The following is a 113,856-nucleotide window of genomic DNA, read 5'->3' as shown; positions in this document are numbered from 1 at the left end:
CTGACCGCAACGATGGTGGTGCCGTGCGGGGCGATATCGGACGGCACGCCCGGATTGGGGTGCGTGCCGTTGGATCCGATCGCGTTGCTGGGCAACAATTCCGGCGCGTGCAAGCGCAGGTACTCGGAGAAAGAGGATTGGGCGAACCCCAACTGGAGCCGCAGGGGGTCACCTTGGGTCACTGGCCGCCCTTCTGGACATAGGCGCGGACGAAGTCTTCCGCGTTCTCCTCGAGGACGTCGTCGATCTCGTCGAGCAGGTCGTCGGTTTCCTCCGCCAGCTTCTCGCGACGCTCCTGTCCCGCCCCGCCGTCGCCGGCCGGGCCCTCGTCCTCGTCGCCGCCACCGGCGCGCTTGGTCTGCTCTTGTGCCATAGCAGCCGACCTCCTCTGTGATCATCGGCGAGCACCGGAGAAGATCCGATGCTCGTCCCCCAACACTACCCACCAGCGGCGGGAACATGCCGGATTAAACGTCATTGTGCTGTTGCCGCGATCTCTCCGGAGCCTCCCGGGCGACACCCCCGGACCCCCGGTAGTTAACTCGGGGGCAAGCCCCCGAACCCCCGCGTTGCGAGGTCCGGCGAGTGATCAACGCGACCTGCACGCGAAACGGCGGTGAGTCCCGGAGCATCCTCCGGAACCCACCGCCGCAGTTCGCTATCCGCGAAACCGTCAGTGCGTCAGCTGCTGCACCAGTTCCGAGGCGGTGCGCACGCCGTCGAGAAGTTTGCCGACGTGGGACTTGGTGCCGCGCCGGGGTTCCAGGGTCGGGATGCGGACCAGGGAGTCGCCGCCCAGGTCGAAGATCACCGAATCCCAGCTCGCCGCCGCGATATCCGCGCCGAAGCGGCGCAGGCACTCGCCGCGGAAGTAGGCGCGGGTGTCGGTGGGCGGGTTGGTCATGGCGTCGGTGATCTGCTGCTCGGTGACCAGGCGTTGCATGGAACCGCGGGCCACCAGGCGGTTGTAGAGGCCCTTGTCCAGGCGCACATCCGAGTACTGCAGGTCGACCAGGTGCAGTTTGGGTGCGGCCCAGGTCAGGCCCTCGCGGTTGCGCATGCCTTCCAGCAGGCGCAGTTTCGCGGTCCAGTCCAGCAGGTCGGCGGTTTCGAGGGGGTCGCGCTCGAGCAGATCGAGGACGTGGGCCCACTTCTCGATGACGTCCTTGGTGCGGGCGTCGTCGACTCCGGTGCGGTCCATGAACTTTTCGACCCGGTCGAGGTAGATGCGTTGCAGCGCAAGGCCGGTCAGCTCACGCCCGTCCGAAAGGGCAACGGTGGCACGCAGAGTCGGGTCGTGGCTGATGGTGTGCACGGCCGTGACCGGGCGGGCCAGCTGCAGATCCGAGAGATCTTCGCCCGCTTCGATCAGGTCCAGCACCAGGGCGGTGGTGCCGACTTTCAGATACGTCGACCACTCCGCGAGATTGGCGTCACCGATGATGACGTGCAGACGCCGGTACTTGTCGGCGTCGGCGTGCGGTTCGTCACGGGTGTTGATGATGCCGCGCTTGAGCGTGGTCTCCAGGCCGACCTCGACCTCGATGTAGTCGGCGCGCTGCGAGAGCTGGAAGCCGGGCGTATCACCGGACTGGCCGATGCCGACGCGACCGGATCCACACACCACCTGACGGGAGACGAAGAACGGTGTCAGCCCGAGAATGATCTGGTTGAACGGAGTTTCACGGCTCATCAGATAGTTCTCGTGGGTGCCGTAGGAGGCGCCCTTGCCGTCGACATTGTTCTTGTAGAGCTGCATGCGCGGGGCGCCGGGCACGCTGGAGGCGAAGCGGGCGGCGGCCTCCATCACCCGCTCACCGGCCTTGTCCCAGATGACGGCGTCCAGCGGATCGGTGACCTCGGGCGCGGAGTATTCGGGGTGGGCGTGATCGACGTAGAGGCGAGCCCCGTTGGTGAGGATCATGTTCGCCGCCCCGACCTCGTCGGCGTCGATCACCGGAGCGGGCCCGTTGAGCCTGCCGAGATCGAAACCGCGCGCGTCCCGCAACGGCGATTCCACCTCATAGTCCCAGCGTGTGCGCTTGGCGCGCGGCACGCCCTCGGCCGCGGCGTAGGCGAGCACCGCCTGGGTGGATGTGAGAATCGGGTTGGCGGACGGCTCGGTAGGCGTCGAAATGCCGTACTCGACCTCGATTCCGATGATGCGCTGCATGCCTCGAGCCTAGGCGAAAGGCACACCCGGGCGCGGGTGGACTGTCCGGGTTCGAGTCATTCGCGAGTCGGATGCCGGGTCGTTCTCGCGGCCGATCCGCGCCGAGCGGGTGCGACGGCACAATGACCGACATGGTCGAACCGGCTGCTGCCCCACGTCTCCCCCACCCGGAGACCTCCGTCGCCGGCGACCCCGAATCCGTTCCCGCCCAGCCCGGTTCGTCCCGGCTGGGGGCGCTGGACGTGCTGCGCGGCATCGCCATCCTGGGCACGCTGGGCACCAATATCTGGATCTTCACCAACTCCGAAGGGCTGCTCGGCTACATCGCGCGCAGTGACGAACCGCAGGGCGCGTGGCTGTGGGTGGAACGATTCCTGCAGCAGCTGGCGCAGGGCAAGTTCCTCGGGCTGCTGACCATCATGTTCGGCATCGGGCTGGCTATTCAGCAGCGATCGGCGGTGCGGGCCGGGCGCGCGTGGCCGGGCGGGTACCCGGTACGGGCGGGACTGCTGCTGCTCGACGGGCTGGTGAATTTCTTCTTCGTCGCCGAATTCGACGTGCTGATGGGGTACGCGATCACCGGCCTGGTAGTGGCGTTCATCCTGGCGACGAGCCCGAAGGCGCAGCGGCGTTGGCTGATCACCATGGCGAGCATCCACCTCACCGTGATGTCGCTGATCGCGGTGGTGGTCCTGTTCGGTCCCGATGGCGGCTCCGGCGAGCATCGGCCCCTGGACCCGAATCCCTATGCGGACGGCTCGTTCTGGGATCTGGTGGCGTTCCGTTGGGAACACCTGCTGGTGTTCCGGCTGGAACCGCTGTTCATCTTCCCGATGTCCATCGCGCTGTTCCTGCTCGGCGCGCGTCTGTTCCGGGCCGGAATCTTCGAATCCGGCGGCGCACGAATCCGCAAGCGCCTCATGGTGATCGGCCTCGGCGTCGCCGCCCCGATCGATCTGGTACTCGGCCTCGTCGGCGGCGACCTGATCCTGGTGGCCCGCTACGGCACCGCCCCGATCGTGTCGCTGGGCCTGCTCGCCCTGGTCGCGGAGGTCTACGCGCACCGGCCCGGACCGGGCTGGGTGGGCCGCCGCTTCAGCGAGGTCGGCCGAATGGCGTTGAGCTGCTACATCCTTCAGAACCTGGTGTCGGGATGGCTTTGCTACGGCTGGGGTCTCGGGCTGGCGGGTCTGGTGTCGGCGAATGCGCGGGTGCCGTTCACCGTCGGGATCTATGTGCTGGTGTGCGCGCTCATGCTGAGCTTCGCGCACGTCTGGTTGCGCAACATCGAGCGCGGGCCGGTGGAATGGCTGTGGAATCGCAGCTATCGGGCGCTCACCGGGGCCTGAGGGTTATTCGACCTCGTCGATGGAACGCAGGTACGGGGACTGGCCGTCGATGCAGCCCTGCAAACGGTATTGCGTATGCGCCGGAACCACATCGGTGAACTGCTCGCTACCCGAGGAACCACCACCGTCGGTATCGCTGTACTCGCACTGCATGTAGCCGGAGACCACGTAGTCCCGGTCGGTGTCGTTGCGGCAGTCCAGCACATCGCAGTGCAGACCGTCCGGGAGCGCGACGTCGGCAGCCGCCGGGGCGGCGGGAGCCAGTGCGGCGGCGGCGATTGCGGCGAACACGACCGACCTGGCGTGCGAACGGAAGGCCATCGAGATCCTCTGGTGGTGAATGCGGGTCACGCGCGGGCCGCCGCGGTGCGCGAGAGCAGGTCGGCGACGACGGTGTCGCGGGTCAGCGGCAGGTCCAGACTACGGGCATTGCCCTCGAGCAGCGACAGCACCGACTCGGTGAGGATGCCCTCGACATGTTCGCTGGTCAGAGTGGGTGCGGCCCGCCAGCTGTTGACCACGCCGTCGACGAAGCCGACGGTGCCGAAGGCCATGGGGCGGGCCCGATTCCGGTCGATGCCGAACCGCTCCAGGGTCTCGGCGAACAGGTCGGCGAGGTGGCCGCCGATGCGGTCACGGGCCCCGGCCAGGGCGGTGGAGGTTTCGCCGTGCGGGTCGGCGGCGGCGAGGAAGCGGTGCAGTTGCGGGTGGCGTTCCACCCAGCCGACGTAGGTGCCGATCGCGCCGCGGACCAGATCACGCACGGTGCCCTCGGGGTGCAGGCGCGGAAGCAGTTCGGCCAGCAGGGAATCCAGGATGTGGCGGCGGATGGCCTCGTCGAGATCGGCGCGGCCGTCGAAGTGGCGGTAGACGACCGGGCGCGGCACCTGCAGGCGATCGGCGATCTGCTGCACCGAGATCTCGGTGCCGTTCTCCTCGATGACGGTGAGGGCGGCGTCGAGCATGTCGGTGCGGCGGCGGGCCTTGTGGCCGGTCCAGCGGGTGCTGCGGCCGTCGGCGGCCGGTTCTCGATCCCGTGCGGAGGGTTGCGCGGGTCTACGTCGGGTGCCGGTCACTCGGCTCACGATACTCACTCCAACATTGACCGTGACAGCATGTACCACTAATCTGAGTGTAACAGCTTGTATCAGTAACGAGTCGGGAGCTGTCATGGGCGACAACGCCGTCACCACCCGCGAATCCTTTGCCGCACGCCTGCTAGCCGGGTCAGCGAAGAAGTCCTACGACCCGGTGGTCGACCTGGACTGGAACGCACCGCTGGATCCGGACAAACTCTTCCTGCCACCCGAAGTCGTCTCGCTCTACGGCACGCCGCTGTGGGAGGCGATGACCCCCGCGCAGCGCCGCGACCTGTCGCGCGAGGAACTCGCGAACGTGCTGTCGGTGGGCATCTGGTTCGAGAACCTGCTCAACCGGCTGCTGCTGCGCGAGCTCATGGCCGGTGATCCCACCTCGCGACACTCGCACTACACGCTCACCGAGATGGGCGACGAATGCCGGCACATGATGATGTTCGGCAAACTCATCGACCGCATCGAGGCACGGCCCTACTGGCCCAACCGTTTCGAACGCGCCACCATCGCCTCGCTGCAGCTGTTCCTGCGCGGTTCCATGGTGTGGGTGGGCGCGCTGGTGGGCGAGGAGATCTTCGACGCGCTGCAGCGGCGCACCCTCGACGATCCACAGTTGCAGCCACTCGTGGCGCGCGCCATGCGGATTCACGTCACCGAGGAGGCGCGGCACATCGGCTTCGCGCGAGATGCGTTGGCGCACCGGGTCCCGACCATGTCGAAGGCCGAATTGCGGTACACGCGACTGTGTGTCGCGGTGGCCGCGCCACTGTTCGTGCATCTCATGACCAACTGGCACATGTACGCCCGCGCGGGCGTCGAGGACGGGCGGGCGGCGCGGCGGATGGCGCGGGCCAATCCGCATTCGCGCCGCGCGCTCGGGCTGGGGGCCGCGAATCTCGGTGCGTTCCTGGATCAGCAGGGGCTGATCGGGCCGGTCGGCAAGCGGATCTGGCGGCGCCGGGGACTGCCGTGAGGTGGCGGCGGGACCGTCGCCACTCCCCCGTGGCGGCGGAGCCGCACGCCGCGATCACCGAACCCGAACCGGCACCGGACTATTGCGGGCCGGCACTGCTCGACGCGCCAGGCGCGGAGCTGGCGGTGCAGGTGGCGCTGAGCGGGCATTTGGACCCGACAGACGGCCAATTTCACTGGTATGGAAGGATTTCCGCGGCCGAAGGGGTTGAATTGCCCGATCCGGGGCGCGGGCAGGTCTTTCTCACCGTGCCCGGCAGCGCGCCCTCGCCCGGGGTTCTGCAGGAGCGCGATCCGTGGGGCAATCTGCGTATTGCCGGGGTGGGCACACCACCGTTCCCGCTGTAGCCGGTCGGTATTCGACTCCCCTACTGCGACAGCCCGATGTAGTCGGCCATGGCCGCCACCGAATGCTCGAAGAAGGGACCGGCCGGGTCCATGCTGTTGTCGAGCTGGCCGAACAGTTCGAAGGTCACCATGCCGAACAGCTGGGTGAGCGCGATGAACGACCGCGTCACCGCCGATTCCGGCATTCCCGGAGCGATCATGGCGGCGATGTTCGCGGACTGCGCCGCGAGGTCCGGCTCGAGCTCGTCCCCTGAAATGGTCAGCGTGCCTGCTTCCCAGGCCCGGTAGACGATGGAGAGCATCGCGATCGGGCCGCGCGAGGCCGGGCCGACCGTGGTCTGCGGAGCCTGATAGCCCGGCACCGGCGACCCGTACACCAGCGCGTATTCGTGCGGGTGCGCAATGGCCCAGTCCCGCACGGCATTCGAGGCCGCCCGCAACTGCTCGCGCGGTGTACCTGCGCTCGCGACCGCGGCCTCCACGGTGTCGCCGAGCGAGTTGTACGCATCGATGATCAGCGTGGTCAGCAGGTCGTCGCGGCTCGGGAAGTACCGGTACAGCGCGGAACTCACCATGCCGAGCTCGCGGGCGATGGCCCGCAGCGACAGGGCGGGCGCACCCGATTCGGCGAGCTGGCGCCGGGCGGCATCGGTGATCTCGCGGGTGATCTCGGCGCGGGCCCGTTCTCGGGCAGTCCTGGGGACGCTCATGCGGACAGTCTGCCACGAATCAGAACACTGCCAAATTTCGAGAGCACTGCTCTTGACATGTCGCGGCGGCGGCGCGCACACTGATCCCAACAGAGAGCACCGCTCTCCAAAACCGAAGGAACTTGCCATGGACGCCCAGCACGCCGCCACCCGCTACATCGGCCCGACCGGCCTGGACCCGATCATGAACCGCATCTTCAACGCCCTGCCCAAGCTCGGCATCAACGTCGCCGGCGGTCGTCTGCTGGCCGTCCGCGGCCGCAAATCCGGCGAATGGCGCACCACCCTGGTCAACGTTCTCGACACCGACACCGGCCGCTACCTGGTCGCCCCGCGCGGCCACACCCAGTGGGTCAAGAACCTCCGCGTCTCCGGCACCGGCGAACTCCGCCTGGGCCGCAAGACCGAAACCTTCACCGCCACCGAACTCCCCGACGCCGACAAGATCCCGGTCCTGCGCGCCTACCTCGACCGCTGGGGCTGGGAGGTCGGCCGCTTCTTCGAGGGCATCACCAAGAACGCCACCGACGCCGAATTGGCCGACATCGCACCGGGTTTCCCCGTCTTCGCCCTGTCCTAGTCCCGCAGTTCGTTCAGGGATTCGTCGTCGCGGGCCACGAAAGCGCGGCCGTCGGCGGTGAAGACGATGGGGCGCTGGATGAGGCGGGGGTGGGTGGCGAGGGCTTCGATCCAGCGGTCGCGGTCGGCGGGGGTCTTGCCCCATTGGGAGACGCCCAGGTCCTTGGCCTCGGGTTCGGCGGTGCGGGTGATCTGCCAGGGTTCGAGGCCGAGTTTGGTCAGTGCCGAGCGGATTTCGGCGGCGGAGGGCGGGTTGTCGAGGTAGCGGCGCTCGGTGTATTCGGTGCCGCCCTCGTCCAGCACGGCCTTGGCCGTGCGGCTCTTCGAGCACTTCGGGTTATGCCAGATCTCCGTCGCTGCCATGCGGCCAGCCTAGGCGGCGGCCGTCACACCCAGTCGACGACCCAGCGGTAGGGGCGCATCCAATACAGGCCCGCCTCGGGAATCGGGTGGCCCCAGCGCTGTTCGGCCTGGGTGAGGTGCCACCGGTATTCGGGGCCGGGTTCACCGCTGTGGATCTCGTAGAGGTGGCGGCGCCAGGAGTTGATCATGGCGGGCACGACCTGCGGGTCGTTCTCGTAGGCCCACTCCACGTTTCGGGTCATGAGCGAGTCGACCGCGTGGTTGGCGGCATTCGGGTCGCCGGTGCTCAACGAATGCAGGAAGGCCGCGACCAGGTTGTAGGCGATGGCGTCGTGCACCGAGGTCTGGCCGTTCTCCAGCGACCAGATGCCCAGGTAGGTGGGCCCGTGTTCGTCGACCCAGATGCCGTGCGCCTCGCCCACCCGATTGTCGAAGATGAGGGCGGTGAGCAGGCCGAGGGTGGCCTTGCCCATGATCAGCGGATCGGGTTTGCCGGTGCCGAGGGCGTCGTCGATGAGGGCGCGGTAGGCGGCCGCGGCGATGCCGGGGCGGTTGGCTTCCATGAGCGCGTCGGCGGTTTCGCCGCCCGCGATCTGCTCGGCGGGCGGTTGCGAGGGCCCGGTGACCATATGCGGCGCACCGTCGCCCAGACGCAGGTACTGGGTCTGCATGGCATCCGGCGCGAGCGGCGGATCGGAGGCCGGTCCGCTATTACCCAGCGGGCCACCGATACCGGGCGCGACACCGTTCGGTACGCCATTGCCCAGCGGTGCACCGTTGTTCGGCGGGAGGCCGTTGTTCGGGGGGATGCCACCCAAGGGTTCCGACAGCGGCACCCCGTTGCCGAGCGGATCGGCGAGATCCAGGTTCACCGCGAGCGGTTCGCGCAGGACAGGCGCGGTTTCCAGGTATTCCAGTGCCACCCGGGCGAATTCGTTGTCCTGGCTCTCGAGCCATTCCCGCCCGGCGCGCAGGGTGTCGATGAGATGGGTGCCCACGCCCGATTCGATGGCCGCGCACAGCGCGTAGTACCCGTATCCGCGGTAGTCGTCGTGGCCGACGCCCTCGGTGATCAGCAGTTGCGCGTATCTGCTTGCCAGGTCGTGTCTTTCGATATCGCCGAGCAGGGTGCAGGCGGTCATGGCCGCCATCAGCACCTCGGCGTGCTCGCCGTGCGCGCGCCGCAGTTCGATGCAGCGGTCGGCCATGGTGACGGCACTGTCGGGCAGATCCTGCTGGGTGGCGGCCTCGACGGCCATCGAGTACATGGTGGCCAGCGTGGCGGGCGGGATATCGGCCGGGTAGCGGGCCGGTCCGCGCTCGGCAATGTGCAGAGCCTGCGCGTAATCCCCAGCGGCGAAGGCGGAACGGAAGCGGTAGGACACGATCCAGCCGTAGTCCTTGGGCTCGGGCGCCGCGTCCAGGCCGTCGTCGAACGCCGTCAACCGTGCCAGCGCTTCTTCCGCCAGCCCGGCTTCCAGCATGCCGCTCGCCTCGTTCATCACTTCGACGAACGCATTTCGATCCATGGCTTACTCGCCTTCCCGCATCTGTCAGCCCCGGATCGTATGACCGCACCACCACCCCGCGCGGCCAGTGAGGTAAAGGTCATAGTTTCAACCCACCCCACATGACCACGCAGCGCCTTTACGCGTGGCACGTTGTGTCACAACGGTATTCCCGCACCCCGCCACGAACCCGCCTCCCTGCGGGCAAATCTCGCGACACGGCCGATCCGTTCGCCCCAATCTAACGACAACGCGCCCGTCCGTCCCACATCCGCCCCTCGGAGTGTCGAGTGGCGATTCGCGCGCGAACTCCCACCGACCCCCACAACAGGGATATACTCGAGAGAGAATTTGTATATCTCCAGGGAGGTGGCGATGACGAAGACCCTGATCGATATCCCGGACGACCTCATGGAGCAGGCCCGCAAGGTTACCGGCGGTGCGACCAAGACCGAGACGGTCCGGACCGCTCTGCGTCTGCTGGTTCAGCAACGTCAGCAGCACGACGCCATCGCCTGGTTCGCCGACACCGCGCCCTTCCTAACCGAGTCGGAGCCGACCGAGGAGGCCGAGTCGCCGGAGCCGCGATGACGGCCGGAGGCGGCCTCGCGCTGTACCTTGCCGATCACAGCGCAGTCTCGCGAATTCAAAGCTCCCCGGCCGTGCGCGCGGCCTTCGACCGGCTCAACGCCGCGGTCGGAGTCCTCTGCTCGAATGCCGTAACCCTCGACGAGGCCTGCTACAGCGCTCGGAACCTCGAAGAGCTCGAACGCATCATCACCATCTATACCGGTGTGTTCCGCTTTCTCCCGATGGATCCCGCGATCGACCTGTTGGTCCGCACCATCCGGCGACAGCTCTGGGCTCAGGGCTACGGCCGTTCCGCGCAGGCGACGGATGTTCTGATCGCCGCGACCGCGGTGCACTACGACGCCACGGTTCTGCACTACGACAAGCATTTCGAGCTGATCGCCCAGGTCTTCCCGACACTGCGGCACCAGTGGGTCGTACCGCGCGGGACAGCGGACTGAGGACCGCACCTACAGGGTTGGGAGGGTGGTGCCGGGGTCGGGGGTGAAGGTGACGATGCGCTGGCGGGGGTCGCCGGGGAGTTCGAGGTTTTCGTAGGAGAAGTTCAGGGTGCCGGAGTGGGGGTGGTGGATGAGTTTGGCGCCGTGGGTACGCAGTTGCACGTCGCCCGCGCTCCAGAGGGTGGCGAATTCGGTACTGCCGGTGGCGAGTTCGTCGATGAGGGCGCCGGTGGCCGGATCGCCCGGGTAGATGCCGGCGACGCGGCGCAGTTGGGCGACCGTGGCGGCGGCGACGGCGTCCCACTCGCCGTAGAACTTTCGCGCGGCGGGGTCGGTGAACAGTGCGCGGGCCATGTTTTCGGCGGCCATGGGTCCGAAGACGTAGCTGGCCAACGGGTTTGCGGCCAGCACGTCGAAGAGGTCGGTGATGACGACGGCGGGGGCCTTGTCGATCAGGTCGAGCATGCGCAGCAGTTCGGGGCGCGGGGTGACCGCGCCGGTTTCGGTGGTGCGCGGCGGGTGCGCGAGGGTGTGCAGGTGCGCGGTCTCGATCTCGTTGAGGCGCAGGGCGGTCGCGAGGGCGTCGAGGACGTCGATGGAGGGGTTGGCGGCGCGGCGTTGTTCGAGGCGCTGGTAGTACTCGGCGCTGATGCCCGCCAGGTGGGCGAGTTCGGAGCGGCGCAGGCCGGGGACGCGGCGCAGGCCGGAGGGCGGCAGGCCCGTGTCTTGCGGATCGACCCGGGCGCGTCGAGACTTCAGGAATTCCGCCAGGTTCTCACGTACCGCCATGACGGCAGTCTGGCACAGGGCGGTCCTGGGTGGCCCTGGGAGTACGAGGCACGGCGTGCGCTGGTTACCGACTTCCGCGCCGAGCAAGCTCGGATTCATGAACGAGAGATTCCAGCGGGGAGCCGCCCGGCAGGCCGAACTCGGTGGGGCGGGCGGGGTTCGGGGGCGCGTCTACGACGAGCTGGCCGATATCGCTCCCGATCTGCATCGGTTCGCGGTCGAATTCGCCTACGGCGACATCCATTCCCGGCCGGGGCTGGATGCGGGTCGGCGCGAGCTGGTGATCCTGGGTGTGCTCGTCGCGCTCGGTGACACCCGCCCGCAGCTGGAGGCGCATATCGGGTCGGCGCTGAATGTCGGTGTCGCGCCGGGCGAGATCGTCGAGTCGATCCTGCAAGCCCTCCCCTACGCGGGTTTTCCCCGTGTGCTCTCGGCCATGTCGGTCGCGCGCGGCGTGCTGGCCGCCCGCGATCTGTTGCCCGTCACCGATTCCATTGCACAGTAGGAGAATTGCCATGACCACCGCCGTTTCCGCCACCGCCACCGCCCAGCAGCGCGCCGACATCATCGAGGCCGTCACCCGCCTGTTCTGGTACATCGACATCAGCGACTGGGATACCTTCCCGAGCGTGTTCGCCGACGAGGTCACCCTCGATTACTCGAGCGTGTGGGGCGGCGGTCCCGCGACCGTCGCCCCGGCACAGATCCGCGCCGACTGGGAGAAGCTGATCGGTAGCTTCGATGCCACCCAACACCTGCTCGGCAACCACCTGGTGACCGTGGACGGCGACCGTGCCGAGTTGACCGCGGTGTTCCAGGCGGTGCACATTCTCGCCAACCCGCTCGGCTCTCCGCGCTGGACCTTGGGCGGCACCTACCGCATCGGGGTGGTGCTCGTGGACGGTGTGTGGAAGGTCGCATCCATGGTGATGACGGCACAGTGGGCCGACGGCAACAAGGACATCATGAACATCGCGTCGGGCGGCCAGCGCCCCGAGGCGGCGTGAAAAGAGGGGAAACAAGAATGGGAAGGTTCCTTCCTTCCCATTCAACCTTATAACACAGTGGGGGGCTTGCCACAAGACCCCGGTGATGGCGCACTATTGCTGACCTAAGGCCGCAACCTGCGTAAACGGCGGGGCGCGGCGGCGGGGATCGCTAGTCGGGAAGGTGAGGTGCCGGTGCCGGATCAGGGGTATGAGACCGAACTGCGGTCGGAGCAGGAGTATGTGGCCGGGCTGTACGCGCGGCTGGACGCCGAGCGCGCGCGGGTGCAGGGCCGCTACCGCGAGACGTTGACGGTGCGCGGCAATGCGACTGCGCTGGTGGAGCGCGACGCCGAGGTGCGCTCGCTGTCCAAGGAGATCCAGCGGCTGGGCGTGGCCGACAACGGGCTGTGCTTCGGCCGCCTCGACAGTGTGGACGGGGAACCGTCCTATATCGGCCGGATCGGGATCTTCGACGAGGCCAACGAGTTCGAACCGCTGCTGCTGGATTGGCGAGCGCCCGCCGCGCGGGCGTTCTATGTCGCGACCGCCGCGAGCCCGGAGCAGATGCGGCGACGTCGCCAATTCCTCACACGCGGGCGCGAAGTGGTGGATTTCACCGATGAGGTGTTCGGCCGTCCGGGCGACGGCGAGCGCGGCGACGCGGCCCTGCTCGCGGCGGTCAATGCGCCGCGCGGCGAGGGCATGCGCGACATTGTGGCAACCATTCAGGCCGAGCAGGATCGGATCATCCGCCTGGAACATCCGGGCGTGCTGGTGATCGAGGGTGGCCCGGGCACCGGCAAGACGGTGGTGGCGCTGCACCGGGTCGCGTATCTGCTGTACACGCAGCGCGAGCAGATGGAACGCAACGGCGTGCTGGTGCTGGGCCCGAACCGGGCCTTCCTCAAGCACATCGGGCGGGTGCTGCCGTCGCTGGGCGAGACGAACGTGGTCTTCACCACCACGGGCGAGCTACTGCCCGGTCTGCACGCGACCGCCGAGGACACTCCCGAGGCGGCGCGGCTGAAGGGGTCACTGAAGATCCTGGAGGTGTTGAAGGCCGCGGTCGCGGATCGCCAGCAGGTTCCACGGGAACCGATCACGATCGACTTGACCGATGTCACCGTGCGCATCGACGCCGATATCGCGGGCTGGGCGCGGGAGGAGGCCCGCGAGAGCGGTCGTTCGCACAACGAGGCCCGCGCGGTGTTCCTCGAGGTGCTCACCTGGGCGCTGACCGAGCGTGCGATCGCGCGGATCGGCAAGGGCTGGCTCACCCGCGAGGATCGCGACGCGTGGGAGAACATGCGCACCGATCTGCGCACCGAACTCGCCGAGCACGAGGGGTTCTCGGCGGCGGTCGAGGGGCTCTGGCCGACGCTGGAGCCGCAAGACCTGCTGGCGGAACTGCTTTCGTCCGACGAGCGACTGCGCAACGCCGGTGCCGGGCAAGCTCTCTACCGTGCCGACGGCGCGGCGTGGACGGTGTCGGATGTGCCGCTGCTCGACGAACTGGTCGATCTGTTGGGCCGTGACACCAGCGCCGAGGAGGCCGCCGCCGAACGGGAACGCAAGGCGCAGGCCGCTTATGCCGAGGGCGTCCTGGATCTGCTGGTCAACCGTGCCGACCATATGGACGACGAGGACCACCTCTTCGCCACCGATCTCCTCTACGGCGAGGACTTGGCCGAGCGTTTCCTCGAGCGCGACACCCGTGAGCTCGCCGAACGCGCTGCCGCCGACCGGGATTGGACCTACCGCCACATCGTGGTCGACGAGGCACAGGAGCTGTCGGAGATGGACTGGCGGGTGCTCATGCGCCGCTGTCCGAGCCATTCCTTCACCGTCGTCGGCGATCTCGCGCAGCGCAGCTCCCCGGCGGGCGCGACCTCGTGGGACACCATGCTGGAACCGTATGTCCCGGGCCGCTGGCAGTACCGGTCGTTGACGGTGAACTACCGCACCCCGGCGGAGATCATGGCGGTCGCGGCCGCGGTCCTCGCCGATTTCGCACCCGACGTGGTGCCGCCGGAGTCGGTGCGCGCGTGCGGGGTCCAGCCGTGGGCCCGTCAGCTCCAGGTCGACGAGATGGCCTCGGCCATCGCGGAATTCGAGCGCGACGAGGCCGGCCGCGAGGGCACCAGCATCGTGATCGGCCCGCCCGGCATGCCGGGCACGGTCCCCGCCTGGGAGACCAAGGGCCTCGAATTCGACGCGGTCCTGGTGGTGCAACCCGATGAGATCCTCGCCGAGAGCCCGCGCGGCGCGGCCGAGCTGTATGTCGCGCTCACCCGCGCCACGCAACGCCTGGGCGTCCTGCACTCCCGCCCGCTGCCGGAGTATCTGTCGGGCCTCGAGCCGGTCGAGCTCTACACGTCGAAGTAGAGCTCGAATTCGTAGGGGTGCGGGCGGACGTTGATCTCGGCGATCTCGGATTCGCGCTTGATGCGGATCCAGGTGTCGATCAGGTCCTCGGTGAAAACGCCGCCCTGCGTGAGGTATTCGTGGTCGGCCTCGAGGCGGTTGATGACCTCCTCGAGGCTTCCGGGCGTCTGGGTGACCTCGGAGCTCTCCTCGGGGGTGAGCTCGTAGAGGTCCTTGTCGACGGGCAGCGGGGGTTCCATCTTGTTGGTGATGCCGTCGAGCCCGGCCATCATCATGGCCGCGAAGGACAGGTACGGGTTGCCCGAGGAGTCGGGGCAGCGGAATTCCAGGCGTTTGGCGGCGGCGGAGGTGCCGGTGACCGGAATGCGCACGGCCGCAGAGCGATTGCGCTGGCTGTAGACCAGGTTCACCGGCGCTTCGTAGCCGGGCACCAGGCGCTTGTAGGAGTTCACGGTCGGGTTGGTGAACGCCAGCAGCGACGACGCGTGGTGCAGCAGACCGCCGATGTAATGCCGCGCCAGGTCCGACAGCCCGGCGTACCCGGCCTCGTCGTAGAACAGCGGTGAGCCGTCCTTCCACAGGGATTGGTGCACGTGCATGCCGGATCCGTTGTCGCCGAAGAGCGGTTTCGGCATGAAGGTGACGGTCTTGCCGCCCTCCCAGGCGGTGTTCTTGATGATGTACTTGTAGAGCATCAGATCGTCGGCGGCGGCCAGCAGCGTATTGAACCGGTAGTTGATCTCGGCCTGCCCGGCGGTGCCGACCTCGTGGTGCCCCTTCTCCAGGTCGAAGCCCGCGATCTGCAGGTTGGTGCACATGCGGTCGCGCAGATCGACATCCGCGTCATAGGGCGCGACGGGGAAATAGCCGCCCTTGGGCCGCACCTTGTAGCCGCGGTTGGGGGTGCCGTCGGGATTGAACTTCTCGCCGGTGTTCCAGTCCGCCGACGCCGAATCCACCTCGTAGAAGGCGCGATTCATGCTGGTGTCGTAGCGCACCGAGTCGAAGATGTAGAACTCGGCCTCGGGCCCGAAGTAGGCGGTGTCGGCGATCCCGGTGGAGCGCAGGTATTCCTCGGCCTTGCGGGCCACATTGCGGGGGTCACGGCTGTAGGCGGCGCGGGTGTGCGGGTCGTGCACGAAGCAGCTGATATTGAGGGTCTTGGCGGCGCGGAACGAATCCAGTTGCGCGGTGCGCAGATCCGGCAGTAGCAGCATGTCGGATTCGTGGATGGCCTGGAAGCCGCGCACCGAGGACCCGTCGAAGGCGATGCCGCCCTCGACCAGCTCGGCGTCGAACATCTTCGCCGGGATGGAGAAATGCTGCTGGATGCCGGGGACGTCGCAGAATCGGATGTCGACGTACTCGACTTCCTCGGCATTGATGTAGTCCTGTACTCCGCTGGTGGTAGGGGTGATCACCGCTCGCTCCTCGTGGCCGCGCACGCCCACCCGATCGGACGTCCCGGTCGGGGTCCGGCGGTCCTGTTCGTGCTAACACGATACGTCGCGAGCCCCTATACCGGACTCGAATCAGGTTGCGCAACAAGATCATTGGTAAATTCATGTAAACCTCGATCACCGGGCCAACGGACCCCGCTGCCACGGCTCGGACCACGGGCCCCCACCTTTGTCACTATGCACAAGTACGCGTCGGTAGATCTTCGCCATTGCCAGTGGACCCGCCCATCCTTTGTGCGGTCTGCTGTGTTCGTGAGTTCAACACCGGCTGCGGGAACGGCCCCGCGCACGATGGTCGAGGCGTTCCAGGCCAATGTGGCCCGCTATCCGCAGGAGGTGGCGCTGCGCACGCTCGGTGGCGGAGTCACCGTCACGTGGCGCGAGTACGGGGATCGGGTGCGCACGATCGCGACCGGGCTGGCGGCGCTCGGCGTCGGGCGCGGCGACACGGTCGCGCTGATGATGACCAACCGCCCCGAATTCCACCTGTGCGACACCGCGATTCTGCACACGGGCGCGACCCCGTTCTCGGTGTACAACACCAATCCGGTGGATCTGCTGGCCTATCAGTTCGGCAATGCGGGCAACAAGGTGATCATCTGCGAGCGGCAGTTCGCGCCGCAGGTGCTGGCGGCAGTGGAAAAGGCCGCCACCCAGGGCGTCACGGTCGAGCACGTGATCTGTGTGGACGAGGCACCGGAGGGGTGCGTCTCGCTCACCGACGTCGAAGCGACCGAGAACGCCGGGTTCGATTTCGAATCCGCTTGGCGCGCGGTCGATCCCGCGGATCTGCTGACCATCGTCTACACCTCCGGCACCACCGGCCCGCCCAAGGGCGTGGAGCTCACCCACACCAATTTCCTCGAGAACGCCCGCGTGGTGGACGAATTCGGCACCGGCGGACCCGCCGACAAGGTGGTCTCCTACCTGCCGGACGCGCATGCGGCCAATCGCTGGTTCGCGCACTACTTGTCGTTGCTCACCGGCGCGCAGATCACCACGTCCCCGGATCTCAAGCAGGTGGCCGCCGCGCTCACGGAGGTGCATCCGTCGGTGTTCCTGGGTGTGCCCCGCGTATGGGTGAAGGTCAAAGCGGCACTGGAGGACCGCTTCGCGGCCGAGCCGAGCCCGCTCAAGCGGCGGCTCATCGACTGGGCGATCGCTGTCGGCCGGGCCCGCGCCCGCGCGAACTCCGACGGGCGCAGCCAGAACATCGTCGATACCATCCAGTATCGGCTCGCGGATCGCCTGGTGCTCAACACCATTCGCACCCAGCTCGGCATGGACAACATCCGCATCGCCGTCACCGGGTCCGCCCCGATCCCGAAGGACACCCACGAGTTCTTCCTCGGCCTGGGCCTGCCGCTGTGCGAGGGATACGGCATGACCGAGTGCACCGCGGGCGCGACCGTGGATCGCCCCGAACGCATCAAAATCGGCACGGTGGGCCGCCCGCTGCCCGGCGCGGAGGTCCGCATCGCCGCGGACGGTGAGGTGCTGGTGCGCGGCAAGATGGTGATGCGCGGCTACCGCAACGCCCCCGACAAGACCGCCGAGACCATCGACACCGACGGCTGGCTGCACACCGGCGATATCGGCGAGATCGACGCCGAGGGCTTCCTCAAGATCGTCGACCGCAAGAAGGAACTGATCATCAACGCGGCCGGCAAGAACATGTCGCCGACCAATATCGAGAACACCGTCACCGAGAGCACGCCGCTGGCGGGCACGGTGGTCGCGATCGGTGAGGGCCGCGCCTACAACACCGCCCTCATCTGCCTGGACCCGGATCTGGCCGCCGCCTTCGCCGAGCGTCACCAGCTAACCGACCGGAGCATTGCGGCGCTGGCCCGGGATCCCCGGGTGCTGGAGTCGCTGCAGGAGGGCATCGACACCGCCAATACCAAGCTCTCCCGGGTGGAACAGATCAAGAAGTTCGCGGTGCTGCCGGATGTGTGGACGCCGGGCAGCGATAACCTCACGGCAACCGGAAAACTGAGGCGCAAACCGATAGCTACCAACTACGCCGCTACTATCGAGTCGCTGTACGGGTAGTAGGAGAGTTATGCACGCGCGATTGCGGGACCGAGCGCTCGAAGAGCTGTACCGGCGCGCCGTCGTGGCGCGCGAGCAGATCCCCGGTGCCGTCGGGCCCTACCGCACCCTGCCGGAACCGCTGGTGGCCAGCGGTTTCGAGCGCGGCACCAAGCTGAATGTGGACCTGTTCTTCGACTTCGTGCGCTCGGGGCGGATGCCCGCGGCCGAGGACACCCACGAATTGGTGGAGATCGCGCTGAGCCGGGTGCGGGACGGCGAATCGCTCGAGGATGTGCTGGGCCGCTACAGCCTGGGCGCGGAGTACCTGTGGTCGCGGTTGAAGGAGACCGCGACCGAGCCGGAACGCGAACTGCTCAATGACGCGGCGGTGTCGCTGCTGCAATACGTCACGCTGCTCACCACCCGCATCGCGACCGCGTGCGTGCAGCGGGCGCACGATCCGCGCTGGGAGTTGCTCGAACGCCGGCGGGCCATCGCCGACGCCCTGCTGACCGGTCACGATCCGATCGAGTGGGCCGAGGAACCGGCCATCGCGGTGCCGGACGCGTTCCTGGTGGCCGTGTTTCGGCTGGGCAGCACTCGGGGCAGCGACACCAGCGAACTGCGCCATCGCATCGAGGCGATTCCGGGGGTCTTCCTGCGCCTGGACAGTGGCGGCTGGACCGCGCTGCTGCCGCTGCAACCCGGCGACGACGGCACCGCGACCCTGGCCGCACTCTCGGGCCGGTTGCCCGCGCACGGTCAACTCCCCCGGCCGGCGCTCGGCCAGGCCGCGCCAGCCACCGACGTGCCGCCGCGTTCCGTACCACCCGCGCCCTACTGGGTCGGGGTGGCGACCGCGACTTCGCGGTCCGCAGTCCCGACGGTGTTCGCCGAGGCCCGCATGCTCGCCGAACTCGGCCGCTGCCTGGATCGCCCGCACGCGGTGTGCCGTCGCCCGGACCTGATGTTCGAATACACCGTCGCCGCAGGCGGTCCCGCCCGCACGGGTCTGGCAGCCGTCCTCGCACCCCTGGACACGCAGCCGCTGCTCGCGGAAACCCTGGAAGTCTTCGTGGACACCGGTTTCAACCAACTGGCCACCGCCCGCCTGCTCACCATCCACCGCAACACCGTCACCTACCGCCTGGCCCGAGTCCACGAACTCACCGGCCTGGACCCCCACCGCCCCACCGACGCCATGACCCTCTCCGCCGCCCGCATCGCCCGCCGCCTCGAATCCGCGTCGTTCGCACCGTAATCCGACCCGCCCCGTCATTCCGGCGCGTTCTTGGCCGGAATCCACAGCCACCGGTCATGTACAGCCGGTGTGGATCCCGGCCAAAAGCATGCCGGGATGACGGGGGCTGCTTTGGTCGAGCGCACAGGCCTGTGGGCCGGAGTCGTGGCGATTGCAGGTAGCGGCGCGCCGAGGCTGTGCGGTGTGCTCAGTTCCGACGACGAGGTCCGAGCCGTTCGCCACCGCAGCGGCGCGCGCAGCGACCTCCCGACCCCGCAGAGGTAGATCGTTGAGTAGCACATTCCGGCTCCGTCGCTGCCGTTTGGCACCGTGGGCCGTGGCCGGTTTCTCTGTCTTGGCCATGACTGTTTCGTCCACTACCGCGCAGGGGGCGCCGGTTTTCGGGCCGGTGCCGGATGCGCCTGCGAATTTCGGGTTGCCGTCGGATTATCTGCCGACGCCGGAACAGTACGGGGTGGGATATCAACTGGGACAGGTTGTTCCGCTCTCGGATGGCAATCAGTTGCAGGCCGAGGTGCGGTATCCGACCGATCCGGCGACGGGGCAGCGGGCCGCAGGCGAGTTCCCGGTGATCGTCAACTTCACCACCTACGGCGCGGTGACCAGTGCGCTCACGGCCGCGATCACCGGGGTGATCGACGATCTGCATATCCAGCTGCCGGATCAGCTGAAGGATGCGCGGCGCATCATCAATCAGGCGACGTCCATGCAGGACATGCTGGTTCGGCACGGCTATATCGAGGTGACCGCGGATGTGCGCGGGACCGGCGGGTCGACCGGGGCGTGGAGTCCGGCGTCCAAGCAGGACGGTGTGGATGGTTCCGAGCTGGTGGATTGGGCGGCGAAGCTGCCGGGGTCCAACGGCAAGGTCGGCATGTACGGCTATTCGTTCCCGGGCCTGTCGGCCATGCGAACCGCCGAAACCGTCGGCCCGGGTTCGCCGTTGAAGGCGATCGTGCCGTTCGCGGTGCCCAACAACATCTTCGACGAGGTGCTCAACCACGACGGCATGATGAGCCCGCTGCTGTTGACGGTCATCTCGCTGATGGTCCCGTACCTGAGCCTGATCGGGCCGTTCCTCACCGCGGTCGTCTCGCCGCAGCAGTTCCTGCGCTCGCTCGGCGATCATCTGATGGCGCTGGTCGGCCCGGATACCAGCACGGTGAAGCTGCTCTTCGACGCCTACACCGGTGGGGCCACCGCCTACGACAACACCTGGTGGCAGGACCGGCGTTTCGAGACCGACCTGCACAATCTGGTCGACAACGGCATCGCCATGTACCAGGTCGACGGCTGGTGGGATCTGTATCAGGAGGGCGCGGTGCGCAATTACGCGCAGCTGCAGAACCTCTCGGCGGGGCGGGACCAGTTCGCGCCCATGGCCGCCGATCAGCACGCCGACGGACGCTACCAATTGCTTATGGGCCCTTGGTATCACGTCGGACTGGGTCTGGGCCCGGGCTCACGTATGGACACCGACACGATCACCCTGGCCTGGTTCGACCGGTGGCTCAAGGACATTCACAACGGCGTCGACGAGACCGCCAACCCGTTGCATGTTATCGACGCGAACAACAATGCCGCCGATACCGCCCGCTACCCGTTCGAGCAGGCCGCGGTCCAACAGCGCTACTTCGACGGCGACCGACTCGTCGCCGACCGGCCCACGGCCACCGACGCTGCGGATCGCCTGACCTACACCGGGATCGACAACATCTGCAATCGCGAGACGCTGGGCCAGTACACGGCGGGCCTGCTCGATTTCGTGTTCCGGGTGTTCACCGTCTCCAACCCGTGCACCGAGTGGGTGCAGAGTCCGACGGCGGGGCCGCGCTACACCATGGATCCGGTGACCGAGCCGACCGTGCTGGCCGGACCGTCGAGTGTCACCCTGTATGCCTCCTCCACCGGCACCGATGCCGCGTTCCAGGTGTGGCTCGACGATGTCGCGCCGGACGGGACGGCCGTGAACATCACGGGCGGTTCGCAATTGGCGAGTCAGCGCACCCTCGACCCGGACAAGACGTGGTCGGCCGACGGTGCCGTCTACGCGCCCGAGCACACCGTGCTGAAGGAGAACGAGCAGCTGCTGGCCCCGGGTGACGTGGTCAAGATGGAGATCAAGATCCGGCCCGCGTTCCATCGTCTCGAGCCCGGTCACGCGTTGCGCCTGCGGATCACCTCGGGCACGTTCCCGTCGACGATTCCGAATCCGGCGGATCTGGGCCGGTTGCTGGGGACCTCGCAGCAGATCCAGCGCACTGCGGTGTACCCGTCGGCGTTGGTCGTGCCGCTCGCTCCGGCGGATTCGTTCTCACACAAGTAATTGTCTGAGTCTGTATTTTCTGCTCTTACATAGGTATTTCGCACGCCATTGACTCCTCGTCTCGAACGGTTCAGGCTGGTTTGTGACAACTGTCCGAGACAGAGGAGAGCCGCAATGGCGCTGCGAACCGACGCCGAACCCCGCCACCGCATCGTCCGCAACGGCGAGATCGACCTCGCCGTCTACGAGCAGGGCGTACCCGACGGGCCGACCATCGTGCTGGTGCACGGCTGGCCGGACTCACACCACCTGTGGGACAGCGTGATTCCGCATCTGGTGGAGCGCTTCCACGTGGTGAGCTACGACTCGCGCGGGCACGGCCGCTCGACAGACCCGGACGACTTCCACGCCTTCGCGATCGCCGAGCTGGCGACCGATTTCTTTGCGGTCGCCGACGCGGTGAGCCCGCACGAGCCGGTGCACGTGCTGGCCCACGACTGGGGTTCGGTGACGGTGTGGGACGCGGTGTGCGAGCCCGACGCCGAGCTCCGGATCGCCTCCTTCACGTCGGTTTCGGGGCCCAATCTCGATCACGCGGGGGCCTGGGCGCGGCGGCGGTTCGCCCGCCCGACACCGCGCAATCTGGTCGGCCCGCTGGCCCAATTGGCCTCGGTCGCGTATCAATTCGCGTTCATGGCCCCGATCACCCCGGCGCTGGTGCGGCGCGGGCTGACGCAGCGGGCGTCCCGGCTGGGGCTGCGGCTGGCGCAGGGCACGCCGCCCGAACAAGTCACCCTCGGCGAGACCTTCACCGCGGACGCCGCCAACGGGTTGAAGATCTATCGCGCGAATCTGGTTGTCGGCAAGGTGTTCTCGTCACGCGAGCGGCGCACCAAGGTGCCCGTGCAGCTCATCGTCGCCGACCGTGACCCGGCGGTGCGGCCCGCCGTGTTCGACGACGAGGCCGAGTACACCGAGCAGCTGTGGCGGCGTGATCTCGAGGCCGGTCACTGGGTGCCGTATTCGCATCCGCAGGTGCTGGCACGCGCAGCCGTGCAGCTCATCGACGCGGTTTCCGGGCAGGAGCCGTCGCGGGAGCTGCGGCGTGCGGAGGTCGGCCGCGCGGCGGGTCGTCCGTTCGACGATCATCTCGTGGTGGTGACCGGGGCGGGGTCGGGCATCGGCCGCGAGACCGCGCTGGCCTTCGCGCGCCAGGGCGCGGAGGTGGTGGTCTCCGATATCGACCGCGACGCCGCCCGCGAGACTGCCACGCTGATCGCCGAATCCGGCGGCACCGCATACCCGTTCGTCCTGGACGTCTCCGACGCGGCGGCCGTCGAGGCGCACGCCGACGAGGTGGCGGAGGTCCACGGCGTCCCCGACGTGATCGTGAACAATGCCGGAATCGGCCAGGCCGCACCATTCCTGCGCACGCCCGCCGAGAGCTTCCAGCGCGTGCTCGACATCAACCTGTTCGGTGTGGTCCACGGTTCCCGCGCATTCGGCCGGTTGATGGCCGAACGCGGCCTCGGCGGCCACATCGTCAATGTCTCGAGCATGGCGGCCTACACCCCGCAGCAGGGCTTCAGCGCCTACTCCACCAGCAAGGCGGCGGTTTTCACCTTCTCCGACTGCCTGCGCGCCGAACTGGCCGCCGACGGCATCGGCGTCACCACTGTTTGTCCTGGCATCGTGCACACGAATATCGTTCGCACCACCGAGTTCTCGGGTGTATCCGCGGAGAAGGAGCAGGCCAGGCAGCAGCTGTTCGACACCCTCTACCGACTGCGCCGCTATCCGCCGTCCAAGGTCGCCACGGCCATAGTCCGTGCGGTCCAGCACAATCGGGCCGTCGTGCCGGTCACCCCGGAGGCGTGGGTGGCCTACTACGGTTCGCGGTTGACTCCGCCGAGTCTGATGCGCTTCGGCATCGCGCGGGCGAGCCTGGCCCGCTGACCGGGCTCAGCGGGCACGTTTCGGCGGGTCGAACTCGGTGTGTGAGACCTCGTGCAGTTCACCGTCGATCCAGTCGTAGGTCGTCTCGGATTGGATGTAGGCGTGCACGACCTTGGGGCGGCCACGCCACTGGGATCGGTCGAGATCGGGTGCGGCAGGGGCCTGCTGCAGGCCGAAGTGGGTGTCGGTGACCTGCCGTGGCTGCTCCGTCGCGCTGGCGCTGTAGTGCAGGTCGCGTAGTGATTTCACGTCCGCTCCCCCGATGGCGTCCATGACCGATGCGGCGACTTCGACGCCACTGGGGTAGCCCGGTGCGAGACGGTGCGATTGGGTCCGGCCGTGGATGGTCGTCTCCACCGCGCACCCGTCGAACGAGAACTGGCCGCGGGCAAGGAAACCGGGCTCACCCCAGATGCCGATGCTCCAAGCGATGTCGGAGGTGTACCGATGCAGGAGGGGCACATCGGCTGCGAGCGAGCCGAATACGGCGCCGAGCGTCCGGTAGAGCTGCCCCGGGTCGTCGGCGTTGCGGCCCGGGGAGAACGCGCGGCCCGCCAGCGCCGGACCGGAGTACTGCCTGTCGGGCACCGCACGCCACAGTATCTCCGGCTCGAGTTCGGGCTCCGGCCGGGGCTCGTTCTGCCGATGGCGTTCGGAGGGTTGGGTGGGTTCCCGCGTCAGCTGAAGCCGACACTCCGAACCCTGCAGGCGCGCCAATTCGATGGTGTCGTCCTCGAATCGCCAGAGCGCGAAGGCATTCGGCCCGCCCACCAGATGCGGGTCACCGAGCCGCTCGACACACAGTTGTAGCGCCCGCCGATAGGCCGGGTCGGCAACCTCGGGCGGCACGATCTGCACCAGCCGCAGCTCACTGAACTCGCCGTAGCCGTACGGCTGTCGAACGTCATCGGTCTTGAACGCGATCAGACCCGCGCCGCCGGGGTGGACGTGCATCAGATTGCCGTCGGCCGTCTCCTCCGGCTCACCACGGAAAGCCTTGAAGATGCCGTCGATATCGCGCCGGGACCAGCTCTCGGGCCCGGAACGCCGACCGCGTTTCAGCACGCCGCGCAGCGCGGACCGCGAGCCCGCCGCCCCCGGATTCGATCCGACGACGGTGAGTAGATGCTCGAGGAACCCCGCGCCCTCGCCGTTCCGCCTTGCCCCTGGCATGTCCCCGCGCGCACTCACTACGCCAGACTAACGACCTCGCCGAACCCTCCCGGCCGCGACGTCCCCGCCGACGCCGCGGCCGGTTCCCCGTTCCCCCGGCCGCGCGAGCCCCCAGCGCCCGCGCGGCAAGTCTTGTTGTGCCGTAACCGAATCCAGGTCGAGCACCAACGGATGCCCCGGTTCGGCCCGGGAAACGCACAGCAGCATGTCGCCCTGGGCGCGCTGGGCGTCATTGAGGACGGTGTCGCGGTGCTCGACCGTGCCCGACAACACCCGCACCTTGCAGGTCGTGCAGAACCCCTGCCGACACGAGTAGGACACCGACGGCCGCGCCTGCACCACCACCGACAGCGCAGTCCGATCGGCGAGGACGTCGAGAATGGGCCCGCCCCGGCCCAATTGGACGCGGAAGGCCCGGCCGTCGTGAATCGGCGGCGGCGAGAAGCGCTCCCAGTGCAGTTCCACACCCGGCGCGTCCGCCACCCGCGCACCCACCACCTCCAGCATGGCGGGCGGACCGCACACATAGACGGCCAGCCCGGGATCCAGCGTCGGCACCAGATCCCTGCCCGGGGGCAGGCCGTCGACATCGTCGGTGCGCACCCGGACCCGGTGGCCGTAGCGGGTCAACTCGTCGAGGAACGGCAGCGAATCCCGATGCCGCCCCGTGTACATCAGCGACCAGTCCATCCCCGCGCGGTCGGCGGCGCGCAGCATGCCCAGGATCGGCGTGATCCCGATGCCGCCCGCGACGAACCGCACCCGGCGGCCCGCACCCGGCCCGGTCAGGGTCAGCGGGAACGCGTTGCGCGGTCCCCGGATCTCGACGCGGTCGCCGATCCGCAACCGGTCGTGCAGTTCCACCGACCCGCCGCCGTCCGGGATGCGCCGCACCGCGATTCGATAGTGGAACGGGTCGTCGGGGTCCCCGCATAGCGAGTACTGCCGCAAGAGCCCCGATGGCAGCACCACATCCAGGTGCGCGCCGGGCCGCCACGGTCGCAGTACCGCGCCGCGCGGATGGGCGAACACGAAACTCACCACGTCCGCGTCGGCGGCGACCACCTCGCGATCCACCAGCACCAGTTGCGCGGTCCGCGCGACGGGTGGCCGGATAGTCCGGCCCTGCGGCGACATCCACGCCAGCACCCGCGCGCCCGGCGCGATCAGCTTGTCCGCCACCCGCAGCAGCGGATCATGCCGCAGCGGCGCCCAGAACGCGGGTGGCACACCCCGCCTGCGCATTTCGGCGATACGACCCTCGATGGTCTGCAGTTCCGGGGCACGGCTCATGAGGCGTGCGCCCGCTTCGCCGCCGGGGACTTCGCCAGATAACTGACCGCCTGCGCGGTGTCGCCGGTGTCCGCCGGGTCGTAGTCGGCGCGCACGAACGACGCGAAGCCACGTCCGATCAGCCGCCAGGGCGGCAACGTACCCCGGCGGATCGCCCCGTTGATCTCCCGGAAAACCTTGACCGGCCCCATGTTCGGCAGGGTCGGGTCCTGGCGGATCAGCCACCAGGCCACCCCGATCAGCCCGACCGGCAGTCCGACACTGCTGCCCAGATAGAAGGTGACCAGTCGCGGGCGTCGGGCCCCGAAGTAGCGGGCCACAGTCCAGGCCACGCTGCGGTGCTCGACTTCCTCCGCGCCGTGCCAGCGGAACAGGTCGGTCAGCGCCGGGTCCGCGTCCAGGGCCTCGAAGTCCTGATTCAGCAGCCAGTCCCCGGCGACCGCGGTGAAGTGCTCGATCCCGGCGATACCGGCCAGCATCTGCACGACGACCCGGTGGCGCAGGTGTTCGGGCAGCGTGTCGAGCCGGGTGATGGCCCGGTCGAAGAGGTATTCGGCCTCGGTCAGGATCGGTTCGGGGTCGATGCCGTGGCGCTGCAGGAATTCCCAGGTGGCCCGATTGTGGGATTCCGCGTGCTGGGCTTCCTGGCCCATGAAGCCGATCATCTGCTCGCGCAGGTCCGCATCCTCCACGTACGGCAGTGCGCGCCGGAACATTTCGACGAAGCCGCGTTCGCCCAGTGGCAGGATCAGGTTGAGACCGGAGATGGCATGCGAGGCCACGGGTTCGCCCGGGATCCAGTGCAGTGGCGAGCGGGAGAAGTCGAAGTGCACCGCGCGGGGGCGCAGCACTACCGCACCCACATGCTCGTTCATGGCTGTCGCTCCTTTGCGTCACCAACAGTCTGAGACAGTTGTAGCGCATTGTCCATGCTCGCCACGGGCCGGAATAGCAAATCAGCGGACAAATTCGACCTACCCACGAAGATCGGGCCCGTGACACACTGAGACACCCGAGAGTTTCGGAGGTTCTCCATGCTCGAACCGCGCCAGGGTGGATTCCGGCGACCGCGCCGCCGCACGGCCGAAGCGGACGATCCGCTGCCGACCCGCACGGTCGTCCGCAATGCCAAGATCACCACCCTGCCGGTGGCGTACGCGGCCCGCCGCGTGGGCGGCGTGGGGCGTCGCGCGATGGGCACCCCGGCGCGCGAGGTCGAACTCGACATCCAGGCGCGCACCGCCCAGCACATGTTCGAGGTACTCGGCGAACTCAAGGGCTGCGCGGCCAAATTCGGGCAGCTGCTCGCCCTCTACGAGCTGGCGCTGCCCCCGGAACTCGGCGAACCGTACCGGGAAGCACTCACACAACTGCAGGACACGGTCCCTGCCATGCTGCCGCACGCGGTCGAGGCGGCCATGGCGGCATCACTGGGCGCGAAGTGGCGAGATCGCTTCGCCCAGTTCGATCTTCGTGCGGCAGCGGCCGCATCGGTGGGACAGGTACACCGGGCGTTGTGGCCGGACGGACGGGCAGTCGCGGTCAAGCTCATGTATCCCGGCGCACGGGCGGCGGTCGCCTCGGATCTCGCGCAGATTCGCCGACTCGCGCCGCTGGCAACGGTTTTCGTCCCGGACGCCGATGTCCAGTCGCTGGCCGAGGCCTTCGCGGACTGCATCAGCGAGGAACTCGACTACGTGAAAGAGGCTGCGAATCAGCGGATTTTCGCCGCCGCCTTCGCCGACGACCCGGATTTCGTGGTCCCCGAAGTCCTGGATCAATGCGAGGACGTGCTGATCAGCGAATGGCTGGACGGCATTCCGCTGCACCGGGTCATCGCCGCCGGTGATCCGGCCGAGCGCGATCGGGTCGGTCTGCTGGTGGCCCGCTTCATCATCTCCGGCTGTGCCCGCACCGGCCTGCTGTACACCGATCCGCATCCCGGCAATTTCCGGATCCTGCCCGACGGCCGCCTGGGCGTGGTCGATTTCGGCGCGTGCACCCCGTTCCTGTCCCACCTGCCCGCCCTCGCGGGCGACATCGGCGATGCCGCGCTCAACGGCACCGACGCGGATCTGGCGGCGACGTTGCGCCGCCACGGATTCGTGCGCCCCGACCGCGACATCGACATCACCGCCCTGGCCGAGATGGCCGCCCCGATCCGGGATCTGTTCACCCACCACGAGGTGCACCTGACGACGGAATGGTTGCGCAGCCAGGTGCTGCGCATCACCGAACCGAGGCTGTCGAATGTGACCCGCCACCTGATCAGCCCGCCCGAGTACACCCCTGTCGGCCGGACCATCCTGGCCGTCGCCGGAGTGCTGTGCCAGCTCGGCGTCCGCGGTCCGCTGCGCGCCGAATTGACCGCGCTCCTACCGGAACTCGCCGCCGCGATCGAACGCTTCCACCTCGGCGAGGGCCTCGCCCGCCCGCAGCCGTCGACGGTCGTGCCGCTGCGGCCTACAGGTGCATCCAGGTCGGCCAGACCTGCGACCACGGCTTCTTGGGGCCCGAGCACTTCCAGATGGTGACGTCCTGGGTGTTGCCCTTGAACCCCAGCCGGGTGTCGACCTTGCCAACGGGTTCGACATGGGTGAATTGGCTGCGCAGCACCGCTTCGTAGCCGCCGACGGCCAGCACCACCGAGGCGTCGTCGGGTGGCGTGCCGAAGTAACCGAAGCCCCGGCTGGGGCTGTAGAGCGGGGGAAGTTGTTTGCGGCCGAGTTCATCGAGAGCGCTGGCCTGCCAATAGGTGTCGGTGATGATGACAGCGTGATCCCGTTCGGCCGGGGGCAGTGCGTCATAAACGCGCAACACCTCGTCGGTGAGCTCGTGCCAGCCGAAGGATCCGTACACGCCGATGCGAACGGCCGCCTCGGCGTCGTCGCGGGGCGGGGTGACCTGATCGGCGGGCCGCCAGGGGGTGGAGTAAAGCGTGAAAGCCGTTGCTCCCAGGGCCAATACGGCAACAAATGCGGTCAGCACCCGCCCCCACGGCGGCCGGATCCGTTCGGCCGTGCCGACCACCCCGACCGCGCCCGCGGCGATGACGACGCCGTACATGCCTGCGGCGTAGTAGATCCGGCCGCCGGTGACCAGGAACGCCGCGAACAACAGCAGCAGGGTGACGCCGATGAATCGGTAGGGCCGCAACGTATCCCAGCGCAGCAGCACCCACAGTCCCCACAGCAGCAGCAACGCACCGAGGTATCCGGCCAGGCTCACCGACATCGGCACGAACAGCAGCCGCCCGCCCAGGATCCCCTGCTCGGCCCCGATCACGCCGCCCATCTTCAATTGCGGCCAGGAATGGTGGGCCTGCCACAGCAGTTCGGGCACCGTCGCGACCACCACGATCGCCCCGCCCACCCACAGCAGCGGCCGCCGCACCAGTTCGAGTGGGCCGCACAGCAGAGCGCTCACCCCGAGCGCGAGCCAGAAGAACGGGATCAGCCATTTCACCTGCATATCGACGGCGGTGATCAGAGCCGCGATCAGTAGCAGCCAGTCGGAGCGGGTGCGCACCCAGCGCACCACCAGCCAAGTGATGATCACCCACAGCGCGGTGTCGACCGCGTTGGTGGTGAGCATGGTGCCCTGCAACAACAGGAACGGTGAGCTCGCGTATCCGAGCGCGGCCAGCAACTGTGCTCGGCGACCGCCCTCGAATTCGCGGGCCAGCATGGCGCACAGCACGATCGCGGTGACCGTCAACGCCACCGACGGCAGCCGCAGCACCAGGAACGACCCGGGCGCGAGGGTGTCCATCAGCCGCGACAGCAGCGGCAGGACCGGTCCCTGGTCGGCGTAGCCGAAGGCAGGGCGCCGCCCGGCCGCCAGGAAGTACAGCTCGTCGCCGAAATACCCGTAGCGCGAGGCCGACAACACCAGCACCAGGGCCGCAGGTCCGGCCACCGCCGCGACCGTCCACCAGGCCATGGGCGGGCGTTCGTCGGCCTTGGCATGCCGTCCCGAACCGCTGGGCCGGGCCGGGCGATCCACCACATCGGTCAACGCGCACTCCTCGACGGCGGGGTCACGCTCGGACTGCTCGATATCTCTCGGACTGCTTGAAATCTACCGCGCCCGGCCGGTGAAACGGGTACTCCGCGCAGGTCGCCGCGTCGCGCGGGCCGGCGGCCTATACTCGATTCCGGTGTTACTGCCGCGCAACGCGTTTGAGCGAAGGAGGCCCGGCATGACCGAACAGACCCCGGACGCCAACCCCTATGGCACCCCGACGACGAGCGGGCCACAACCGATCCGCCCGACCCAGAATCTGCTCAACACCTTCATCCGCAGCCTGCTCGAGGTGCCGTTGCTGGCGCCCCAGGTCGGCAAGCGGCTCTGCGTTCTGCACGTGGTCGGGCGCAAGTCCGGCAAGGTCTACGACGTCCCGGTCGCCTACACCCGCCACGACGGCGAGATCCTGATCGGCACCGGCAAGCATCCCTGGGTGAGCAATATCCGCAAGGGCACGCCGATCGCGGTGTCCTTCGGCGGGCCCAAACACAGCGCCGACGCCGAGGTGCTCACCGACGCCGAATCGGTGGTGCGGCTCTCGGAAATCATCGCCCGCGACAACAAACAGTGGGCGAAGTTCAACGGCATGAGCATCGACGCGCAGGGCAACCCGAACCTGGCCGACGCGTATCAGAGCTGGCAGCAGGGCAGCGTCATCATCCGCCTCACCGTGCACTGACCCACCGGGTACCGACGGCGGCTCAGTCGACGAGCCGGGCCTGGACGTAGTCCTCGGCGTTCAGGCCCACCAGTGCCTGCCGGACCAGCGGCGGGGCCCAGGATGCCGATGCGTCGTGCCCGACGACCGGTTCGGTGAGGGTCACGGTGCGGCCGCGGGTCTCGAATTCGAAGGTGCCCGCGGCGCGGATGTTCTTGAGCCAGTCCACGTCCCGCCCGTAGGTCAGGGCGATGCGGTAGCCGCCGTCGCGCTGGAAGGCCATGACCGGCGCCCGATACTCCCGCCCCGATTTGCGGCCCCGGTGGATGACGATCCCGAAGAAGGGCAGGACCCGCGCGGGCACCCCCAGCACCGGATTGCTGATCTTGCGGTTGATCCTCGCGAGGGCCCGGGGCAGCGGCATGATCTCGTCCTCCCTGACGAAAACGGTTGCGCCCCTGAGGCTACGCCGCCGCCGATCATGGTGCGTGACATCGACGCCGCGCGGTGTCGCCGCCCCCGAGCGGGCTCGCTAGGGTGCTGTACAGGGCGCCCGATTCCCGCGGCGCGGCAGCAAGAAGGAGAGCCCGGCCATGTCGGAGATGATCGCGGTGTACGACGCCGCCGGCCGGGAGATCGGCGCCGAGGAACGTGCCGTGGTCTACGCCGAGGGCATCTGGCACGCCAGTGCGGGCGTGCTGGTCCGCTCCCGCGACGGCTCGAAGGTCTACGTGCACAAGCGAACCGACACCAAGGCGGTCTTCGCGGGCATGCACGACTGTCTCGCGGGCGGCGTCCTGGGCCCCGGTGAGGATCCGGCCGAGGCTGCGGTCCGCGAACTCGGCGAGGAACTCGGCATCGAACTGGGACCGCACGACGACCAGCCGCTCCCCTTGGCCAGTGCTTCCTGGGACGGCGTCTGGGCGGGCCGCCCGATGCGCTGCCACCTCTTCGCCTACGAACTGCGCTACGACGGCCCCATCCGCCACCAACCCGAGGAGATCGTCGACGGCTGGTGGTGGACCGACGAGGAATTGCGCTCCCACCTGGAGGACCCGAACTGGTCCTTCGTCCCCGACACCCGCACCCTCATCCCGGACCTGCTGCGCTGAACCCGACCCCGGACATGACGAAGGCCCATCGAGATCCCGCGCGAATTCGATGGGCCTTCGTTGCTACTTCGGTTCAGGCCGTGGGGGCCGAACCACTCGAGCTGCCGGTGAACAGACCCTGAATGGTCTTGATCAGAACCGACGCCAGGAAATCCGAAGCAGATCCGGACACGTGGTACTCCTCATCTTCAAACGACATGTCGGGCATGTGAATCATGCACGCTTCACATTCTTGGGGAAGCCGATTTCGCGAGAGAGTTTCCTCGGGCCCGACCGGAGTTACACCATAGAACGCGTTCCACCTGCGTTTATATCGGTTCGATAAACATGTGACTTACGTCACACTGCTAACCGGACGAAGTACTCGAACCAGCCCAGGCGGCGAACGCGCCGGGGTTGCGCGTCTGCAGCAGCACCCGGCCGGGGCCGATGAAATCGAAGACGAGACCCTCACCGGATTTCAGCGATTGCAGCGAGCGACCCGAGACCGCGCGGCGGATGGTGAAGTTCATGGCCAGGTCGTAGGCCACCACATGACCGGTGTCGATGGTGACCGGTTCGCCCGGACCCAGATCCACCACGTCGATGGCCCCGAACACGCCCAGCACCACCTCGCCCTGCCCGTGCGCGCGCAAGCCGAAACCGCCCTCGCCGCCGAACAGGTTCGCGAGCCCGCCCCATTTCGCCTCGACGGTCACCCCGTGGGAGTTGGCGATCCAGCCGCCGCGGCTAATGAAGAACGGACGGTCGGTGGCGATCGGTAGCGACAGCATGTCGCCGGGTAGCGCCGGGGCGACATCCACCCAGCCGCCTTCGGGCGGGGCGGTGAAGGTGGACACGAAGAACGACTCCCCCGCCAGCACCGAGCGCTTGAGCCCGGCCAGGATGCCGCCTTCGGCCTTGGCGGCCAAGGCGACTCCCGCCGAGTGGGCCACCATCGCGCCGCTCTCCACCCGCATGAGTTCACCCCCGGCCAGGAAGCAGCGGGCAATGGTCGAGGACGGATTGTGCCGCAATTCCACCTTCATGCCCGCGACCCTAACAGCGCGTGACCGGCCGGGGGTGAACCTCACGAATGCGTTATTTGCCGCCCTCGGTAAGCGTGACCGGCTGTGCCGCATAACCACTTCCGACCACGTCGACATTCTGCGATTTGAGCAGATCCAAGGCCTTGGTGACGTATTCGACGGTGTAGGCCGAGGCGTCGGGGTCCTTGGTGAGGACGGTCTTGCCCTCCTGATTCTTGGTGGTGCGCGCGATGGCGACGGTCCGGTCCCAGGCGGTCTTGTCGATCATCCCGATTCCGTTGGGGGACGGCCAGATCAGCTTGTTGACCTCGGTGATCTGCCACTGCTGGTGGCTGGCGCCGAGCGTGGATCCGGCGGCGACGGTGAGGTCGCGGCACTTGTCGACATTGTCGCGACAGAACGCCCACCCCTGCAGCGAGGCGGCGATGAATTTCACCGTCTGGTCGGCGTATTTCGAATCCTTCAGTTTTTCGGTATTGGCCCAGATGGCGTCCTGCAGCATGGCCACACCCTGGTCGTTCCAGTCGATGGTGGCGAAATCCTCAGGCGTGTACAGCTTTCCGGTGGCCGGGTTCTTCACCTCGAGCAGCTGCGCGTATTCGTTGTAGGACATGGCCTGCGCGGCATCGATATCGTGGGCGAGGAAGGCGTTCATATCGAACTGCTGCTGCACCAGGGTGACATCCTTGGCCGGGTCCAGTCCCGCCTTGGTCATGCCCGCGAAGAGTTCGAATTCATTGCCGTATCCCCAGTTTCCGACCTTCTTGCCCTTCAGGTCGGCCGGGCCGTTGATGCCGGCGCTCTTGAACGACACCTGCTTGGTGCCCGAGCGCTGGAAGATCTGGGCGACGTCGGTGATGCCCGCACCGGCCTCGCGCGAGGCGAGGGCCTTGGGCACCCAGGCGATCGCGTAGTCGGCCTGCCCCTGGGCCAGGACGGTCTGCGGGACGATATCGGTGCCGCCGTCGAGGATTTCGACGTCGAGGCCCTGCGCCTTGTAGAAGCCCTGTGCGGCCGCGGCGAGATAGCCCGCGAACTGGCCCTGCTTGAACCACTGCAGCTGCAGTTTGACCTTGGTGAGTCCGTCGGAGGTGGTGGAGTTGTCGGAGGTGCTGCATCCGGACAGTGCCGCCACTGCCAGCGTGACGGCGGCCAGCACGGCCCGGACGCGGTATCTTCTTGCGGTACTTCTCATTTCGATCTCCCAGGGATGGTGCGGGGTCTGCGGGTGAGCTGCTCGAGCAGCAACACGGCGGCCAGGAACACCAGGCCGAGGATCATGGCGGCCACCACGTACGCCCAGGCGCGCGGGTAGGCGGTATTGGCGGCTGCGGAGGTGATGCGGCTGCCCAGGCCGTGCTGCAGGCCGCCGAAGTATTCGGCGATGATGGCGGCGATCACCGCGCCGGGTGCGGCGATGCGCAGGCCGGTGAACAGGTGCGGCAATGCGGCGGGCAGCCGCACGGTGCGGGTGATCTGCCAGCCGGTGGCGGCGTAGGCGGTCATCAGATCGGCCTGGACACGCGGGACTTGCCGCAATCCCCGTGCGGCGCTGACGAAGACGGGAAAGAACACCACGATGGTGGCGACCAGGCGACGCGGCAGGTCGGTGGTGGTGGAGAACATGGAGTTGAGCAGCGGCGCGAGGGCCACGATCGGGACCGCGGCCGCGCCCGCCGCGAGCGCGCCCAGCACGCCGTCGACCACCCGGAAGCGGACCGCGACAATGGCCGCGGCGATCCCGAGCACCGAGCCCGCCAGCAGGCCGACGAAGGCGTTCTTCCCGGTGGCGACCGCCGCTTCGAGAATGGCGTGATGGTTGTCGGCGAAGGCTTTTCCGATGGCGCTGGGCGAGGGCAGCAGGAAGGACGGCACACCCGCGGCGACCGTGAGCACCTGCCACAGCACGAGCAGGACAACGCCGAAAAGCACTGGCGGCAACCAGGTTTTGAGGATACGGGTCATCGCATGTCCCGTCCTGCGGTGCTTTTCGGCGTGCCTGCGTCGCCATGCCCCTCATGCAGGGCGGCGCGGACCGCGGCCACGGCGGCGAAGAAATCCTCGCCCGAGCGCACGTCGTCGTCGCTGTCGCGGTCCCAGCCACCGGTCGCCAGCACCTCGGTGATGCGGCCCGGGCGCGGGGACATGACCACCACCCGATCGGAGAGGAATACCGCTTCCGGGATCGAGTGGGTGACGAAAAGTACTGCGGCCCCGGTCTCTTCGGCAATGCGCAGCAGTTCGCCCTGCATGCGCTCGCGGGTCATCTCGTCCAGCGCCCCGAAGGGTTCGTCCATCAGCAGCAACGGTGGTTTGCGGGCCAGGGCCCGGGCGATGGCGACGCGCTGCTGCATGCCGCCCGACAGCTCGGCGGGGAATCGCCGCGCGAAATCGGTGAGCCCGGTGATCTCGAGCAGTTCCGCACTACGCGCGCGGCGTTCCTTCTTCCCCACCCCGTGCAATTGCAGTGGCAGCTCGACGTTCTCCTGCACGCTGCGCCAATCCAGCAGTCCGGCCTGCTGAAACGCGATGCCATAGTCCTGGTCCAGCCGCGCCTGCCGGGCGGTCTTGCCGTGCACGACAACGGTTCCCGAACTCGGTTGCTCCAGGTCGGCGACGATCCGCAGCAGCGTGGACTTGCCGCAGCCGGAAGGGCCGATGAGGGAGACGAACTCACCTGCCGCGACGGTCAGGTCGATGTCCTGCAATGCGGTGACCGCACCGGCACCGAAGATCTTGCCGACGCCGCGCAGTTCCACGGCGGGCACGGCCTCGGCCGTCGCCGAATCCGGCAGGGACGCGGATGTCTCCACGGTCACGGGGTACCTCCGAAAGAACAACCGCTCTCGCCACGGCGTGACGCGGTCTCGACACGGTGATTGCGGACTTGATTCGACACTGGCTGGAATCGGTTGGGCACGGGACAGACTCGGACGGCCACGGCTGGACATCGGGGCGACGTCGGCAATGCACAAGGCTGCGCTGGTAGAGCTCGAGTCAAGGCCGCGCTCCCGAGGTGTATCCCGGGCGGGCGTAGCGGCGCAGCAGCACCTCGAGCGCCGAGACCAGTCCGGTCAGCACCACCCCCAGCAGCGCTGCCGCGATGACTGCCGCGTACAAGCGGGCCGCATTGCCGGTGGACTGCTGCGAGAACACGATGATCTGCCGCCCGATGCCACCCGCGGTGCCGGTCGAGATCTCGGCCACCACACTACCGATCACGGCGGCGGCCGCGCCCAGCCGCAGGGCGGGCAGCAGATGCGGCACCGCGGCGGGGAACCGCAGATGCACCAAGGTGGCCCACCATCCGGCCGCGCAGCTGTGCAACAGCTCCACGGAAGCAGTTGCCGGAGACTGCAACCCGCGCAGGGTACCGATGGCGACCGGGAAGAACACCAGGTAGGAAGCGATCACCACGATGCTCATCCACGGCTGCCAAGGCTGCCCGGCAATGTGGATCTTGCCGCCCCAACCGGCCACCAGCGGGGCCAGGGCGATCAGCGGAATGGTTTGCGAGACAATGATGTACGGCAGTAGTCCGCGTTCCACGAACGAGAACCGCTGCATCAGCATCGCCAGCGCGATGCCGACCACCGTGCCCGCGACCAGCGCCAGCAATGCGAGTTCGAGGGTGAATCCGGCCGTGCGCAGCAGGGTCGTGCCAACGGTGGTCTTGCCGTCCCGCTCCCCCAGCACCGTGAGCACCGCCCACGAGTGCGGCAACGCGGCATCGGTGGTGCGCGGCAGCACCCGCTGACCGCCGACGCTGACCCCGTTCGCCGGGACCAGCGCCTTCACCAGCTCCCACACGCCGATCACCAGCACGAACGCGGCGACCGGGTACACCAGCCGCCACACGCTCCGACCGGCGACGCCGAACCCGCGTTTGACTTGATTATCCTGCACCGCAACGGGATTCGTGACCACGGCCACGGTCGTCGCGGTCATAGCTCGTCCGCTCTCACGATTCGGTCACCGTCGCCTCGATCGGGTGGGCCAGGCGCAGCAGCACGGATTCGCCGTAGGCCTCGAGGGTCGAGGCCTTGGCGTCGTGTTGCAGGTAGACCGCGAACTGGTCGACGCCCATGTCTTCCAGTTCCCGCAGCCGGGTCAGGTGCTCGTCGGGGCTACCGAGAATGCAGAAGCGGTCCACGATCTCGTCGGGGACGAATTCGGCGTGGGTGTTCCCGGCGCGGCCATGTTCGTTGTAGTCGTAGCCCTGACGTCCGGCGATGTAGTCGGTCAACGCCTTCGGCACATCGGAGTCCGCGCCGTAGCGCCCGACGATATCGGCGACGTGATTGCCGACCATGCCGCCGAACCAACGGCATTGCTCCCGTGCGTGTTTGAGCCCCGCTTCGCTGCCGTCGGTGATGTAGGCGGGCGCGGCCACGCAGATGGTCACCGCGGCGGGATCGCGGCCCGCCCGCTCGGCGGCGGCCCGCACCCGCGCGATGGTCCAGGCGGTGATGTCCGGGTCGGCGAGTTGCAGGATGAAGCCGTCGGCCACCTCGCCGGTGAGATCCAGTGCGCGCGGCCCGTACCCGGCCACCCAGACCGGCAGCCGCGAGCCGGTCGCCCACGGGAACCGGACGGTGGTGTCGCCGATCTTCGCGCTGCGGCCGTTACCCAATTCCTGGATGACACCGATGGATTCGCGCAGCGTCGCCAGGTTGGCGGGCCGCCCGCCCAGCGTGCGCACCGCCGAATCACCGCGTCCGATACCGCAGATGGTGCGGTTGCCGAACATGTCGTTGAGGGTCGCGAAGGTGGAGGCGGTGACCGTCCAGTCCCGGGTGGACGGGTTGGTCACCATCGGTCCCACCACGACTTTGCGGGTCGCGGCGAGGATTTGGCTGTAGATGACATACGGTTCCTGCCACAGCAGGTGCGAGTCGAAGGTCCACACGTGCGAAAACCCGTGTGTCTCCGCGATTCTCGCCAGCTCCACCACCCGCGAGGCGGGCGGCGTGCACTGCAGCACCACACCGATATCCATGCGGCAGTTCTCCCCTCGTTGTCCGGTGGTGTCAGATGAGGTTCTGGGACAGCCCGCGCTTGACGAACCGGCCGTGGCCCGCGCTGCCCAGGTAGTCCCCGTTGTGGACGAGGATCCGCCCGCGCGAGAGCACGGTGTCGACGTGGCCGTCGATCTCGAAGCCCTCGTAGGCGGAGTAGTCCATGTTCATGTGGTGGGTCTTGCCCAGCCCAATGCTGGTGTGCCCGTTCGGGTCGTAGATCACCACGTCGGCGTCCGCGCCCGGACTGATCACACCCTTGCGCGGATACAGCCCGAAGGTGCGGGCGGGCGCGGTGCAGCACACCTCCACCCACTTCTCGAGCGAGATGCGGCCGTCCTTGACGCCCTGGAACATCAGGTCCATGCGGTGTTCGACGCCGCCGATGCCATTGGGGATCTTGCTGAAATCCCCGATGCCCATCTCCTTCTGGTCCTTCATACAGAACGGGCAGTGGTCGGTGGCCACGGTGGTGACGTCGCCGGTGCGGATGAAGCGCCACAGCTCGTCCTGATGCCCTTCGGCGCGGGCGCGCAGCGGGGTCGAGCACACCCATTTCGCGCCCTCGAAGCCCGGTGCGCCCAGGTTCTCCTCGAGCGAGAGGTACAGGTACTGCGGGCAGGTCTCGCCGAAAACGTTCTGGCCCTTGCCACGCGCCTCGGCAATCTGCTCGAGGGCCTGCTTGGCGGAAACGTGCACCACGTACAGCGGCGCGCCGGTCACCTGCGCGAGCATGATCGCGCGGTGGGTGGCTTCCTCTTCCATCTGCCAGGGCCGCGTGACGCCGTGGTAGTAGGGCGCGGTCTCGCCGCGCGACACCGCCTGCTCGACCAGCACGTCGATGGCGATTCCGTTCTCGGCGTGCATCATCAGCAAAGCCCCGAGATCACCGGCGGTCTGCATGGCGCGCAGGATCTGGCCGTCGTCGGAGTAGAAGACGCCCGGATAAGCCATGAACAGTTTGAAGCTGGAAACGCCCTCGGACACCAATTCGCTCATGCCCTTGAGGGATTCGGCGTCCACCGAGCCGACGATCTGATGGAAGCCGTAGTCGATCGCGCACTTCCCGGACGCCTTGTCGTGCCATAGCGCGAGACTGTCCTGCACCCGCTCGCCCGGCTTCTGGATGGCGAAGTCGATGATGGTGGTGGTGCCGCCGAAAGCGGCTGCCCGCGTACCTGTTTCGAATGTGTCCGAAGCTTCGGTGCCGCCGAAGGGCATCTGCATGTGGGTGTGGCCGTCGACGCCACCGGGAATCACGTACTTGCCCGTGGCATCGATGACGAGGTCGGAGGTGGCGGCGAGGTCACTGCCCAGCGCGGTAGACCCCGGCTGGATGACCGCGGCGATGGTCTCACCGTCGATCAACACATCCAGTTTCTGAGACCCGGTGGCGGACACCACGATTCCGCCGTGGATGAAGGTGCGGCTCACGGCTCCACCAGCTTTCCGTAGGCATCCGGCCGCCGATCCCGATAGAAAGCCCAGCGGTCGCGCACCACCTTGATCAGATCCATGTCCAGATCCCGCACCACCAATTCCGGCGCGGTATCGGAGGCGACCTCACCCACGAACTTGCCCTCCGGATCCACGAAGTAGCTGGTCCCGTAGAAATCGTCGTCCCCGTACTCCTCGATCCCGACCCGGTTGATCGCCCCGATGTAGTACTCGTTGGCTACCGCCGACGCGGGCTGCTCCAACTTCCACAGGTAACTCGACAGCCCGCGCGAGGTGGCCGACGGGTTGAACACAATCTCCGCGCCCGCCAGACCCAGCGCCCGCCAGCCCTCCGGGAAGTGCCGGTCGTAGCAGATGTACACGCCGACCTTGCCGACAGCGGTATCGAACACCGGCCAGCCGAGATTGCCCGGCCGGAAGTAGAACTTCTCCCAGAACCCGTTGACGTGCGGAATGTGGTGTTTCCGATACTTCCCGAGGTACGTCCCGTCGGCATCGATCACCGCCGCCGTGTTGTAGAGCAACCCCGGCTGCTCCTGCTCGTACACCGGCAGCACCATCACCATGCCCAGCTCGCGCGCCAGCGCCGCGAACCGCTCGGTGGTGGGTCCGGGCACCGACTCGGCATAGTCATAGAACTTGGTGTCCTGCAGCTGACAGAAGTAGGGCCCATAGAAGAGCTCCTGAAAGCAGATCACCTTGGCCCCGGCCGCAGCCGCCTGCCGCGCATAGTCCTCATGCGCCTTGATCATCGACTCTTTATCGCCGGTCCAATTGGTCTGCACCAGCGCCGCTCGAACAATCGCCATGCCTTGTGATACTGCACCTGAAACGAATCCACTTGTGTTACAAGTTGATGGAAACGATTTCGTGACCGTAAATCCTCCGACCCGGTGCTCGGAGCTCCCCGACCGGGCACGCAGAATGACGCTGTGACAACCGAACTCGGACCACCACACGCGGCCGGGGACGATGCCATCTCGACAGACACCGCCACCCCCCAGGACACCGCCGCCACCCGCGACACGCCGAACGACAGCGCGGCGTCGCTCGCGGCGGCCGCCCACGACCGCACCGCCACCGGCATCGCCGCGGCCGTCAGCCATCGCATCCGCTCCGGCGCGCTACCACCCGGCACCCGGCTGCCCACGGTCCGTGAGATGGCCCGTGAACTGCGGGTCTCCCCCGCCACCGTCAACCAGGCCTGGCGGGCGCTCGCGGCGGCCGGGGCGATCGTGGCCCGGGGCCGGGCGGGCACCTTCGTCGAGGACCGCCCACACCCGCGCCCCGCCCCGGCCGTCGGCCGCTATCAACGGTTACACCCGCAGTCGGACAACGCTTTTCGCATCGACCTCTCGCGCGGCACCCCCGACCCCACGTTGCTGCCCGATCTGACGGCCGCCTTGCGCGCGCTCGGCGGCACGGACGCGACCGGGGACGACCGCCTCGACGACCTGTCGGCCACCTACCTGGGCGAGGCCGTCCTCCCCGCGCTCGAGGCCACCATCCGCGCCGACTGGCCCGCCCGCGCCGAACGCTTCACCGTGCTCGACGGCGCCCTCGACGCCATCGACCGGCTGCTGTCCGCCCACGTGCACCTCGGTGACGCCGTGATCGTGGAGGACCCCTGCTTCCCGCCGTTCCTGGACATGCTCGCCCGCCTCGCCGGAAGACCGGTGCCGGTGGCGGTGGACCGCTCCGGCATGCGACCCGACCGCCTGGCAGCGGCGCTGGCCGCACACACTCCGGTCGCCGTGCTGCTGCAACCACGCGCCCAGAACCCGACCGGGGCCTCCCTGACTGCGCAGCGCGTCCGCGAACTCGCCGACGTGCTGGCCGACGCCGCCGTGGTCGCCGGAGCCGCCCCGCTGATCATCGAGGATGATCACAGCGCCGGAATCACCCACTCCCCCTTGCGTTCCCTGACCACGCGCCTGCCGACCCGCACGGTCCACATCCGCTCGTACTCCAAATCCCATGGCGCAGACCTGCGTCTGGCGGCGGTGGGCGGCCCCGCCGCCCACCTCGACCCGCTCATCGAACGCCGCATGCTCGGCCCCGGCTGGTCCTCCCGCCTCCTACAGCGTGTCCTGCTGCACATGCTCACCGACGACACCGCCCGCGCCACCGTCACCGACGCCCGCACCGTCTACCGCAACCGCTCCGAAGCACTCCGAAAAGCGCTCTCCCGCCACGACATCGACCTACCCCGTGGCGACGGCATCAACGTGTGGTTCCCCGTGGCCGACGAGAACGCCGCGCTGATCTCCTTGGCCGCCGCGGGCATCAAGGCCGCGCCGGGCGGCCCGTTCGAGGTCACCGACAATCCGCATACCGACCACCTGCGGCTGACGATCGCAGCCCTGCAGACTCACGAAATCCCGGACGTGGCACGCCATCTCGCCACCGCGGCGGCGGCCGTGCCGACCTACCGCCGCATCCGCAGGGCGTAGCACCGTCAATTACTCGGCGGGAACTGGCCCTTCGCGACCACCTTGCCGCCCGAGAGGGTGAAGGTCACGACGCTGGGGCCGCCGGTCGGGCAGCACAGGGCGTCGTTGGGTTTGGCCCACTTGTATTGCACGGAGACGGTATTCGCGGTCTTGCCGACGACCTCGGTGTAGCCGTACGGGCTGGATGTCGCGGTGCCCAGGTAGGTGCCGTTGGTGAAGAACAGGACGTGGACGTACGGGTGAATGTTGCCCGATTCCACCGTCATCCACGACAGCACGCCATCGCAGCCCGCCGAGATCGGGTCGTTGCTCGCGTACGGATTACTCCACCCGCCGTTGCCGGTCGGCGCGAGGCTCTTGATCGCCTGGTTGGCGAGCCCGGAATTGAGGTCGAAACACAGCCCGTGGCCGCTGCCGTTGGGGGCCGGATTCGTGGTCACCGGCACGACCGTGGGCTGCGGGGCGTCGGTCGCACCACCGGTGCCCGGTACCGGCTGCGGCGAATTCCCGTCCCCCGCACCCGGATTGCCGCCCTGCGTGCCCGGCGCCTGGGTGGGGGCCGGTGCCGACTGGTTGCCCTGCGTAGGCACTGCCGTCCCTTGGGTCGCGGCAACCGTCGTACTCGACGACCCGGCCTGAGTTGACGAACTGCCCGAGCATCCGCTCACTCCCACCACGAGAACACTGGCCAACACGCCGAACAGCACAGATCTGGCCTTCATTTCTCTCCTCGCATCGAAACCCATCCCCGACTTCCGTCCAAACGGAAGGACAAACTGGTCATCGTGTCAATACAGGTGGGCGTTAACCGGACTTTGCGGAGGCGTTGCCCCAAACATCAGGGGCGCGAACATAATTCACCCGGCTACGGCAGACCGACGGGCGACCTCACCAATGTGATCACCGTCACGCCTGGCGCGTGGTTCGTTACGGCCGCCGCACGCCCGCCGATGCACCTATCGATGATCGACATCAAAGGACGTTCCAAGGAGAGGTACATGCGCACCATCACCCGAAGCGTCACCCATGCGGCCACCGCCGCCGCTGTCGTCACCGCCGCCCTCGCCGCCGGCACGGGCACAGCCAGCGCGGACGACTGGCCGGTGCTGCAGCCCAACAGCCCGATCGCCGTCTTCGAGGCCCACGATTTCCTCACCCCGTCGGACCTCGACTACTGGAACCCGTTGGTGGACAAGGCCCGCCTGACCTCGCCCTACGGCAACAGCACCCGCATCGTCTGCACCGCCTTCCATGGCGTCACCACCAGCTGCTTCCAAGCCGACGCCGACGGCAACCCGCATCAGCTCAAGGCGCTGCCGATGAACTTCCCGAACTTCACCGGCTACCTGGCCCCCGGCGGCGGCGTCAAACACTGGGTCTACCCGGGCTTCGTCCCCGGAAGCTGATCCGCAACACCAGGATTCACAGTGGCGACGGTTGCCACCAGCGGTCGATGAGCTCCTGTCCGGTCGCGCCGCCCGCGACTGTCAGTTCGCAGAAGTTGCGGGCGGGATCGTCGAACTGGATGTGCAGCGCGCCCTCACGTCCTCCGGTTCCGTTGGCGACCTCGCCCCATTGCATATGCCCCTGTCCCGAGGAGCGTTGCCACTGCTGGTTGCCGATCTGGGTGTAGGAGGTATCCGGTTCCAGTCGTGCGGGCGAGCGATCGGGAGTGCAGGTAACCACCAGCAGATCCATCGGATCGCTATTGCCCCGGCAGGTCAGGGTGGTGACCTCGGCCGACGGCGTGGTGGTCGGCGTCGTCGGAGCTATGGAATCGGTACTGCATTGCATCCCCGCGTATCCGGATGACAGTGGCGAGGCAGGCAGGAAACCGGGGAACGCTGCGATCACGGGCTGATATTGCTTATCCCAACCGCGAGGACCCGGCGACACCGCAGCACTGGAACTGGTCGCGGCCGCATCGACGCGCCCCGTGTCATCGTGGCCGAACACACTGGCGCCGAACGCGATTCCGGCCACCACCGCGGATCCCAGTCCGGCTGCCAGTACACCGCGCATACCGCGCGGCCAGCGACGTAGCCGCCCTCGCACCGACGGGGGCGCATCCACGAGGTCGGCCGACGGCGGACGCGCCGTCAGGGCCGTGGCCGCGGCGTCGGCCAACTCCCCGCACGACGAGTACCGCTGGGTCGGATCCTTGGCCAGAGCGCGGGCGACAACCGCATCCAGCGCCCACGGTAGGCCTGGCACCCGATCGGTGACCCTGGGTGGCGGCGCGTGCAGATGCGCGGTCATCATCTCGACACTGCTGCCCGCCGGAAACGGGTGCGCGCCGGTCAACAATTCGTACAGCGTGCAGCCGAGAGCGTAGACGTCGATGCGATGGTCGACCATCTCGTTGGTGAGCCGCTCCGGCGCGGCGTACGCCAGGGTGGCGAGCAGCTCGCCCGGATTGGTCAAGGCCACCGAGTCGGCGACGGCCTTGGCGATTCCGAAATCCGAGACGTACACCCCGGCGAACGGATCACCGCCCGTCGATCGCAGGCCGGGCCCATCCTCGAGCAGGATATTCGCGGGTTTCACATCCCGGTGCAGCATGCCCGCCCGGTGTGCGGCGTCGAGCCCGCGCCCGGCCTCACGCACGATACGCAACGCGACATCGGGATCCAGCCCGGCGGGGAAGTTCCGCCGCAGGGTATCGGCGTCGATGCCCGCGACGAACTGCATGGCAATCCACAGGTATCCGCGCTCGACGCCACGATCCCAGACCGCCACGATGTTCGGATGGTCCAGCCGCGCGGCCAATTCCGCCTCACGGAGAAATCTGGCCCGGCCCTCCGGATCGGCACTCAGTGTGTGCGGCAGTACTTTCAGCGCGTCATAACGGGGCAGTCGCGGATGCCGTGCCAGATAAACAACGCCCATACCACCGCGGCCGAGCACACGTTCGATCCGATAGCCGGCGAATATCGTTCCCGGGGGAAAGTCCTGTGACACGGGCTTATCCGGCGTTCACCAGCAGCGCATACTGGGCCGCCGCCTTCTGGCGGATGGTCTTCTCATCCCGCGAGAGCAGGGTCGCGATATAGCGCCCATAGAGCACTCGACACGAATAGTTGCTGCCCTTCTGCACGGGGGCAGCACATTCCACGTCGGGCAACCCTGGCGGGCCGTCGATCTTGTGCACGTTGGACCTGACGCCGTCACGGCGCGCCGCATCGGTGAAGGCGGCCCGCGCCTGCGTCGGACTGGCGTATCGCGTCAAGATGTGCAAATAATTCCGGGTCAGCATGTCGGCTCCGCGCAGGATCGCAGCGTCCAGGATCCACAGCGAGACACCACGTTCCCGGAACACCATGCCCATGCCCACCGCTCGCGTGTTCCAGACCGCATCACCACTGGTCGTGGACGTCACCGTGGTCGGATAGGTCCATCGCCCCGGAGCTGCGGGCAACAGGCGACGAACCATTCCGTCCTGATCCAGGGGCAGGTGCGCCAATTGGTCGATCGGGGTGGCGCCGAATCCGCGCAATCGATTGAGCTGCACATCGAATGCCTTCGCCGCCATGCCCACCATGGCCGCCGAATCGGTTGAGGCATAGCCGATGAGCAGGCTCACCACGTAGTCGTCGTGGGCAACCGTGGCCGCCATCGTCGGCACCGCGGGGCGCCAGTGCGCGTGGGCGCCGGAGTAACCGGGGATGGTCAGGGACACATTGTCGGCATTGAGCCCGGCGTCGATGCTGTCGATCGCGGATGCGGCTCGGCCTGCCGAATCCGCGTCCGGAAAGCGCAGCACGATCGTGCTCAGTACCCGGCCCGCCCCGACCGGCAATTCCGCCCCGGTTTTGTTGACGTCGGTGGCGATGACCGCACATCCGGCCACCATTCCCTCCTTCGCGAGGGTATCGCGGACCGGGCCTGCCAGCAGCATGCGGGCGGTGGCCGGAGTCGGCAGCGGCAGCAGGCTGTAGGCGGTCACCGTGTATCGCAGCGTGGGGTCCACTTCGGCGGGATCCAGCATGACCTCGCCCATGCGCGCGGATTCCACCGCGCGGCCGTACGTTTCGTTTCCGGCGGGTTCGGCGAGCGGTTCGGTGCCGAATTCACCGACGTCGAGCGTCTTCGGATCGATGAATTGCGGAACCGAGTGCCCCGGAACGACACAACCGGTGACGACGCCGAGGACCAGAACCATCAGGAGCATCCATTGCCGCGATCGACGCGGGCGACTGAGTTCACAGCGGCGCATCGGCCCACCAAGTGTCGCGCAGTTGCGTCCCCGAAACGTCGAGGCCGCTCACGGTGAGCATGCAGAAGTTCCGGCTCGCATCGTTGAAGTACACATCGAGGAAGCCCACGGCCTTCCCGTCCACGAAGGACCCGAAGGCGGGAAACACCGCCTTCCCCCAGAACAGGTGGCCGCTGCTGGAACCGCGTGACCAGTCCTGGTCACCTTCGGGATTCCCGAGCGACACCCCGACCTTCATGGGCGATCGGTCCCTGTTGCAGGTGGCCGTCACGCCGTACACCGGATCGAGATCGCCCAGGCAGTTCAGCTGAGCCACCTGACCCTGATTATCGAACGACACCACCTCACCGGCCTTGGCGTCGTAAGCCGTGCAGGACGTCACATTGCGATAGCCGCCGTCGCCGGGTGTGGGCGGTAGCAGATCGGGAAACGCCTGCACGACAAAGGCATATCCGCCCCACTCGGCCGACATGGTGGTGCCGGTGACCGGTGGCCGGGTGTGCACCGCCGAGGCTTCCGGCCGGCCGCGCCCCGTCACGGCGAACACGGTCACCCCGACCACCAGCGCCAGCACCAACGCGACGCCCAATCCGAGGCGAACCAGCCTGCGCCCCAGTAGCTTCCGCACGGTCGAAGGTCGAACACCGGTGTCCGTCAACGCCGCCCGCGCAGCCGCGGCCAGCTCGCCGCAACCGACGTATCTGTCGCCGGGCTTCTTGGCCAGCGCGGTCGCTATCACCGCGTCGAAGGCCCGCGGCACCAACGGATTCCGTTCCGAGGGCCGAGGTGGCGGCTCGTACAGATGCGCGTGCATGACCGCTCCCGCCGAGTCCCGCACGAACGGCGCCGACCCGGTCAAGGCGTGGAACAGCGTACAGCCCAGGGCATACACGTCGGCCCGATGATCGACGCTCTCACCACGAATGCTCTCGGGTGCGGCATACGCCACCGTCCCGCGCATCCCGCCGTCTCCGTGCACCGTCGTGGTGTCCGAGATCGACCGTGCCACACCGAAGTCGGTGATCAATGCGCGATCCGGCTCACCGGGTCGCGTGGAGATGAGGATATTGGTCGGCTTCACATCTCGATGCAGCATCCCCGCCGCGTGTACGGCGTCCAGTCCGCATGCCGCCTCGGTCACGATGTGCACGACCCGGTCGGGCGGCAGCACCGTCGGGCCCTGGCGGATCAGCACACCCAGATCGACACCGTCGACGTACTGCATGGCGATCCAGAGTCGGCCGTTGTCCTCGCCACGATCGCGCACCGCCACCAGATTCGGATGCTGCAGTCGCGCGACGAGTTCGGCCTCACGCAGGAACAGAGCACGGAACGCCTGATCCCGTTGCCGCTCGTCCGACAGGATCTTCACCGCGTCCTGGCGCGGCAACCGCGGATGCGTCGCGAGATAGACCGTCCCCATCCCACCGGATCCGAGCCAGCGATCAATACGATATCCGGCGAATATCGACCCTTCGGCGAGTTCCACCGTCCCCCTCCCCACCGACACCACCCCCGGCAAACCGTACGGTGGTGCGAAACCTTCAGCGCGCGAGAATCATACCCACACACAAAAGAGCCGCACCCGCCGAAGCGGATGCGGCCCTTGGACTTTCCGGCTTACAGGTACTGGCCGGTGTTCGACTCGGTGTCGATGGCGCGGCTGGCGCTCGCGTTCTTACCAGTCACCAAGGTGCGGATGTAGACGATGCGCTCGCCCTTCTTGCCCGAGATACGAGCCCAGTCGTCCGGGTTCGTGGTGTTGGGCAGATCCTCGTTCTCGGCGAACTCGTCCACGATCGAATCGTAGAGGTGCTGGACGCTGAGGCCGGGGTTGCCGGTTTCCAGGACGGACTTGATGGCGTACTTCTTGGCCCGGTCCACGATGTTCTGGATCATGGCGCCGGAGTTGAAGTCCTTGAAGTACAGGACTTCCTTGTCACCGTTGGCGTAGGTGACCTCCAGGAAGCGGTTGTCCTCGCTCTCGGCGTACATGCGGTCCACCACGCGTTCGATGGTGGCCTGCACGCACTTGCTGCGATCGCCGTCGAACTCTTCGAGATCGTCGGCACGCAGCGGCAGCGTGTCGGTCAGGTACTTGGAGAAGATGTCCATGGCCGCTTCGGCGTCCGGACGCTCGATCTTGATCTTCACGTCCAGGCGGCCGGGCCGCAGGATCGCGGGATCGATCATGTCCTCACGGTTGGAGGCACCGATCACGATCACGTTCTCCAGGCCCTCGACGCCGTCGATCTCCGAGAGCAGCTGCGGCACAACGGTGGTCTCCACATCGGAGGAGACACCCGAACCGCGGGTGCGGAAGATCGAGTCCATCTCGTCGAAGAACACGATCACCGGAGTACCTTCGGACGCCTTCTCACGAGCCCGCTGGAAGATGACCCGAATGTGACGCTCGGTCTCACCCACGAACTTGTTGAGCAGCTCGGGACCCTTGATGTTCAGGAAGAACGACTTGGCTTCCTTGGCATCCTCACCGCGCGCCTCGGCGATCTTCTTGGCGAGCGAGTTGGCAACGGCCTTGGCGATCAACGTCTTACCGCAACCGGGCGGACCGTAGAGCAGCACACCCTTGGGCGGGCGCAGCGAGTACTCGCGGAACAGATCCTTGTGCAGGAACGGCAATTCGACCGCGTCGCGGATCTGCTCGATCTGACGCGAGAGACCGCCGATATCGTGGTAATCGACGTCCGGCACCTCTTCGAGCACCAGATCCTCGACCTCGGCCTTGGGAATCCGCTCGAAAGCGAACCCGGCCTTGGTGTCGACCAGCAGCGAATCACCCGGGCGCAGTTTGCGAATGGGGCGATCCGGATCCTCGAGGTCGTCCATGTCGACCAGCGCGGACAGCGGCCCGGACAACCAGACCACCCGCTCCTCGTCGGCATGCCCGACCACCAGGGCACGGCGGCCGTCGTCGAGAATCTCACGCAGCGTGCCGATCTCGCCGATGGCGTCGAAATTGCCGGCCTCGACCACCGTCAGCGCTTCGTTGAGACGCACGGTCTGACCGTAGGTGAGGGTGGTGGTGTCGATATTCGGCGAACACGTCAGCCGCATCTTGCGTCCGGAAGTGAACACGTCGACCGTCTGATCGTCATACGAGCCGATGAGAACACCGTAGCCCGAGGGTGGCTGGCCGAGGCGATCCACTTCCTCGCGGAGAGCGACCAGTTGCTGGCGCGCTTCCTTCAGGGTGTCCATCAGTTTGGTATTGCGAATCGTGAGCGAATCGACGCGCGCTTCCAATTCCCGTGTGCGATCCGGCGTGTCGGCGAGTTGCCTCCGGAGTGCAGCGGCCTCGGCGCGTACTGCCTCGAGTTCCCTCCAGGCCGCCGAGTCCGAATGTTCGATGGGGCTCATGATGCTGCTCCTCCCAGTCCCGGTCTATCAACGCTACCGGGCTCTAACCGTTCTCGCTTTCCGACATGGTTTCGTCGTGATCACATCTAGGCTGCGGCCAGCGGGCCGGACGGACATGTTAGCCTGCCCTAACCTGTTTGTGGTGAGTTGATCACCTGCCGAGCCGAAAGGTGCCGTTGATGCTCCTTCCCACCAGTCGTACTCCTGGTATGCGCAACGTCACGCGGACGCTCCGTGTTTCCTCCAGGACGCTTCGTGTTTCCGTGGCTACCGTCGCGGCCCTCGCCGCCGTTACGGCCACTCTGACCGGCTGCAGCTCGGACGACAAGGGATCTTCGTCCTCGAAAACGTCCTCATCGGTCGCCGCCGCCGCGCCCGCGCCGACCGCGGAAGCCCTGCAGGGCGTCCTCACGGCCTTCGCCGACCCGGCAAAACCGGCTGCCGACAAGGCCAAACTAGTCGTCGACGGCGACAAGCGTCTCGGAAACATCGACACCATGAATCAGGGGCTTGCGCATTACCAGGTCGGGTTCACCGTCGGCGAAATCAAGCAGGACGGCACCAAGGCCGACGCCAAGGTGTCGGTGACCTCCCCGCACGGCACCATGCCCGACGTCCCGATGACCTTCCAGTACAGCGACGGCGCATGGAAGCTCTCCGACGCCGGCGCCTGCACCATCCTCGGCATGGCCCGCGCGGCCTGCCAGTAATTCCCACTCGATGATCGAAAGGCTCGTCCGTTCATGCTCGCTCGTTCCGTTCGCCTGACCCTTGCCCTCGCCGCGGCCACCGCCGCGCTCACCTCGGGCGCGGGCCTCGCCGCCGCCGACACGGCCGCACCGTCCGCCGATGATCTGCAGTCGGTGCTCGTCCGCTTCACCGACCCGTCGATCCCGGCCGCCGACAAGACGCAGCTCATGGTCAACGGCGCCGCCCGCAGCGCGAACATCGACAAGATGAACCAGGGCCTGGCCAACTACGGCACCATCGGCTGGACCGTCTCGGGCGTGCAGGCCAACGGCGACAACGCCGATGCCTCGGTCGCCATCTCCTCGCCGCACGGCACCATGCCCGGCGTCCCGATGAGCTGGCAGCACACCGATGCCGGCTGGCAGCTCTCCGAGAACACCGCCTGCACCATCCTGGCCATGGGCAAGGCGCCCTGCTGAGGCGAAAACACCTGGTCACCAATTGAATTCAGTCGACACCCCCGCCCACCTCGGGCGGGGGTGTCGTCGTTTCCACAGCACCTCGGCGAAGCAACTTTGGTTGACTAATTTCGATTTAGTCAACTAGAGTTGCTCCCATGCCCGATCTGGAGATCCCCGATTCCACCGATCCCGCCGGACGGCTCGCCGCGGTGGTCGCCTTGCGGCGCTTGGCCGATCGGCTCGAGGACATCGCCGTCGAAGAAGCCATGCGGGCGGGCTGGGGCTGGCCGCAGGTCGCCGAGGCGCTCGGGGTCACCCGCCAAGCCGTGCACAAGAAACACGTCAAGCGGCTCATCGCCGCGGGCGTCAATTTGAGGAGGCGCTGACCGTGTCGATATTCGCCACCAAGGACTTCGACATATATTTTCGCGGGGTCTACGAGCGGGCCGTGCACGAGGCGCGGGAAGACGGTTCGGCCACGGTCGAGGCGCAGCATCTGCTACTGGGCATCGCCGCGCAGCACGGCACCGAACCGCAGCGCATGCTGGCGGCCGCCGGGCTCGATCACGACACCCTGCACGCGGCACTGGATCGGGAATTCGAGGCCAGCCTCGCGGTCGCGGGCGTCACGTTGCGCGTCGCGGACCTGCCCCGTCCCACGCCCTCGGGCCGCACCCCGACTATGGGCGCCACCGGCAAACTCGCGCTCGAGCGCATGACCACCACGTCTTCGAAAAACGAACTGCGCCCGGCACATCTGTTGCTGGCCGTTCTCCGCGCCGAGGTCGGCACGGTGCCCCGCGCCCTGACCGTCGCGGGCATCGACCGCGCGACACTGCTCGCCGACGTGCGGGCCTCGATCACCGAATGACCGCAAACGCGGTGGAACCGGCCAGCTGAGGAACCTCATGCCAGATATCCACACCGCGCGCGAACACGTGCGTGAACTACTGACCGAATACGGCATCCCGAGTGCCGCCGTCGGGATTCTGCACCGGAGGCGGATGACCGAATTCGCCCTCGGTGTCGCCGACATCACGACCAGCTCGGCAGCCACCGTCGACACCATCTATCAATGCGGGTCCATGACGAAAACCTGGACCGCGCTGGCTTTTCTGCAACTCGTCGACGAGGGCAGGGTCGATCTGGATCAGCCGGTCCGCGCGTATCTGCCGGAGTTCCGCGTCGCCGACACCGACGTCACCGCCCGGGTGACGCCACGTCAGCTGCTCGACCACACCAACGGTATCGAGGAGCTCTACGGCGACCCGGGTGACGGCGACGACATCCACGCGCGCATGGTCGCCGGGATCGCCGCCGCCCCACAGGTTTTCCCGCTCGGCCACACGCACGGCTACAGCGCGGCCCTGGGCTACGCGATTCTCGCTCGCATCCTCGAAGTGGCCGACCGGATGCCGTGGCACCAGGTGATGCGCAAGCGGGTGTTCGGCCCACTGCGGCAAGACGACACCACCTGCCGCCCCGAGGATGCGGACCCGGCCCGCACCGCCACCGGCCACCTGTTGCGTTCCCGGGACGAGGGCCCGATCGTGACCCCGGTCCCCTATCTGCCCCGAGCCTTCGGTCCCGGCGGGAGCGTCAATTCGACCGTGCGGGACGTGCTCTCGCTGGCCCACGTGTTCCTCGACGAGGGCCGCGGCCCCGACGGCACCCGGATCCTCTCGGTGGACACCCTCCGCGAAATGATGAATTCCCGCGTCCCACTGCCCGATCCGTACCTGTTCGGTCCGGCCTGGGCGCTGGGGCTCATCGTCTGCGACTGGCAGGGTGAAACCGTCTACGCCACCGACGGCAGCACCATCGGCCAGAATGCCCGTTTGCGCATCGTGCCCGAGCACGATCTGGCGGTGGCGGTCCTCACCAACGGCGGACCCCGGGAATCCTTCGCGGCGAAGGTCTTCGACGCGATCCTGCCCGCCTTCGGCGCGCCCGGACCACCGGCGCTGCCCCGGCCCGACCCGGCGCTGCGGCTGGACCTGTCCCGGTACGAGGGCGTCTACGCCAGGCCCGGAACCGAATTCGAGGTCACCGCACGCGACGACGCGTTGCGGCTGAGCTTCGCCATCGACCCGATGCATGCCCGCTTCCTCGGCAAGTCCGAGCGCCAGGACTACGATCTGCTCCCGATCAGCGACACCCACTTCCTGATGCCACCGACCGATCCCCTCGAAGACCCACAGACCGTAGCCCTCTACGAGTTCACCGACGGCCGAGCCCGCTACCTCCACACCAACGCCCGCGTCTTCCCCCGCCGCTGAACAAGGGGCAGGGGTACGCGGGCGTGTGCGTCAGCCCTTGGAGGGGCGGCGCTGCGGCTTGGGGGCGGTAACACCGTCGGCGAGGCGGCGAGCCTTGACCAGGAAGGCGGTGTGGCCCTGCATGCGGTGCTCGGGGCGGACGGCGAGACCGACCACGTGCCACGGGCGGACCATGGATTCCCAGGCGGTGGGCTCGGTCCAGCAGCCCTGCCGACGCAGCGCTTCCACCACTTCGGAGAGCTGGGTGGTGGTGGCCACGTAGGCGAGGAAGACGCCGCCGGGGATGAGGATCTTGGCGACGGTCTCGAGGGGTTCCCACGGCTTGAGCATGTCGAGCACGACCCGGTCGACCTGTTCACCGGCGTATTCGGCGACGTCGCCGAGGGTGAGTTCCCAGTTGGCGGGACGCTCGCCGAAGAAGCGTTCGACGTTCTTGACGGCGTGCTCGGCGTGGTCCTCGCGGATCTCCCAGGAGATGACCTTGCCCTCGGGGCCGACCGCGCGCAGCAGCGAGCAGGTCAGCGCGCCCGAACCGGCACCGGCTTCCAGCACCTTCGCGCCGGGGAACATGTCGCCCTCGTGCACGATCTGGGCGGAGTCCTTGGGGTAGATGACCGCCGCGCCGCGCGGCATGGACAGCACGTAGTCGGTGAGCAGCGGGCGCAACGCCAGGTAGGGGGTGCCCTTGGCGGAGTTCACCACGCTGCCCTCGTCGGCGCCGATCAGGTCGTCGTGCTTGATGTGCCCGGCGTGGGTGTGGAACTCCTTACCCTCGTCGAGGATCACCGTGAACTTGCGTCCCTTGGCGTCGGTCAGCTGTACCCGGTCACCGATCTCGAAAGGGCCGGTCCGTCTGGCCGTCATGAAACTCCGTTCTGCGTGTTGGATTCGTGCGCACCTTGTCGGTGCCTGCGTTTAGCCTGCCAGGTATGTCGGTTGACGTGATCAGTACCCCGGAGACGGAGCGGTTCGCACCGCGCGGCCCGGCGCTCTCCCCTTCGCGCGCAATCGATTTCAAACAGTGCCCGCTGAAGTACCGGTTGCGGGTCATCGATCAGATACCGGAGCCGCCCTCGCGGGCGGCGGTGCGCGGCACCGTGGTGCACGCCGTGCTGGAGGCCCTGTTCGGGCTCCCGGCCGCCGAGCGTGATGTCGAGGCCGCCGCCGCGCTCATCGACCCCGCGTGGGCCGAGGTGCGCGGATCCCGGCCCGGGATCGAGGAGTTGATCCCGCCCGAAGAGCTGGACACCTTCCTCGCGGAGGTCCGCAAGCTGGTGGACGTCTACTTCCGGCTCGAGGATCCGACCGGTTTCGATCCGGAATCCTGCGAGACCTTCATCGAGACCGAGCTGCCCGACGGCACCCCGCTGCGCGGGATCGTGGACCGCATCGACCGCTCGGCCGCCGGTGACGTGCATGTCATCGACTACAAGACCGGTCGTGCGCCGGGCCTCGCGTACGAGACCCGAGCGCTGTTCCAGCTGAAGTTCTATGCCCTGGTCCTGCTGCGCACACAGGGCCGGGCGCCCTCCGAGCTGAAGCTCATGTACCTGGCCGACGGCATCACCCTGACCTACGCACCGGATCCGGAGGAGCTGCTGCGTTTCGAGCGGATCCTCTCGGCCCTGTGGGCGGCCATCGTGACCGCCGCCGAGACCGGTGAGTTCCCGCCCAGTCCCGGCTGGATGTGCCAGTACTGCGATTTCAAGCGACTATGCCCCGAATTCGGTGGCACCCCACCGCCTTTCCCGTCCGGCCCGGTGAATACCGAGCCGGAGGGAACCGATCGTCCGGACGAGGACTGATCAGAAGGCGCGGCAGGAGCGGATATCGGTGGCCAGGATCGCCTTGGCACCGAGATCCGCCAGCTGGTCCATGAGCTCGTTGCCGTTCTTGCGCGGCACCAGCGCGCGCACCGCGACCCATTCGGGATCGGTGAGCGGGGCGATGGTCGGCGACTCCAGACCCGGGGTGATCTTGACGGCGGCGTCGAGCAGCGACTTGGGGCAGTCGTAATCCAGCATCAGGTACTGCTGGGCGAAGACCACGCCCTGGATGCGGGCGACGAGTTGGTTGCGGGCCTTGTCGCGCTGATCGGCGCCCTCGGCCTCGATCAGCACGCCCTCGGAGTCGCACAGGGTCTCGCCGAAGGCGACCAGGTTGTGCTGGCGCAGGGTGCGACCGGAGCCCACCACGTCGGCGATGGCGTCGGCAACACCGAGCTGGATGGAGATCTCGACCGCGCCGTCGAGGCGGATGACCTCGGCCTGAATGCCGCGCGCGGCCAGATCCTTCAGCACCAGGTTCGGGTAGGAGGTGGCGATGCGCTTGTCGTAGAGGTCCTCGACCTTCCAGTCCCGCCCGGCCGGGGCGGCGTAGCGGAAGGTGGAGCGGCCGAAGCCGAGCGCGAGCCGTTCCTGCACGCGCGCACCGGAATCCAGGGCCAGGTCGCGGCCGGTGATGCCGAGATCCAGCTCACCGGAGCCGACGTAGATGGCGATGTCCTTGGGGCGCAGGAAGTAAAACTCGACCTGGTTGACCGGGTCGATGACGCTCAGATCGCGGGAGTCACCGCGCTTGCGGTAGCCCGCCTCGGACAGGATGGCGACGGCGGATTCGGAGAGGGCGCCCTTGTTGGGTACTGCGACGCGAAGCATGGGGTGGTCCTTTCGGAACGGGGATGAGGTGGAGTGACGACGGGGGGACGAACGACGGGCCGCCCGCACGGTGTGTGCGGGCGGCCCGGCGCGTCACAGATGTCGGTACACGTCCTCGAGCCGCAGGCCGCGGCCCACCATCAGCACCTGCACCCAGTAGAGCAGCTGCGAGATCTCCTCGGAGAGTTCCTCATCGCTCTGGTACTCGGCGGCGATCCAGACCTCACCGGCTTCTTCGAGTACCTTCTTGCCCTGCGCATGCACGCCGGCGTCCAAGGCGGCGACGGTGCCCGACCCCTCGGGGCGGTTGGCGGCACGATCCTGCAGCTCGGCGAACAGGGCTTCGAAAGATTTCACGGGGAGTGATTCTCGCAGACGAGCGCACACTCCCCGCAATCGGTTATACGGTGAGCAGTTCGGTGAGTTCGGCCACGGCCTCGCGCAGGTGCCCGGCGAAGTCGTGCATCTGCTGCGCCACGTGCTTGGGCGTGGCCAGATAGAGGTTCCAGCGGTCGGGCAGCAGCACGTAGGCGATGCCGATGCAGGTGGGGCTGGTGGAGCCGAAACCGAAGTACTGGATGTTCACCGACGGCGCCGAACTGGTGGACAGGAAGTCGTCACGACTGATGGTCCAGCCCGGGCTGTCGTAGAACGCCATCGGCGCGGTCGCGCCCAGCTGCTCACCGCGGCGGCGCTGGATCCACTGCAGCTCCCACAGGTGCTGTTCGGGGGCCTCGCCGCGCTGGCATTCCTGGGCGCGGCGTACGTGCGCCTCGGCGGCGGTGCGGGCGGCGACCAGTTTGCGGTCCCGGTCCACGGACGGATCCTCCATGGCCGCAATGAAGTCCAGCATTTCCGGGGTGATGACACGCATGGCCTCGGTGCGGCCGTTGCGGAACTGCCGGGTGGCGATGGATTCGTAGGTCGCGCCGTTGAATCCCTTGCTGCGCTTGTGCGCGAGCTGATAGCTCAGCTGCGCCAGCGCGTCCGGGGACATGCCGAGGCTCTTGGCGCGGGCGGTGCCGAAGTCGAACGACACCGTGCTGGTGGCGTTCTCGGCGGCGTACTGCGCGAAAGAGGCGGCGGCCGAGGCGATCTCGGTCTTGGCCTCGGGGCCCAGCACGAACTCGACCGGTTCGGCGGCGGGCAGGCCCTGTGGTTGCGCGCCGGACTCCTCGGCGTGCGCACTCACCGGGGCTTCGAGCAACGTGTCGACGAAGGACAGGATGGTGGTGCCATCCAGGCCACAGTGCTCGACATTGATTCCGGCCGCGCCGTCGGCGAAGACGATGAACGACACGGCCTTGTCGAACCAGCGGTTGCCGCTGTCACCGTGCAGCAGTTGATCACACGCGTGCAGGGTGTCGCGGGGCGCGAAGTCCTCGAGGCAGATGCAGAACAGCGCGGTCTCGATGGTGTCGAATGCGGCGGCATTGGTGGGCCGCAGCGCCGCGTAGACGGGCGCCCAGTCGGCGCGGGCCAGGGTGGTGAGGTGTCCGGGCGAGGCATTGGTCGCGGCACGCCGTGCACCGGCCTTCATGACCGAGCGCAGGCCCGCGGCGAGATCTTCGGGCGTGTAGGGCGCGCCGCCGGGGCCGACCACGTCCATCCGGAACATGTTGCCGCGGTAGAAGACCAGGATGTGCCGAGCCTCGGAGTGGCCCGGCCAGGCGTCGCTGTAGGGCACCCGCACGGTGTCCTGGGGCGCGCCCGGAATGCGGGTCTCAGAGAACAGGAACTTGTTCTGCGCCATATTGAGTCGCGTGCCGCGCTGGGTGGCGGGCGGGATCTCCTCGCGATCCAGCCGCAGCTTGTAGTCGACGGCCGCGCTGATCAGCGCCGCGGCCCGTTCGCTCTGGTCGGCGCTCGTCGATCTGGCCAGCACGGTGTCGTCGCGGAAGAGGAAGAAGAAGTTGGCGTTCAACGCGATTCGATCGCGACGGCCCAGGTAGCGCGAGGGCCAGAACTCGTCGAGCCAACTCCCGACGCCGGGTGTGTTGTCGAAGCGTTCCAGGTCGGCGTGCAGGGTGCGGGCGGGGCTGTCGGGCCGCAGCAGGTCCTCGACGCTGGCCGCGGTGGCGGCGTACTGGTCGGAGGTGAGCAGCGGCGCGCACCAGTGCAGGAACCGGGTGCAGCTCTCCTCCAGCGTGGGCAGCGGCACGCGGGGCAGCTGCTCGTCGAAGGCGAAGGTGCTCTCGCTCAAGGGTTGTCCTCGGGTTCGATGGGTCAGGGGCAGCCTGGCTTTTTGCACACGTGTGACCGTCCCCCGACCGGCCACCGCCCCATTCTGGTCAACGAACCGGTCTGTGCGCCAGGATTCGGGCGAATCCCGGCCGACTTCGAAGGGGTGTTGTTTTACTGCGCTACAACAGTTTTCATGCGAGCCAGTTGCCGCGCGTCTCCGGCTGGCACAGCTTCTCGAGCCGCAGCTCCACCTCACCGGGTGAGAGATAGCAGCCGGTCTGCTCGAATCCGCCGATGGTGTGGGTGGCGTAATCGCCATAGCCGATGCGCAGGAAGTCGTCGCCGCTGAGGCCGTGCACCGCCCAGTCGAAGGCGACGCGGGCCCGCGCGACGACCGTGCGCAGCGCGCCCAGGTGATAGCTGCGGGTCACGAATTGCGCGGGGACGCCGCGCAATCCGATCTTCAGCGGCCGCGCGAGCGCGTCCTTCCCGCCGAGGTCGACCACCAGGCCGAGGTCCGGGTGCCGGTAGGGCTTGACCTGCCCGCCGCGCAGCGTGGCGAGGATGTTCTTGGCCATGTGCTTGCCCTGGCGCATGGCGTGCTGGGCGGTGGGCGGGCACGTCTTGCCCACTCCCCCGGCCAGATCCGGTACCGCGGCCGCGTCGCCGAGCGCCCAGACGCCCTGCAGCCCCGGCACGCTGAAATCGGCCTGCACGACGATGCGGCCCTTGTCGGTGTCCGCGCCCAGGTGCCCGGCCAGCGGGCTGGCCGCGACCCCGGCCGTCCACAGCACGGTCCGCGACGGGATGAACCGCCCATTGGTGAGGGTGACGCCGCGCGCGGTGACCTCCTTGGCCGATGCGCCCGAAATGAGCTCGATGCCGCGTTCGGCCAGCACCTTTTTCGCGTCCGCGCCGAGGCGCTCGCCGAGCTCCGGCATGATCTTGTCGCCGTGGGTGACCAGATGCCAGCGCACCATGCCCGATTCGGCGGCCGGGAAGTAGCGCTTCGCGGCGGCCTGGCAGACCTTGTTGAGCACCGCGGTGGTCTCGGTGCCCGCGTAGCCCGCGCCGATGGTGACGAAGTTGAGCCGCTCCCGGTCGACATCCTCCTCGCCGGTGACCGCGGCCACGTCGAGCTGGCGCAGCACGTGGTCGCGTAAATACATGGCCTCCGACAGCGTCTTCATGCCGAAGCCGTGTTCGTGCAGGCCGGGCACGTCCTGGATGCGGGTGATGCTGCCGGGGGCCAGCACCAGCTGATCGAACTCGTAGGCGCACTCCTCTCCGGAGTGCCGGCGCACGATGACCTGCCGGGTCGGCGCGTCGACACCGACGGCCATGCCGGGGATGATCTCGGTGCGCCGCAGCACCCGCCGCAGCGACACCGAGACCGACCGCGGATTGAGCGTCCCGGAGGCGACCTGCGGCAGCAGCGGCAGATACAACAGTCCGGCGTCGGGCGTGATGAGCTGAATGCACGCTTCGTCGGGTTTGACTCGGCGCTCCAGATAGCGGGCGCATTCCACGCCCGCGAAACCACCGCCGACAATTACGATTTTCGCTGGTGCCACCGGTTCACCGTAACAATCCGGCGATGGTTTCAGGTGAATCCCGCGTGTCTTTTCGATCCGGCACGGTTTTTCCGGTCCCCACGCAATTCAGTGTTTTTCGGCGGTGAACCCGCTCTTGGGCCGGGACAGATGGAGTTGCGCGTAGAGCCAGCCGTCGGATTCGAGGTCGCTCGCATCGATTCCACTGGCCGCCAACGTGTCCAGGACGCGGGCCTGTTCGTCCGGGGAGGCGAAGCGGCGCTGCCGGTAGACGCCCGGCAGCAGTTCGGTCTCGTAGCCGAGCGTGCCCAGGTGGGTGGCGATGGGTTCGAAGGAGAACATGCGCAGCACGAAATGTGCCATCCAGGGCAGTTTTCCGCCGTGTGCGCGGGCCACCCGCAGCAGGGTGCGCTCGGAGATGTAGCCGACGCAGCCGGTGGAGATGACCAGGTCGGCGGCGGCCAGGGTGGCGCGTTGGGCCTCGGTGGGGTCGGCGGCTTCCAGGTCGGCGTGCACGATGTCGTCGAGGAATCCGGCGGCGCGGGCGTAGTCGAGGGCCGGGCGCGAGGCGTCCATGCCGACGAATCGGACTCCGGGTAGCCGATCGTCGGAGGCGAGCAGTTCGCGGTCGCGGGTGAGGAGTTTCTCGGTGTCGCCGCCGGCCCGATAATGCTCGGCGAGATCGGCCATGGTGGCGTCCAGGCGCAGCAGGGCGGCGTTCACGCCGTAGGAGCAACCGATGTCCAGCACGGTGGGCGCGGCGATTCCGGTGGCGGCCCGATATTCGGTGAGCAGTCGCTGGAAGTGTGGTTTCGCCAATTCCGGTATCTGGTAATCCAATTCGGCCATGCGGGCGTAGTACTGGCGTGGATCGGGCCGATCGTAGATATCGTCGAAGGAGGCTTTTCCGGTGGAAGTGTGCAACGAAACCGGCACGCGCTGGTCCCCTCTCAGTCGAGCAGTCGATCGCCGCGGACCTCGCCGGCGTTCAGATGGTCGGGCAGCACCCGGCCGAAAAGTTGCCGGGTGCGTTCGGCGGTGCCGATCAATCCCGGTGTGTCGCTGTAGGCGAAGATCGCCGAATGCCGTTGCACGGTCCCGCCGACCGGCGCGACCCGGTGCAGTGAGAATCTCCCCTGGAACAGCTGTAGATCCCCCGGCCGCAACTCCAGCCGCCGGATGAACTCCTCCCCTTTCCCGGTCAGCACCGCCCGCACGGAGTCCAGGTTCTCGGCCTCCCGCGACCGGATGTTCGGGCAATACTCGAACACCCCACCGGATTCCGGCTCCTGGGTGAGCATGCTGACGGTGAACTCGTTGGTGTCGAAATGCCACGGATGCGACATCCCCGGCCCAACCACGTTGAGGCACAACCCCGCCAGCGGATCGGTGTACTCGTGCAGTTGCGGTAGATCGAAGCACTCGGCCACGAACCGCTGAAACCGCTCATCGGTGTACAGCTGGTGAATCAACGCGTCGCGAGGAATGAGATCCCTTGCCACAAAGGCGTTCTCACGCCGCAGCACGATCCGTCCCGGATGTTCCGCGGGCAACGGCGAGTCCAACGGAATGTTGTACGCGTTGACGTCCTGCACGTCGTAGTACGCGTGCGGAGCCAACTGGCCGCCCTCATCGCGCAAGGTGCCCAACGACTCCGGCCGAATGAACCCCCGCAGCACACAGCACCCGTCGGCGGCAAGCTCGTCCCGCGCGGCCGCTACCGCGGCATCCCACCGCGCACTTCCCGGCTCGTCCAACGGGTATCGACCGACAGCCACCCCCGGCACCGACCGCTCGGCCACCTCACCGGTCTCCCCCGCGTCCACCCGACCCCCAACCGCAACCATGCCGCATATTCTTGCCGCCCCGACCGCCGACACGCCCGGGATGTCGCCCAATTGTGAATACTCACTTTTCCTGTGCCCCACAGCGTTTGATACTTCACGCCACGACCGCCCGCGCCGATCCGATGTCCGTATTTCAACTCCGCTACAACTCGATCCAGGGGCTTTGACAAGCCCTTTCGGGCGGGTACACCGGTAGTGGGAGGACCGGGCGTATGGGTACTCAGGGATCGTGGGAGACCATCAACCGGGCGCTGTATCGGGTGTCCGGGCCAGGAAAACGCGGGGCCGAGTGGACCACGTATTTGTGCCCCGTCCACGAGGGTGATGGGCGGCGGCATCGGGCGTCACTAGGGGTGGTCTACAACTCGGCGCGGCAGCGAACCGTGGTGCGGTGCTTCGCCGGTTGTTCGGATGAGGACGTGCTCGAGCGGCTCGGGCTGCGGGTGCGGGACCTGTTCGATGGGCCGCCACCGGAGCGGCGGCCGGGCCGGGTGGAGACAGTCCCGGCATTGGCGGATCAGGCGATTCTTGCCGCGGGACTGCCACTTTCGGTGGTCAAACGCGATTACGGGCCGCCGATCAGGAAGCCGCAGAATGTCGCTTCCTATCTGTATCGGGGGCCGGATGGACGTTCCGCGGGGTGCGTGGTGCGGGTGCGGACGTTGCACCGGCAGGGACACGTCAAGTCGTTCTATCAATTGCGGCGCACCGATACCGGTTGGGAGAACGGTGGATTCGCAGCTCTGCCGTTCCGGCTGCCCGATGTGATCGAGGCCGTAAAGGAGGGCCGCGACATCTACGTGTGCGAGGGCGAGGCCGATGTACTGACCGCCATTCACGCCGGAGTGACCGCGACCTGCAATGCGGGTGGGGCACAGGGTTGGCGGGCCGAGCACGCGCAATGGTTACGCGGGGCGCGACGCGTGTGGGTGGTCGCCGATCGGGATGCGCCCGGGTATCGGCACGCGGCGAAAGTGGCTGAATCGCTGCGTGATTCGGTGGGTGAGTTGCGGGTGGTGCAGGCGCGCGACGGTAAGGATCTGAGCGATCACTGCGATGCCGGGCATCAGGTATCGGAGCTCGATCCGGTGCCGGTGCTCGACGCGCACTACCGCAGTGCGCTCTGGTAGCGGTCGATCAGGGTGCGCAGGGCCGCGGCCATTTCCGGTGAGTCGACCAGCTCGAAGTCGGCGTCGAGCAGCCCCAAGTAGAGGGCGAGCATTTCGGGGTGATCGGAGCCGGGTTCGAAGGCGCAGCGGTCCGGCCCCAGTTCCTCGACGTCGATGGGGATCGGAATTCGTTGCCGCACATGGTCGGCGGAGGCGTGCACGATGACCCGGGCCCGGTAGCACCAAGTGGCCTCGCCCACTCCGCGTTCGACGCGGGCGGTGATCTCGGCGTCCGGTGGCAGCGCGCGGGGCGGGAAGCGCGGTCCGGTCGGGGTGCGCGGGTCCATGCGGTCGACGCGGAAGGTGCGCCAGTCGGCGCGGTCGAGGTCCCAGGCGAGCAGGTACCAGCGTTGGCGGTGGCTGACCAGTCGGTAGGGCTCGACCGAGCGGCGCGAGGCGTTGCCGGAGTGGGTGCGGTAGTCGAAACGCAGGCGTTCGTGGTCGCGGCAGGCGCCCGCGATGGCGGTGAGCGTGTCCGGACTGACGCGGGGCCCGCGCATCGGCACCGGCAACGCGTGCTCGAACGCGCTGACCCGGTGCCGCAGCCGCGACGGCAGGATCTGCTGCAGTTTGGTCAGGGCCCGCAGTGAGGTCTCCTCGATGCCGAGGATGGAACCGCTTGCGGCGGTGCGCAATCCGATCGCCACGGCCACGGCCTCGTCATCATCGAGCAACAGCGGCGGCAGCGCGCCGCCGACACCGAGGCGATAGCCGCCGTCCACACCCGGGCGGGCTTCGACGGGATATCCGAGTTCGCGCAACCGGTCCATGTCCTTGCGGATGGTGCGGCCGGTGACCTGAAGTCGGATGGCGAGTTCCGCGCCGGTCCAGTCGCGCCGGGACTGCAGCAGCGACAGCAGGCGCAGCAGCCGAGCCGAGGTTTCCAACATTCGTCGATCGTATCCGCGCATTGCGGAACGAACCGTTCCTCAATGGCTTCTACCGTAGGTTTATGAGCACCGAGATCCGCCCCTTCACCCTCGAAATCCCGCAGTCCGACCTGGATTACCTGCACGACCGCCTGGCCCGGGCCCGCTGGGCCGCCCAGCTGCCCGGCACCGGCTGGGAGCGCGGTATCCCGGAATCGGCGCTGCGCGAGCTGGCCGACTATTGGCGCACCGAATTCGATTGGCGTGCACAAGAAGCCAAGCTCAATGCCTTCCCGCAGTTCACCACCGAGATCGACGGCCAGCACATCCACTTCCTGCACGTGCGTTCGGAGCGTCCGGATGCGCAGCCGCTGCTCATCACGCACGGCTTCCCCAGTTCGGTCGCGGAGTTCCTGAATCTGATCCCCCAGCTCACCGATCCGGCCGATGGTCAGGCGTTCCATGTCATCGCCCCGTCGCTGCCCGGCTACACCCTCTCGACCCCGCTGGCGGCGACCGGCTGGACCATGGCCCGCACCGCCCGCGCCTGGATCGAGCTCATGGCCCGCCTCGGCTACGACCGCTACGGCGTGCACGGCGGCGATGTCGGCGGCGGCGTGTCGGGTCTGGTCGCGGGCCTGGACGGTGAGCATGTGACCGGCGTGCACGTGGTCACCGATCCGATGACGGCCGCCAATGTGGCCACCTTCCTGCCGGGCATGGCCGATGGCCTCGACCCCAATGACCCGATCGACAAGGTGATCCTCGATCGGATGGATTCCTTCCGTCGCGAGGGCTCGGGCTATCTGGCCATCCAGAACAGCCGCCCGCAGACCATCGGTTACGGCCTGGTGGACTCGCCGCTGCTGCAATTGGCGTGGATCGCCGAGAAGTTCGAGTCCTGGACCGATCTGCCGATCGATCGCGATCAATTGCTCACCACGGTCAGCCTGTTCTGGTTCACGGGCGCGGGTGCGTCCGCCGCCCACACCCTCTACGAGCAGTCGCATTCCTCCGAGTGGGGCGCGCCCGCCGCGGTACCCCAGGGCGTCGCCGTCTTCGGCGCGGACGAGACCGTCCGCCGCGTGGTTCCGGTCCCGGCCGACGCGCACTGGTCGGAATTCGAACGCGGCCTACACTTCCCGGCCATGGAGGATCCGGCAAATCTCGCCGGTGACCTGCGGAGCTTCTTCGGTCCGCTGCGCTGATCATCGAAAACCAGGTCCGGCCCGGCGATCTCGCCGGGTCGGACCTATGCGGTGCGCGAATCCAGCGCCGCCAGCAGCTTTTTCGTCGCCACCTCGCGGTAGGCGTCCTCGACGATCTCGGCGATCTCGTCCCAGTCCAGCGCCACATCCAGATACACGCCGAGCCAGCCGCGATGCCCCACGTACGGTGGCCGGAAGAACCGCTGCGGCTCCGTCTCGACCAGTTCCTGCTGCACTCCGGCCGGTGCGGCGCACCAGAATCCGCGCCGCTCGTCGTGGTGATGGTCGGCGAACATGACGAACATCTTCTTGCCGCCCGCGAACCAGGCGGGCTCACCGTGGCTGACCTTCTCGGTCACCTCCGGCAGCCCGGCGCACACCCCGCGCAATCGCTCCAGCTCACTGTCCATACCGGCAGGCTAGGCCACGGCCGGGCCCCGGCCTTGGACGAATGGGAACGAGGCGGTTCAGGAGGCGGCGTGCACCCGCAGCAGGTCTTCCAGATCCGCGACGGTCAGCCCGACGAGGCTCTCGCGGAAGGTGCGCCCCGGCGCGTCCGGCACCGGCACCTCGCACGGCACCACGAGCAGCGCACATCCGGCCGCCTGCGCGGCGGTCGCACCCGTCGGCGAATCCTCGATGGCCACAGCGCTTTCCGGGTCCACCCCGAGCAGCTCGGCCGCCCGCAGATACAGATCCGGCGCGGGCTTGCCGTGCGGCACCTCGTCGGCGCACACGGTGGCCCCGAAGAACTCGCGCCCGATGGTGTCGAGCCCCAACTCCGCCAGCGACCGCTTGGTATTGGTGACCAGCGCCATCGGAATCCCGGCCGCCCGCACCATCTCCAGGGCCTCCCGGGCGCCCGGCCGCCACGGCACCGGCCCACCGAACAGCTCGGTCACCCGCTGTTCCATCCACTCCGAGCCCTGCGCGACCGTCTCGGGCGTGTGCTCGATCCCCAACCCCTCGAACAGAATCCGGAAGGCATTGGGCCCCGACGCCCCGATCAGCGCATGCCGGACCTCCTCGGTCAGCTCGCGCCCGTACTCCGCCGCCAGTTCCCGCAATGCCAGATCCCAGAGCTTCTCCGAGTCCAGCAGCGTTCCGTCCATGTCCCACAACACCGCGTCCAACCGCGCCACCGACTCGCACTCCCTTCCACACTGGGCTTTCGAACGAGAAACGAAAACCGGCTCCACCTCGGGTGGAGCCGGTTCAGCCTATCGGGGTGGCGCGGGGTAACCCGCTACAGGCCCGATGCCGCGATCAGCAGTCGACCGGTGGAGGAATCCACTTGGATCCACCGGTTCTCGGTGCTGACCTGCCCGTTCTTCATGACATAGGTGAGCGCGACCACGGCCCGATTGTCACCGTTGGGGGTGACCGCGCCCACACTCACCGACGAGATGCTGCCCCAGAACGAGGCATAACTGTTGTATCCGCCCGTCGAGGACTGATAGCCGGGCGACAGCATGGACCATGCCCCGCTCACATTGCCCGGCAGCATGCCGTAGTAGCTCTGCACGAACGAGGCCACCGACGCGCCCGGCTGCGGACCGAAGGCCGCGCTCGACGGCGGCGGCGTCGTGGTCGGCTTGGCCGACGAACTCGGTGCCGGGGTCGATGACGGCGGAGTAGACGGGGCCGCGGTGGTGGTCGGCACGTGGGTCGCCCCGCCCGCCTGCCCTCCGCGGGTGGACTGTTGATTACCGCCGTCTGCGGGACCGATGTTCTCTGGCCCGGTGGTCACCGGCGCGGTGGCCGTCACCGTGGTGGTGCCGCCCGCCTGGGTAGTGGTGCTGCCGTTGCGGTTCACCGCGATCGCGATCACCGCGGCCACGACCAGCGCCCCGACCACTCCGGCCGCCACCAGTACCAGCTGACGCGGATTGCGTTGCCCGCCTGCCGATTTCCTGCCGCCCGCGCCGCCCGGCGGCACCGTACCGCGCGCCCCCTGGCTCATGTCGACGTGCACGGTGGCGTCGGCGGCATTGCTCGGCGCGCCCGTGCGGGAGGTGGACAGCACCGTGGTCGCGTCCGAACTACTTACGGCCGCAACGGCTGTCGCCGCGGGCAGCACCTTGGTCGGTTGGATCGGCGCGGCCGGGGCCCGCCCCTCCGCCACCGCGTGCAGTCGTTCCGCGGCCTGTTCCATGGTCGGGCGGTCACCGGCCTCGGCGGCCAGCAGATCCATCAGCACCGGCCCGAGCGCGGCGGCGTGACCGGGCTGCGGGACCTGGGCGCGGGCAACCGAGTGCAGCACCGCGAGGGGGTTGTCCCCCTCGCCGAAGGGCGGCTTGCCCTCGACCGCCGCGTACAGCGTCGAGCCCAAAGCGAAGACGTCCGAAGGGGATTCGGGATTCTCACCCCGCGCCACCTCGGGCGAGAGATAGGCGGGCGTGCCCGCCAGGAACCCGGTGGAGGTGACGGTGACGTCGCCGGTGGCCCGCGAGATACCGAAGTCGGTGATCTTCACCGTGCCGTCGTCGGCCACCAAGATATTGGCGGGCTTCACATCCCGGTGCACGATCCCGGCCTTGTGGGCCGCGGCCAGCGCCTCGGCCACCTTCGCTCCGATGCGGGCCACCTCGGTCGGTTCCATCCGACCCTTCTCCCGCATCAACGCCGCCAGGCTGGGGGCGTCCACGTATTCCATGACCAGCCACGGCTGGCCGTCCTCGTCCGCCACGTCGAACACCGTGACGGCATTGGGGTGATGCAGCCGCGCCGCGATGCGCCCCTCACGCATCGCCCGCATCCTGGCCTCCACGGCCTGCGACCGGGTCAGCCCCGGCGTCAACAGCAACTGTTTGACCGCGACCGTGCGTCGCAGCCGGACATCGGTCGCGCGCCACACGACCCCCATCGCACCGGTGCCGATCGGATCCGTTAGTCGGTACCGCCCCGCAATCAGCCGGTCTGAGCTCATGTGGTCGTGCCCCTCCTGCAAGGCTTCGCGCCGAGCACCCTGCAACTCTGCGCGAAGCCCGGAAACCTGGTGAAAATATTAAGCGTTGAAGTACTTGGCTTCCGGGTGCAGCAGCACGAACGCATCCGTCGACTGCTCCGGATGCAGTTGCAACTCCTCCGACAGCATCACGCCGATTCGACCGGCGTCCAGCAGGTCAACGAGTTTGGCCCGGTCCTCCAAGTTCGGGCAGGCGCCATAGCCGAATGAATACCGTGCGCCACGGTATCCGAGTTTGAAGTAATCCAGCACATCGGCGGGATCCTCGTCAGCGACCGAATGCCCTTCCAGTGTGAGCTCTTCGCGGACGCGGCGATGCCAAAACTCGGCCAGCGCTTCGGTGAGTTGCACGCCGATGCCGTGCACCTCGAGGTAGTCGCGGTAGTTGTTCTCCGCGAACAGCACATTCGCGAAGTCGGCAATGGGCTGACCCATGGTGACCAGCTGGAACGGCATCACATCAACCTGACCGGTCGCCACGGCCTGCTCGCGCGAGCGAATGAAATCCGCGATGCAGAGGAACCGGTCGCGTTGCTGACGCGGGAATGTGAAGCGGAAGCGTTCCGGCGCATCGGGTTTCGGCTCGGTGAGAACAATCACATCGTCGCCCTCGGAGACCGCCGGGAAGTAGCCGTACACCACCGCGGCATGCTGCAGCACGCCCTCGGCGATCAGCCGGTCCAGCCAATACCGCAGGCGCGGACGGCCTTCGGTCTCCACCAGCTCCTCGTAGGAGGGGCCCTCGCCGCCACGCTGGCCGCGCAAGCCCCACTGACCCAGGAACAGCGCGCGCTCGTCGAGCAGCCCGGAGTACTCGTTCACCGCCAGGCCCTTGATGATTCGCGTGCCCCAGAACGGCGGCGTCGGCACCGGCAGATCCGCGGCCACATCCGAGCGCGCGGGCACCTCGATCGGGGTCTCCTTGGCCTTGCGCTCGGCGGCGATCCGCTTGGAGCGCTCGTGGCGCGCCTTGCGCTCGGCGACCTTCGCGGCCTCGGCCAGGGCCTCGGGCGAGTTGGGGTCGAGACCGCCGCCGCGCTTGCGGGTCATGATCTCGTCCATCAGGTTCAGGCCCTCGAAAGCGTCACGCGCGTAGTGCACGTCACCCTCGTACACGTCGGTGAGGTCGTTCTCGACGTAACCACGGGTCAGCGCCGCACCACCCAGGAGCACCGGGAACTGCGCGGCGACGCCGCGGGTGTTCATCTCCTCGAGGTTCTCCTTCATGATCACCGTGGACTTCACCAACAGCCCGGACATGCCGATCACATCGGCCTTCTTGTCCACCGCGGCATCCAGGATCGCCGAAATCGGCTGCTTGATACCGAGATTCACGACCTCGTAGCCATTGTTGGACAGGATGATGTCCACCAGGTTCTTGCCGATGTCGTGCACGTCGCCCTTGACGGTGGCCAGCACGATGCGACCCTTGCCCGAGTCGTCGGTGGCCTCCATGTGCGGTTCCAGGTGCGCCACAGCGGTTTTCATCACCTCGGCCGACTGCAGCACGAACGGCAGCTGCATCTGCCCGGACCCGAACAGCTCACCGACGGTCTTCATGCCCGACAGCAGGGTCTCGTTGATGATCTGCAGCGGCGGAACCTCTTTCATGGCCTCGTCGAGGTCGGCCTCGAGGCCGTTGCGCTCGCCGTCCACAATGCGCCGCGCCAGCCGCTCGAACAGCGGCAGCGCCGCCAGCTCCTCGGCACGCGAGGCTTTGGACGAGGCCGTCGAGACGCCCTCGAACAGCGCCATCAGCTTCTGCAGCGGGTCGTAATCCTCGGTGCGCCGGTCGTAGACGAGATCCAGCGCAGTCTCGCGCTGCTCCTCGGGAATCCGGGCCATGGGCAGGATCTTCGACGCGTGCACGATCGCCGAATCCAGACCGGCCTGCACACATTCGTGCATGAACACCGAGTTGAGCACCTGCCGGGCGGCCGGATTCAGACCGAACGAGATGTTCGAAAGGCCCAGTGTGGTCTGCACATTCGGGTGCTTCTGCTTGAGTTGCCGGATGGCCTTGATGGTTTCGATGCCATCCTTGCGCGACTCCTCCTGCCCGGTGCCCAGGGTGAAGGTCAGCGTGTCGATGATGATGTCGGACTCTTCGAGCCCCCAGTTGCCGGTGATATCGGCGATGAGCCGCTCGGCGATGGCAACCTTGTGCTCGGCCGTGCGGGCCTGGCCCTCTTCGTCGATCGTCAAAGCCACCACGGCCGCACCGTGTTCGGCGACCAGTGCCATGGTCTGCTGGTAACGCGATTCGGGTCCATCACCGTCCTCGAAGTTCACCGAGTTGATGGCGCAACGGCCACCCAGGTGCTCCAAACCGGCCTTCAGCACCGGGGTTTCGGTGGAGTCCAGCATGATCGGCAAGGTGGACGCGGTGGCCAGCCGCGAGGCCAGCTCGGCCATATCCCGGGCCCCGTCGCGGCCCACGTAGTCGACACACAGGTCGAGCATGTGCGCGCCGTCGCGGATCTGATCCTTGGCGATGTCCAGGCACTTCTGCCAGTCGGCGGCCAGCATGGCCTCGCGGAAAGCCTTGGAGCCGTTGGCATTCGTGCGCTCACCGATCATCATGATCGAGGCGTCCTGCTCGAACGGCACCGAGCTGTAGATGGAGGACACGCTCGGCTCGTGCACGGGGTTGCGTCGCTCTTGAATTGGACGCAGCGCCTGCTCGGTCTCACGCACCGCCTCGGCCACCTGTCGGATGTGCTCCGGGGTGGTGCCACAGCAGCCGCCGACCAGCGACAGCCCGAACTCGGAGACGAACTGGCTCAACGCGATTGCCAATTCTTCAGGGGTGAGCGGGTATTCCGCACCCTTGGCCCCGAGGATCGGCAGACCGGCGTTCGGCATCACCGAGACCGGCAGCTGCGCGTGCTTGGACAGATGGCGCAGGTGCTCGCTCATCTCGTCCGGGCCGGTGGCGCAGTTCAATCCGATCATGTCGATGCCGAGCTTCTCGAGCGCGGTCAACGCCGCGCCGATCTCGGAACCGACCAGCATGGTGCCGGTGGTCTCCATCGTCACGTGCGTGATGATCGGAATCCGGCGACCGGCGATCTCCATGGCCCGGTGGCTACCGGTGATGGCGGACTTGACCTGCAGCAGGTCCTGGCAGGTCTCGATGAGGATGGCGTCCGCGCCACCGTCGAGCATGCCGAGCGCGGCCTCGGCGTAGGCGTCGCGCAGCGAGTCGTAGGGCGCGTGCCCCAGGGTCGGCAGCTTGGTGCCCGGACCCATGGACCCCAGCACATACCGCGGAGTCCCGTCCGCGGACTTGCCCATCTCGTCCGCGACCTCGCGCGCGAGGCGGGTGCCGCGATACGACAGATCCCGGATCCGATCGGCGATGTCGTAGTCGGCCAGGTTGGGCAGGTTGCACCCGAAGGTATTGGTCTCGACGGCGTCGGCCCCGGCCTCGAAATACGCCCGGTGAATGTGCTTGAGCACGTCGGGCCGGGTTTCGTTCAGGATCTCGTTGCAACCCTCGAGGCCACGGAAGTCATCCAACGTGAGATCCGCGGCCTGCAGCATCGTGCCCATAGCACCGTCCCCGATCACGACACGCCGCCTGAGCGTGTCCAAAAGGGTGGTGTCGAATTCGGCGCGGCTGCGTACAGACATGTACCCAAGAGTAGTAGGAGGCCCGGACAAACATGGCCCCGGTATCGTGCGGTTCTCCCGACTGATGTCTTCGGGACATCGGAAGCCGTGAACTCGCCCACGGCGACGCGGGGGGCAAATCGGATCCAGTGCGTCGCATGCACACTGTGTCTTGACACACCGTAGGCTGACCGGGTGAACGCCAGTGAATCCCCGGTGCCACCCGAATCGGACCTGCCTACGCTGCGGGATCCGGTGCTCGTGGCCGCCTTCGAAGGCTGGAACGATGCCGCCGACGCCGCCAGTGGCGCGGTCGAGCATCTGGAACTGATCTGGGACGCGCAGCCACTGGCCGAGCTCGACTCCGAGGACTACTACGACTATCAGGTCAACCGGCCGACGGTTCGGCAGGTTGACGGGGTGACCCGGGAGATCCAGTGGCCCTCGGCCATGTTGTCGGTCTGCTCGCCCCCGGGCAGTGATCGCGATGTCGTGCTGTTGCGCGGCGTCGAGCCGAATATGCGGTGGCGCAGCTTCTGCAACGACATTCTCGAATTCGTCGAGCAGTTGGGCGTGTCCACGGTGGTGATCCTCGGTGCTTTACTGGCCGATACCCCGCATACCCGCCCGGTTCCGGTCACCGGCACCGCGTACAGCAAAGAAGCAGCAGAGCGTTTCAACCTCGAGCAGACTCGTTACGAGGGACCGACCGGTATTACCGGGGTGCTGCAGGATGCGTGTGTGCGCGCGGGCGTCCCGGCCATCTCCTTCTGGGCGGCCGTGCCGCACTACGTATCTCAGCCGCCGAACCCGAAGGCCATTATCGCGCTGCTGCACCGGGTCGAGGATGTCCTGGATGTCGAAGTGCCGCTGGGCGGTTTGCCCGAACAGGCCGAGGAGTGGGAGGGCGCGGTCAACGAAATGACCGCGGGCGATGAGGAAATCGCCGAGTACGTGCGCTCGCTCGAGGAGCGCGGGGACGCCGAGGTGGACATCAACGACGCCATGGCCAAGATCGACGGCGATGCCATCGCCGCCGAGTTCGAGAAATACCTGCGCCGCCGCGGGCGCGGCGGATTCGGCCTCTGAGCCGGCCGCACCTTCTGCCCGTTTCGGGGTGAATGTCCCGACCTAGCCCGAAAACCATTGCCGCACCTGCGTTCTCGACGCAGGTGCGGCTGTGTACGGGGAGCTAGCGCTCGACGGTCCAGACTTGCGCGGAAGCCTCGTGCGCCAGCTTCGCGATCAGAATGTCACGCGGAATCGTCTGGCCCGCAAGGTGATCCAGCGACGGCACCACCACGTGGTGAGCATCGGCACGCTTGAGTTCGGCGGTCAGCTCCGCGAACGCGGTGCCGTCGCCGGGGGTCGATTCATGGAACGTTGCGGCGAAGCAGAGGCCGGCCGATTGAGCGAGGCCGCACATGGCGTCCTCCATCTCTTCACTGCGGCCGTCCGTCAGATCGTCACGCACGTACCCATAGATCAACGCTTCCACCCGAACCTCCGTTGGATTGGGGATCGCTGTCTGAAGTGTGCCCTGCCAACCAGCTTGACGTAATCACGAATGCAATTGCAGATGTCAACCCACTGACATCCAGATGCCCTATCCGGGTCCATCCGGCGTTAACTGGTGAGATACTACAGAGCGTGTCCGCCGGTGACGATCGACCTGTCTGGGCTGTCCGAATGCGTGCCGAACGTGATGCTCGGGGGTGGTCACAAGCGGATGCGGTACGGGCCATGCGGGCCAAGTCGAGTCACAATCTGCCAACCGACAGCACACTTCTGCGTAACTGGCGGCGCTGGGAGTCCGGGGAATCCCGGCCGGATGACTTCTACGCACCCATCATCGCGGCCGCATTCGACACGGTCACCGCGGCATTCTTCCCCAAGGCCCGGCCCAATCGGGACGACGAGATGCTCTCGGCGACCGGGATGGACACGCTGGAATTCATTGGGCGGCTGCGCATGTCCGATGTGTCCGGCTCCACGCTGGATGCCATTCGCATCACCGCCGATCGGCTGTGCTCGGAGTATCCGTGCGCGGATCCGCACGAACTGCATGCCGAGGGCACGGCCTGGCTGCGCCGCATCACGTCCCTGCTGGACGGTCGACTGACTCTGTCGCAGCACCGGGAAGTGCTGGTCCTGGCGGGATGGGTTGCCCTACTGGTCGGTTGCGTTGATTACGACCTGGGCTGGCGCACCGCCGCCGAGGCCACCCGGCGCGCGGCGCTGTCCCTGGGCCAGGAGGCCGAGCACGCCGAAATCATCGGCTGGGGAGCCGAAATGGCCGCTTGGTTCGCATTGACGCAGGCCAACTACCGTGGCGCCATCGAAACCGCCGAAGCCGCACACGCCGCCACCGGACGCCTGGGCGTCGGCGTCCAGCTGGCCGCCCAGCGCGCCAAGGCCTGGGCGCGCCTGGGCGATCGCCGCGAGGTGGAAAAGGCCCTGTCGCAGGGCCGTTCGATCTTGGACGCGCTGGAGCACCCGTCGAATCTGGACAACCATTTCGTGGTGGATCCGCAGAAGTTCGACTTCTACGCCATGGACTGCTGCCGGGTAGCCGGGGACGACCGGCTCGCGGAAAGCTATGCCCGCCAGGTGATCCAGACCGCGACACGCCCCGACGGAAGTATTAGAAAACCTATGCGCGTGTCGGAGGCGCATCTGACCCTCGCGGTGGTCGCGGTGCGCGATCGCAATCTTGAGCTTGCACTGGACGAGGGCCTGCAAGCCTTCGCGGGCAAACGTCGATCGCTGCCGTCGCTCATGTGGATCGCGGGTGAGACCGCGCGCGAAATGATCGAGCGCTTCCCCGGAGATCCGCGCACCCGAACGTATTTGGAGCAGCTGCGCGCGCTCGCGGCGGGCTGATCGATCACACCCCGAGCGCGTTGCGCACGGAATCGATGGCGGCGTGGGTGATTCCGGGCACGGCCAGATTGCCGCTGCGCCGCCACCACAGCGACAGGAACATGCCGACCGGGATCTGGAAGGCGAGCACCCCGGCCACCACGCCGCCGGTGATCGGCACCCCCGCGACGGGGAGATGCCACAGGCCCCACAGCGCCGAGACGAACGCCGCGGACCACAGGCCGCCGGGCTCGCCGGGCCGATGTAGATAGGAATCCAGCGCGCCGCGGAAGAAGACTTCCTCCAGCACGAAGACCAGCGGCAGATACATCAGCAGCGATTCCAGTCCGAGTCCCAAGCTGGCCCACGGCACCGGACCCGGCGCGCTCTGCCCGCTGACCAGGAATCCGCCGACGACGGTGGTCATGCCGATCAGTCCCGCCGTCGCCAGACACGCGGCCAGCCTTCGCAATCCGGCCCGGCCGAGTCCGCGCAACGCCCACGCCACCGGGAAGACGCCGACGAGGGCCGCGGCGGAGTACACCACCTCCGACCAGTGCCCGGTACCGCGCCGACCGGTCAGTACCTCGAGCAAGCCGTGGAGCGGGACCACCGCCAGGACGAGGACCATCGCCCACACCCAGCGGTCCACCGGCGGGGGCGCGCCACGCACCCACAGTTCCCGGATCGGCCGCCGGTGCAGGACCAGCGGGAACACCAGGGTGAACGGAATGCCCAGCAGCAGATAGGTATTCGCGTCCAGCCCCAGCGCGAATCCGAGCGCGGCGTAGGTTCCGACCACCGCGCACGCCACGGCGGCGCGCAGCGCCCGGTCCCGGCGTCCGGTGTCGGCTCGTCGACCGGTCTCCTGCGTGGTGATGCTCTCCGCCTGCGACATTCCCGCCTTTCCGTCGGTCCTGCCTCTGCAGTATCCAGACCGTTCCTAAGAGATCGTTGGCTGCGGGATCGTTGGGTACGCTCCAGCGCATGGACTTCAGTCTGTGGACCTGCGCTGCCCGAGGGCACGAGACCTACGCCCCCACCGAGCCCGAGCTCGCGGTACGCCTCCACGTCGCCACCCCGGCGGGTGAATCCTGGCGCTGCCTGCGCTGTGGTGATTTCGTGCCCGGTGAGCCGCGCCGCAAGGGCCCCGCCGACGATGCGCCCGAGGTGCCGCGCGGGCACCTGCTGCGCGACCGGATCATCATGCGGCTGCTGGCGACCGAACGCATCATCCGGGCGCTGGTGCTGATCCTGCTGGGCGCGGGGGTACTGAAGCTGCGTGGGTCGCGCGAGCATTGGAAGTCCAACTGGGACAAGGATCTTCCGCTCATCCGGCAGCTGGCAGATCAGATCGGGTTCAACCCGGACCATTCGAAGATCATCAAGGGCATCGACAAGGCCTTCACCTTCTCCCCCAACGTGCTGACCTGGGTCGCGGTGGCGCTGTTCGCCTATGCCGCAATCCAACTGGTCGAGGCGACCGGGCTGTGGCTGGTCAAGCGGTGGGGTGAGTATTTCGCCGTCATCGCGACCAGTATCTTCCTGCCGCTCGAGATCTACGAACTCACCGAGAAGGTGACCGTGCTGCGTGCGGGCGCCCTGCTGATCAACCTGGCCGCGGTGATCTGGCTGCTGTGGAGCAAGTCCCTGTTCGGCCTCAACGGCGGCGCGGCGAAGTACTTCGCCGAACACCACTCCGAGAGCCTGATGACCGTCGAGCGCGCCGCGGTCGCCGCGCAGTCCGAGCAGCGCACCGAACGCATCGTCACCCAGCGCCCGATCTGAGCTCGCTCGGCGTGCCGGACCGTCAGGCCGGTACGCCGAGCCCCTGGGCCAGCACCGGCCAGGACTTGATCAGCTCGTCACGGAAGACGCCCCAGGAGTGGACGCCGTTGGGCGGCAGGTCCACGGTCGCCGGGATGCCGAGTTCGGCGAGGTGGGCGACGAGGTTGCGAGTGCAGTAGCCGGTCGCCGCCTCGATGGTGCCGTCGTAGATCAGGTGCACCAGGTAGCCCGCGACGCCGGGGTAGATGACGAAGCGTCCGTCGACGATGTCGTACATGCCGGGAATGCCGTTGCCGCTGGAGATGTAGAGCGGCAGCCCGCGCAGCTTCTCGGCGTGCAGGTAGGGATCGTTGTCCGCCCACATCGGGTCGCCGGGCGGGCCGTACATATTGTCGGCGTCGCCGCCCTCGCTGGCCACCACGATGCGGGCGAAGGACTGGCCGACCGGGTCACTGGCCTGCACACAACCGCTGTAGGTCGCCGCGGCCCGGAAAAGTCCGGGCTTGGTGATGGCCAGATTCAGGGCCGGGGTCGCCGACATCGATACCGCTGCAATGGCATTCACGCCGTTGGTGCCCAGGCCCGCGTCGATCAACGGCGGCAGTTCCTCGGTGAAGAAGGTCTTCCACTTGTTGACGCCGAGCACGGGATCCGGTGCGCGCCAATCGGTGTAGTAGCTCGCCAGCCCGCCGGTGGGGACGATGACGTTGATGTCCTTCTGCCCCAGGAAGTCGAACACCTCCGGCACCTGGTAGTGCCAGTTCTTGTTGGTGATGCCCGCGTCGGTGCCGTTGAACAGGTACAGGGTGGGCCGCGGGCGGGAGGTGTCGGCGGGCCGCAGCACATCCAGGTGCACCGTCTTGTCCATGGCCGCCGAGTACACCTCGAGCGCGATATTGCGGTCGTCGACGACCTGGACGCTGGCCACGTGCGAGCCGTCGGCGCTCACCGGGTCCGTCAGCAGCGCACCGGATTCGACGATCGGGTCGGCGGAATCCGCGTGCGCGGCCGCCGGGGTCGTCAGGGCAGCGGCGACCAATCCTCCTGCCACCACGGCGTTCCAGAGTCGATACCGCACGGTCGTCCGTTCCCTCGATCTTGATGGTGAGGACGACTTTGCCATACGCGGGGGCTTGTAACCCCCGCATCTATCCATAAAGGTCGCGGCGTGACGCCCCGGTAACTCCGTCACGCCGCGACCACCCCGATTACGGGGTGACGATATTGAAGTTCGGGTCCGGCTTGTCCATGACGTCCTTGAGCTGCTTGAGCTTGGTCGGATCGCCGCTGACCTTGATCGCGCCGGACTGGATCTCCTTGACGATGTCCTTGGCTCCGGTCATGGTGGCAATCAGCTCGAGCCGCGACAGGGTGAAGGTGGCGTCGGGTGCCGGGCCCTTGAAGCCCGCGGGCACCACGTAGTGGATGAGCACGCCGTTGCGGAGTTCGGTGCGGTAGGTCTGATTCTGGTCGGAGATGACCCAGTCGTTGACCAGGTGCAGGTCCCACGCCTTCGGCCCGTTGATCAGGAACGCGGCCGAGTCGAAGACCTGATCCACGCTCAGGGCGCTGATCATGCTGGCGGAGTTGGCCTTCGTCGGGGTGCCGAAGCCGCCGTTGCGCAGCTCGTACGCGCCGGAGAGGTAGAAGTTGCGCCAGGTGCCGTTCTCGGAGCCGTAGCCCAGCTGCTCGAAGGCGCTGGCCTGCAACATCTTCGCCTTCTCATTGTTGGGATCGGCGAAGATCAGGTAGTTGAGTACCTGGACGCACCAACGGTAATCGCCGTCGGAGTAGGCCTTGCGAGCCACCTTCAGCACGCCACTCGCGCCGCCCATGGCATCCACGTGGCGCTTGCCGGAATCGACCGGCGGATGCTCCCACAGGTGGGCGGGATTGCCGTCGAACCAGCCCATGTAGCGCTGGTAGATGGCCTTCACGTCGTGGCTGACCGAACCGTAGTAGCCGTGGGTGTACCACTTGTTCTCCAGCGCGGGCGGCATCTGGATCATCTCGGCGATCTCGGTGCCGACGTAGCCCTGGTTGAGCATGCGCAGCGTCTGGTCGTGCAGGTAGGCGTAGGTATCGCGTTGCAGCGACAGCCATTCGGTGACCTTGTCGGCCTCCCACATGGGCCAGTGGTGCGAGGCGAAGGCGACCTCGTACTCGCCGGAGAACATATTGATGGTCTCGGTCAGGTACTGCGACCACACGTGCGCGTCGCGCACCAGCGCGCCGCGCAGGGTCAGCAGGTTGTGCAGGGTGTGAGTGGCGTTCTCCGCCATGCACATCGCGCGGAAGTCGGGGAAGTAGAAGTTCATCTCCGACGGCGCCTCGGTGCCCGGCGTGATCTGGAAGACGACCTTGATGCCGTCGACCGTCTCTTCCTGACCGGTGTGGGTGACGTCCTTGTTCGGCGGGATGAGGCTCACGGTGCCGACCGAGGTGGTCATGCCCAGGCCCGCGCCGACCTGACCCTTCTCGCCCCGCGGCAGCGCCGCGCCGTACATGTAGGCCGAGCGGCGGGCCATGGCGGTGCCCGCGTAGATGTTCTCCTCGACCGCGTGCTCCATGAAGCCCTGCGGCGCGATCACCGGAATGCGCCCGGAGGCAGCGTCTTCCAGGGTGATGACGCCCATCGCGCCGCCGAAGTGGTCGACGTGCGAATGCGTGTAGATCATGCCGGTGACCGGCTTCTGCCCGCGATGGGCGAAGTACAGGTCCATGCCCGCCTTGGCTGTCTCCGTCGAGATCAGCGGGTCGATGACGATGACGCCGGTCTTGCCCTCGATGATCGTCATGTTCGACAGGTCCAGGCCGCGGATCTGGTAGATGCCCGGAACCACCTCGTAGAGGCCCTGTTTCACCACCAGCTGGCCCTGCCGCCACAGCGACGGGTGCACCGAGTTGGGACAGGAGCCCTGCAGGAAACCGTAGGACTCGTTGTCCCACACCACCTTTCCGTTGGCATCCTTGACCACGTCGGGCTCGAGCTTGGCGATGAAGCCGCGATCGGTGTCGGCGAAGTCCTGGGTGTCGGAGAAGGGCAGCGAGGACTGCGCCTGCTTCTGTGCGTCGACGATGTGACCGCTGGGGTCGACCGCGTTCTTCGTGGTCTGCTCGGCGGCCGAGCCGCTGTCGCTATTGCTGTCGCATCCGGCCACGGCCGCGCCGACCCCGACGGCCGCCAGCGCGGCGGCGCCGACACCGAATACCCCGCGCCGCGACACCGTGAACCCGCCGGGCTTGCGGTCGTCCGCGTTGTTCGTGAGGTCCTCGTCGGTCATCAGCGCTCTCCTGTCTCCATGCGGTTGACGTGCGTGGCAGAACGGGTAGCCGATCATTCGCTGCCATTCTGCCCTGTGGGCCACAGTACACCACTATTGCAGCCTCGCTGCAATAGAGTGGAGTCATGGCACCACTCAGAACCCCCCGAACCCGCCGCCGGACCTGCGCGCACGGTCCGGGGCCGGATGTGATCGGATTCTCGCTATGAGCGAGGGCAAGGGCAGCGGCAAAGGCAACGACGTCCCGCGGCGGCGGCGCAATCCGGAACAGACCCGCCGGGCGATCATCGAGGGCCTGCTCTCGGCGGTCCACGACGGCGAGTTCGACCCGACCACCCGCAGCATCGCCGAACGCGCCGGTGTCTCCGAACGCAGCATCTTCGTGCACTTCCCGACCCGGACGGCGCTCATCACCGCCGCGGTGGACCAGCAGTCCGAGCAGGTGGAGGCGCTGATCGTCGGGGCCGATCCGGCGCAACCGCTGGCCGAGCGCATCGACGCGGTGGTCCGCCAGGGCGAGGCCATCTTCGCCCTGCAACGCGAACCGCGCGTGCTCGGACTCATCGAGTCGCTGCGTACGCCGGAGGTCGACGCGCGGATGCGCTTGACCGACAACCGGATTCGCGACGCGCTGGCCGAGCTGTTCGCCCCCGAACTGGCCGCCCACGAGGGCGAGCAACTGCTGGACCTGGTCGACGCCACCGTCGGCTGGCCGTACCGCCACCACCTGATGGATCGGCGGGGCCTGTCCACCCGAGCGGCCTCGGACGCGGTGCGCCGGGCGCTCACCGCGATGCTCGTCCGGACGGACTGAGCGCCCAGGGGGCGGCAAATACGGACAACAGGGACATCCTCTCCGAGCACGACCAGTGCGACGGCGACTCTGCCGTGCCCGAATCCGGTCCACCTCACCCGTTCCGGGTGACTCGGCCGTCCGAAATTTCCCATCCACCCTTTGATTGCCACTACGTTGCTGATCACGGCGACACGGCGCCGGGTCAGTGTTCGAAGCAGGAGGCACGATGAGTACCGCGGGGCAGCACCACCTCTCGTTCGACGACCGACATCCCCACCCGGCCGCCCCGAACCTCGCCTTCCCAGTCCTCCCCCGCCCCCACCTGCTCCACCAACTCGACGCCGCCGCCGACACCCACCGCACCATCCTCCTCAGCGCCCCCGCCGGAACCGGCAAAACCATCCTGCTGCGCACCTGGCTCGACCACCGCCGCACGCAAGACCCCGCCACCCGCACGGCCTGGATCACCGCCGACGCCCGCACGAACGGATTGTGGGACGAGTTGCGGCACAACCTCATAGGCCCGAACGCCGCAACTCCCCCGAAGAAGACCGGACGCATCCACCCCGGACTCCCGGCGGGGCCCACGCCGGCACCCGTGACCGACCTCACCGCCCGAATGAGCGAGCGCGGCACAGGATTCGGCTCGAACGCACCCATCGCCCCACACCCGGCCACCGTGAACTCCGCGCCGGTCGTGGTGGTGATCGACGATGCGCACGACATCGTGGACCCAGGGGCGTTGGCGGAGCTCGAGCACTTCTTGGAGGCCGCACCCGCGAACGTCAGCGTGGTGGTGGCCGGGCGGTTCGACCCGGCGGTGCGGTGGCATGCGCTCGAAATGCGGGGTGCACTGGCGCGATTCGGAATGCGGGAGTTGGGGCTGGCGGCGGCGGAGGTCGAGGAGTTGTGTGCTCAGCACGGGTGCGTGGTCGAAGGGGTGGTGCTCGAGCGGGTCATGGATTTGACCGGTGGGTGGGCGGCGTTGGCGCGGTTGGCGGCGGTGCATTTGGCGACGCGGCCGCGGGATCGGGAGACGGCCTTGACGACGCTGGCGCGGTCGCCGCAGCTGATCTCGGAATTCTTTGCGCGCGAGGTGATCACGCCGCTGCCCACGGGCGTGCGTGAATTCCTCACCCGGACCGCGATTCCTGACTCCTTCACCGAGGAGCTGGCTGAACAGCTCGGCGGGCGACCGGCTCGGGCGGTGCTCGACGAGTTGGATCGCGTCAATTTCCCGCTCCGGCAGGAGCATCGCGACGGCGTGCTGTGGTTCAGCTATCCCCCGCTGCTGCGGGCGCGGCTGCTGGTCGAGGCGCGCGGGCTCGACGCGGCCACCCTCACCGGGCTGCGGCGTGCCACTGCACACGCGTATATCAGTGCCGGGCAGCCGCTTTCGGCCATCGAGCAGCTCACCGCGCTCACCGACCCCGAACCGAGCCGCGAGTTCCTGCGGGACCTGGGGTTGGGCGTGGTGATGGACGGCGACGGCCCACGGCTGTTCCGCCACCTCGAACACTGCACCCCGGCACTCGCCACCGACCCGTACGTCCACCTCCTGCGTGCCGTGGATGCCCTTGCCGAGGGCGAAACAAGCACCGCCACTGCCTATCTCGAGCTGGCGACCGCGCCGCTGCGCACAGCCACCGAACCTGGGGCGGACTCGGAGACACAGTCGACATGTGTCGCGGCGGGCTGGCTGACGGTGCTGCGGCGAGCCGTGGAGATCGAGATCGCGGCGGCCACGGGTCGGCCGTTGGGGCAACGCACCGCCGGGACCACCGCCGAGCCGACCGGCAATCAGGACATCGATGCCTATGTGGCAGTACAGGATGCGACGGTGCTGCTGGTCCGCGGGGAGGTCCGGGCGGGAGAGGATCGGTTGCGGCGGGCCTTGGCGTTGGCCCGGTATGCGCGGCTGGCATTGCGGTCGACGAATCGGCTCGCGGTGGCGTCGGGGGTCGAGGGGTCGATCGCCGGAATGCGGGAGCGGGCCCAGCGGGCCCTCGAGATCGCGAGCGCGCACCGGCTGATGGATTCGCACGATGCCCTGCAGGCGGTCGTGATGACCGCGCTCGCGGCGCATGTGCAGGGCGATGAGCAGGGCAGCCGATATTTCGCGGGGCTGCTCGCCGATTACGGGCGTCGGGGCGTGTTCGGGCCCGGCAGCCATGAGCATGTGGTGGCGCAGGTGCTGGCCTTCGACGCCGCCACGGATCGTTATCGGGCGGCACAGTCATTGCGGCACAGCATGTCCCTGCTACTGCATCGTTCGCTGCCGCCGTTCACGCTCGGGCTGCTGGTCCAGTCCGTGTGGACGCTGCTGCGGGTGCCCGACGGCCGCGCCGCGCAACAACTGGTAGCCGAGGCGCGGCGCGCGGTGGGTGAGCATCCGGCGGTGCTGCTGTGTGAGGCGGGGCTGGCGTACGCCGCCAACCGGCCGCGTTCGGTGCTCGCGCTGACCACGCCGCTGTTGGCCGCCGACGGCGTGAATCCGCTCATGGCGGTGCTGGCGCGGCTGCTCGACGCGACCGCCCATGCGGAACTGAGCAATTCACTCAAGGCCTACGAGAGCGTGGCGGACGCGTTGCGCTGTGCGGAGCCCGAGCATCTGGTGCGCCCCTTCCTGGAGGTGCCCGGCGTTCTCGAGCTGCTCGATTCCTTCGGCAGCCGTTTCGGGCACGGCGATGCCTTCGCCGCCCGCATCCGGCATCATCCGGCGGCCGCGCGCGGACCGGTCTCCCATCCGGCGCTCACGACCACGGAGTTGACGGTGCTCAAACAACTTCCGTCGGGACGGACGACGCAGCAGATCGCGGACGATCTCGGGGTTTCCATCAATACCGTGAAAACGCATATGCGGGGCATCTACGGGAAATTGGGGACGAGTTCGCGCACCGACGCGCTCGATCAGGCGCGGCGCACCGGATTGCTCTGAAGGGCGTACCCGGATTGCCTTGAAGGGAAAGGGGCCGGTGCGGCGTGATGAGGGGTGCGCCGCACCGGCCCGCCCGCTCGAAACCTGTCGGCCAGGAGGGGTATTTCGAGCGGGAAGCTCGGTCGAGAACCAGGTGGCTGAGAACCATGTGGCGATTTCCAAGCTAACCCCAAGCTTGCACAGGAGACTCACCCGAAACGGGTGAAAGGCTGGCGCACCAGCCGAAAGACAGCTATCCGCTGGCTATGCTTCGGTGGGGTCATACCCGTACAACCGGAGGTAGAGCTCGTGGCGATGGATCAGAGCAACGATTTCGACGTGGTCATCATCGGCTCCGGATTCGGCGGGAGTGTGACGGCGCTGCGGCTGGTGGAAAAGGGCTACCGGGTCGCTGTTCTGGAGGCGGGACGCCGCTATGCGGACGCCGATTTCGCCAAGACCAGTTGGCATCTGCGCGAATTCCTGTGGGCTCCGGCGCTGGGCTGCTTCGGAATTCAGCGCATTCACCCGCTCAGCAATTGCGTCGTGCTGGCCGGCGCGGGCGTGGGCGGCGGGTCGTTGAATTACGCCAATACCCTCTACGTCCCGCACGACGGATTCTTCGGCAATCGGCAGTGGGCGCACATCACCGACTGGAAGAGCGAACTCGCGCCGCACTACGAGCAGGCGCGCAAGATGCTCGGCGTGGTGACGCACCCGTATTGGACGCCCGCCGACGAGGTCGTCCGATCCGTCGCCGAGGAGATGGGGGTGGGCGACACCTTCATTCAGACACCGGTAGGCGTGTACTTCGGGGAACCCGGCAAGACGGTGAAGGATCCGTTCTTCGGCGGCGTCGGGCCCGATCGCACCGGCTGCATCGAATGCGGCGAGTGCACCACCGGCTGCCGTCACGGGGCCAAGAACACGCTGCTGAAGAACTATCTCGGGCTGGCCGAACGCGGTGGGGCGCAGATCATTCCGCTCACCACGGTGACGGCGGTGAAGCCGCGCTCGGACGGCAGTTGGACGATCGACACCAAGCGCACCGGCAAGCTGCCCGGTGTCGGGACGCGCACCTTCACCGCGCGGCACGTGGTGCTGGCGGCGGGTACCCGCGGCACCCAGAAACTCCTGTTCAAGATGCGCGACCGCAAGGTCCTGCCGCGCCTGTCACGGCGGCTGGGCGAACTGACCCGCACCAATTCCGAGGCCATTCTCGGCTCGTGCAAGCCGGAGGTGGATCCGGGCTACGACGGCACCCGCGGGGTGGCCATCACGTGCTCGTTCTATCCCACCCCGGACACCCATATCGAACCGGTGCGCTACGGCAAGGGCTCTAATGCCATGGGTCTGTTGCAGACCCTGATGGTCGACGGCGAGGATCCTGCCGATCCGTCCTCGCGCATCGTGCGGCTGGCCAAGCTGGCTGCCCGGCACCCGGGCCGGTTCCTGCGAGAACTGAACGTGCGCAACTGGTCCGAGCGCACGATGCTGCTGCTGGTCATGCAGAACCTCGACAACTCGATCACCACTTACACCCGGCGCGGGCTGTTCGGCCGCCGCTACGTGAGCCGTCAGGGCGAAGGCGACCCCAGCCCGACCTGGATTCCGGCGGGCTACGAGGCGGCGAAGCGGATCGCCAAGCGGATGAAAGCCGAGCCGGGCACCTCGTGGGCCGACATCATCAAAACGCCGATGACAGCGCACTTCCTGGGCGGATGCGTGATCGGCGCGAACGCCGGGACCGGGGTGATCGATCCGTATCACCGGGTGCACGGCTATCCGTCGCTGTATGTCGTCGACGGTGCGGCGGTGTCGGCGAACCCGGGAGTCAATCCGTCCCTGACGATTTCGGCGCAGGCCGAGCGGGCGGCCTCCTTCTGGCCGAACCTCGGTGACGCCGATCCCCGTCCGGCGCAGGGTAATCCGTATCGCCGCGTCGACGCCGTCGCACCGCACTCCCCGATCGTTCCGGCCGGGGCCCCGGCCGCACTGGTCCTGCCCATCGTCGGCGTGAGCAGCGGCTCACGTCCGGCGGATTCGTAACGCCCCATCCATGTCGACACCACGCCAGGAGAATTCATGCACCATGCGTCCGGGCAGATACTCAGCCATGCCGTCGGTGTGGCCATCAGTCCGCTGGCTCTGATCGCCATCATCCTGATCCTGGCCTCCCCGCGCGGCAGAACGAACGCGCTCGCCTTCGTGGCGGGGTGGGTGGCCACGGTGACGGTGGTGCTGTTGGCGGTGGTGACGCTCGGTGAGGCGGCGGGTGCACACCAGCGCGACGGCGGACCGGCGACCTGGGTGTCGTGGTTCCGGCTCGTATTCGGTCTACTCCTGCTGCTGATGGCCTTGCGGCAGTTGAAGATCCACAATGCCTGGGAGTCCGGCGGCGAGCTGCCGCCGCAGCTGCGCCGCCTCGACGAGTTCCGGCCCGGCCGCTGTGCCGCGCTGGGCGCCATTCTGGTGCTGAGCAATCCGAAGAATGTCATCCAGATGGCGGTCGGCGGCGTGACCGTGGCCGAAGGTGACACGTCCGCCCTGGCCAGCACGGTCGCGGTGGTGGCGTTCATCGTGATCGCGTCGCTGGGTGTGCTGGTGCCGTTGGGTGTGCACTATTTCGGCGGCGGCACCGCGCACGCCACCCTGGACCGCTGGCGGCAGTGGACGGTCCGCAATCACGCGGGCATCATGTCCGTGCTGTTCCTGGTGCTGGGTGCAAAATCCCTCGGCGACGGCATCAGCGGCCTGTTCTAGGCGCTGTCCACCGATGAAAAGCGTTGGGCCCCGGTCGATATTCGACCGGGGCCCAACCCTTATCCACTTAACGCGGGGTCATGGGGTGACAATGTTGAACGCCGGATCCGGAGTGTCGAACAATCCGACCAGCTTGCCGAAGGACTGGACATCGCCGTCGATCTTCAGGGCTCCGGACTTCACCGTCTCCTGCATGTCCTGCCCGGCCAGCAGCAGCCCGATCAGGGTCTGCCGGGTCAGGGTGAACGTGACGTCGGGGGCGGGCAGCTTGTCGCCGTCGTGCCGATCCCAGTGCAGCAGTACGCCATTGCGCAGTTGCAGGCGCACCGTACGGTTCTCGTCGGTGAAAACCCAGTCGCTGGCGGCCTTCTCGTGCCACGCCTTGGGACCGTCGACACGCAATGCCATACCGTCGAGGACCATGTCGATGGTCATGGCCGCCAGCATGGTCGCCGGGAGTTCCTTGGTGGGCGTGCCGAAGTTGCCATTGCGCAGTTCGTAAGCGCCCGAGAGGAAGAAGTTGCGCCACGGGCCGTTCTCCGCGCCGTAGGCCAGCTGTTCGAAGGCTTCGGCCTGCAGCTGTTTGGCGGCCGCGTTGGTGTCGTCGGCGAAGATGACGTAGTTGACCGCCTGCACCACCCAGCGGTAGTCGCCCTCGTCGAAGGACTTGCGGGCCTTGGTCAGCACCGCGTCCGCGCCGCCCATGAATTCCACGTGCCGCTTGGCGCTTTCGACCGGCGGGTGCTCCCACAGGTGCGCCGGGTTGCCGTCGAACCAGCCCATGTAGCGCTGGTAGATGGCCTTCACGTTGTGGCTGACCGAGCCGTAGTAGCCATGCGCGGCCCACGAATCCACCAGGGCCGGCGGCATTTCGATCATTTCGGCGATCTCGCCGCCGACATAACCCTGGTTGAGGCGGCGCAGGGTCTGGTCGTGCAGGTAGGCGTAGAGGTCGCGCTGCAACTCCATGTACTCGACGAGGGTCTCGGTGCCCCAGGTCGGCCAGTGGTGCGAGGCGAACACGACATCGGAGTCGCGGCCGTAGAGGTTGATCGACTCGGTGAGGTACTGGGCCCACACGTGCGGGTCGCGCACCAGCGCGCCGCGGAGGGTCAGCAGGTTGTGCAGGGTGTGAGTGGCGTTCTCGGCCATGCACAATGCGCGGAAGTCGGGGAAGTAGAAGTTCATCTCCGACGGCGCTTCGGTGCCCGGCGTGATCTGGAAGACGATGCGGACCCCGTCGATCGTCATCTCCTGCCCGGTGGCGGTGATGTCGTGTGTCGGGGCGATGAGGGTCACGGTGCCCGTCGAGGTGGTCTGGCCCAGACCCGCACCGACCTGGCCCTTTTCACCACGCGGCAGGGCAGCGCCGTACATGTAGGCGGCGCGCCGGGCCATGGCGACGCCCGCGTAGACGTTCTCGGCGACAGCGTGCTCGAGGAATCCGGCGGGCGCGATCACCGGGATGCGGCCCGATTCCGCGTCCTCGACGGTCATCACGCCCATGACGCCGCCGAAGTGGTCGACGTGCGAGTGGGTGTAGATCATGCCGGTGACCGGCTTCTGGCCGCGATGTGCGCAGTACAGCTCCAGACCGGCCTTGGCGGTCTCGGTCGAGATCAGCGGGTCGATGATGACCACGCCGGTCTTGCCCTCGATGATCGTCATGTTCGACAGGTCGAGGCCGCGGATCTGGTAGATGCCCGGAACCACCTCGTAGAGGCCCTGTTTCACCACCAGGCCCGACTGCCGCCACAGCGAGGGGTGCACCGAATTCGGGCAGGAACCCTGCAGGAAGCCGTAGGAGTCGTCGTCCCAGACGACATCGCCCTTGTCGTTCTTGACGATTCCGGGTTCCAGCTTGGCGATGAAGCCGCGGTCGGCGTCCTGCTGATCGACGGTGTTGTCGAACGGGAGTTCCTTCAGTGCGCGTTGGTTCTGTTCGATGATGAACTTGCTCGGTTCGGTTCCCGCACTCACTGTCTGCCTCCTGTAACTGCCGGGATCTCCGACATGGATTGGATCGATACGGCTGGTTTCTTGCCCGGATAGGTGAGTCCGATAACGAGCGCGATACCGCACACCACCAGCACCGCGACCGTGGCGATGGCGATGACCTGCGGACCGTGGTGCCAATGCCCGTGGTGGAGTGAGTTGTTGCGGGCGAAGCTCAGTCCCGCGAGGAAAACCAGGACCACCGCGCCCATGACGGGCGCGATGGCGGCCGGATGCCAGCCGCTCGTCGCGGCGTGATTGACGAACAGGACCGCGGTGCCCATCGCCGCGATGGCGGTGCGCCGCCAGGCCAGGGCTGTGCGCTCGCCGGGATAGGTGGGCGGCGCCGTCTGCGTGGCCGTCACGACCACACCGTCGCGATGGCGGCGAAGACCGAGACGATCGCGATGCCTGCCGCGAGGAGCGGGACCAGCAGGGAGTTGCGCAGCGACTCACCGCGTTCCATCCTGGCCTGCACGTCACGCCAGTGCGTGTAGGCCCCGACCGCGAGCGCCACCGCGAGCACGATGCAGCTCAGCGAGAGCGCGCGGCGCATGCCTACTTGACGGAACGGCTGCACCAGCGTGTGCACGGCGACACCGGCGGCCAGCAGGCCCAGCGCGGTGCGGATCCACGCCAGGAAGGTGCGTTCGTTCGCGAGGGTGAAGCGGTAGTCGAGGGGTGCCCGGTCTGGCTCGCCGGGGTCCTGGCCTGGGTTGTCCACTGTCACCACCTGTCCGGTGTCGCGGTCGCGGTCCGAGTGCAGCAAATGATCAGCAATGGCGATCATTCCATGAATTCGAGGACGACGCCCAAGGCTCGATGAGGGACAGGGTCGACAAGTGACGCATGCCCGCAGTCTGACCGGCAGCCGTCGGCGGGGCCTCGCCCATTTCGGGTGAAGTCCTGGCAATCCGATCTCGGCGGGTCGATGACAGGTTCGGAACGATGGTTGCGGCTACAACTGCGGGCGTTCGCCCGCAATTCACGGCCACCGTGCGGTCCGGTCCCGTACCATCCCGGTTTACCTGCCGAACAACGGATTCCACGCCGGAGGCGCGCCATGCAGTATCGGCCCACGGCACCGGAGTTGCTGACCGCGCTCGCGGAACTGTTGGAGACCACCCTGCTCCCCGCGCTGCCGCCGGAATTGCGACATCAGGCCAGAGTCGGGGCGCATCTCGCCCGGGTACTCCAGCGCGAACTCACCCTCCACCCCGCCGACGGGCTTCCGGACGACCCGGTCGCCGACGATGAGCGGCGTTGGGCGGCGCTCGTGCCGGTCGTGCGCGCTGATTTGGCTGTGGCCAAGCCCGGGTACGACGCTTGGGAGGGGGAATGAGCGAGCTCGCGGACGGGTTGGCCCGCTTTCTGTCGGAGGACATCGGGCGCGCGGTGACAGTATCGGCGGTCGAGCCGCTGTCGGCGGGGGCGAGGCGGCGCAATATCGCCTTCGACGCGGATCTCGGCGGGTGTGTGCTGCGTTTGGTCGCGACGCTGGTGCCGGGCAGCATTCAGTTGCTGCCGGTCGAGGTCGAGGCGGACGTGCGGGAATTGGCGCGCGAACACGGAGTGCCGGTCCCCCAGGTGCTGGCGGTGTGCGGCGATATCGGTTATGCCGGTGAGCCGTTCATGCTGTCGGAGCGGCTGGAGGGTGAGACCGTGCCGCGGCGCGTGCTGCGGCTGGTACAGGACGGCGAGCTCGGTGGCGTCGTCGGCGAGCAGCTGGGCCGGGCGATGGCGCTGTTGCACGCCATCGACCCCGAGCAGGGTTCACCCGAGCTGCCCGGTGTCGCGCAGGACAATCCCGCCGCGGCATTTCTCGCCGACGCGGCGGCCGCTGTCGCCCGATTCCTGCCCGACCGGCCCGTCTTCGAGTTGGCGCTGCGCTGGCTGGCCCGCCACCTGCCCGCCGCACCGGACCGGATCACCCTGGTGCACACCGATATTCGCAACGGCAACCTGATCGTCGGACCCGATGGCCTGCGCGCCGTACTGGATTGGGAGGGCACCCAGCGTTTCGGCGACCCGATGCGCGATGCGGCCTGGTCGGCGCTGCGCATGTGGCGCTTCGGCATCGACGCTCGCGAGTTCGGCGGCTTCGCCGACCGCGATACCTTCATGCGCGGATACACCGGCGCCGGAGGCGAATTCGACACCGACCGCTTCCGCTGGTGGAAGACCGCCTGCACGCTGGCCTGGGGCACCATGCTGGCCGGGCAGGCCGCCGCGTTCCTGGACGGGACCGTCCCCAGCATCGTGATGGCCGCCAGCGGGCGGCGCATCCCGGAGATCGAATGGGATCTGCTCATGCAGATCCGACCCACCGGATCGAGGTGACCGCCATGGATTTCGAGCTGCCCGACCATCTGCGCAAGTATCTGACCGAACTGGACGAGTTCATCGACCGCGAGATCGTCCCGCTGGAGCAGGCCGAGGACAATATCCGCTTCTTCGACCATCGCCGCGAGGACGCCCGCACCGACTGGCACCGCGACGGCCTGCCCAACGGCGAGTGGGAGGACCTGCTGGAGGAGACCCGCCGACGCGCCGACGCCGCCGGTCACCTGCGCTACGCCTACCCCGCCGAATACGGTGGCCGCGACGGCTCCAACCTCGACATGGCCGTCATCCGTGAGCATCTCGCCCGCCGCGGCCTGGGCCTGCACTGCGATCTGCAGACCGAGCACGCCATCGTCGCCAACAATGTCGGCCTGCTGCTCATGCACGAATACGGTTCGCCCGCACAGAAATCCGAGTGGATCACCGATCTGGCGACCGGGGAGAAGTTCTTCGGCTTCGGCATCACCGAACCCGCGCACGGCTCCGACGCCACCTTCATGGAAACCACCGCCGTCCGCGACGGCGATGACTGGATCCTCAACGGCGAGAAGACCTTCAACACCGGCATGCACCGCGCCGACGCCGACCTGATCTTCGCCCGCACCTCGGGCAGCCCCGGCGACGGCGTCGGCATCACCGCGTTCCTCGTACCGGTCGGCACCCCTGGCTTCACCATCGCCGAGTTCCTGTGGACCTTCAACATGCCCACCGACCACGCCCACGTGGTGCTCGAGAACGTCCGCGTGCCGTCCACCACCATCTTCGGCAAGGAAGGCCGCGGCCTGGCCGTGGTCCAGCACTTTTTCAACGAGAACCGCCTCCGCCAGGCAGCATCCAGCCTCGGAGCGGCCCAATACTGCATCGACCGTTCGATCGCCTACGCCAAGCAGCGCAAGACCTTCGGCGCTCCCCTGGCCACCAACCAGGCCATCCAATTCCCCCTCGTCGAGCTCACCACCCAGTGCGAAATGCTCCGCACCTTCATCCACAAAACCGCCTGGTCCATGGACCGCTACGGCCCCTTCACCCAATCCGCCCAGGTCTCCATGGCCAACTACTGGTCCAACCGCCTCTGCTGCGAGGCCGCCGACCGAGCCATGCAAATTCACGGCGCCCTCGGCTACTCCCGCCACACCCCCTTCGAACACATCTACCGCCACCACCGCCGCTACCGCATCACCGAAGGCAGCGAAGAAATCCAAATCCGCCGAGTAGCCGGCTACCTCTTCGGCTTCATGCAACAACGAGCCCCCAAGGGCGTGTAACCAACCCGCACCCGGGTCAGGGCATGTCCGCCGTCGCCCGCCGGTGCTCATACCAAATTCCCGGGACGACCGCTCCGTTCGGCAATGGCTGTGCTCGCCGATCCACTTCCGTCGCGCCGATCCGGTCGCAGATGCGCTGTACTGCGAGATTCGATTCGGCCGTACCGATCTCGACGGTGGTGAAACCGGCGTCGTGGATCGCCTCGACCAGCGCCGCCACCGCTTCGCTCGCGTAGCCGACGCGCCGGTACCGGGGTCCGATCCACCAGCCGAGGGTTCGCGACGATGCGTCGCCACTACTCGGGTGCACGCTCGCGCAACCCACCAGGGATCCATCCGACCATGACTCGAACACGAGCAGCCCGGGAGTCGGGTGCCCCGATGCGACGGCTTTCACCAATACCCGAGCAGTGCGCTTCGTCCACCCGTTCCTGGCCAGCATCTCCGCATCGATCGTGGCGGCGACCCCGACCGCGTCCTGTGGGACCGGCGGGCGAATCAGCAGTCGTGCGGACTCGATCTTTCGCAGCACGCCATAACGCGCCCTGATTTCCTTATCGACGTGCTCACTGACCCTCCACACCCAGAGCGCGCCCGCGGCAAGCACCACGCAGATCACGAGTACGCCCCACAGGGCGATAACGAGTCCTCTTGCAGCAGAACCCGATACGGCCGTCAACGCGACCCCGACAACCACCGCCGGGACCCCGACCGTCACGAGCCAACTCGCCAGCCCACGAGCGGCGGTAGGCCAGGCCCCTTGCCGAAGGGCCGCTCCGGCATACGTGATTCGCCACATCGGAAACATACGCGAACCATATTCGATACTGTTGAGCCGCCGCAGATCCCGGCCCAAGCCGCAGGCCGATGACCGCCCGCTCAGCGTTCTAGTATTTGCGCTCGATCTGGGCGCGAAGCTCCTGCAGATGGCTCGGACCGTCCGAAGCGAGCGTGCCGCTCCAAACCAGTCGCCCGAAACTGTCGGTGTCGATCCATTCACAGATCGACACTGCCGCACCCTGGCTGGTACCCGTGCCACACACGGCTTTTCCACCCAATGGGCCAGCATCCACCGGACCCATCGTCACTCCGGTCATCGCACGCTGCCTGTCGATATCGCCCGCGATGTCCAGATCCGGATGAATCGCCTGCGCGGCCAACGCCTCCACGATCACGACGTCATTCGACCCGCCGGGCCCGAACACGCCAGCCACATGCTTGTGAACTCCATCCCCGTCTCGGGTTTGCGCGAGGATCTGGTGAACCGCGGCCACAGCGTCAGCATCGGTCTGCTGCGGATACCCCTCGACCGCCACGGGCAACACCACCGTGGCCCGGATATCGGCGTCGACATGCCCGGACGGCCACAAATGCCACCCATTGGCTGCCGTCACCCCGATGACAGCCCCGACCAACGGCCCCACAAACCGAGCCCATCGCCCCCAGCTACGCCACCCTCGCCGCTTACCCGCCCCATGAGTCAGCGCACCCGCGCCACCGACGACTTGTTCTTCACTCAACGCTTTCGAAATCCCTCACCCGAACGTATCGCGCCAATCCACGATCGCCGCACGAAGCTACAGCAACCCGATAATCCGTCTCGCCCTTGCCCCATTTCATGCAAACAATCCCCCGCTCGGGACATCGACCAATGCCCCATCAACGACAACTCCGCCATCGCCAATGAAGAGTTGTGTCCGCCACCCCAATTATCGAATTGCGCGCTCCGTGGATCGCCCACCCTCACGAGTCGGGACCGGTCAGAGCTGGACGAGCGCAGCTCAGGCCGCGTGGCCGTATCGGGTGGTGAGACTCGCCAGGACCTCGGCGACCGCGTCGGAGATCATGCGGCGGACTTCCTCGAGCGGAACCATCTCCGGCTCGGTGCCGTAGGCGAGACGTAGATCCTGCTCGATCAACCGGCGAATGTATGCCGACTTACTGACACCGAGCTCGCCCGCACGCATGCCACACATCATGTCGAGATCGTCGGGCAATTTCACCGAGCGCGCGACCATGCCGGGGGCGCTGTCAGCGGCCGACTCGGGGGCCATCTCGTCACCGAGGTTGAGCGGCTCACCGGTGGGCCGCAGCCGAGCCGTCAGCGCCTCGATCTCCTCCGGCGTGTTCGGAAATCCGTTGTTCATCGCCGCGACTCCCATTCCTCGAACTCTGAAACCCGGCCATGTACCGCCACGGCTCGACCATCGTCCAGCCGTGACCAGATCATCACGGTATGGATGCCGGTAGCCGGGTCGACCTGCGGCCTGAGCCAACGCGGCCGAAATTCGAGAAACCACGCGTTCACCAGCCGCCGCAGATCCGAGGACGTGATCCCCTCGCCCGCACGGGCCAGGATCTCGTCCAGCCACTCGTTATATTCGAAACCCACGGCCGCGAGACTACCCAGCCATACCGACAGACTACCGACGTTCCGCGCAGCATGCCAGCTATGACCGGTTCCGTTGCGACCTTCGTAGAGGAGCCCCCTCACGCCACAATGATCGACCGGCCAGTCGATCAGGCCGAAGACATTCTGTCGACGGTTACCGGCTCGAGGACCTCGGCCTCGACCCGCGGCCAAGACCAAAGAGACACCCCGCCTGGCGGCCGTGCTACTTGTTGTCGGAGCCGAACTGCTCGCGCCATGACGCCACCTGGTCGTCCGAAATTTTTGTGAACAGCAACGGCGGCACGGTGAATTCGGTTCCCGCGCGCAGCCAGGCGAGGGATTCGACATCGGCACGGTCCGGCCAGTCGATTCCGGCGAGGTTGGGTTCGCTTTGCTGCCACCGGCCCCGGAGCGTCGCGGCCGTGGTCGGAATAATCGGTGCGGAGATCATCGCGAACAGGAAGATGAGGTTTGCGGCCGTGCGCAGTGTGAGTGCTGCGGCGTCGGGGTCGGTCTTGATCTGGATCCACGGTGCACGGTCGTTGATGTATTCGTTGGCCAGGCTCCACATGCTTCGAAGGGTCGCGGTCGCCTTGCGGAGTTCGATCGTCTCGAGGTGGCTTTCGTAATCGGCGAGCAGCCGTGAGAGCCGTTGGCCCAGTTCACGTTCGGCGTCGCCCGCGGGTGAGCCCTCGGGCAGCTGCGCGCCGAATCGCTTGGCACAGAACGTCAGCACGCGGTTGACGAAGTTTCCCAGCACATCCGCGAGGTCCTTGTTCGTTTGCGCCGCGAACAGCTCCCACGTGAAGCTGACATCGTCGGACTCGGGAGCGTTGGCGATCATGAAGTAACGCCAGTAGTCCGCGGGCAGCATGGCCAGTGCGTCGTCGGTGAAGATGCCGCGATGCTCAGAGGTGGAGAACTTCCCGCCGTAGTAGTTCAGCCAGGAGAACGACTTGATGTAGTCGACCATCTTCCACGGCTCACGCACGCCAAGTTCGGTGGCGGGGAACATGACCGTGTGAAACGGGACATTGTCCTTGCCCATGAACTCGGTGTAGCGCACGTCGTGCGCGTTGAACCACCAGTCTTTCCAGTCCCGCCCACCCGGATCGGCATCGGACCATTCCTTGGTGGCGGCCAGATATCCGATCGGGGCGTCGAACCAGACGTAGAAGACCTTCCCGGCCGCCGCAAGATCCGGCCAGGTATCGGCAGGAACGGGCACACCCCAGTCCAGATCGCGGGTGATCGCGCGATCTCTCAGGCCCTCGCTGAGCCACTTGCGCGCGATCGACGTGGCCAAGTGCGGCCACCTGCCACTCACCCGGTCGATCCAGTCCGCTACCTCGGGTTGCAGTTTGGATTGCAGCAGAAACAGATGATCGGTTTCGCGGACCTCGAGATCGGTCGAGCCGCTGATCGCCGAGCGTGGATCCACCAGGTCGGTCGGATCGAGCAGGCGCGTGCAGTTCTCGCACTGGTCGCCGCGCGCCCTCTCGTAGCCGCAGTGCGGACAGGTGCCGGTGACGTAGCGGTCGGGCAGGAACCGCCCATCGGTGGGCGAGTACACCTGGGTGACCGGTCGCTGTTCGATGAACCCGTTCTCCACCAGCTTGCGGGCGAAATGCTGGGTGATCTCGAGGTTCTGCGGTGAGGAAGTCCGGCCGAACACATCGAACGACAGTCCGAAGTCGTCGTAGATCGCCTTCTGCGTGGCGTGCGCCTGGGCGCAGAACTCCGAGACGCTCAATCCTGCAGTTGCGGCGGCCAATTCGGCTGGCGTGCCGTGTTCGTCGGTGGCGCAGACAAAAAGCACCTCATGCCCGCGGGCCCTGAGGTAGCGGGCATACACGTCCGCGGGCAGCATCGACCCCACCAGATTGCCCAGGTGTTTGACTCCATTGATGTAGGGCAGGGCGCTGGTGATGAGATGTCTTGTCATGACGGCGTTTCCCCCTCGATCCGCTGTGCGACGCCGGGACGATGAGGCCGCCGACCGCTTGACGGATGCTACCCATGCGCCATTACCTGCGAAAATTCTTTAGCACTGGATGCGCGCGAATCCCACAGACTCGAACTCCGGGCCACCCGCACTGACGTCAGATCGAATGACCGAGACCGGTGGAGCCTTCCAGTAAGCGTCTGAAATTAGCGGTATCGGCGTTGGCGATCTCTGTGGCGGCGCTGACATATGCAGCGAACTCGACTGGATAGCACGATGATTCGAGGGGGAACGCAGTCTGGATGCGGCGCCTGGTATCCAGGTCTTCGCAGGCCACGAAGATCCGCATACAGGCTCGCCAGAATCGGGGCCATAGGTCGCCTACAGGAGTCGTCGCAAGTTCTGGTTCCCGGTGCGCGCGGAGGTAACTCTGGACCTCCGAAGCCGTACGCGCGCCTGCGGCAACCGCGGCGCGCCGAAGCCTGCGCAGCTCGGCCGGTTCCCAGCAGCGCACCCAATACGCCGCTTGCGCAGCGTTTTCGAGAACCTGGAGGTTTTGGCGCTCGTCCTCGAGGGTCGCGATCAGCCTCTGCAGGACCGCGCGACGCCCAATAGCGGCGATGAGCGGGTGGACAAGCTGACTCGTCATCCCGTCATCGAGCAGCAGTACTGCGAAGATCTCCTCAGATCTCGCCGCTGTCCACTCGGGCCGTTCAGTGAGCGTGACACCGAGCTGTAGCCGCGTGCTTTCGATCAGCTGATACCGCCGTGAGGCCTCGCTGCCATCGGCCCGGTCCACCACGAGCGGCCGCCGCCAATCCGAGTGCGCCGCAGCGAGCAAACGATCAATTCGGCCCAGCAGATCATCCTCGATCACCCCATCCTCCTACGCCGTTCCGACTCTGCCTCCACCGTGTGCCACTCGACCTTCGGGTGGGCGCGGTCAGGTCAGGAGGCGGCGTTCGGTGGCGGTGGCTACGGCGGCGGCTCGGGTGTCTACGCCGAGTTTGTCGTAGATGCGGCCTAGGTGGGTTTTGACGGTGGCTTCGCTGATGTGGAGGGCTCGGGCGATTTCGCGATTGCCCAGACCCTGGGCGAGTTGGGCCAGGATGTCGAGTTCGCGAGTGGTCAAGGTGGGCTGGGGGTTTCGCATGCGGTTCATGACGCGGTCGGCGATGGGTGGGGAGAGCGCCGTACGGCCTTGGGCGGCGGCGTGGATGGCGGTGAAGAGTTCTTCGGGGCGTTCGGCTTTGAGGAGGTAGCCGGTGGCGCCGGCGGCGATGGCTCGGGTGATGTCGGCGTCGGTGTCGTAGGTGGTGAGGACCAGGACGTGGGGGGTTGGGGCGGGGGCTGAGGTGATTTGGCGGGTGGCTTCGATGCCGTCCATGTCGCCGCCCAGTTGGAGGTCCATGAGGACAACGTCGGGGTGGAGTCGGGTTGCGAGGGTGACGATTTCGGGGCCGCTGCCTGCCTCGCCGATCACCTCGATGTCGGGTGCGCTGTCGAGCAGAGCGCGCAGGCCCGCGCGGACCACCGCGTGGTCGTCGCAGATCACCAGCCGGACAGGGGAATTCGTGGCGGTCACGGGCACTCCAGGGAATTCGTGGCGGTCACGGGCACTCCAGGGGATTCGCGGTGGTCATGGCCGGTCCAGCGGGATTTCGGCGGAGATGACGGTGCCGTCGCCGGGGGCCGATTCGACGGTGAGGGTGCCGCCGAGTTGGCGGAGGCGGGCGCGCATGGCGGGGAGGCCGTGGCCGCGGTCGGGGGTGGCGGGGACGGTGGCGGGGTCGAAACCTGCTCCGTTGTCGGCGATGTCGAGGACGAGGCGGTCGCCGAGGTCGGTGAGGGTGAGGGTGACCGTGGTCGCATCGGCGTGCTCGCGGGCATTCGCCAAGGCGCCCTGTGCGATTCGCAACAGCGCGGCCTCGACTCCGGGAGGTAGCCCGGTCGGTGCGCCCTCCACGTGGATGCGCACGGTGAGGGTGTCACCGGCCTCGCGTGCGGCCATCGACTCGAGCGCGGGCACGAGGGAGCCGCCTGCCAGGTCGGTCGGGGTGAGGTCGTGGACGAAGCGGCGGGCCTCGGCCAGGTTGTGTTCGGCGACCGATGCCGCGCCGCGCACGTGCTCGCGAGCGCGAGCGGGCTCGCTGTCCCAGATTCGGTCGGCGGCCTGCAGCAGCATGCTTTGGCTCGACAGACCCTGCGCGAGGGTGTCGTGGATTTCCATGGCCAGGCGCTCGCGTTCGGCGAGAGCGCCTTCGCGGCGTTCGGTGGCGGCCAGTTCGCGGCGGGTCGCGCGTAGATCGTCGATGAGGGCGGCCTGACGTTCGGTCTGGCGCCGCAGGCCGACGAACAGCGCGGTGGTCAGCGCGGCGACCGCGGGCGGAGCGAGCAGCAGGTTGGGGTCCACCCAGTCGGCGAGTTGCAACTGCGCGTAGATGACGAGCGTGGTCAGCCCCGCAACCAGGGCCAGCGCGATGCGCAGGGGCAGGATACGCAGGCCCGTGTACAGCAGCGGGACCGCGCACCACGCGAAACTCGGTGCCAGCACGACCAATACCGACCAAACGGTCACCAGCAGCGCGAACCACAGCACCCGCCGCGAGGCGCGTAGCTCGCTCACCACATAGAGCACGGCCAGCACGAGCGAGAGACCGATCACCCACGGCATGCGCGGGTTGTCGTGGTGGCGCAGCAGATATCGCAGCAGCGAGGCGGCCAGCAACACATAGAACGCGCTGTGCACGATGGTGACGAGCAGCCGGGCATCATCGCGAGGCGGTGTCGGCATCTGGTCGTGGGCGGGCATGCGGGCACCTCCTCGGCGGCAGTGACGTGGGTAAACATCCTCATTCTGCCGTGCCCGCACCCGGGTCGGGGTCAACCGATCGGCTGATACCGGTATCAGCCGGACCGCGTGCGGATTCCCAACCACTGCGCCGATGTGGCGCGGGCCGCGGGCCAGCAGGCTGGAAGTCGAACAGAGCGAACCGCTTTCACCCGAGTTCCATGGAGGATCCGAAATGTCCGAGCAGTCCACTTCCAAGCGCACCAAGTTGATCATCGGCGGCGCGACCGCGGCGGTCGTCGCGGCGGGTGTCATCGGCGTGGTGTCGGTGAACGCGCAGGATCCGGATCCGGGCAGCAAGACCCCGGTGGTCGCCGATGTCGCCAACGGCAATCTGCAGCAGAGCACGCATCTCACCATCGCCGCCGCCACCAAGGCCGCGCAGGCCGCCCTCGACGCCGCCGTCAAGGACAACCAGCATGTGACGGTCGCGGTGGTCGACCGCGACGGCAATACCGTGGTGACGCTGCGCGGTGACGGCGCCGGCCCGCAGTCCTACCAGTCCGCGCAGGAGAAGGCGTTCACCGCGGTCTCCTGGAATGCCCCGACCTCGGTGCTGGCCAAGCGTCTCGACGGCGCGCCGCACCTGGCCGACATCAAGGGCACCCTGTTCCTCGGGGGCGGCACGCCGGTGACCGCCAAGGGTGGCGCGCCGATCGCGGGCATCGGGGTCGCGGGTGCGCCCAGTGGTGATCAGGACGAGAAGTTCGCGCAGGCGGGTGTGGCCGCGCTCGGTTCCTGACGCGCTGCCGGGTAGCTGAGAGGCTGCCGCGACCATGGGAAACGGTTGCCGGGTGCGGTATCGGGCGCGCCGACACTCGGCACGATTCCGAACCGGTCGGCAGGGAGTACTAACCTTCTCCCGGTGACCGAGTCCGCTGACGGATTGCTGCCCGACCCGATGGGGGTCGGGTCCGACGCGTTTCCGCATGCCGACCGGCTGCGTTTGTTCTCCTTCGCCACCGCCGAGAAACGGGTCGATTACCTGTGGGTGTTGCGGGCGTTCGACACCGCGCGCGCCGCGTATGTGGTGCTGCTGCACGCCTCGGATGTCGCTGACACGCTCAATCGTTGCCCGGGCGCACCGGGATTGACTCCGACCGAGGTCGGGCCGCTGCTCGAGCAGTTGCATCAGTGGGGTGTGCTGGAACGCAGCTATGACGGGACGCGTGCGGCCACCCTGGCCGAGTATCGCAACCGGCACTTCGTCTATCAGTTCTCCCAAGCGGGATATCAGGCATATCGGGCGGTTTCGGATGTGCTCGACGCACGGCTCGACGAGGCCGCGCTCTCCCGCCTGGTGCTGCCGGAACTGCTCGCCGATCTGCACACGCTCTCGGAGGCCAACAAGAGCGCCGACGCGCCCCGCGTCTACCGGGTGCTCAACCGTCTCGACCGGGCGCTGTCGGATCTGGCCGAGCGGGCCGCGCATTTCTATCTGACCCTGGGCGATCTGGTCCGCACGACCGAGGCCACGCCGGAGGCGTTCCTCGCGCACAAGGACGCGCTGCTGGCGCACATGCGCGAATTCTCCATGGACCTGGCACGTTTCGCGCCGCGGCTGGCCGCCGCCATCCGCGAGGTGGAGGCGACCGGAGTAGAGGATCTCATCGAGCGGGCGGCGCGCTGCGACGAGCGGGTGCTGCTCAACAATGCTGAGCGCCAAGCCGATTGGCGCGCCCGCTGGCAGGGCCTGCGGGCCTGGTTCATCGGTGACGACGAGGGCGGGCTGACCGAGTGCGAGCGCCTGCGCGAGGCGACCATGAGCGCCATCGCCGCGGTGCTGTCGCTGCTGCGGCGGGTGACCGAGACTCGTAAGGGCGGTGTCAGCCGCGAATCGGCGCTGCGGCATCTGGCCGGTTGGTTCACCGCCGCCCCGTCCGCCGACGCCGCGCACGCCCTCTACGACGCGGTCTTCGGCCTGGGCCGTCCGCGTCACCTGGCCATGCAGCACCCGGACGCGGATGTCATTCCCGCCATCCGATCCTGGTGGGACGCACCGCCTTTGGAGATCGCTCGCACCCTCGCCGAGACCGGCCGCCCGCCCTCCCCCGGCGCGCCCGCCCGGCTACAGCGCAATGACGCGGGGATCCGCCGCCTGCGCCAGGTACAGCTGGACGCCCAGCGCGCCCGCGCCGAGGCCGCCCGCTCGCTGGCCTCCGCCGACCTCTATGACCGGGAACTCGACGAGGGCGAAACCGAGGTGCTACTCAAGCTTCTCGACGCCGCCTCCACCGCGTGGGTGCCGGTCAGCGGTCGGGTCCCGGGCACCTCGGGCTCCGACAACGGCGTGACCCTCACCGTATCCGAGCACCCCGGCTCCACCCTGGTCCGCACCTCCAAAGGCGTTCTGCACCTGAACAATCGCCGCCTGGAAGTACGCGAGACCACGTCGGTCCGCACCCGAAAAGCAGCTGCCACGAAGCCCGACGATGGGGAGGTGGGCTGATGCATGCGCGGAGTATCGATTCGCTGGCGCTGGACAGTTATCAGCGTGCTGCGCGGGTAATTCTGGCCAATCATCTGGTGACTCGTACCTATCCGGATCGGATTGCGCTGCCGCTGCTTCGGCGGTGGGCAACGGAGTTGCGGGAGGATCTGGCCGAGCTGTTCGGGTATCGCTTGGAGGTCACCGAGACCACGGCGCGGCTGTTCCCGGTACTCGACAAGCTGGAGTCCGGGCGGCCCGCCCGCACTACCGGGGACCGGCTGTTCGATCGTCGCCGCTACGCGTATCTGGCGTTGGGGCTGGCGGCACTGGGCCGGGCCGGTGATCAGATCACGTTGTCGGAGTTGGCCGATCAGGTGGCCGCCTATACCGAGCGGATCGACGGGCTCGAGCTGGCGCCCGACCGGGCCGCCGATCGTGACGCGTTCGTGGACGCGGTGGGCTGGCTGGCGGCGCGCGGCGCGGTCACCCTGGCCGATGGCGACGCGGGCGGCTGGGCCAGCGATCCCGAAGCGGGCGAGGCGCTCTACGACATCGACCGGTCGGTGGTGTTCGCCCTGTTCCGCCCGCCGCGGGCGCTGCAGCATCTGCAGAGTGTCACCGGCTTGCTGGGCGAGGAGGCGGGCGGCGCTGATACCCGTTCCCCCGCAATGACTCTCGCGGCGCGCAGGGTGCGTCGTGCGTTGGTTGAGCAGCCGGTGGTGTACGCCGACGAGCTCGACGAACCGGAGCGTTCGCTGCTGGCGCAGGAGAAGCTGGTCACCGAGGTCGAATATCTCACCGGCCTGCGGGCCGAGCGGCGCGCGGAAGGCGTTGCACTGATCGACAGTTCGGGCCGTCTCACGGATGTGCGTTTCCCGGGCACCGGCACGCTCGCCCAGGTCGCGCTGCTGCTGGCCGGTGAAATCGCGGATCTGGTCCTGGATATCGACAATCCGGTGGAGCGCAGGCCCCGGCCGGAACGCCCGTTCACCGATCTCGCCGAGCAGCTGGACAGCGCCATCCCGAGGACGACGGTGTTCGCGCCGCTGGCCGATCCGCTGGATGTCTTCGGTCTGCAGGACGATCCGGACATCGATGAGGATGAGCCGGAGATTCCGGAGTACCCGTTCCTCGAATCGTCGTGGATCCGCGACACCGTGCACATGCTCACCGCCCGCTACGGCAATACCTTCGCCGCGCAATGGCAGGCCGATGTCCCCGGTCTCACCGCCGAGGTGGTGTCGCTGCTGGAGCGCCTGCGCCTGGTCGAGCTGATCGACGGCGGTCTGCTCATCCTGCCCGCGCTGGCCCGCTACCGCGGCGCGATCGTCACCATCCGCACCCGCGCGGAGACCGAATTGTTCATCTCCCCCACGCAACTCGGCGCGGACGGCTCGACAGAGAAGGGATCCGGCGACTGATGGCCGACCACATTCACGGTGGAGTGCGCTTCGTCCCCACCCGCGCGGGCATCATCAACCTGTGGGACTACCGCGACCAGGAGTTCTGCTTTGCCGACGGCCGCCTGGTGCTGCGCGGGCCCAACGGCTCGGGCAAGACCAAGGCGCTAGAAGTCCTGTTCCCGTTCGTGCTGGACGGCCGCATCGAGCCGCGCCGCCTCAACCCGTTCGCGGGCGAAGAACGCACCATGAAGTCGAACCTGCTCTACCGCAAGCAGGAATCGGCGTACTCGTACGTGTGGATGGAGTTCGCGCGCGGCACCTGGGATGAGCCGGAGACGGTCACCATCGGCATCGGCATGCGCGCCACCCGCTCCAACGACAAGGTGACGCGCTGGTATTTCGTCGCCGACGGCCGGGTGGGCGTGGATTTCTCGCTGCTGGGCCCCGACGACCGGCCGTTGACCCGCAAGCAACTGGCCGAGCAGATCGGCTCCGACGCCATCGTGGATCGGCCGGTGGAGTACCGCAATGCCATCGACGGCCGCATGTTCGGGCTCGGCCAGCAGCGCTACGACCAGCTGATCAATCTGATTCTGACGCTGCGCCGTCCGCAGCTGGCCAAGAACCTGGACCCGCGTGGTCTGTCGCAGGCGCTGACCGACGGTCTGCGGCCGCTCGACGAGCAGCTGATCCTCGACGCCGCCCGCTCCTTCAGCGATATGGAGGAGGTGGGCCGCACCCTCGAGGGTCTCATCCAGGCTGATACCGCGACCCGCGATTTCGTCAAGGTGTACCGCAAATACCTTGCCGTGCAGGCAAAGTCGGATGTCGACCAGGTGCAGACCCGGTTGGACGCGGTCACCCACGCCGGTACCGCCCTGCACGCCGCCGCGGCCCTGCGCAAGCGCCGCGACACGGAGCGCACCGCCGCCGAGACCCGCGCCGAAGACGCCGATCGCGCCTACGAGCAGGCCCTCGCCGACCGCGAAACTCTGCAGCGCTCCAGCGCTTACGAGGGCAAACAGCAGCTCGACGATCTCGCCGACGCGGTACGCCGCCTGGAATCCTCGGCCGCCGTGCACAGCGACAAGGCGCTGAAGTCCCGGCAGACCGTGGATCAGCGCGCCGAGGAATCCGAACGCGCCCGCGCCGCCGTGGCGAACGCCTCCTCCGCCCTGGCCCGCGGTGAGGACGAATTGCGTTCCGTCGCAGAGGAAGCGGGCATCGCCTGGACGTCGCTGCCGGAATCGGCCCGTAGCGACCACCTCACCACTACGGTCCGCTCCCACGCCGAGGAACGCGACGCCGACGTCCGCGCCGTGCGACGCGCGCTGACCCTGGTAGACCAGGCCGTCACCGAACGCACCCGGGCCGAACGAGCGGGCCAGCGCGCGGTCGAACTGCGCGACGCCGCCACCGCCGAACTCGCCGAAGCCGAGGCCGAGGTAGCCTTGGCGCGCGCCGATGCCGCCACCGCGCTGCGTGATTGGTGGGACACCCATCGGGAGGTCTACTCCCCCATCCGCACCGGTCTGTTCGAAGCGATCAACGACGCCCTCGGGGCCGTTGGCACCGAGCAGGTTCCGCGGCCGAGCAAAGCGGTCGGCAAAGGCAAGAAGGGGCGCGGCGGCAGTGCCGCGACCGACAGCAGCATGGCCAACGGCAACGGTGCCAACACGCACGACGAAGTGGCCCGAGGCGACGGCGCTGTCACCCGCGACGACGCGGTGCGAGACACCGCACTCGGTGATGTGGCGGCCGGAACCCGCTCCACGACAACCGGATCCGGTGGTGCGGCGCTCGCTGCGGCCGAGTCGCGGGCGTCGATCGCGGCGGCTCTCGACGACGACACCGCACCCGCGACCCCGGCCGAGGCGCTCGCCGAGCGCACGGAGCCGCTGACCGATGAGATCCGCGCGCGACGGCAGGAGGCGCGCACCCGTGCCGCGCAGGCCACCGCGCGAGCGGGTGAGCTGCGGGCCGAGCGCGAGTCCGTGGCGGCCGAACGCGATGACGCGCCACCGGCTTTCGCGGCCCGCAGCGACGTTCGGCCCGATCGTCCGGGTGCCCCGCTGTGGCGCTTGGTCCGTTTCGCCGATCAGGTCGGGGCGGCGCAGGCGGCGGGTATCGAGGCGGCGTTGCAGGCCACCAACCTGCTCGACGCCTGGGTGTGTCCCACCGGCGAGCTGCCCGAGCACGCGTCCGACCAGTTCCTGGTGCCGCTGCCGGCGCAGGAGCGGCCGTCGGGGCGCACTCTCGCCGATGTCCTGGTGGTCGAGGACGACACCGATTCGCTGACCGTGCCGCGACAGACGGTGGCCGATGTCCTCGCCTCGATTGCGCTGCACGAGTTTTCCACGAGCGCGGCCGGTACCGACGCAGGCACCGGTCGCGACAAGTCAGGTCCCGACGTCGGCAAATCCGATACCCGCGCTCTCCAGGCGAGTGGCGACGCGCTCCGGTCCGGTGGCGGCGCTGGCGAGTCCGGTACCGGCCTGGCGCTCCGGGCATCCGGCGCGGCGGCGCAGCCGGTTTCGAGCACCGGCGGGGTCGCGGTCGCCACGGACGGCCGCTACCGCCAAGGGGTTCAGGTCGGCCGCCATTTCAAGGCCGATGCGGAATTCATCGGCACCACCGCGCGCGCACGGCGTCGCGAGGTGCGGCTGGCCGAGCTGGCCGCAGCGATCGAAGCGGCCATTGTCGAGGCGGATACGGCCAAGGCCGAGGAGCAGGCCGCCACCGAGGAGCTGGCGCGTATTTCCGCCGCCGCCAAGGCTCTTCCGCGCACCACCGGCGTGACCGCCGCGCTGCGCGGGGTCGCCGAGGCGGCGGGCATGTTGCGCTCGCGGTCGGAGGCGGCCGCGCAGGCCGAGAAGGATCTGGATCAGGCGGTCGCGGATTACACCGCCGCGGACAAGAAGGTGCGCGCCATCGCCGCCGATCACCGTGCGCCCCGCGATCCGGCGGAACTGGACGCTTTGGCCGCTGCCGTCAGGCATTTCGAGAACGCGGGCACCGCGCTACTGCGGTTGCGCGGCGACCATCAGCGCGAGCACGAACGCGCCCGGGAGGCCGGGGACCGGCTCGACGAGTCGAAGGATCTCGCGGAGGCGTTCGCGGAAGAGGCCGAGGCCGCGCGCTCCGGGTACGAGGAGCAGTCGCGCAAGCTCGAGATGCTGCGGGAGGCGCTCGGGGCCGGAGCCGCCGACATCGACCGGGATCTGGAGACCGCCCGCGCGAAGATCGATGCGGCACGCGCCGAGCAGAAGTCGGCCCGCAAGGCGGCCTCGGAAGCCATCGAGGCGGTCGGTACCGCCGAGGGCGCGCATCGGGCCGCACACGACACGCTCGGCACCGCGCTGGCCGAATTGCTCTCGGATGTCCGGCATCTGGCTCCGTACGCGCGGCCGGATCTGCTCAGCCTGCTGGGCGCGCCCGCCAAGACCCGGTGGCCCAGTAGTGATGCCGCCTGGTCGACGCCGGAGCAGTTGCTCTACCGGATCGAGAACGGCGATCCTGAGCAGGAGCTCACCGTGCTGCCGGTGGAGGTGACCGAGCTGTTCGAGAATCTCGCCGCCGCAACGGCTTCGGTGCGAGTGGGCGAGGCGGCACGCAAGTCGACCCGCAGTGCGGTCACCACCGCGTTGCAGGAGTTCGATGCCGCGCTCACCGCGGCCCGACAGGACTACCGCTTGCACTGGGATGCCGCCGACGGGCTCACCGTGGTGCAGGTGCACGACGATCACGGCCTTTCTGCTTTGGCCGATTTCGCCGAGCGGATCGGTTCCGCGCGCCGCGATCAGGAGCTGCTGCTCACCGACGCCGAGCGCCGCATCCTGGAGGACGCGCTGCTGACCGGACTGGCCCAGCAAATCCACGAACGCACCTGTGACGCACGCGAACTCATCTCCCGCATGGGTGCGGAGATGAAGCAGCGGCGCATGTCCTCGGGCAACACCATCGGCGTGCACTGGGTGCTGGCCGACAACCTGTCCGAGCCCGCTCGCGCGGTCTGCAAGCTCCTGGACCGCGACTCCTCCGACCTCACCCCGGAGGATCTGTCCACCATCCGCGCCTACTTCGCGGCCGAGATCCGCACCGCCCGCGCGGCGCACCCGGAGCGTTCCTTCCCTGAAATCCTCGCCGCCACCCTCGATTACCGCACCTGGCGGACCTTCGCCTTCACCATCCTCAACGCCGACGGCACCGAGGACCGCCTCACCGTGGCCCGCCACAGCGCCCTCTCCGGCGGCGAACAGTCGGTCTCCCTGCACCTTCCGCTCTTCGCCGCCGCCCACGTCATGCTCGACTCCGCCGACCCCCAGGCCCCCCGCCTGCTGGCCCTCGACGAAGCCTTCGCGGGTGTCGACGACAACGGCCGCAGCGAACTCCTCGGCCTCTCCGTCCAATTCGACCTCGACCTGTTCATGACCGGCTACGACCTCTGGATCACCTACCCCCACGTCCCCGGCTGCGCCCACTACGACCTCGCCCACTCGGCGGCCGAAAACACCGTCAGCGCCACCCTCCTGGTCTGGGACGCCGCCGACCTCCTCGCCGAACACGACGGCACCGACCTCACCACCGCCCTCGGCTCCCCCAACCGCCGCCGCCTCCCTCACGGCCTGGAAGGCGCCATCCCCCTCGACGAGGAACTCGAAACCGTCAGCTGACCTTTCACACCGATCGGGAGCCCGAGCCGAAGGCCCGGGCTTCCCACGTCATACGATCGGTCAGCACGCGGTGATCTCGGCCATGTCGATGCCGACGAAAACGATCTGCTCGCCGCCCATCGGAGCATAGGCACGTCGCGTTGCGGGGATGATGACTCCGTCGACGTCGCGGTAGTCGGCGGCGTGCAGCTGAGACTCGACGGTACGGCCGACGATGTCGATGCTGAAGTCGTGACGGCACAGCAACCCGTCCGGACCGAAGCAGAACACCTGTGTGCGGGTATGGCTCTTGATGTGGTCGGGGAAGGTAACCTTCAGCCGCCGCCACTCTTCGCCGTCGGCCTCGATCGAGGCGATCTCTTCGGTAACGAATCCTGGCCAGGTGAACAGGAACGGCGTAGTCAGGTATGTCCACAATGCTTCGCCGGTGAAGTAGGCGAGATGCAGGTCGTCCCAAGGCGTTTCGAACTGGTGGCCGTCGAATGACCGTTCCGGGTCGTCGCGCGTGGCGACCACCGTACCGACGGGTTGTTGCAGGACAACGCGGTCGGGCTCGAAGACCGACCGGCGGTCCTGGCCAAGGAAATCCATGGTCAGCCGTTCCCGCGTGGTGTCCGCCTCGACACGGATCTTCGTGAGCGCGTCGGTCTTGCCCTTGATCTGCCAGAAAGCCCCCGTGATGCTGGCATCAATGGTGATCGTGTGGATCCGGTTCCACCGGTCCAAGCCGCCGTGCGCGGCGATGGCGTGCCCGAGTAGATCATTCATGGTTGCACTCCTCAATTGACGGCGCCCCGACCACCGCTCAGACCGGGGCCGGTGAGCTGAGACACCCGGCAGTCGTCGTGGGTACCGGGGTCCTGACATGCGGTCATGCCAATCACCTCCTACTGATACAGAGGTGAGCCAGCGTCGAAAATCATCGGTGCCCGGTCCCCTCGGGCCGGATCCGGTGAGCGACAACAAGTCCGGAATGTGGCGGCGAACCCCGCCGCCGATCTCGGCCCGCAACGAAACAGGGAGCCCGGGCAAGACGCCCGGGCTCCCCCCATTCCGCACGATCCGTCAGGCCAGATCGAACCGTCCGGACTTCACGGCGGCATTGAATGCGGTCCACTGGTCGGCCGGGAACATCAACTCGGGGCCGCCAGGGTTCTTGGAGTCGCGGACACCTGTCGCCGACTCCAGGTGAGCGACTTCCACGCACGCGTCCTGGTTCGCCGAACGGCTGCTCTTGTACCACTGTGCACCCTGTCGGGCGGTGCTCATGCTTCGTACTCCTTCGCTGTGTGCGCCAACAGATCCCGTGTGTGCTGTTCATCCAACGCATGGCGATTGATTTCCACAAGACCACTGCGGTAACGGTCCACCTTGTCCGATTGGTCCAGGTAAAGCGCTCCGGTGAAGCCTTCGACGTAGACCACGGGCGGTTCGGTCCACTTCGTTTTGAGGTCCTGTGCGGCGCGGGTGGGGAATTCCATCAGGACGAAGTGGCCGGTCTGGAGGCCGATGTGGGAGCCGACCGTTTGCGGCACGACTCTGATGGACACATTGCGGCGCTGACCGATCTGGATCAGGTGCCGAAGCTGCTCCGCCATGACCGCGGGCCCGCCCACCTGATGATGAACGACCGCCTCCGACAAGAGCGCCACGATCGAGAAGGCCGGGTCTCGCAGCCGCTCTTGCCGTTTGGTTATCACTTCCACGTGCTGCTCCACGGCGGCAGTGGGCATACCCGGATACGCGGTCCACTGGACGGCGCGACGGTACTCGGCAGTCTGCAGCAAGCCCGGCAGCAGCGTCAGTTGCCACGTGGTCAGCCGTTTCGCCGCATCCTCGAGCCCGAGGTACAGATCGAAATGGGTCGGGACCGAGTCGCCGTACGAGTGCCACCAGCCCGTCTTCTGCGCTTCCTCGATCAGCCCCAGCAGGGCTTCCGTCTCGCGCTCCGGAGCCTCGTAAAGCTCGCACAGCGCCCGGATCTCGAGGTACTTCAGCTTCACGGCCTGCCCGCCCTCGAGTCTCCACATGGTTTGCGGAGAGCACTGAATCGCTTTGCACGCGGCCGCCGTGGTCACCTTCGCCGCTTCTCGCAGTCGCCGCAATTGGCGGCCGAGTATCCGGCGCGGAACGGTCGAACCAGACATCCCGTTAGCCTCACTATCGTCTATGCGCGGTTTTGGAATGGTTTTCCGAAAGTGATTGGAATATGGATGGATTGGGCGAGGAAACTGCCTTCTGGAATATTCCCCCATCAGGGCGACAGGTGTCTACTGAGACTGCCCCCGGATCGCCGCGAAACCCGCGGTTCCAATCGGTTCCGGCCTCCCGTGTGCTCCTTCGCAGGACCGGGAACTGCTCGGCAGGCTCGATTCCGGGGGCTCCGAAAGAGCAACGCCAACAGTCGGAGTCACCATGTTCGGAATTTCGATCGAAAATCATGAGGCGATAACCGCGATGTCCACTGGCTACGCCCGCGAGGTGTTGCGAGTCCATTCCGAATGCCCGGTTTCTGTATGCGGCAAGAAGCGTCAAGCCATTGCGGTCATTCGGGAATCCGATGAGCGAGTCGGAGGTAGGGCATGAGCTTCGTCTCGCATGATGCGCCGGACTATCCGGTCATGAATCTCGCGGCGGCGCAACGGGGGCGGGGGGTGCATCGCGGGTGCGGGGAGGAGTGTGATGCTCGGCGGTACTTCGAGGAGTTGGTGCCGCGGTTGGAGGTTGCGGCTCGGGAGGTGAGGGCGTTGCGGGGGACGTGGAATATCTGGGGTGGTCCGGGATGACCGATTCACCGACCGATTCGGGAACCGCGTGGTGGTCGGTGAGGTTGCTGACTCGGCGAAACCGGTGGGAGCAACCTCGCCGAACCGCAACGGGCACAGGCCCAGTCACTCGCCCTGTGGCTCATCGGTGCCGATCCGGAATCCCGGGACACCCACCGAATCGTCACAGGACGAACCGGAGCCACAGCTCGCGCAACACCAGCGACTCGGAAGCCGCCCCCGAATCCCTGTTCATCGCCGCCCCACCCCGAGCGCGGGCGCTGGTTGCCCCGCGACGCGGAAGCCCGTTTCCGCCTTGACCTCTGCCGATTTACCGACGTTCGCGCGCTATGTCCGACCGGTCCGGTTCGCAATCCGGTTGGGGGCGAGGCGGGATCGGCAACCCCACTGGACGGCGAGGTGGAGCGGGTCTTCGTACTGCCCTGACTCACACCCGAATCCGCGTGTCGCGGCGCGGCGCGCCGTAAGGATTGGACCATCGGCAAATCAACAGTTTCGCGGTTGGGCAAACATCGACTAGAAATGTTCTCCGTGCCCACCGGAATCACCTGTCAGCCATCGGGACTCCCTGGACGGGGGTCCAGATGACAATTGAAAATCCGCGCGAGGACGACGTCAGTCAGCTGGCGCAACGGGTCGAGAAGGCCCGGGGTCGGCTGGCCTACCAGTACGATCCCGCCCTCACCGATGCGCTGTCGGAGACCGAGCTGGTCGCCGAGCGTCAGCTAGCCGAGCGCATTCGCGAGCAGGAGCGGGCTCAACGCTGGAAGCAGGCCGAGGCCGCGGCCGGTCAGGCCGACCGTGCTCGGCAGACCACCGAGGAAATCGAGAAGGCCGACATTCGCGACTTGCTGCTCGCCCGCAAGGCGATCGCCGCACAGCGGCGAGAATCGAGCCCGCACGCCAAACTGGCGTCGCTGTACAAGCATCGGGCGTGGAGCCAGCGTGCGCTCGCCGGTGTGGTCGCGGCTGGCATGCTGTGGTCCGCGGTCAACGTGCAGCACAATATTGCGCCGGGCGGTGCGAGCGATCCGCTCTACTGGTTCAGCTATCTGCTCGAAGGCATGATCAGCGTCTGCCTCGTGATCATCATGATCGGCACCAACAAGGTGGCTGAGTGGGGTGTGATCGACAGCCGCCGCCAGGTGGTGGTGGCCGAGATGGCGCTGTTGAGCTTGACGGTCATCCTGAACACCTACCCGTACATCAAGACCGGCAGCTGGTACGACGTGGCCGTGCACGCCATCGCACCGGTCATGATCGGTGTGTCGCTGCTGATCCACAATGCCGCGGCCGGACGCTACGGCCTGGCCATCGTGCGGGCCACCGACCAGATCCGGGATCTACCCGACCCAGGCGAACAACTACGCCGTGCCGCGCCGACCGTAGTGTCCTGGCCGTCGCGCCCGCAGCCGACGCCGATGCCGACCCAGACCCCGGCGCTGACCGCGGCCCCCGCCGAGTCCGCGCGGACCGTCGAGGCCGACGCCCAGGTGATCGAGCCCGAGACCCGGGCCACCCGGTCCGAGTCCAACGGCAATGGCAACGGGTCCAACGGCAACGGCAAGTCCGAGAGTCATTCGGACAACGGCAAATCCGCCAACAAGGATCGCCGTTCCGCCACCGGCAAGCCCCGCAAGGCCGAGGAGGACGAGCGGTCCCCGCTCGCCGACCTGGCCGACCCGGTCCCCCCGCTGAATGTCTACGACACCGGTCAGTTCCGGATCGCCGAGACCCTGGAGCAGGAACTCGCCGAACTCCAGGCCGCCCGTCGTCGCGCTCGCGCCGCGTCGCGCTCCCGCAACGGCAGTGGCCTCGACGACGACTGAATCGTGTGAGCCGAATCGGCCGGTGCCCCAGTGACATCGGCCGGATACGCCAGCACCCCGGTGATCCGCAGCCAGCGGCCCACCGGGGTGGCGTCGTTCAGGGGCCTGAATCGCCTTCTCCGGGCCGAGATCATCTCGGCCGGACTCGGTTGGCCGCTCAACCGATCCCCCGTCATCTCGGCGCGTTCTCAGCCGGAATCCACACGCGTAGCACGGCTACCACCGGTGTGGGTCCCGCCAGCTACCGCCGGTGTCAATTCCGGCCGAAGCATGCGGAGATGACGGGGGTGGCTGCACACCAGATTTCCGACAGCCGAGATCGCTTCAGCGGGTGCGGGAATCGAGCGTGCCGCGCCGGGATCGGTTCGGGGGTTACCGGATCGGATCAGGGAGCAGGAGCGTCGGCCGGGACGACGACGGCCGACCGCGGCTGGGCCGGGGTGCCCGCGTGCTGGACGTACCCGAGCCAACCGGTGCCGACGAACACGGCGAGCAGCACCGCGGTGGGCAGTTCGAAGATGAACCACCCGGTGGCGCAGAGGACATCGCGCACGGAGTGGGCGGGGCGTGCAACGTGGGTGGCGCGAACGGGCGGGCGCTGATGCCGGAGTGTGCCGTGATTCGAACGGTACTGCCTGCCCTGCCTGCCCACCGTGCCTCCGTACCTAGAGAAGTGCCGAACCCAGCATGCCCAATCGAAGGTGCGCGCACAGCGGTGAACGACCGGACATTTCGATGTCCGCTCGAGGCGCGCATCAGGCAGTATGCCCAAATGCCCGGACATCCGGGGCACAATGACCGGACATACCGCCAGGTCTCGAAATCCGGTGTGTCGCGCGCGAAATCCGCTCGCCGCCCGGGGTGGTTTCAGCCGATGCTGCCGCGCAACCCCGAGAAGTCACGCAGCACAACATGATTGCGATCCACGAGGCTGCCGAGCGGGTGGTCGGGATGCAATCCCATGTATTGACTGCGAGTCCGGGTGCTCCAGCGCCGCGCCGCCTCCGAACGCGTCTTGTAGAAGTTGACCATGTATCCGCCCTCGTAGACGCGCACCAGCGTGTACCCGCCCGGGTACTCCTTGACCGCGCCCACCTCGAGGAATTCCACGCCGACCCCGGAGTCCGGGCGGCTCAGCCGATTCCGGTGTGTGTGCCCGCTGTGGTGCAGGAACACCCCCGGCGCGTGCGCATAAAGCGCGTGCAGCGTGGCCGCGCTGAAGCGGTCCAGCACGAACCCGGGTCCGCCCGGATTGCTCACCGCCGCATGCCTGGTCACCGGATGGTGGCCGAAAACCAGTGTTGGCCGGTCCGGTTCGCCGCGCAGCAGTTCCCGCAGGTGGGCGAGCTGGGACGGGTCGAGGGTGCCGCCCGCCCCGCGTGCCCGCGTGGTGTCGAGCCCGATCAGCCGCAGCCCGCCGACGAAGTATTCGACGAGCCGCTCGCGCGGGTGGAACACCTCACCCCAGTGGTCGGTCTCCTCCGGCGGCCGGATGTCGTGATTTCCTCTGCACACGAAGTAGTCCCGGCCCAGCGTGCCCCACTCGTCGAGGCGTTCGCGCACGCCGCGTGCCTGTTCGGCCGTCCCCGAATCGGTCATGTCGCCCGCCACCACCAGCTGGTCTACGCCCCGGTCCGGCACGCGCAGATCCTCGAGGACGGCCTGCAACATGAAGTCCGGGTACTCGTCGGTGCCGTGCCGCACCCCTTCGAACAGTCCCGCGAACAACCCGCTGGCAGGTTCCCCGTAGTGCAGGTCATTGGTCAGCGCGAGGGTGCGCAGCAGTCGCCCCGGCGGCGGTGTCAACGTGGTGAAAATGCCGGTGGATTCCGGCGTTCCGGACCGCCGGGTCACCAGCGTGCGGCCTGGCGTGGCCCGACGGCCGTCGGAGTACGCCTCGAAGCGATAGGCGCGCCCCGGTTCCAGATCCCGGATCTCCGCGTAGTGGTAGGCCGTCCGCCGCCCCTCGAAATGCCAGGTGCGCGGCGCTTCGCGGCCGTCGGCGGGCGCGATGCGCACCTCGGTGTCGGCGGGCACCGGCCGTAGTCGCCCGGTCCGGTTACGTGCCCGGGTGGTCCAGGTGATGACGGCCGAATGATCGGTCACCGTCACGACTTCCAGGTCCGAGGCCACCACGACCTCGCCCTGCGCTCGTCGTGTCTCGGTGGTGAACAGCGGGCGCTGGTTGGCGAACAGCGGGCGCGGGGCGCGCACGGCCACCGCCGCCCCCGCACTCGCCGCATTGGCCAGCCACATGGTTCGAAGTCGCGGTTCCAGCATCACATCTCCGTCCGCCGAAGCTCCTTGAAGGCGACGGTACGGTTACCAGATAAACCTCCAGGTGCCCGCACATGACCGATCAGCTTCCAATTTCGGACATTCAGGTCATCTCCGGGCTTTCCGGACGTCAGAACGGTTTGGTGGGCAAGTACTTTCCGTCCAGGGTGATGACCGCGCGCTCGCCGCCCTCGGGGTCGGCGACCTTCTTCACGTCGAGCTTGAAATTGATCGCGGAGATGATGCCGTCGCCGAACTGCTCGTGCACCAGGGCCTTCAGGGTGGTGCCGTAGACCTGCAGCATCTCGTAGAAGCGGTAGATGGTCGGGTCGGTGGGGACGCCGCCGGGGATCGAGCCGCGCAGCGGGATGGTCTGCAGCAGGCGGGCCGCCTCGTCGTCGAGGTCGAGCAACTCGGCGACCGCGAGCGCGGACTTCTCCGGCAGCGGGTGCTGGCCCAGGATGGCGGCGGTGACGAAGGCGGGCGAGAGCCCGGCCGCGTCCGCGATCTGCTGCCAGGTCAGGTCTTTGGCGATCTTGGCGGCGACGGCGATATCGGCCAGCGCCTCGCGGGCGGTCGGATCGAACTGTGCGTGCACCATATCGGTGGCTCCTTAAGTTCTTGTGTGTTCAGTACGTTGTGCTGGATACCCGGGCGGGTCGGGTGAGGC

102 protein-coding genes (1 of these 102 only partly in view) are annotated in these 113,856 nt (G+C 67.5%); 41 read left to right on the top strand and 61 right to left on the bottom strand.

From position 1 onward, the window contains the following. From prcB to dop, 3 genes are all read right to left on the bottom strand, one after another. Positions 1 to 182 carry the beginning of a proteasome subunit beta gene (gene prcB, locus ACYVN4_RS23605; protein WP_460724167.1) on the bottom strand. 679 nt of this gene lie to the left of the window's left edge, so only the first 182 of its 861 coding nucleotides appear in the window; the start codon lies at positions 180 to 182; its stop codon lies off the left edge, out of view. Beyond that, positions 179 to 373 (bottom strand): ubiquitin-like protein Pup, encoded by a 195-nt coding sequence (locus ACYVN4_RS23600; RefSeq protein WP_213555212.1) that lies wholly within the window; start codon positions 371 to 373, stop codon positions 179 to 181. The genes prcB and ACYVN4_RS23600 overlap by 4 nt, the downstream gene beginning before the upstream one ends. 300 nt (positions 374 to 673) lie before the next feature. Further along, positions 674 to 2,173: a depupylase/deamidase Dop gene (dop, locus tag ACYVN4_RS23595; RefSeq protein ID WP_460724166.1), complete on the bottom strand. Its 1,500-nt coding sequence runs from the start codon at positions 2,171 to 2,173 to the stop codon at positions 674 to 676. Between the two features lie 131 nt (positions 2,174 to 2,304). Here dop and ACYVN4_RS23590 point away from each other — a divergent pair, with 131 nt between their 5' ends. Beyond that, positions 2,305 to 3,522, top strand: a complete 1,218-nt coding sequence (locus tag ACYVN4_RS23590) for a DUF418 domain-containing protein (RefSeq protein WP_460724165.1) — start codon at positions 2,305 to 2,307, stop codon at positions 3,520 to 3,522. A gap of 3 nt (positions 3,523 to 3,525) precedes the next feature. On the opposite strand, the gene ACYVN4_RS23585 is transcribed toward ACYVN4_RS23590, so the two are convergent. Beyond that, the gene (locus tag ACYVN4_RS23585; RefSeq protein WP_460724164.1) at positions 3,526 to 3,843 is read right to left on the bottom strand and encodes a hypothetical protein; all 318 of its coding nucleotides are present in this window, start codon (positions 3,841 to 3,843) and stop codon (positions 3,526 to 3,528) included. A gap of 26 nt (positions 3,844 to 3,869) precedes the next feature. Beyond that, positions 3,870 to 4,598 carry a TetR/AcrR family transcriptional regulator gene (locus ACYVN4_RS23580; protein WP_460724163.1) on the bottom strand — a complete coding sequence of 243 codons (729 nt, stop codon included), beginning with the start codon at positions 4,596 to 4,598 and terminating at the stop codon, positions 3,870 to 3,872. A 94-nt stretch (positions 4,599 to 4,692) separates the two neighbouring features. Here ACYVN4_RS23580 and ACYVN4_RS23575 point away from each other — a divergent pair, with 94 nt between their 5' ends. Together ACYVN4_RS23575 and ACYVN4_RS23570 are read left to right on the top strand one after the other, a co-directional pair. After that, positions 4,693 to 5,589: an AurF N-oxygenase family protein gene (locus tag ACYVN4_RS23575; RefSeq protein ID WP_460724162.1), complete on the top strand. Its 897-nt coding sequence runs from the start codon at positions 4,693 to 4,695 to the stop codon at positions 5,587 to 5,589. A gap of 29 nt (positions 5,590 to 5,618) precedes the next feature. Continuing rightward, positions 5,619 to 5,936 (top strand): DUF4873 domain-containing protein, encoded by a 318-nt coding sequence (locus ACYVN4_RS23570; protein ID WP_460724161.1) that lies wholly within the window; start codon positions 5,619 to 5,621, stop codon positions 5,934 to 5,936. Between the two features lie 20 nt (positions 5,937 to 5,956). Here ACYVN4_RS23570 and ACYVN4_RS23565 read toward each other — a convergent pair whose 3' ends face one another. Beyond that, positions 5,957 to 6,646 (bottom strand): TetR/AcrR family transcriptional regulator, encoded by a 690-nt coding sequence (locus tag ACYVN4_RS23565; protein ID WP_460724160.1) that lies wholly within the window; start codon positions 6,644 to 6,646, stop codon positions 5,957 to 5,959. Between the two features lie 127 nt (positions 6,647 to 6,773). On the opposite strand from ACYVN4_RS23565, the gene ACYVN4_RS23560 reads away from it, so the two are divergent. Continuing rightward, on the top strand, positions 6,774 to 7,226 hold the full coding sequence (locus ACYVN4_RS23560) for a nitroreductase family deazaflavin-dependent oxidoreductase (protein ID WP_460724159.1): 453 nt from the start codon (positions 6,774 to 6,776) through the stop codon (positions 7,224 to 7,226). Here ACYVN4_RS23560 and ACYVN4_RS23555 read toward each other — a convergent pair. Both ACYVN4_RS23555 and ACYVN4_RS23550 read right to left on the bottom strand, forming a co-directional pair. Continuing rightward, positions 7,223 to 7,588: an arsenate reductase family protein gene (locus ACYVN4_RS23555; protein ID WP_460724158.1), complete on the bottom strand. Its 366-nt coding sequence runs from the start codon at positions 7,586 to 7,588 to the stop codon at positions 7,223 to 7,225. The genes ACYVN4_RS23560 and ACYVN4_RS23555 overlap by 4 nt on opposite strands. Before the next feature lie 23 nt (positions 7,589 to 7,611). Then, positions 7,612 to 9,117 carry a hypothetical protein gene (locus ACYVN4_RS23550; RefSeq protein WP_460724157.1) on the bottom strand — a complete coding sequence of 502 codons (1,506 nt, stop codon included), beginning with the start codon at positions 9,115 to 9,117 and terminating at the stop codon, positions 7,612 to 7,614. A 354-nt stretch (positions 9,118 to 9,471) separates the two neighbouring features. Here ACYVN4_RS23550 and ACYVN4_RS23545 point away from each other — a divergent pair, with 354 nt between their 5' ends. Beyond that, the gene (locus tag ACYVN4_RS23545) at positions 9,472 to 9,687 is read left to right on the top strand and encodes a type II toxin-antitoxin system VapB family antitoxin (protein WP_460724156.1); all 216 of its coding nucleotides are present in this window, start codon (positions 9,472 to 9,474) and stop codon (positions 9,685 to 9,687) included. Further along, positions 9,684 to 10,127, top strand: coding sequence for a PIN domain-containing protein (locus tag ACYVN4_RS23540; protein ID WP_460724155.1), 444 nt, complete (start codon positions 9,684 to 9,686; stop codon positions 10,125 to 10,127). The genes ACYVN4_RS23545 and ACYVN4_RS23540 overlap by 4 nt, the downstream gene beginning before the upstream one ends. A gap of 9 nt (positions 10,128 to 10,136) precedes the next feature. Here the strand turns inward: ACYVN4_RS23540 and ACYVN4_RS23535 are convergent, their stop codons facing one another. Continuing rightward, positions 10,137 to 10,916 carry a helix-turn-helix domain-containing protein gene (locus tag ACYVN4_RS23535; RefSeq protein ID WP_460724154.1) on the bottom strand — a complete coding sequence of 260 codons (780 nt, stop codon included), beginning with the start codon at positions 10,914 to 10,916 and terminating at the stop codon, positions 10,137 to 10,139. A gap of 97 nt (positions 10,917 to 11,013) precedes the next feature. Between ACYVN4_RS23535 and ACYVN4_RS23530 the strand changes: the two genes are divergently transcribed. The 3 genes from ACYVN4_RS23530 to helR all read left to right on the top strand — a co-directional run bounded on the left by ACYVN4_RS23530 (position 11,014) and on the right by helR (position 14,290). Continuing rightward, positions 11,014 to 11,421, top strand: a complete 408-nt coding sequence (locus ACYVN4_RS23530; protein WP_460724153.1) for a carboxymuconolactone decarboxylase family protein — start codon at positions 11,014 to 11,016, stop codon at positions 11,419 to 11,421. A gap of 10 nt (positions 11,422 to 11,431) precedes the next feature. Continuing rightward, positions 11,432 to 11,923 (top strand): nuclear transport factor 2 family protein, encoded by a 492-nt coding sequence (locus ACYVN4_RS23525; protein WP_460724152.1) that lies wholly within the window; start codon positions 11,432 to 11,434, stop codon positions 11,921 to 11,923. 174 nt (positions 11,924 to 12,097) lie between these two features. Further along, positions 12,098 to 14,290 carry an RNA polymerase recycling motor ATPase HelR gene (helR, locus tag ACYVN4_RS23520; protein WP_460724151.1) on the top strand — a complete coding sequence of 731 codons (2,193 nt, stop codon included), beginning with the start codon at positions 12,098 to 12,100 and terminating at the stop codon, positions 14,288 to 14,290. Here helR and glnA read toward each other — a convergent pair. Further along, positions 14,275 to 15,711, bottom strand: a complete 1,437-nt coding sequence (gene glnA, locus ACYVN4_RS23515) for a type I glutamate--ammonia ligase (RefSeq protein WP_460724150.1) — start codon at positions 15,709 to 15,711, stop codon at positions 14,275 to 14,277. The genes helR and glnA overlap by 16 nt on opposite strands. Positions 15,712 to 16,041: 330 nt before the next feature. Between glnA and ACYVN4_RS23510 the strand changes: the two genes are divergently transcribed. From ACYVN4_RS23510 to ACYVN4_RS23495, 4 genes are all read left to right on the top strand, one after another. After that, a complete protein-coding gene (locus ACYVN4_RS23510; protein ID WP_460724661.1) occupies positions 16,042 to 17,805 on the top strand; it encodes an AMP-dependent synthetase/ligase in 1,764 nt (587 codons plus the stop codon). A gap of 10 nt (positions 17,806 to 17,815) precedes the next feature. After that, a complete protein-coding gene (locus ACYVN4_RS23505) occupies positions 17,816 to 19,048 on the top strand; it encodes a PucR family transcriptional regulator (RefSeq protein WP_460724149.1) in 1,233 nt (410 codons plus the stop codon). Positions 19,049 to 19,388: 340 nt separating this feature from the next. Then, positions 19,389 to 21,374 carry a CocE/NonD family hydrolase gene (locus ACYVN4_RS23500; protein WP_460724148.1) on the top strand — a complete coding sequence of 662 codons (1,986 nt, stop codon included), beginning with the start codon at positions 19,389 to 19,391 and terminating at the stop codon, positions 21,372 to 21,374. Positions 21,375 to 21,488: 114 nt separating this feature from the next. Further along, the gene (locus ACYVN4_RS23495; RefSeq protein WP_460724147.1) at positions 21,489 to 23,270 is read left to right on the top strand and encodes an SDR family oxidoreductase; all 1,782 of its coding nucleotides are present in this window, start codon (positions 21,489 to 21,491) and stop codon (positions 23,268 to 23,270) included. Positions 23,271 to 23,276: 6 nt separating this feature from the next. Here the strand turns inward: ACYVN4_RS23495 and ACYVN4_RS23490 are convergent, their stop codons facing one another. The 3 genes from ACYVN4_RS23490 to ACYVN4_RS23480 are packed head-to-tail and all read right to left on the bottom strand — an operon-like array spanning position 23,277 to position 26,611. Then, positions 23,277 to 24,461, bottom strand: a complete 1,185-nt coding sequence (locus ACYVN4_RS23490; RefSeq protein WP_460724146.1) for a hypothetical protein — start codon at positions 24,459 to 24,461, stop codon at positions 23,277 to 23,279. A gap of 9 nt (positions 24,462 to 24,470) precedes the next feature. Beyond that, the gene (locus ACYVN4_RS23485; protein WP_460724660.1) at positions 24,471 to 25,688 is read right to left on the bottom strand and encodes a PDR/VanB family oxidoreductase; all 1,218 of its coding nucleotides are present in this window, start codon (positions 25,686 to 25,688) and stop codon (positions 24,471 to 24,473) included. A 44-nt stretch (positions 25,689 to 25,732) separates the two neighbouring features. Continuing rightward, positions 25,733 to 26,611: a metal-dependent hydrolase gene (locus ACYVN4_RS23480; RefSeq protein WP_460724145.1), complete on the bottom strand. Its 879-nt coding sequence runs from the start codon at positions 26,609 to 26,611 to the stop codon at positions 25,733 to 25,735. A gap of 159 nt (positions 26,612 to 26,770) precedes the next feature. Between ACYVN4_RS23480 and ACYVN4_RS23475 the strand changes: the two genes are divergently transcribed. Beyond that, a complete protein-coding gene (locus ACYVN4_RS23475; protein WP_460724144.1) occupies positions 26,771 to 28,270 on the top strand; it encodes an ABC1 kinase family protein in 1,500 nt (499 codons plus the stop codon). Here the strand turns inward: ACYVN4_RS23475 and ACYVN4_RS23470 are convergent. Next, entirely contained in the window at positions 28,200 to 29,744 is a 1,545-nt protein-coding gene (locus tag ACYVN4_RS23470; protein ID WP_460724659.1) for an ArnT family glycosyltransferase, read from the bottom strand. The genes ACYVN4_RS23475 and ACYVN4_RS23470 overlap by 71 nt on opposite strands. A gap of 193 nt (positions 29,745 to 29,937) precedes the next feature. On the opposite strand from ACYVN4_RS23470, the gene ACYVN4_RS23465 reads away from it, so the two are divergent. Further along, positions 29,938 to 30,441, top strand: coding sequence for a nitroreductase family deazaflavin-dependent oxidoreductase (locus ACYVN4_RS23465; protein ID WP_460724143.1), 504 nt, complete (start codon positions 29,938 to 29,940; stop codon positions 30,439 to 30,441). 22 nt (positions 30,442 to 30,463) lie between these two features. Here ACYVN4_RS23465 and ACYVN4_RS23460 read toward each other — a convergent pair whose 3' ends face one another. Next, positions 30,464 to 30,844, bottom strand: a complete 381-nt coding sequence (locus tag ACYVN4_RS23460; RefSeq protein WP_460724142.1) for a nitroreductase family deazaflavin-dependent oxidoreductase — start codon at positions 30,842 to 30,844, stop codon at positions 30,464 to 30,466. A gap of 169 nt (positions 30,845 to 31,013) precedes the next feature. Between ACYVN4_RS23460 and ACYVN4_RS23455 the strand changes: the two genes are divergently transcribed. Further along, a complete protein-coding gene (locus ACYVN4_RS23455) occupies positions 31,014 to 31,532 on the top strand; it encodes an NUDIX hydrolase (protein WP_460724141.1) in 519 nt (172 codons plus the stop codon). A gap of 347 nt (positions 31,533 to 31,879) precedes the next feature. Here the strand turns inward: ACYVN4_RS23455 and ACYVN4_RS23450 are convergent, their stop codons facing one another. From ACYVN4_RS23450 to ACYVN4_RS23415, 8 genes are all read right to left on the bottom strand, one after another. Then, a complete protein-coding gene (locus ACYVN4_RS23450; protein WP_460724140.1) occupies positions 31,880 to 32,560 on the bottom strand; it encodes a TIGR00266 family protein in 681 nt (226 codons plus the stop codon). 52 nt (positions 32,561 to 32,612) lie between these two features. After that, positions 32,613 to 33,755, bottom strand: a complete 1,143-nt coding sequence (locus ACYVN4_RS23445) for an ABC transporter substrate-binding protein (RefSeq protein ID WP_460724139.1) — start codon at positions 33,753 to 33,755, stop codon at positions 32,613 to 32,615. Then, positions 33,752 to 34,525, bottom strand: a complete 774-nt coding sequence (locus ACYVN4_RS23440) for an ABC transporter permease (RefSeq protein ID WP_460724138.1) — start codon at positions 34,523 to 34,525, stop codon at positions 33,752 to 33,754. Before ACYVN4_RS23440 ends, ACYVN4_RS23445 begins: the two co-directional genes overlap by 4 nt. Then, positions 34,522 to 35,379, bottom strand: coding sequence for an ABC transporter ATP-binding protein (locus tag ACYVN4_RS23435; protein ID WP_460724137.1), 858 nt, complete (start codon positions 35,377 to 35,379; stop codon positions 34,522 to 34,524). Before ACYVN4_RS23435 ends, ACYVN4_RS23440 begins: the two co-directional genes overlap by 4 nt. Positions 35,380 to 35,557: 178 nt before the next feature. Then, a complete protein-coding gene (locus ACYVN4_RS23430) occupies positions 35,558 to 36,508 on the bottom strand; it encodes an ABC transporter permease (protein ID WP_460724136.1) in 951 nt (316 codons plus the stop codon). Positions 36,509 to 36,521: 13 nt separating this feature from the next. Then, the gene (locus ACYVN4_RS23425; RefSeq protein WP_460724135.1) at positions 36,522 to 37,559 is read right to left on the bottom strand and encodes a TIGR03842 family LLM class F420-dependent oxidoreductase; all 1,038 of its coding nucleotides are present in this window, start codon (positions 37,557 to 37,559) and stop codon (positions 36,522 to 36,524) included. 31 nt (positions 37,560 to 37,590) lie between these two features. Next, positions 37,591 to 39,012: a dihydropyrimidinase gene (gene hydA, locus ACYVN4_RS23420; RefSeq protein WP_460724134.1), complete on the bottom strand. Its 1,422-nt coding sequence runs from the start codon at positions 39,010 to 39,012 to the stop codon at positions 37,591 to 37,593. Then, on the bottom strand, positions 39,009 to 39,845 hold the full coding sequence (locus ACYVN4_RS23415) for a nitrilase-related carbon-nitrogen hydrolase (protein ID WP_033085381.1): 837 nt from the start codon (positions 39,843 to 39,845) through the stop codon (positions 39,009 to 39,011). Before ACYVN4_RS23415 ends, hydA begins: the two co-directional genes overlap by 4 nt. 123 nt (positions 39,846 to 39,968) lie before the next feature. On the opposite strand from ACYVN4_RS23415, the gene ACYVN4_RS23410 reads away from it, so the two are divergent. Next, complete coding sequence (locus tag ACYVN4_RS23410; RefSeq protein ID WP_460724133.1) at positions 39,969 to 41,489, top strand: aminotransferase class I/II-fold pyridoxal phosphate-dependent enzyme; 1,521 nt, start codon at positions 39,969 to 39,971, stop codon at positions 41,487 to 41,489. Between the two features lie 5 nt (positions 41,490 to 41,494). On the opposite strand, the gene ACYVN4_RS23405 is transcribed toward ACYVN4_RS23410, so the two are convergent. Then, the gene (locus tag ACYVN4_RS23405; protein ID WP_460724132.1) at positions 41,495 to 42,079 is read right to left on the bottom strand and encodes an LppP/LprE family lipoprotein; all 585 of its coding nucleotides are present in this window, start codon (positions 42,077 to 42,079) and stop codon (positions 41,495 to 41,497) included. A 408-nt stretch (positions 42,080 to 42,487) separates the two neighbouring features. On the opposite strand from ACYVN4_RS23405, the gene ACYVN4_RS23400 reads away from it, so the two are divergent. Further along, the gene (locus ACYVN4_RS23400) at positions 42,488 to 42,895 is read left to right on the top strand and encodes a hypothetical protein (protein ID WP_460724131.1); all 408 of its coding nucleotides are present in this window, start codon (positions 42,488 to 42,490) and stop codon (positions 42,893 to 42,895) included. Between the two features lie 16 nt (positions 42,896 to 42,911). Here ACYVN4_RS23400 and ACYVN4_RS23395 read toward each other — a convergent pair whose 3' ends face one another. The 4 genes from ACYVN4_RS23395 to arc form a co-directional block, all read right to left on the bottom strand. Continuing rightward, positions 42,912 to 44,450, bottom strand: a complete 1,539-nt coding sequence (locus tag ACYVN4_RS23395; protein ID WP_460724130.1) for a serine/threonine-protein kinase — start codon at positions 44,448 to 44,450, stop codon at positions 42,912 to 42,914. A 4-nt stretch (positions 44,451 to 44,454) separates the two neighbouring features. Then, entirely contained in the window at positions 44,455 to 45,651 is a 1,197-nt protein-coding gene (locus ACYVN4_RS23390) for a DUF7373 family lipoprotein (protein WP_460724129.1), read from the bottom strand. Positions 45,652 to 45,691: 40 nt separating this feature from the next. After that, positions 45,692 to 47,194, bottom strand: a complete 1,503-nt coding sequence (locus ACYVN4_RS23385) for a serine/threonine-protein kinase (RefSeq protein WP_460724128.1) — start codon at positions 47,192 to 47,194, stop codon at positions 45,692 to 45,694. Between the two features lie 131 nt (positions 47,195 to 47,325). After that, on the bottom strand, positions 47,326 to 49,086 hold the full coding sequence (gene arc, locus ACYVN4_RS23380) for a proteasome ATPase (protein ID WP_460724127.1): 1,761 nt from the start codon (positions 49,084 to 49,086) through the stop codon (positions 47,326 to 47,328). Positions 49,087 to 49,349: 263 nt separating this feature from the next. Between arc and ACYVN4_RS23375 the strand changes: the two genes are divergently transcribed. The 5 genes from ACYVN4_RS23375 (at position 49,350) to ACYVN4_RS23355 (ending at position 52,516) form a co-directional block, all read left to right on the top strand. Then, positions 49,350 to 49,796 (top strand): hypothetical protein, encoded by a 447-nt coding sequence (locus ACYVN4_RS23375; RefSeq protein WP_460724126.1) that lies wholly within the window; start codon positions 49,350 to 49,352, stop codon positions 49,794 to 49,796. Between the two features lie 33 nt (positions 49,797 to 49,829). After that, on the top strand, positions 49,830 to 50,255 hold the full coding sequence (locus tag ACYVN4_RS23370; RefSeq protein WP_460724125.1) for a hypothetical protein: 426 nt from the start codon (positions 49,830 to 49,832) through the stop codon (positions 50,253 to 50,255). 137 nt (positions 50,256 to 50,392) lie between these two features. Further along, a complete protein-coding gene (locus ACYVN4_RS23365; RefSeq protein WP_460724124.1) occupies positions 50,393 to 50,623 on the top strand; it encodes a hypothetical protein in 231 nt (76 codons plus the stop codon). 2 nt (positions 50,624 to 50,625) lie between these two features. Beyond that, complete coding sequence (locus ACYVN4_RS23360; RefSeq protein ID WP_460724123.1) at positions 50,626 to 51,108, top strand: Clp protease N-terminal domain-containing protein; 483 nt, start codon at positions 50,626 to 50,628, stop codon at positions 51,106 to 51,108. Positions 51,109 to 51,145: 37 nt separating this feature from the next. Beyond that, positions 51,146 to 52,516: a serine hydrolase domain-containing protein gene (locus tag ACYVN4_RS23355; protein WP_460724122.1), complete on the top strand. Its 1,371-nt coding sequence runs from the start codon at positions 51,146 to 51,148 to the stop codon at positions 52,514 to 52,516. Between the two features lie 30 nt (positions 52,517 to 52,546). On the opposite strand, the gene ACYVN4_RS23350 is transcribed toward ACYVN4_RS23355, so the two are convergent. After that, positions 52,547 to 53,380 (bottom strand): tRNA (adenine-N1)-methyltransferase, encoded by an 834-nt coding sequence (locus ACYVN4_RS23350; RefSeq protein ID WP_460724121.1) that lies wholly within the window; start codon positions 53,378 to 53,380, stop codon positions 52,547 to 52,549. A gap of 65 nt (positions 53,381 to 53,445) precedes the next feature. On the opposite strand from ACYVN4_RS23350, the gene ACYVN4_RS23345 reads away from it, so the two are divergent. Then, complete coding sequence (locus tag ACYVN4_RS23345; RefSeq protein ID WP_460724120.1) at positions 53,446 to 54,321, top strand: RecB family exonuclease; 876 nt, start codon at positions 53,446 to 53,448, stop codon at positions 54,319 to 54,321. Here the strand turns inward: ACYVN4_RS23345 and hisG are convergent, their stop codons facing one another. The 6 genes from hisG to ACYVN4_RS23315 all read right to left on the bottom strand — a co-directional run bounded on the left by hisG (position 54,322) and on the right by ACYVN4_RS23315 (position 60,757). Continuing rightward, positions 54,322 to 55,173 (bottom strand): ATP phosphoribosyltransferase, encoded by an 852-nt coding sequence (hisG, locus tag ACYVN4_RS23340; protein ID WP_460724119.1) that lies wholly within the window; start codon positions 55,171 to 55,173, stop codon positions 54,322 to 54,324. It abuts the gene before it with no gap. Positions 55,174 to 55,266: 93 nt separating this feature from the next. Continuing rightward, complete coding sequence (locus tag ACYVN4_RS23335; RefSeq protein WP_033085388.1) at positions 55,267 to 55,530, bottom strand: phosphoribosyl-ATP diphosphatase; 264 nt, start codon at positions 55,528 to 55,530, stop codon at positions 55,267 to 55,269. Between the two features lie 43 nt (positions 55,531 to 55,573). Then, entirely contained in the window at positions 55,574 to 57,376 is a 1,803-nt protein-coding gene (locus ACYVN4_RS23330; protein ID WP_460724118.1) for a choline/carnitine O-acyltransferase, read from the bottom strand. 172 nt (positions 57,377 to 57,548) lie between these two features. After that, positions 57,549 to 58,931 carry an NAD(P)/FAD-dependent oxidoreductase gene (locus ACYVN4_RS23325; RefSeq protein WP_460724117.1) on the bottom strand — a complete coding sequence of 461 codons (1,383 nt, stop codon included), beginning with the start codon at positions 58,929 to 58,931 and terminating at the stop codon, positions 57,549 to 57,551. 87 nt (positions 58,932 to 59,018) lie between these two features. Further along, positions 59,019 to 59,846, bottom strand: a complete 828-nt coding sequence (locus tag ACYVN4_RS23320; RefSeq protein ID WP_460724116.1) for a class I SAM-dependent methyltransferase — start codon at positions 59,844 to 59,846, stop codon at positions 59,019 to 59,021. A gap of 14 nt (positions 59,847 to 59,860) precedes the next feature. Further along, positions 59,861 to 60,757 (bottom strand): HalD/BesD family halogenase, encoded by an 897-nt coding sequence (locus ACYVN4_RS23315; protein ID WP_460724115.1) that lies wholly within the window; start codon positions 60,755 to 60,757, stop codon positions 59,861 to 59,863. Positions 60,758 to 60,969: 212 nt separating this feature from the next. Between ACYVN4_RS23315 and ACYVN4_RS23310 the strand changes: the two genes are divergently transcribed. After that, a complete protein-coding gene (locus tag ACYVN4_RS23310; protein ID WP_460724114.1) occupies positions 60,970 to 61,887 on the top strand; it encodes a toprim domain-containing protein in 918 nt (305 codons plus the stop codon). On the opposite strand, the gene ACYVN4_RS23305 is transcribed toward ACYVN4_RS23310, so the two are convergent. Continuing rightward, positions 61,866 to 62,816 carry a helix-turn-helix transcriptional regulator gene (locus tag ACYVN4_RS23305; RefSeq protein WP_460724113.1) on the bottom strand — a complete coding sequence of 317 codons (951 nt, stop codon included), beginning with the start codon at positions 62,814 to 62,816 and terminating at the stop codon, positions 61,866 to 61,868. The two genes, ACYVN4_RS23310 and ACYVN4_RS23305, sit on opposite strands and share 22 nt — an antisense overlap. Before the next feature lie 62 nt (positions 62,817 to 62,878). Here ACYVN4_RS23305 and ACYVN4_RS23300 point away from each other — a divergent pair, with 62 nt between their 5' ends. After that, on the top strand, positions 62,879 to 64,003 hold the full coding sequence (locus ACYVN4_RS23300; protein ID WP_460724112.1) for an epoxide hydrolase family protein: 1,125 nt from the start codon (positions 62,879 to 62,881) through the stop codon (positions 64,001 to 64,003). Between the two features lie 44 nt (positions 64,004 to 64,047). Here ACYVN4_RS23300 and ACYVN4_RS23295 read toward each other — a convergent pair whose 3' ends face one another. The 4 genes from ACYVN4_RS23295 to metH all read right to left on the bottom strand — a co-directional run bounded on the left by ACYVN4_RS23295 (position 64,048) and on the right by metH (position 70,607). Further along, a complete protein-coding gene (locus ACYVN4_RS23295; RefSeq protein WP_460724111.1) occupies positions 64,048 to 64,413 on the bottom strand; it encodes an MmcQ/YjbR family DNA-binding protein in 366 nt (121 codons plus the stop codon). 57 nt (positions 64,414 to 64,470) lie between these two features. Next, entirely contained in the window at positions 64,471 to 65,145 is a 675-nt protein-coding gene (locus tag ACYVN4_RS23290; RefSeq protein WP_460724110.1) for an HAD family hydrolase, read from the bottom strand. Between the two features lie 104 nt (positions 65,146 to 65,249). Further along, positions 65,250 to 66,932, bottom strand: coding sequence for a serine/threonine-protein kinase (locus ACYVN4_RS23285; RefSeq protein ID WP_460724109.1), 1,683 nt, complete (start codon positions 66,930 to 66,932; stop codon positions 65,250 to 65,252). A 78-nt stretch (positions 66,933 to 67,010) separates the two neighbouring features. Next, positions 67,011 to 70,607: a methionine synthase gene (metH, locus tag ACYVN4_RS23280; protein WP_460724108.1), complete on the bottom strand. Its 3,597-nt coding sequence runs from the start codon at positions 70,605 to 70,607 to the stop codon at positions 67,011 to 67,013. Between the two features lie 174 nt (positions 70,608 to 70,781). On the opposite strand from metH, the gene ACYVN4_RS23275 reads away from it, so the two are divergent. Further along, on the top strand, positions 70,782 to 71,675 hold the full coding sequence (locus ACYVN4_RS23275) for a PAC2 family protein (protein WP_326310618.1): 894 nt from the start codon (positions 70,782 to 70,784) through the stop codon (positions 71,673 to 71,675). A 103-nt stretch (positions 71,676 to 71,778) separates the two neighbouring features. On the opposite strand, the gene ACYVN4_RS23270 is transcribed toward ACYVN4_RS23275, so the two are convergent. Beyond that, complete coding sequence (locus ACYVN4_RS23270; RefSeq protein WP_460724107.1) at positions 71,779 to 72,084, bottom strand: hypothetical protein; 306 nt, start codon at positions 72,082 to 72,084, stop codon at positions 71,779 to 71,781. A gap of 245 nt (positions 72,085 to 72,329) precedes the next feature. On the opposite strand from ACYVN4_RS23270, the gene ACYVN4_RS23265 reads away from it, so the two are divergent. Continuing rightward, positions 72,330 to 73,469, top strand: coding sequence for an XRE family transcriptional regulator (locus ACYVN4_RS23265; protein WP_460724106.1), 1,140 nt, complete (start codon positions 72,330 to 72,332; stop codon positions 73,467 to 73,469). 4 nt (positions 73,470 to 73,473) lie between these two features. On the opposite strand, the gene ACYVN4_RS23260 is transcribed toward ACYVN4_RS23265, so the two are convergent. Continuing rightward, positions 73,474 to 74,346 carry a CPBP family intramembrane glutamic endopeptidase gene (locus tag ACYVN4_RS23260; RefSeq protein ID WP_460724105.1) on the bottom strand — a complete coding sequence of 291 codons (873 nt, stop codon included), beginning with the start codon at positions 74,344 to 74,346 and terminating at the stop codon, positions 73,474 to 73,476. Between the two features lie 89 nt (positions 74,347 to 74,435). Between ACYVN4_RS23260 and ACYVN4_RS23255 the strand changes: the two genes are divergently transcribed. Next, complete coding sequence (locus ACYVN4_RS23255; RefSeq protein WP_460724104.1) at positions 74,436 to 75,236, top strand: DUF2127 domain-containing protein; 801 nt, start codon at positions 74,436 to 74,438, stop codon at positions 75,234 to 75,236. Between the two features lie 22 nt (positions 75,237 to 75,258). Here ACYVN4_RS23255 and ACYVN4_RS23250 read toward each other — a convergent pair whose 3' ends face one another. Together ACYVN4_RS23250 and ACYVN4_RS23245 are read right to left on the bottom strand one after the other, a co-directional pair. Beyond that, positions 75,259 to 76,314 carry an alpha/beta hydrolase gene (locus ACYVN4_RS23250; RefSeq protein ID WP_460724103.1) on the bottom strand — a complete coding sequence of 352 codons (1,056 nt, stop codon included), beginning with the start codon at positions 76,312 to 76,314 and terminating at the stop codon, positions 75,259 to 75,261. Positions 76,315 to 76,444: 130 nt separating this feature from the next. Next, positions 76,445 to 78,520, bottom strand: coding sequence for an alkyl/aryl-sulfatase (locus tag ACYVN4_RS23245; protein WP_460724102.1), 2,076 nt, complete (start codon positions 78,518 to 78,520; stop codon positions 76,445 to 76,447). 205 nt (positions 78,521 to 78,725) lie between these two features. Here ACYVN4_RS23245 and ACYVN4_RS23240 point away from each other — a divergent pair, with 205 nt between their 5' ends. From ACYVN4_RS23240 to ACYVN4_RS23225, 4 genes are all read left to right on the top strand, one after another. After that, on the top strand, positions 78,726 to 79,334 hold the full coding sequence (locus ACYVN4_RS23240; protein WP_460724101.1) for a TetR/AcrR family transcriptional regulator: 609 nt from the start codon (positions 78,726 to 78,728) through the stop codon (positions 79,332 to 79,334). Positions 79,335 to 79,542: 208 nt separating this feature from the next. After that, positions 79,543 to 82,254: a helix-turn-helix transcriptional regulator gene (locus ACYVN4_RS23235; RefSeq protein WP_460724100.1), complete on the top strand. Its 2,712-nt coding sequence runs from the start codon at positions 79,543 to 79,545 to the stop codon at positions 82,252 to 82,254. A 294-nt stretch (positions 82,255 to 82,548) separates the two neighbouring features. Further along, positions 82,549 to 84,282, top strand: coding sequence for an FAD-dependent oxidoreductase (locus ACYVN4_RS23230; RefSeq protein ID WP_460724658.1), 1,734 nt, complete (start codon positions 82,549 to 82,551; stop codon positions 84,280 to 84,282). A gap of 36 nt (positions 84,283 to 84,318) precedes the next feature. After that, positions 84,319 to 84,996: a GAP family protein gene (locus ACYVN4_RS23225; protein WP_460724099.1), complete on the top strand. Its 678-nt coding sequence runs from the start codon at positions 84,319 to 84,321 to the stop codon at positions 84,994 to 84,996. Positions 84,997 to 85,074: 78 nt separating this feature from the next. On the opposite strand, the gene ACYVN4_RS23220 is transcribed toward ACYVN4_RS23225, so the two are convergent. Genes ACYVN4_RS23220 through ACYVN4_RS23210 form a run of 3 tightly spaced genes read right to left on the bottom strand, consistent with a single transcriptional unit; the run spans position 85,075 to position 87,781 of the window. Then, complete coding sequence (locus ACYVN4_RS23220; RefSeq protein WP_460724098.1) at positions 85,075 to 86,976, bottom strand: alkyl/aryl-sulfatase; 1,902 nt, start codon at positions 86,974 to 86,976, stop codon at positions 85,075 to 85,077. Beyond that, positions 86,973 to 87,356, bottom strand: a complete 384-nt coding sequence (locus ACYVN4_RS23215) for a DUF202 domain-containing protein (protein ID WP_460724097.1) — start codon at positions 87,354 to 87,356, stop codon at positions 86,973 to 86,975. Before ACYVN4_RS23215 ends, ACYVN4_RS23220 begins: the two co-directional genes overlap by 4 nt. Further along, on the bottom strand, positions 87,353 to 87,781 hold the full coding sequence (locus ACYVN4_RS23210; protein ID WP_460724096.1) for a YidH family protein: 429 nt from the start codon (positions 87,779 to 87,781) through the stop codon (positions 87,353 to 87,355). Before ACYVN4_RS23210 ends, ACYVN4_RS23215 begins: the two co-directional genes overlap by 4 nt. 273 nt (positions 87,782 to 88,054) lie before the next feature. On the opposite strand from ACYVN4_RS23210, the gene ACYVN4_RS23205 reads away from it, so the two are divergent. From ACYVN4_RS23205 to ACYVN4_RS23195, 3 genes are read left to right on the top strand one after another with little or no spacing between them, the layout of a single operon-like run. Further along, a complete protein-coding gene (locus tag ACYVN4_RS23205) occupies positions 88,055 to 88,333 on the top strand; it encodes a hypothetical protein (protein ID WP_460724095.1) in 279 nt (92 codons plus the stop codon). Next, complete coding sequence (locus ACYVN4_RS23200; protein ID WP_460724094.1) at positions 88,330 to 89,331, top strand: phosphotransferase family protein; 1,002 nt, start codon at positions 88,330 to 88,332, stop codon at positions 89,329 to 89,331. The genes ACYVN4_RS23205 and ACYVN4_RS23200 overlap by 4 nt, the downstream gene beginning before the upstream one ends. A gap of 5 nt (positions 89,332 to 89,336) precedes the next feature. Further along, positions 89,337 to 90,599, top strand: a complete 1,263-nt coding sequence (locus ACYVN4_RS23195; protein WP_460724093.1) for an acyl-CoA dehydrogenase family protein — start codon at positions 89,337 to 89,339, stop codon at positions 90,597 to 90,599. Between the two features lie 16 nt (positions 90,600 to 90,615). Here the strand turns inward: ACYVN4_RS23195 and ACYVN4_RS23190 are convergent, their stop codons facing one another. From ACYVN4_RS23190 to ACYVN4_RS23155, 8 genes are all read right to left on the bottom strand, one after another. Continuing rightward, positions 90,616 to 91,317, bottom strand: coding sequence for a GNAT family N-acetyltransferase (locus tag ACYVN4_RS23190; protein WP_460724092.1), 702 nt, complete (start codon positions 91,315 to 91,317; stop codon positions 90,616 to 90,618). Between the two features lie 169 nt (positions 91,318 to 91,486). Next, on the bottom strand, positions 91,487 to 91,915 hold the full coding sequence (locus ACYVN4_RS23185) for a hypothetical protein (protein ID WP_460724091.1): 429 nt from the start codon (positions 91,913 to 91,915) through the stop codon (positions 91,487 to 91,489). A gap of 465 nt (positions 91,916 to 92,380) precedes the next feature. After that, entirely contained in the window at positions 92,381 to 92,746 is a 366-nt protein-coding gene (locus tag ACYVN4_RS23180; RefSeq protein ID WP_460724090.1) for a hypothetical protein, read from the bottom strand. Then, complete coding sequence (locus ACYVN4_RS23175; protein ID WP_460724089.1) at positions 92,743 to 92,991, bottom strand: hypothetical protein; 249 nt, start codon at positions 92,989 to 92,991, stop codon at positions 92,743 to 92,745. Before ACYVN4_RS23175 ends, ACYVN4_RS23180 begins: the two co-directional genes overlap by 4 nt. A gap of 223 nt (positions 92,992 to 93,214) precedes the next feature. Continuing rightward, positions 93,215 to 94,936 (bottom strand): methionine--tRNA ligase, encoded by a 1,722-nt coding sequence (metG, locus tag ACYVN4_RS23170; RefSeq protein ID WP_460724088.1) that lies wholly within the window; start codon positions 94,934 to 94,936, stop codon positions 93,215 to 93,217. Between the two features lie 157 nt (positions 94,937 to 95,093). Next, entirely contained in the window at positions 95,094 to 95,813 is a 720-nt protein-coding gene (locus ACYVN4_RS23165; protein WP_460724087.1) for a hypothetical protein, read from the bottom strand. Between the two features lie 66 nt (positions 95,814 to 95,879). Continuing rightward, entirely contained in the window at positions 95,880 to 96,521 is a 642-nt protein-coding gene (locus tag ACYVN4_RS23160; RefSeq protein WP_460724086.1) for a response regulator, read from the bottom strand. A 54-nt stretch (positions 96,522 to 96,575) separates the two neighbouring features. Next, the gene (locus ACYVN4_RS23155; RefSeq protein ID WP_460724085.1) at positions 96,576 to 97,748 is read right to left on the bottom strand and encodes a sensor histidine kinase; all 1,173 of its coding nucleotides are present in this window, start codon (positions 97,746 to 97,748) and stop codon (positions 96,576 to 96,578) included. Positions 97,749 to 97,962: 214 nt separating this feature from the next. Between ACYVN4_RS23155 and ACYVN4_RS23150 the strand changes: the two genes are divergently transcribed. From ACYVN4_RS23150 to ACYVN4_RS23135, 4 genes are all read left to right on the top strand, one after another. Continuing rightward, entirely contained in the window at positions 97,963 to 98,529 is a 567-nt protein-coding gene (locus tag ACYVN4_RS23150; protein WP_460724084.1) for a GlcG/HbpS family heme-binding protein, read from the top strand. 159 nt (positions 98,530 to 98,688) lie between these two features. After that, positions 98,689 to 100,236, top strand: coding sequence for a TIGR02677 family protein (locus tag ACYVN4_RS23145; RefSeq protein WP_460724657.1), 1,548 nt, complete (start codon positions 98,689 to 98,691; stop codon positions 100,234 to 100,236). After that, the gene (locus tag ACYVN4_RS23140; RefSeq protein WP_460724083.1) at positions 100,236 to 101,639 is read left to right on the top strand and encodes a TIGR02678 family protein; all 1,404 of its coding nucleotides are present in this window, start codon (positions 100,236 to 100,238) and stop codon (positions 101,637 to 101,639) included. The genes ACYVN4_RS23145 and ACYVN4_RS23140 overlap by 1 nt, the downstream gene beginning before the upstream one ends. Then, the gene (locus tag ACYVN4_RS23135) at positions 101,639 to 106,294 is read left to right on the top strand and encodes an SbcC/MukB-like Walker B domain-containing protein (RefSeq protein WP_460724082.1); all 4,656 of its coding nucleotides are present in this window, start codon (positions 101,639 to 101,641) and stop codon (positions 106,292 to 106,294) included. The genes ACYVN4_RS23140 and ACYVN4_RS23135 overlap by 1 nt, the downstream gene beginning before the upstream one ends. Before the next feature lie 60 nt (positions 106,295 to 106,354). On the opposite strand, the gene ACYVN4_RS23130 is transcribed toward ACYVN4_RS23135, so the two are convergent. The 3 genes from ACYVN4_RS23130 to ACYVN4_RS23120 all read right to left on the bottom strand — a co-directional run bounded on the left by ACYVN4_RS23130 (position 106,355) and on the right by ACYVN4_RS23120 (position 108,441). Further along, the gene (locus tag ACYVN4_RS23130; RefSeq protein ID WP_460724081.1) at positions 106,355 to 107,062 is read right to left on the bottom strand and encodes a hypothetical protein; all 708 of its coding nucleotides are present in this window, start codon (positions 107,060 to 107,062) and stop codon (positions 106,355 to 106,357) included. 297 nt (positions 107,063 to 107,359) lie between these two features. Further along, the gene (locus tag ACYVN4_RS23125) at positions 107,360 to 107,563 is read right to left on the bottom strand and encodes a DUF397 domain-containing protein (RefSeq protein WP_460724080.1); all 204 of its coding nucleotides are present in this window, start codon (positions 107,561 to 107,563) and stop codon (positions 107,360 to 107,362) included. After that, positions 107,560 to 108,441: a helix-turn-helix domain-containing protein gene (locus ACYVN4_RS23120; protein WP_460724079.1), complete on the bottom strand. Its 882-nt coding sequence runs from the start codon at positions 108,439 to 108,441 to the stop codon at positions 107,560 to 107,562. The genes ACYVN4_RS23125 and ACYVN4_RS23120 overlap by 4 nt, the downstream gene beginning before the upstream one ends. A 1,223-nt stretch (positions 108,442 to 109,664) precedes the next feature. Between ACYVN4_RS23120 and ACYVN4_RS23115 the strand changes: the two genes are divergently transcribed. Continuing rightward, on the top strand, positions 109,665 to 110,909 hold the full coding sequence (locus ACYVN4_RS23115) for a hypothetical protein (RefSeq protein ID WP_460724078.1): 1,245 nt from the start codon (positions 109,665 to 109,667) through the stop codon (positions 110,907 to 110,909). Positions 110,910 to 111,294: 385 nt separating this feature from the next. On the opposite strand, the gene ACYVN4_RS23110 is transcribed toward ACYVN4_RS23115, so the two are convergent. From ACYVN4_RS23110 to cynS, 3 genes are all read right to left on the bottom strand, one after another. Further along, positions 111,295 to 111,561: a hypothetical protein gene (locus tag ACYVN4_RS23110; RefSeq protein WP_460724077.1), complete on the bottom strand. Its 267-nt coding sequence runs from the start codon at positions 111,559 to 111,561 to the stop codon at positions 111,295 to 111,297. Between the two features lie 215 nt (positions 111,562 to 111,776). Beyond that, positions 111,777 to 113,189: a metallophosphoesterase gene (locus tag ACYVN4_RS23105; RefSeq protein WP_460724076.1), complete on the bottom strand. Its 1,413-nt coding sequence runs from the start codon at positions 113,187 to 113,189 to the stop codon at positions 111,777 to 111,779. 127 nt (positions 113,190 to 113,316) lie between these two features. Further along, positions 113,317 to 113,787: a cyanase gene (gene cynS, locus ACYVN4_RS23100; protein ID WP_460724075.1), complete on the bottom strand. Its 471-nt coding sequence runs from the start codon at positions 113,785 to 113,787 to the stop codon at positions 113,317 to 113,319. Positions 113,788 to 113,856: the final 69 nt, after the last annotated feature.

It is taken from the genome of Nocardia heshunensis, from assembly GCF_054782115.1.
Note: the sequence above shows the minus strand (reverse complement) of the source record. Positions and strands in the feature narration are given on the sequence as shown.

Excerpts from the sequence above, each read along its gene's own strand:
- ACYVN4_RS23600 (WP_213555212.1), bottom strand. The coding sequence starts at position 373 with ATGGCACAAGAGCAGACCAAGCGCGCCGGTGGCGGCGACGAGGACGAG.
- dop (WP_460724166.1), bottom strand. The coding sequence starts at position 2,173 with ATGCAGCGCATCATCGGAATCGAGGTCGAGTACGGCATTTCGACGCCT.
- ACYVN4_RS23590 (WP_460724165.1), top strand. The coding sequence starts at position 2,305 with ATGGTCGAACCGGCTGCTGCCCCACGTCTCCCCCACCCGGAGACCTCC.
- ACYVN4_RS23585 (WP_460724164.1), bottom strand. The coding sequence starts at position 3,843 with ATGGCCTTCCGTTCGCACGCCAGGTCGGTCGTGTTCGCCGCAATCGCC.
- ACYVN4_RS23575 (WP_460724162.1), top strand. The coding sequence starts at position 4,693 with ATGGGCGACAACGCCGTCACCACCCGCGAATCCTTTGCCGCACGCCTG.
- ACYVN4_RS23565 (WP_460724160.1), bottom strand. The coding sequence starts at position 6,646 with ATGAGCGTCCCCAGGACTGCCCGAGAACGGGCCCGCGCCGAGATCACC.
- ACYVN4_RS23560 (WP_460724159.1), top strand. The coding sequence starts at position 6,774 with ATGGACGCCCAGCACGCCGCCACCCGCTACATCGGCCCGACCGGCCTG.
- ACYVN4_RS23555 (WP_460724158.1), bottom strand. The coding sequence starts at position 7,588 with ATGGCAGCGACGGAGATCTGGCATAACCCGAAGTGCTCGAAGAGCCGC.
- ACYVN4_RS23550 (WP_460724157.1), bottom strand. The coding sequence starts at position 9,117 with ATGGATCGAAATGCGTTCGTCGAAGTGATGAACGAGGCGAGCGGCATG.
- ACYVN4_RS23545 (WP_460724156.1), top strand. The coding sequence starts at position 9,472 with ATGACGAAGACCCTGATCGATATCCCGGACGACCTCATGGAGCAGGCC.
- ACYVN4_RS23540 (WP_460724155.1), top strand. The coding sequence starts at position 9,684 with ATGACGGCCGGAGGCGGCCTCGCGCTGTACCTTGCCGATCACAGCGCA.
- ACYVN4_RS23535 (WP_460724154.1), bottom strand. The coding sequence starts at position 10,916 with ATGGCGGTACGTGAGAACCTGGCGGAATTCCTGAAGTCTCGACGCGCC.
- ACYVN4_RS23530 (WP_460724153.1), top strand. The coding sequence starts at position 11,014 with ATGAACGAGAGATTCCAGCGGGGAGCCGCCCGGCAGGCCGAACTCGGT.
- ACYVN4_RS23525 (WP_460724152.1), top strand. The coding sequence starts at position 11,432 with ATGACCACCGCCGTTTCCGCCACCGCCACCGCCCAGCAGCGCGCCGAC.
- ACYVN4_RS23510 (WP_460724661.1), top strand. The coding sequence starts at position 16,042 with ATGGTCGAGGCGTTCCAGGCCAATGTGGCCCGCTATCCGCAGGAGGTG.
- ACYVN4_RS23505 (WP_460724149.1), top strand. The coding sequence starts at position 17,816 with ATGCACGCGCGATTGCGGGACCGAGCGCTCGAAGAGCTGTACCGGCGC.
- ACYVN4_RS23500 (WP_460724148.1), top strand. The coding sequence starts at position 19,389 with ATGACTGTTTCGTCCACTACCGCGCAGGGGGCGCCGGTTTTCGGGCCG.
- ACYVN4_RS23495 (WP_460724147.1), top strand. The coding sequence starts at position 21,489 with ATGGCGCTGCGAACCGACGCCGAACCCCGCCACCGCATCGTCCGCAAC.
- ACYVN4_RS23485 (WP_460724660.1), bottom strand. The coding sequence starts at position 25,688 with ATGCGCAGGCGGGGTGTGCCACCCGCGTTCTGGGCGCCGCTGCGGCAT.
- ACYVN4_RS23480 (WP_460724145.1), bottom strand. The coding sequence starts at position 26,611 with ATGAACGAGCATGTGGGTGCGGTAGTGCTGCGCCCCCGCGCGGTGCAC.
- ACYVN4_RS23475 (WP_460724144.1), top strand. The coding sequence starts at position 26,771 with ATGCTCGAACCGCGCCAGGGTGGATTCCGGCGACCGCGCCGCCGCACG.
- ACYVN4_RS23465 (WP_460724143.1), top strand. The coding sequence starts at position 29,938 with ATGACCGAACAGACCCCGGACGCCAACCCCTATGGCACCCCGACGACG.
- ACYVN4_RS23460 (WP_460724142.1), bottom strand. The coding sequence starts at position 30,844 with ATGCCGCTGCCCCGGGCCCTCGCGAGGATCAACCGCAAGATCAGCAAT.
- ACYVN4_RS23455 (WP_460724141.1), top strand. The coding sequence starts at position 31,014 with ATGTCGGAGATGATCGCGGTGTACGACGCCGCCGGCCGGGAGATCGGC.
- ACYVN4_RS23450 (WP_460724140.1), bottom strand. The coding sequence starts at position 32,560 with ATGAAGGTGGAATTGCGGCACAATCCGTCCTCGACCATTGCCCGCTGC.
- ACYVN4_RS23445 (WP_460724139.1), bottom strand. The coding sequence starts at position 33,755 with ATGAGAAGTACCGCAAGAAGATACCGCGTCCGGGCCGTGCTGGCCGCC.
- ACYVN4_RS23440 (WP_460724138.1), bottom strand. The coding sequence starts at position 34,525 with ATGACCCGTATCCTCAAAACCTGGTTGCCGCCAGTGCTTTTCGGCGTT.
- ACYVN4_RS23430 (WP_460724136.1), bottom strand. The coding sequence starts at position 36,508 with ATGACCGCGACGACCGTGGCCGTGGTCACGAATCCCGTTGCGGTGCAG.
- ACYVN4_RS23425 (WP_460724135.1), bottom strand. The coding sequence starts at position 37,559 with ATGGATATCGGTGTGGTGCTGCAGTGCACGCCGCCCGCCTCGCGGGTG.
- ACYVN4_RS23415 (WP_033085381.1), bottom strand. The coding sequence starts at position 39,845 with ATGGCGATTGTTCGAGCGGCGCTGGTGCAGACCAATTGGACCGGCGAT.
- ACYVN4_RS23400 (WP_460724131.1), top strand. The coding sequence starts at position 42,488 with ATGCGCACCATCACCCGAAGCGTCACCCATGCGGCCACCGCCGCCGCT.
- ACYVN4_RS23390 (WP_460724129.1), bottom strand. The coding sequence starts at position 45,651 with ATGGTTCTGGTCCTCGGCGTCGTCACCGGTTGTGTCGTTCCGGGGCAC.
- arc (WP_460724127.1), bottom strand. The coding sequence starts at position 49,086 with ATGAGCCCCATCGAACATTCGGACTCGGCGGCCTGGAGGGAACTCGAG.
- ACYVN4_RS23370 (WP_460724125.1), top strand. The coding sequence starts at position 49,830 with ATGCTCGCTCGTTCCGTTCGCCTGACCCTTGCCCTCGCCGCGGCCACC.
- ACYVN4_RS23365 (WP_460724124.1), top strand. The coding sequence starts at position 50,393 with ATGCCCGATCTGGAGATCCCCGATTCCACCGATCCCGCCGGACGGCTC.
- ACYVN4_RS23355 (WP_460724122.1), top strand. The coding sequence starts at position 51,146 with ATGCCAGATATCCACACCGCGCGCGAACACGTGCGTGAACTACTGACC.
- ACYVN4_RS23350 (WP_460724121.1), bottom strand. The coding sequence starts at position 53,380 with ATGACGGCCAGACGGACCGGCCCTTTCGAGATCGGTGACCGGGTACAG.
- ACYVN4_RS23345 (WP_460724120.1), top strand. The coding sequence starts at position 53,446 with ATGTCGGTTGACGTGATCAGTACCCCGGAGACGGAGCGGTTCGCACCG.
- hisG (WP_460724119.1), bottom strand. The coding sequence starts at position 55,173 with ATGCTTCGCGTCGCAGTACCCAACAAGGGCGCCCTCTCCGAATCCGCC.
- ACYVN4_RS23315 (WP_460724115.1), bottom strand. The coding sequence starts at position 60,757 with ATGGTTGCGGTTGGGGGTCGGGTGGACGCGGGGGAGACCGGTGAGGTG.
- ACYVN4_RS23310 (WP_460724114.1), top strand. The coding sequence starts at position 60,970 with ATGGGTACTCAGGGATCGTGGGAGACCATCAACCGGGCGCTGTATCGG.
- ACYVN4_RS23305 (WP_460724113.1), bottom strand. The coding sequence starts at position 62,816 with ATGTTGGAAACCTCGGCTCGGCTGCTGCGCCTGCTGTCGCTGCTGCAG.
- ACYVN4_RS23300 (WP_460724112.1), top strand. The coding sequence starts at position 62,879 with ATGAGCACCGAGATCCGCCCCTTCACCCTCGAAATCCCGCAGTCCGAC.
- ACYVN4_RS23295 (WP_460724111.1), bottom strand. The coding sequence starts at position 64,413 with ATGGACAGTGAGCTGGAGCGATTGCGCGGGGTGTGCGCCGGGCTGCCG.
- ACYVN4_RS23285 (WP_460724109.1), bottom strand. The coding sequence starts at position 66,932 with ATGAGCTCAGACCGGCTGATTGCGGGGCGGTACCGACTAACGGATCCG.
- metH (WP_460724108.1), bottom strand. The coding sequence starts at position 70,607 with ATGTCTGTACGCAGCCGCGCCGAATTCGACACCACCCTTTTGGACACG.
- ACYVN4_RS23265 (WP_460724106.1), top strand. The coding sequence starts at position 72,330 with ATGCGGGCCAAGTCGAGTCACAATCTGCCAACCGACAGCACACTTCTG.
- ACYVN4_RS23260 (WP_460724105.1), bottom strand. The coding sequence starts at position 74,346 with ATGTCGCAGGCGGAGAGCATCACCACGCAGGAGACCGGTCGACGAGCC.
- ACYVN4_RS23255 (WP_460724104.1), top strand. The coding sequence starts at position 74,436 with ATGGACTTCAGTCTGTGGACCTGCGCTGCCCGAGGGCACGAGACCTAC.
- ACYVN4_RS23245 (WP_460724102.1), bottom strand. The coding sequence starts at position 78,520 with ATGACCGACGAGGACCTCACGAACAACGCGGACGACCGCAAGCCCGGC.
- ACYVN4_RS23240 (WP_460724101.1), top strand. The coding sequence starts at position 78,726 with ATGAGCGAGGGCAAGGGCAGCGGCAAAGGCAACGACGTCCCGCGGCGG.
- ACYVN4_RS23235 (WP_460724100.1), top strand. The coding sequence starts at position 79,543 with ATGAGTACCGCGGGGCAGCACCACCTCTCGTTCGACGACCGACATCCC.
- ACYVN4_RS23230 (WP_460724658.1), top strand. The coding sequence starts at position 82,549 with ATGGATCAGAGCAACGATTTCGACGTGGTCATCATCGGCTCCGGATTC.
- ACYVN4_RS23225 (WP_460724099.1), top strand. The coding sequence starts at position 84,319 with ATGCACCATGCGTCCGGGCAGATACTCAGCCATGCCGTCGGTGTGGCC.
- ACYVN4_RS23210 (WP_460724096.1), bottom strand. The coding sequence starts at position 87,781 with ATGATCGCCATTGCTGATCATTTGCTGCACTCGGACCGCGACCGCGAC.
- ACYVN4_RS23205 (WP_460724095.1), top strand. The coding sequence starts at position 88,055 with ATGCAGTATCGGCCCACGGCACCGGAGTTGCTGACCGCGCTCGCGGAA.
- ACYVN4_RS23200 (WP_460724094.1), top strand. The coding sequence starts at position 88,330 with ATGAGCGAGCTCGCGGACGGGTTGGCCCGCTTTCTGTCGGAGGACATC.
- ACYVN4_RS23195 (WP_460724093.1), top strand. The coding sequence starts at position 89,337 with ATGGATTTCGAGCTGCCCGACCATCTGCGCAAGTATCTGACCGAACTG.
- ACYVN4_RS23180 (WP_460724090.1), bottom strand. The coding sequence starts at position 92,746 with ATGAACAACGGATTTCCGAACACGCCGGAGGAGATCGAGGCGCTGACG.
- metG (WP_460724088.1), bottom strand. The coding sequence starts at position 94,936 with ATGACAAGACATCTCATCACCAGCGCCCTGCCCTACATCAATGGAGTC.
- ACYVN4_RS23155 (WP_460724085.1), bottom strand. The coding sequence starts at position 97,748 with ATGCCCGCCCACGACCAGATGCCGACACCGCCTCGCGATGATGCCCGG.
- ACYVN4_RS23150 (WP_460724084.1), top strand. The coding sequence starts at position 97,963 with ATGTCCGAGCAGTCCACTTCCAAGCGCACCAAGTTGATCATCGGCGGC.
- ACYVN4_RS23145 (WP_460724657.1), top strand. The coding sequence starts at position 98,689 with ATGGGGGTCGGGTCCGACGCGTTTCCGCATGCCGACCGGCTGCGTTTG.
- ACYVN4_RS23140 (WP_460724083.1), top strand. The coding sequence starts at position 100,236 with ATGCATGCGCGGAGTATCGATTCGCTGGCGCTGGACAGTTATCAGCGT.
- ACYVN4_RS23135 (WP_460724082.1), top strand. The coding sequence starts at position 101,639 with ATGGCCGACCACATTCACGGTGGAGTGCGCTTCGTCCCCACCCGCGCG.
- ACYVN4_RS23130 (WP_460724081.1), bottom strand. The coding sequence starts at position 107,062 with ATGAATGATCTACTCGGGCACGCCATCGCCGCGCACGGCGGCTTGGAC.
- ACYVN4_RS23125 (WP_460724080.1), bottom strand. The coding sequence starts at position 107,563 with ATGAGCACCGCCCGACAGGGTGCACAGTGGTACAAGAGCAGCCGTTCG.
- ACYVN4_RS23120 (WP_460724079.1), bottom strand. The coding sequence starts at position 108,441 with ATGTCTGGTTCGACCGTTCCGCGCCGGATACTCGGCCGCCAATTGCGG.
- ACYVN4_RS23115 (WP_460724078.1), top strand. The coding sequence starts at position 109,665 with ATGACAATTGAAAATCCGCGCGAGGACGACGTCAGTCAGCTGGCGCAA.
- ACYVN4_RS23105 (WP_460724076.1), bottom strand. The coding sequence starts at position 113,189 with ATGCTGGAACCGCGACTTCGAACCATGTGGCTGGCCAATGCGGCGAGT.
- cynS (WP_460724075.1), bottom strand. The coding sequence starts at position 113,787 with ATGGTGCACGCACAGTTCGATCCGACCGCCCGCGAGGCGCTGGCCGAT.